The organism is Asanoa sp. NPDC049475 (assembly GCF_040676915.1).
In the GTDB taxonomy this organism is placed as follows: Bacteria; Actinomycetota; Actinomycetes; order Mycobacteriales; family Micromonosporaceae; genus Asanoa.
Genome location: NZ_JBFAPY010000005.1, coordinates 397,892 through 512,761, shown reverse-complemented (window position 1 = coordinate 512,761; position 114,870 = coordinate 397,892). Strand labels below are relative to the sequence as shown.

General features: G+C 71.1%; 98 protein-coding genes (2 of these 98 only partly in view). 62 read left to right on the top strand and 36 right to left on the bottom strand.

Annotated features, from left to right (window positions below; genetic code table 11):
- A protein-coding gene (locus tag AB0J88_RS22310; protein ID WP_364360833.1) for a hypothetical protein crosses the window boundary here: on the top strand, window positions 1-310 show its 3' portion. Its footprint begins 98 nt before the window's first position; 310 of the gene's 408 nt are visible here — the last part of the coding sequence; its start codon lies beyond the left edge, outside the window; the stop codon is at window positions 308-310.
- On the opposite strand, the gene AB0J88_RS22305 is transcribed toward AB0J88_RS22310, so the two are convergent.
- Window positions 307-714: a hypothetical protein gene (locus AB0J88_RS22305; RefSeq protein WP_364360834.1), complete on the bottom strand. Its 408-nt coding sequence runs from the start codon at window positions 712-714 to the stop codon at window positions 307-309. The two genes, AB0J88_RS22310 and AB0J88_RS22305, sit on opposite strands and share 4 nt — an antisense overlap.
- Before the next feature lie 125 nt (window positions 715-839).
- Here AB0J88_RS22305 and AB0J88_RS22300 point away from each other — a divergent pair, with 125 nt between their 5' ends.
- The 6 genes from AB0J88_RS22300 to AB0J88_RS22275 all read left to right on the top strand — a co-directional run bounded on the left by AB0J88_RS22300 (window position 840) and on the right by AB0J88_RS22275 (window position 10,263).
- The gene (locus AB0J88_RS22300; RefSeq protein WP_364360836.1) at window positions 840-1,250 is read left to right on the top strand and encodes a TIGR03618 family F420-dependent PPOX class oxidoreductase; all 411 of its coding nucleotides are present in this window, start codon (window positions 840-842) and stop codon (window positions 1,248-1,250) included.
- Window positions 1,251-1,307: 57 nt separating this feature from the next.
- The gene (locus tag AB0J88_RS22295; RefSeq protein ID WP_364360838.1) at window positions 1,308-2,744 is read left to right on the top strand and encodes a sigma-70 family RNA polymerase sigma factor; all 1,437 of its coding nucleotides are present in this window, start codon (window positions 1,308-1,310) and stop codon (window positions 2,742-2,744) included.
- A 191-nt stretch (window positions 2,745-2,935) separates the two neighbouring features.
- The gene (locus tag AB0J88_RS22290) at window positions 2,936-4,987 is read left to right on the top strand and encodes a family 43 glycosylhydrolase (RefSeq protein ID WP_364360956.1); all 2,052 of its coding nucleotides are present in this window, start codon (window positions 2,936-2,938) and stop codon (window positions 4,985-4,987) included.
- Window positions 4,988-5,040: 53 nt separating this feature from the next.
- Window positions 5,041-6,435, top strand: coding sequence for an endo-1,4-beta-xylanase (locus AB0J88_RS22285; RefSeq protein ID WP_364360958.1), 1,395 nt, complete (start codon window positions 5,041-5,043; stop codon window positions 6,433-6,435).
- A gap of 10 nt (window positions 6,436-6,445) precedes the next feature.
- Window positions 6,446-7,948, top strand: coding sequence for a non-reducing end alpha-L-arabinofuranosidase family hydrolase (locus AB0J88_RS22280; protein ID WP_364360840.1), 1,503 nt, complete (start codon window positions 6,446-6,448; stop codon window positions 7,946-7,948).
- Window positions 7,949-7,959: 11 nt separating this feature from the next.
- Entirely contained in the window at window positions 7,960-10,263 is a 2,304-nt protein-coding gene (locus AB0J88_RS22275) for a beta-L-arabinofuranosidase domain-containing protein (RefSeq protein ID WP_364360842.1), read from the top strand.
- 57 nt (window positions 10,264-10,320) lie between these two features.
- Here AB0J88_RS22275 and AB0J88_RS22270 read toward each other — a convergent pair whose 3' ends face one another.
- Window positions 10,321-10,899: a hypothetical protein gene (locus AB0J88_RS22270; protein ID WP_364360844.1), complete on the bottom strand. Its 579-nt coding sequence runs from the start codon at window positions 10,897-10,899 to the stop codon at window positions 10,321-10,323.
- 137 nt (window positions 10,900-11,036) lie between these two features.
- On the opposite strand from AB0J88_RS22270, the gene AB0J88_RS22265 reads away from it, so the two are divergent.
- The 4 genes from AB0J88_RS22265 to AB0J88_RS22250 are packed head-to-tail and all read left to right on the top strand — an operon-like array spanning window position 11,037 to window position 16,838.
- Complete coding sequence (locus tag AB0J88_RS22265; protein WP_364360846.1) at window positions 11,037-14,336, top strand: AMP-binding protein; 3,300 nt, start codon at window positions 11,037-11,039, stop codon at window positions 14,334-14,336.
- Entirely contained in the window at window positions 14,324-15,460 is a 1,137-nt protein-coding gene (locus AB0J88_RS22260) for a DUF3419 family protein (RefSeq protein WP_364360848.1), read from the top strand. Before AB0J88_RS22265 ends, AB0J88_RS22260 begins: the two co-directional genes overlap by 13 nt.
- The gene (locus tag AB0J88_RS22255) at window positions 15,457-16,047 is read left to right on the top strand and encodes a class I SAM-dependent methyltransferase (protein WP_364360850.1); all 591 of its coding nucleotides are present in this window, start codon (window positions 15,457-15,459) and stop codon (window positions 16,045-16,047) included. Before AB0J88_RS22260 ends, AB0J88_RS22255 begins: the two co-directional genes overlap by 4 nt.
- Window positions 16,047-16,838, top strand: coding sequence for an alpha/beta hydrolase (locus AB0J88_RS22250; protein WP_364360960.1), 792 nt, complete (start codon window positions 16,047-16,049; stop codon window positions 16,836-16,838). The genes AB0J88_RS22255 and AB0J88_RS22250 overlap by 1 nt, the downstream gene beginning before the upstream one ends.
- Here the strand turns inward: AB0J88_RS22250 and AB0J88_RS22245 are convergent.
- From AB0J88_RS22245 to AB0J88_RS22235, 3 genes are read right to left on the bottom strand one after another with little or no spacing between them, the layout of a single operon-like run.
- On the bottom strand, window positions 16,822-18,525 hold the full coding sequence (locus AB0J88_RS22245) for a methyltransferase (RefSeq protein ID WP_364360852.1): 1,704 nt from the start codon (window positions 18,523-18,525) through the stop codon (window positions 16,822-16,824). The genes AB0J88_RS22250 and AB0J88_RS22245 overlap by 17 nt on opposite strands.
- A 49-nt stretch (window positions 18,526-18,574) precedes the next feature.
- Window positions 18,575-19,228 carry a response regulator transcription factor gene (locus AB0J88_RS22240; RefSeq protein WP_364360854.1) on the bottom strand — a complete coding sequence of 218 codons (654 nt, stop codon included), beginning with the start codon at window positions 19,226-19,228 and terminating at the stop codon, window positions 18,575-18,577.
- Complete coding sequence (locus tag AB0J88_RS22235; RefSeq protein ID WP_364360856.1) at window positions 19,225-20,391, bottom strand: histidine kinase; 1,167 nt, start codon at window positions 20,389-20,391, stop codon at window positions 19,225-19,227. Before AB0J88_RS22235 ends, AB0J88_RS22240 begins: the two co-directional genes overlap by 4 nt.
- 129 nt (window positions 20,392-20,520) lie before the next feature.
- Between AB0J88_RS22235 and AB0J88_RS22230 the strand changes: the two genes are divergently transcribed.
- Complete coding sequence (locus tag AB0J88_RS22230) at window positions 20,521-21,162, top strand: methyltransferase domain-containing protein (protein ID WP_364360858.1); 642 nt, start codon at window positions 20,521-20,523, stop codon at window positions 21,160-21,162.
- A gap of 244 nt (window positions 21,163-21,406) precedes the next feature.
- Here the strand turns inward: AB0J88_RS22230 and AB0J88_RS22225 are convergent, their stop codons facing one another.
- Window positions 21,407-21,571: a hypothetical protein gene (locus tag AB0J88_RS22225; protein ID WP_364360860.1), complete on the bottom strand. Its 165-nt coding sequence runs from the start codon at window positions 21,569-21,571 to the stop codon at window positions 21,407-21,409.
- A gap of 216 nt (window positions 21,572-21,787) precedes the next feature.
- Here AB0J88_RS22225 and AB0J88_RS22220 point away from each other — a divergent pair, with 216 nt between their 5' ends.
- From AB0J88_RS22220 to AB0J88_RS22205, 4 genes are all read left to right on the top strand, one after another.
- Window positions 21,788-22,159, top strand: a complete 372-nt coding sequence (locus tag AB0J88_RS22220) for an STAS domain-containing protein (protein ID WP_364360862.1) — start codon at window positions 21,788-21,790, stop codon at window positions 22,157-22,159.
- 61 nt (window positions 22,160-22,220) lie between these two features.
- Window positions 22,221-24,161, top strand: a complete 1,941-nt coding sequence (locus AB0J88_RS22215; protein ID WP_364360864.1) for a SpoIIE family protein phosphatase — start codon at window positions 22,221-22,223, stop codon at window positions 24,159-24,161.
- A 76-nt stretch (window positions 24,162-24,237) separates the two neighbouring features.
- Window positions 24,238-24,690 carry an STAS domain-containing protein gene (locus AB0J88_RS22210; protein WP_364360866.1) on the top strand — a complete coding sequence of 151 codons (453 nt, stop codon included), beginning with the start codon at window positions 24,238-24,240 and terminating at the stop codon, window positions 24,688-24,690.
- Window positions 24,691-24,829: 139 nt separating this feature from the next.
- Complete coding sequence (locus AB0J88_RS22205; RefSeq protein WP_364360868.1) at window positions 24,830-25,903, top strand: glycoside hydrolase family 19 protein; 1,074 nt, start codon at window positions 24,830-24,832, stop codon at window positions 25,901-25,903.
- Between the two features lie 42 nt (window positions 25,904-25,945).
- On the opposite strand, the gene AB0J88_RS22200 is transcribed toward AB0J88_RS22205, so the two are convergent.
- On the bottom strand, window positions 25,946-28,621 hold the full coding sequence (locus tag AB0J88_RS22200; RefSeq protein WP_364360870.1) for a BTAD domain-containing putative transcriptional regulator: 2,676 nt from the start codon (window positions 28,619-28,621) through the stop codon (window positions 25,946-25,948).
- A 137-nt stretch (window positions 28,622-28,758) separates the two neighbouring features.
- Here AB0J88_RS22200 and AB0J88_RS22195 point away from each other — a divergent pair, with 137 nt between their 5' ends.
- From AB0J88_RS22195 to AB0J88_RS22180, 4 genes are all read left to right on the top strand, one after another.
- Window positions 28,759-28,902, top strand: coding sequence for a hypothetical protein (locus AB0J88_RS22195; protein ID WP_364360872.1), 144 nt, complete (start codon window positions 28,759-28,761; stop codon window positions 28,900-28,902).
- 199 nt (window positions 28,903-29,101) lie between these two features.
- A complete protein-coding gene (locus AB0J88_RS22190) occupies window positions 29,102-33,028 on the top strand; it encodes a Pls/PosA family non-ribosomal peptide synthetase (protein WP_364360874.1) in 3,927 nt (1,308 codons plus the stop codon).
- A complete protein-coding gene (locus tag AB0J88_RS22185; protein ID WP_364360876.1) occupies window positions 33,013-34,314 on the top strand; it encodes a M1 family metallopeptidase in 1,302 nt (433 codons plus the stop codon). The genes AB0J88_RS22190 and AB0J88_RS22185 overlap by 16 nt, the downstream gene beginning before the upstream one ends.
- 1 nt (window position 34,315) lies before the next feature.
- Window positions 34,316-35,188, top strand: coding sequence for an ornithine cyclodeaminase family protein (locus tag AB0J88_RS22180; RefSeq protein ID WP_364360878.1), 873 nt, complete (start codon window positions 34,316-34,318; stop codon window positions 35,186-35,188).
- A gap of 3 nt (window positions 35,189-35,191) precedes the next feature.
- On the opposite strand, the gene AB0J88_RS22175 is transcribed toward AB0J88_RS22180, so the two are convergent.
- Both AB0J88_RS22175 and AB0J88_RS22170 read right to left on the bottom strand, forming a co-directional pair.
- Window positions 35,192-35,908 carry an SDR family oxidoreductase gene (locus tag AB0J88_RS22175; protein WP_364360880.1) on the bottom strand — a complete coding sequence of 239 codons (717 nt, stop codon included), beginning with the start codon at window positions 35,906-35,908 and terminating at the stop codon, window positions 35,192-35,194.
- Between the two features lie 75 nt (window positions 35,909-35,983).
- Window positions 35,984-38,053 carry a glycoside hydrolase family 36 protein gene (locus AB0J88_RS22170; RefSeq protein ID WP_364360882.1) on the bottom strand — a complete coding sequence of 690 codons (2,070 nt, stop codon included), beginning with the start codon at window positions 38,051-38,053 and terminating at the stop codon, window positions 35,984-35,986.
- Window positions 38,054-38,166: 113 nt separating this feature from the next.
- On the opposite strand from AB0J88_RS22170, the gene AB0J88_RS22165 reads away from it, so the two are divergent.
- Window positions 38,167-38,961: a GntR family transcriptional regulator gene (locus AB0J88_RS22165; RefSeq protein WP_364360884.1), complete on the top strand. Its 795-nt coding sequence runs from the start codon at window positions 38,167-38,169 to the stop codon at window positions 38,959-38,961.
- A gap of 1 nt (window position 38,962) precedes the next feature.
- On the opposite strand, the gene AB0J88_RS22160 is transcribed toward AB0J88_RS22165, so the two are convergent.
- Complete coding sequence (locus AB0J88_RS22160) at window positions 38,963-39,757, bottom strand: GntR family transcriptional regulator (protein WP_364360886.1); 795 nt, start codon at window positions 39,755-39,757, stop codon at window positions 38,963-38,965.
- Between the two features lie 103 nt (window positions 39,758-39,860).
- On the opposite strand from AB0J88_RS22160, the gene AB0J88_RS22155 reads away from it, so the two are divergent.
- From AB0J88_RS22155 to AB0J88_RS22140, 4 genes are read left to right on the top strand one after another with little or no spacing between them, the layout of a single operon-like run.
- Window positions 39,861-41,159 (top strand): D-tagatose-bisphosphate aldolase, class II, non-catalytic subunit, encoded by a 1,299-nt coding sequence (locus AB0J88_RS22155; protein ID WP_364360888.1) that lies wholly within the window; start codon window positions 39,861-39,863, stop codon window positions 41,157-41,159.
- Complete coding sequence (locus tag AB0J88_RS22150; RefSeq protein ID WP_364360890.1) at window positions 41,156-42,292, top strand: SIS domain-containing protein; 1,137 nt, start codon at window positions 41,156-41,158, stop codon at window positions 42,290-42,292. Before AB0J88_RS22155 ends, AB0J88_RS22150 begins: the two co-directional genes overlap by 4 nt.
- Window positions 42,293-42,297: 5 nt before the next feature.
- Complete coding sequence (locus tag AB0J88_RS22145; RefSeq protein ID WP_364360892.1) at window positions 42,298-43,275, top strand: BadF/BadG/BcrA/BcrD ATPase family protein; 978 nt, start codon at window positions 42,298-42,300, stop codon at window positions 43,273-43,275.
- Window positions 43,276-43,286: 11 nt separating this feature from the next.
- A complete protein-coding gene (locus tag AB0J88_RS22140; RefSeq protein WP_364360894.1) occupies window positions 43,287-44,228 on the top strand; it encodes a DMT family transporter in 942 nt (313 codons plus the stop codon).
- Window positions 44,229-44,262: 34 nt separating this feature from the next.
- On the opposite strand, the gene AB0J88_RS22135 is transcribed toward AB0J88_RS22140, so the two are convergent.
- Window positions 44,263-44,433 carry a hypothetical protein gene (locus tag AB0J88_RS22135; protein ID WP_364360896.1) on the bottom strand — a complete coding sequence of 57 codons (171 nt, stop codon included), beginning with the start codon at window positions 44,431-44,433 and terminating at the stop codon, window positions 44,263-44,265.
- Window positions 44,434-44,696: 263 nt separating this feature from the next.
- Between AB0J88_RS22135 and AB0J88_RS22130 the strand changes: the two genes are divergently transcribed.
- The 4 genes from AB0J88_RS22130 to AB0J88_RS22115 all read left to right on the top strand — a co-directional run bounded on the left by AB0J88_RS22130 (window position 44,697) and on the right by AB0J88_RS22115 (window position 51,901).
- A complete protein-coding gene (locus tag AB0J88_RS22130) occupies window positions 44,697-45,002 on the top strand; it encodes a hypothetical protein (RefSeq protein ID WP_364360898.1) in 306 nt (101 codons plus the stop codon).
- Window positions 45,003-45,050: 48 nt separating this feature from the next.
- A complete protein-coding gene (locus AB0J88_RS22125) occupies window positions 45,051-46,289 on the top strand; it encodes an MFS transporter (RefSeq protein ID WP_364360900.1) in 1,239 nt (412 codons plus the stop codon).
- A gap of 20 nt (window positions 46,290-46,309) precedes the next feature.
- Window positions 46,310-48,970, top strand: a complete 2,661-nt coding sequence (locus AB0J88_RS22120; RefSeq protein WP_364360902.1) for an AAA family ATPase — start codon at window positions 46,310-46,312, stop codon at window positions 48,968-48,970.
- Window positions 48,971-49,066: 96 nt separating this feature from the next.
- Window positions 49,067-51,901 (top strand): AAA family ATPase, encoded by a 2,835-nt coding sequence (locus AB0J88_RS22115; RefSeq protein ID WP_364360904.1) that lies wholly within the window; start codon window positions 49,067-49,069, stop codon window positions 51,899-51,901.
- Window positions 51,902-51,910: 9 nt separating this feature from the next.
- On the opposite strand, the gene AB0J88_RS22110 is transcribed toward AB0J88_RS22115, so the two are convergent.
- Both AB0J88_RS22110 and AB0J88_RS22105 read right to left on the bottom strand, forming a co-directional pair.
- On the bottom strand, window positions 51,911-52,666 hold the full coding sequence (locus tag AB0J88_RS22110; protein ID WP_364360906.1) for a methyltransferase: 756 nt from the start codon (window positions 52,664-52,666) through the stop codon (window positions 51,911-51,913).
- A gap of 44 nt (window positions 52,667-52,710) precedes the next feature.
- Window positions 52,711-53,712: a DUF808 domain-containing protein gene (locus tag AB0J88_RS22105; protein ID WP_364360908.1), complete on the bottom strand. Its 1,002-nt coding sequence runs from the start codon at window positions 53,710-53,712 to the stop codon at window positions 52,711-52,713.
- A gap of 151 nt (window positions 53,713-53,863) precedes the next feature.
- Here AB0J88_RS22105 and AB0J88_RS22100 point away from each other — a divergent pair, with 151 nt between their 5' ends.
- Complete coding sequence (locus AB0J88_RS22100; RefSeq protein WP_364737971.1) at window positions 53,864-55,354, top strand: multicopper oxidase domain-containing protein; 1,491 nt, start codon at window positions 53,864-53,866, stop codon at window positions 55,352-55,354.
- Here AB0J88_RS22100 and AB0J88_RS22095 read toward each other — a convergent pair.
- A complete protein-coding gene (locus AB0J88_RS22095) occupies window positions 55,351-57,399 on the bottom strand; it encodes an NPCBM/NEW2 domain-containing protein (protein WP_364360912.1) in 2,049 nt (682 codons plus the stop codon). The genes AB0J88_RS22100 and AB0J88_RS22095 overlap by 4 nt on opposite strands.
- 285 nt (window positions 57,400-57,684) lie before the next feature.
- On the opposite strand from AB0J88_RS22095, the gene AB0J88_RS22090 reads away from it, so the two are divergent.
- Window positions 57,685-58,653: a hypothetical protein gene (locus AB0J88_RS22090; protein WP_364360914.1), complete on the top strand. Its 969-nt coding sequence runs from the start codon at window positions 57,685-57,687 to the stop codon at window positions 58,651-58,653.
- 236 nt (window positions 58,654-58,889) lie between these two features.
- On the opposite strand, the gene AB0J88_RS22085 is transcribed toward AB0J88_RS22090, so the two are convergent.
- The 7 genes from AB0J88_RS22085 to AB0J88_RS22055 all read right to left on the bottom strand — a co-directional run bounded on the left by AB0J88_RS22085 (window position 58,890) and on the right by AB0J88_RS22055 (window position 65,726).
- Window positions 58,890-59,501 (bottom strand): hypothetical protein, encoded by a 612-nt coding sequence (locus AB0J88_RS22085; RefSeq protein ID WP_364360916.1) that lies wholly within the window; start codon window positions 59,499-59,501, stop codon window positions 58,890-58,892.
- A 74-nt stretch (window positions 59,502-59,575) separates the two neighbouring features.
- Window positions 59,576-60,445, bottom strand: a complete 870-nt coding sequence (locus AB0J88_RS22080; RefSeq protein WP_364360918.1) for a GDSL-type esterase/lipase family protein — start codon at window positions 60,443-60,445, stop codon at window positions 59,576-59,578.
- Window positions 60,446-60,495: 50 nt separating this feature from the next.
- Window positions 60,496-61,320, bottom strand: coding sequence for a carbohydrate ABC transporter permease (locus AB0J88_RS22075; protein ID WP_364360920.1), 825 nt, complete (start codon window positions 61,318-61,320; stop codon window positions 60,496-60,498).
- Window positions 61,317-62,174 (bottom strand): sugar ABC transporter permease, encoded by an 858-nt coding sequence (locus AB0J88_RS22070; RefSeq protein ID WP_364360922.1) that lies wholly within the window; start codon window positions 62,172-62,174, stop codon window positions 61,317-61,319. The genes AB0J88_RS22075 and AB0J88_RS22070 overlap by 4 nt, the downstream gene beginning before the upstream one ends.
- 53 nt (window positions 62,175-62,227) lie before the next feature.
- Window positions 62,228-63,583 carry an ABC transporter substrate-binding protein gene (locus AB0J88_RS22065; RefSeq protein WP_364360924.1) on the bottom strand — a complete coding sequence of 452 codons (1,356 nt, stop codon included), beginning with the start codon at window positions 63,581-63,583 and terminating at the stop codon, window positions 62,228-62,230.
- 75 nt (window positions 63,584-63,658) lie between these two features.
- Window positions 63,659-64,612 carry an alpha/beta hydrolase gene (locus AB0J88_RS22060; RefSeq protein ID WP_364360926.1) on the bottom strand — a complete coding sequence of 318 codons (954 nt, stop codon included), beginning with the start codon at window positions 64,610-64,612 and terminating at the stop codon, window positions 63,659-63,661.
- A gap of 121 nt (window positions 64,613-64,733) precedes the next feature.
- Window positions 64,734-65,726, bottom strand: a complete 993-nt coding sequence (locus AB0J88_RS22055) for a LacI family DNA-binding transcriptional regulator (protein ID WP_364360928.1) — start codon at window positions 65,724-65,726, stop codon at window positions 64,734-64,736.
- A 342-nt stretch (window positions 65,727-66,068) separates the two neighbouring features.
- On the opposite strand from AB0J88_RS22055, the gene AB0J88_RS22050 reads away from it, so the two are divergent.
- Window positions 66,069-66,275: a hypothetical protein gene (locus AB0J88_RS22050; protein WP_364360930.1), complete on the top strand. Its 207-nt coding sequence runs from the start codon at window positions 66,069-66,071 to the stop codon at window positions 66,273-66,275.
- 56 nt (window positions 66,276-66,331) lie between these two features.
- Here the strand turns inward: AB0J88_RS22050 and AB0J88_RS22045 are convergent, their stop codons facing one another.
- Complete coding sequence (locus AB0J88_RS22045) at window positions 66,332-67,063, bottom strand: TetR/AcrR family transcriptional regulator C-terminal domain-containing protein (RefSeq protein ID WP_364360932.1); 732 nt, start codon at window positions 67,061-67,063, stop codon at window positions 66,332-66,334.
- 29 nt (window positions 67,064-67,092) lie between these two features.
- Here AB0J88_RS22045 and AB0J88_RS22040 point away from each other — a divergent pair, with 29 nt between their 5' ends.
- From AB0J88_RS22040 to AB0J88_RS22025, 4 genes are all read left to right on the top strand, one after another.
- Window positions 67,093-68,199, top strand: a complete 1,107-nt coding sequence (locus AB0J88_RS22040; RefSeq protein WP_364360934.1) for an NAD(P)/FAD-dependent oxidoreductase — start codon at window positions 67,093-67,095, stop codon at window positions 68,197-68,199.
- Between the two features lie 88 nt (window positions 68,200-68,287).
- Window positions 68,288-69,844 carry an alpha/beta fold hydrolase gene (locus tag AB0J88_RS22035; RefSeq protein ID WP_364360936.1) on the top strand — a complete coding sequence of 519 codons (1,557 nt, stop codon included), beginning with the start codon at window positions 68,288-68,290 and terminating at the stop codon, window positions 69,842-69,844.
- Window positions 69,845-69,905: 61 nt separating this feature from the next.
- A complete protein-coding gene (locus tag AB0J88_RS22030; protein WP_364360938.1) occupies window positions 69,906-71,141 on the top strand; it encodes a site-2 protease family protein in 1,236 nt (411 codons plus the stop codon).
- A 117-nt stretch (window positions 71,142-71,258) separates the two neighbouring features.
- A complete protein-coding gene (locus tag AB0J88_RS22025; protein ID WP_364360940.1) occupies window positions 71,259-71,960 on the top strand; it encodes a hypothetical protein in 702 nt (233 codons plus the stop codon).
- A 4-nt stretch (window positions 71,961-71,964) separates the two neighbouring features.
- Here AB0J88_RS22025 and AB0J88_RS22020 read toward each other — a convergent pair whose 3' ends face one another.
- Both AB0J88_RS22020 and AB0J88_RS22015 read right to left on the bottom strand, forming a co-directional pair.
- Window positions 71,965-72,546 carry a hypothetical protein gene (locus AB0J88_RS22020; RefSeq protein ID WP_364360942.1) on the bottom strand — a complete coding sequence of 194 codons (582 nt, stop codon included), beginning with the start codon at window positions 72,544-72,546 and terminating at the stop codon, window positions 71,965-71,967.
- A 142-nt stretch (window positions 72,547-72,688) separates the two neighbouring features.
- Window positions 72,689-73,888: an ROK family protein gene (locus AB0J88_RS22015; protein ID WP_364360944.1), complete on the bottom strand. Its 1,200-nt coding sequence runs from the start codon at window positions 73,886-73,888 to the stop codon at window positions 72,689-72,691.
- A gap of 116 nt (window positions 73,889-74,004) precedes the next feature.
- Between AB0J88_RS22015 and AB0J88_RS22010 the strand changes: the two genes are divergently transcribed.
- The 5 genes from AB0J88_RS22010 to AB0J88_RS21990 all read left to right on the top strand — a co-directional run bounded on the left by AB0J88_RS22010 (window position 74,005) and on the right by AB0J88_RS21990 (window position 81,086).
- The gene (locus AB0J88_RS22010; RefSeq protein WP_364360946.1) at window positions 74,005-75,102 is read left to right on the top strand and encodes a sugar ABC transporter substrate-binding protein; all 1,098 of its coding nucleotides are present in this window, start codon (window positions 74,005-74,007) and stop codon (window positions 75,100-75,102) included.
- A complete protein-coding gene (locus tag AB0J88_RS22005; protein WP_364360948.1) occupies window positions 75,103-75,822 on the top strand; it encodes an ATP-binding cassette domain-containing protein in 720 nt (239 codons plus the stop codon). It abuts the gene before it with no gap.
- Window positions 75,819-77,003 (top strand): sugar ABC transporter permease, encoded by a 1,185-nt coding sequence (locus AB0J88_RS22000; RefSeq protein ID WP_364360950.1) that lies wholly within the window; start codon window positions 75,819-75,821, stop codon window positions 77,001-77,003. The genes AB0J88_RS22005 and AB0J88_RS22000 overlap by 4 nt, the downstream gene beginning before the upstream one ends.
- On the top strand, window positions 77,000-77,881 hold the full coding sequence (locus AB0J88_RS21995) for an ROK family protein (RefSeq protein ID WP_364360952.1): 882 nt from the start codon (window positions 77,000-77,002) through the stop codon (window positions 77,879-77,881). The genes AB0J88_RS22000 and AB0J88_RS21995 overlap by 4 nt, the downstream gene beginning before the upstream one ends.
- A gap of 88 nt (window positions 77,882-77,969) precedes the next feature.
- Window positions 77,970-81,086 (top strand): beta-mannosidase, encoded by a 3,117-nt coding sequence (locus AB0J88_RS21990; RefSeq protein WP_364737968.1) that lies wholly within the window; start codon window positions 77,970-77,972, stop codon window positions 81,084-81,086.
- 46 nt (window positions 81,087-81,132) lie between these two features.
- Here the strand turns inward: AB0J88_RS21990 and AB0J88_RS21985 are convergent, their stop codons facing one another.
- Window positions 81,133-81,471 carry a cytoplasmic protein gene (locus AB0J88_RS21985; RefSeq protein WP_364362204.1) on the bottom strand — a complete coding sequence of 113 codons (339 nt, stop codon included), beginning with the start codon at window positions 81,469-81,471 and terminating at the stop codon, window positions 81,133-81,135.
- Window positions 81,472-81,521: 50 nt separating this feature from the next.
- On the opposite strand from AB0J88_RS21985, the gene AB0J88_RS21980 reads away from it, so the two are divergent.
- On the top strand, window positions 81,522-82,121 hold the full coding sequence (locus AB0J88_RS21980) for a TetR/AcrR family transcriptional regulator (RefSeq protein ID WP_364362203.1): 600 nt from the start codon (window positions 81,522-81,524) through the stop codon (window positions 82,119-82,121).
- 139 nt (window positions 82,122-82,260) lie between these two features.
- Here the strand turns inward: AB0J88_RS21980 and AB0J88_RS21975 are convergent, their stop codons facing one another.
- Together AB0J88_RS21975 and AB0J88_RS21970 are read right to left on the bottom strand one after the other, a co-directional pair.
- Complete coding sequence (locus AB0J88_RS21975; RefSeq protein WP_364362202.1) at window positions 82,261-82,866, bottom strand: hypothetical protein; 606 nt, start codon at window positions 82,864-82,866, stop codon at window positions 82,261-82,263.
- A 57-nt stretch (window positions 82,867-82,923) separates the two neighbouring features.
- Window positions 82,924-83,808 (bottom strand): NAD(P)H-binding protein, encoded by an 885-nt coding sequence (locus AB0J88_RS21970; protein ID WP_364362201.1) that lies wholly within the window; start codon window positions 83,806-83,808, stop codon window positions 82,924-82,926.
- 100 nt (window positions 83,809-83,908) lie between these two features.
- Here AB0J88_RS21970 and AB0J88_RS21965 point away from each other — a divergent pair, with 100 nt between their 5' ends.
- Window positions 83,909-84,826, top strand: coding sequence for a LysR family transcriptional regulator (locus AB0J88_RS21965; protein ID WP_364362200.1), 918 nt, complete (start codon window positions 83,909-83,911; stop codon window positions 84,824-84,826).
- Here the strand turns inward: AB0J88_RS21965 and AB0J88_RS21960 are convergent.
- From AB0J88_RS21960 to AB0J88_RS21945, 4 genes are all read right to left on the bottom strand, one after another.
- Window positions 84,769-85,710, bottom strand: coding sequence for a family 43 glycosylhydrolase (locus tag AB0J88_RS21960; protein ID WP_364362199.1), 942 nt, complete (start codon window positions 85,708-85,710; stop codon window positions 84,769-84,771). The genes AB0J88_RS21965 and AB0J88_RS21960 overlap by 58 nt on opposite strands.
- Before the next feature lie 34 nt (window positions 85,711-85,744).
- Window positions 85,745-86,776 carry a LacI family DNA-binding transcriptional regulator gene (locus AB0J88_RS21955; protein ID WP_364362198.1) on the bottom strand — a complete coding sequence of 344 codons (1,032 nt, stop codon included), beginning with the start codon at window positions 86,774-86,776 and terminating at the stop codon, window positions 85,745-85,747.
- A 106-nt stretch (window positions 86,777-86,882) separates the two neighbouring features.
- Window positions 86,883-88,766, bottom strand: coding sequence for an alpha/beta hydrolase-fold protein (locus AB0J88_RS21950; protein ID WP_364362197.1), 1,884 nt, complete (start codon window positions 88,764-88,766; stop codon window positions 86,883-86,885).
- A 32-nt stretch (window positions 88,767-88,798) separates the two neighbouring features.
- The gene (locus AB0J88_RS21945) at window positions 88,799-90,100 is read right to left on the bottom strand and encodes a hypothetical protein (protein ID WP_364362196.1); all 1,302 of its coding nucleotides are present in this window, start codon (window positions 90,098-90,100) and stop codon (window positions 88,799-88,801) included.
- A 211-nt stretch (window positions 90,101-90,311) separates the two neighbouring features.
- Between AB0J88_RS21945 and AB0J88_RS21940 the strand changes: the two genes are divergently transcribed.
- Together AB0J88_RS21940 and AB0J88_RS21935 are read left to right on the top strand one after the other, a co-directional pair.
- Entirely contained in the window at window positions 90,312-91,511 is a 1,200-nt protein-coding gene (locus AB0J88_RS21940; protein WP_364362195.1) for an ROK family protein, read from the top strand.
- 90 nt (window positions 91,512-91,601) lie between these two features.
- Complete coding sequence (locus AB0J88_RS21935; protein WP_364362194.1) at window positions 91,602-91,949, top strand: hypothetical protein; 348 nt, start codon at window positions 91,602-91,604, stop codon at window positions 91,947-91,949.
- 355 nt (window positions 91,950-92,304) lie between these two features.
- On the opposite strand, the gene AB0J88_RS21930 is transcribed toward AB0J88_RS21935, so the two are convergent.
- Window positions 92,305-92,973 carry a class F sortase gene (locus tag AB0J88_RS21930; protein WP_364737965.1) on the bottom strand — a complete coding sequence of 223 codons (669 nt, stop codon included), beginning with the start codon at window positions 92,971-92,973 and terminating at the stop codon, window positions 92,305-92,307.
- Complete coding sequence (locus AB0J88_RS21925; protein WP_364361487.1) at window positions 92,970-93,794, bottom strand: DUF4397 domain-containing protein; 825 nt, start codon at window positions 93,792-93,794, stop codon at window positions 92,970-92,972. The genes AB0J88_RS21930 and AB0J88_RS21925 overlap by 4 nt, the downstream gene beginning before the upstream one ends.
- Before the next feature lie 154 nt (window positions 93,795-93,948).
- Here AB0J88_RS21925 and AB0J88_RS21920 point away from each other — a divergent pair, with 154 nt between their 5' ends.
- Complete coding sequence (locus tag AB0J88_RS21920; RefSeq protein ID WP_364361489.1) at window positions 93,949-94,527, top strand: sigma-70 family RNA polymerase sigma factor; 579 nt, start codon at window positions 93,949-93,951, stop codon at window positions 94,525-94,527.
- Window positions 94,528-94,534: 7 nt separating this feature from the next.
- Window positions 94,535-95,194, top strand: coding sequence for an anti-sigma factor (locus AB0J88_RS21915; RefSeq protein WP_364361491.1), 660 nt, complete (start codon window positions 94,535-94,537; stop codon window positions 95,192-95,194).
- Between the two features lie 52 nt (window positions 95,195-95,246).
- On the opposite strand, the gene AB0J88_RS21910 is transcribed toward AB0J88_RS21915, so the two are convergent.
- Window positions 95,247-96,260 carry a universal stress protein gene (locus AB0J88_RS21910; RefSeq protein WP_364361493.1) on the bottom strand — a complete coding sequence of 338 codons (1,014 nt, stop codon included), beginning with the start codon at window positions 96,258-96,260 and terminating at the stop codon, window positions 95,247-95,249.
- Window positions 96,261-96,522: 262 nt separating this feature from the next.
- On the opposite strand from AB0J88_RS21910, the gene AB0J88_RS21905 reads away from it, so the two are divergent.
- The 5 genes from AB0J88_RS21905 to AB0J88_RS21885 are packed head-to-tail and all read left to right on the top strand — an operon-like array spanning window position 96,523 to window position 101,427.
- Complete coding sequence (locus AB0J88_RS21905; protein WP_364361495.1) at window positions 96,523-97,212, top strand: response regulator transcription factor; 690 nt, start codon at window positions 96,523-96,525, stop codon at window positions 97,210-97,212.
- Complete coding sequence (locus AB0J88_RS21900) at window positions 97,209-98,735, top strand: HAMP domain-containing sensor histidine kinase (RefSeq protein WP_364361497.1); 1,527 nt, start codon at window positions 97,209-97,211, stop codon at window positions 98,733-98,735. Before AB0J88_RS21905 ends, AB0J88_RS21900 begins: the two co-directional genes overlap by 4 nt.
- 22 nt (window positions 98,736-98,757) lie before the next feature.
- Window positions 98,758-100,134 (top strand): ferredoxin reductase family protein, encoded by a 1,377-nt coding sequence (locus AB0J88_RS21895; protein WP_364361499.1) that lies wholly within the window; start codon window positions 98,758-98,760, stop codon window positions 100,132-100,134.
- Between the two features lie 52 nt (window positions 100,135-100,186).
- Window positions 100,187-100,633 carry an FMN-binding protein gene (locus AB0J88_RS21890; protein ID WP_364361501.1) on the top strand — a complete coding sequence of 149 codons (447 nt, stop codon included), beginning with the start codon at window positions 100,187-100,189 and terminating at the stop codon, window positions 100,631-100,633.
- On the top strand, window positions 100,630-101,427 hold the full coding sequence (locus tag AB0J88_RS21885; protein ID WP_364361503.1) for an FAD:protein FMN transferase: 798 nt from the start codon (window positions 100,630-100,632) through the stop codon (window positions 101,425-101,427). The genes AB0J88_RS21890 and AB0J88_RS21885 overlap by 4 nt, the downstream gene beginning before the upstream one ends.
- Window positions 101,428-101,450: 23 nt before the next feature.
- Here AB0J88_RS21885 and AB0J88_RS21880 read toward each other — a convergent pair whose 3' ends face one another.
- Window positions 101,451-103,763, bottom strand: coding sequence for a heavy metal translocating P-type ATPase (locus AB0J88_RS21880; RefSeq protein ID WP_364361505.1), 2,313 nt, complete (start codon window positions 103,761-103,763; stop codon window positions 101,451-101,453).
- Window positions 103,764-104,153: 390 nt separating this feature from the next.
- Here AB0J88_RS21880 and AB0J88_RS21875 point away from each other — a divergent pair, with 390 nt between their 5' ends.
- From AB0J88_RS21875 to AB0J88_RS21840, 8 genes are all read left to right on the top strand, one after another.
- Window positions 104,154-104,888 (top strand): GntR family transcriptional regulator, encoded by a 735-nt coding sequence (locus AB0J88_RS21875; protein WP_364361507.1) that lies wholly within the window; start codon window positions 104,154-104,156, stop codon window positions 104,886-104,888.
- 139 nt (window positions 104,889-105,027) lie between these two features.
- A complete protein-coding gene (locus AB0J88_RS21870; protein WP_364361509.1) occupies window positions 105,028-106,218 on the top strand; it encodes an extracellular solute-binding protein in 1,191 nt (396 codons plus the stop codon).
- A 2-nt stretch (window positions 106,219-106,220) separates the two neighbouring features.
- Window positions 106,221-107,153, top strand: a complete 933-nt coding sequence (locus tag AB0J88_RS21865; RefSeq protein WP_364361511.1) for a sugar ABC transporter permease — start codon at window positions 106,221-106,223, stop codon at window positions 107,151-107,153.
- Window positions 107,150-107,977, top strand: a complete 828-nt coding sequence (locus tag AB0J88_RS21860) for a carbohydrate ABC transporter permease (protein WP_364361513.1) — start codon at window positions 107,150-107,152, stop codon at window positions 107,975-107,977. Before AB0J88_RS21865 ends, AB0J88_RS21860 begins: the two co-directional genes overlap by 4 nt.
- Window positions 107,974-108,909 carry a BadF/BadG/BcrA/BcrD ATPase family protein gene (locus tag AB0J88_RS21855; RefSeq protein ID WP_364361515.1) on the top strand — a complete coding sequence of 312 codons (936 nt, stop codon included), beginning with the start codon at window positions 107,974-107,976 and terminating at the stop codon, window positions 108,907-108,909. Before AB0J88_RS21860 ends, AB0J88_RS21855 begins: the two co-directional genes overlap by 4 nt.
- A complete protein-coding gene (locus AB0J88_RS21850) occupies window positions 108,909-109,574 on the top strand; it encodes a putative N-acetylmannosamine-6-phosphate 2-epimerase (protein ID WP_364361517.1) in 666 nt (221 codons plus the stop codon). The genes AB0J88_RS21855 and AB0J88_RS21850 overlap by 1 nt, the downstream gene beginning before the upstream one ends.
- Window positions 109,571-110,797, top strand: a complete 1,227-nt coding sequence (locus tag AB0J88_RS21845; RefSeq protein ID WP_364361519.1) for a hypothetical protein — start codon at window positions 109,571-109,573, stop codon at window positions 110,795-110,797. The genes AB0J88_RS21850 and AB0J88_RS21845 overlap by 4 nt, the downstream gene beginning before the upstream one ends.
- Window positions 110,794-111,543: an SIS domain-containing protein gene (locus tag AB0J88_RS21840; protein ID WP_364361521.1), complete on the top strand. Its 750-nt coding sequence runs from the start codon at window positions 110,794-110,796 to the stop codon at window positions 111,541-111,543. Before AB0J88_RS21845 ends, AB0J88_RS21840 begins: the two co-directional genes overlap by 4 nt.
- Before the next feature lie 77 nt (window positions 111,544-111,620).
- On the opposite strand, the gene AB0J88_RS21835 is transcribed toward AB0J88_RS21840, so the two are convergent.
- Entirely contained in the window at window positions 111,621-113,333 is a 1,713-nt protein-coding gene (locus AB0J88_RS21835) for a CocE/NonD family hydrolase (RefSeq protein ID WP_364361523.1), read from the bottom strand.
- A gap of 249 nt (window positions 113,334-113,582) precedes the next feature.
- Here AB0J88_RS21835 and AB0J88_RS21830 point away from each other — a divergent pair, with 249 nt between their 5' ends.
- Window positions 113,583-114,632 (top strand): hypothetical protein, encoded by a 1,050-nt coding sequence (locus AB0J88_RS21830; RefSeq protein WP_364361525.1) that lies wholly within the window; start codon window positions 113,583-113,585, stop codon window positions 114,630-114,632.
- Window positions 114,633-114,662: 30 nt separating this feature from the next.
- On the top strand, window positions 114,663-114,870 hold the 5' portion of the coding sequence (locus AB0J88_RS21825) for an arylamine N-acetyltransferase (protein ID WP_364361527.1). 593 nt of this gene lie beyond the right edge of the window; 208 of the gene's 801 nt are visible here — the first part of the coding sequence; its start codon is at window positions 114,663-114,665; its stop codon lies beyond the right edge, outside the window.

Genomic DNA, 114,870 nt, shown 5'->3' with positions numbered 1-114,870 from the left:
CATGGAGACGCACGCCCAGGCGCGGGCGTTCGGCGCGACCACCGACACGGTCCTGGTCACCGCGCTGGTGCTCAACGTGGCCCTCCCCGCGGCAGGGATGCTGCTCGCCGTGCTCCTGCGCGATGCCGCCTGGACGCGCCAGTTCGCATGGGCGCTCGGTGGCATGGCGCTGATCTACCTGGCCGTCTCGCTCGCCGCGGACGCGGCCACCGCGCCGTTGATCGGCTGGACCCCGGCCGACCAGGAGCCCGCGCCCGCCGTCACGCGATGCATCCCGATCAGCGGCGGCCGGGGCTGCCCCGGTGGCTAGAGCAGGCTGGTCAGCGTGCTCTCGTAGGCGGGGCGGTCGCTCTCCGGTGTGCGCGCCGCGGCGTAGCTCAGCACCACGACGCCCGCGCGGTGGGTGTCCGGGCCGGCAAGCCGCTCCGCGCTCTGCTCGTCGGGGAACACGTAGACCGAGATCGCGTCCGTCGTGACGAGCTCGGAGCAGCCAAGCTCGGCGCAATTGCCGGAGTTGTCGCGCGGTGACGGCACCGGCAGGCCGGCGGCGGCGAACGCGTCGACGACGTCCTGGGCACTCGGCGCGCCGTCGGCGCGCGGCAGGATCTGAACCGTGGCGGCCGCCGGCGACGGCCCAGGGGTGTCGGTGTCGCTCGAACACCCGGCCACAGCGAGCACGAGCACGGCCGCGAGGCCGGCAAGACGTCGTTTCACCTGCGCATTCTGCGGCGGGCACCGGGTCTCGGCGGTCATGACGCGCGTGATCCGCCCGACGCTGTCGGGTTGCCGTCAAACGACCACAAAATGCCGTGGCGGATCTTGAGTTCTAGGCTTTGACCATGCCGAACACACCAATGCCGGAGCGGGTCGTCGAGCTTCTGCGTCAGCCCAACCCCGCGGTCATGGCCACGGTCGCCGCGGACGGACGTCCGGTCACCGTTGCCACCTGGTACCTGCTCGAGGACGACGGCCGCGTCCTGCTCGGTCTCGACGCGAAGCGCGCGCGGCTCAAGCACCTGCACGCCGACCCCCGGGTCTCGCTGACCGTCCTGGCCCGCGACGACTGGTACACGCACGTCAGCCTGCAGGGGCGGGTCGTCGACATCTCCGACGACGAGGGACTGCGGGGCATCGACCGCCTGGCCACGCATTACACCGGCCGCCCGTACGCGGACCGGGAGCGTCCGCGCGTGACCGCGCTCGTCGAGATCGACCGCTGGCACGGCTGGGGTGAGCTCCGGGACGCGTAGCCGCAGGCCGCGGGACGATCGACACCTTCGGCGGCGGTGACTGGTCGCGGTGGCCTGTTGACGCATCGACCCGGTTCGTTCACAGTGGCGGACGCCGATCGGGAGGTGCGGATGCCGGTGGTCGACACGGACCTGACCAGTTTGGCCACCGCCGCGCGCGGTGGGGACCGGCACGCACTCGACGAGCTCTCCGCGCGGGTGCTGCCGCTGGTCTACACGGTCGTCGCCCGCGCGTTGCCCGGGGATCCCGATCTTGACGACGTCGTGCAGGACGTGATGCTGCGGGCCGTTCGCGACCTGCCGACGTTGCGCGAGCCGGGCCAGTTCCGGGCCTGGCTCATGGCCATCGCGGTGCGTCAGGTCAGCACCCACCTGCACCGGCGGCAGGTGGCGGGCGCGCGCGTCGCGCCGCTGGACGACGCGGTCGACGTGCCGCTCCAGGACCCGACGATGCTGCACGCGGTGCTGTCCGAGCAGCGCCGCCAGGTGGCCCGGGCCGCGCAGTGGCTCGACCCGGCCGACCGGATGCTGCTCTCGCTGTGGTGGCTCGAGCAGGTCGGCCACCTGACGCGGCAGGAGCTCGCCGAGGCGATCGGTGCGCGCGGCGCGCACGTGCGGGTCCGGCTCCAGCGGATGCGCGACCAACTCGAGCTGAGCCGCTCGGTGGTCGCCGCCCTGGCGGCGGGCTGCCCCAGGCTGGACGCGGCCCGCTCCGGCTGGAACGGCGAGCCGAGCCCGCTGTGGCGCAAGCGGCTGGCCCGGCACATCCGGGACTGCGCCACCTGTCAGCAGGCCGGGGTCGGTCAGGTCCCCATGGAGCGGTTGCTCGACCACGCCCTGCTCCCGGTGCCGGTGGCCGTGGCGGCCGCGGTGATCGGCGAGGGCCGACCCGCCGGCGCCGCCAAGGCATCGCTGTTCGCCAAGGCGGTATCGGCCCTCGGAGCCCACCCCGCCGTCTCCGTGTCGACCGTCGCGGGGTTGCTGGCGGTTGTCGTCGCCCTCGCGGTTCCGTGGTCACCGGAGACGCCGCCGCCCGCGCCGGCGGCGGTGACCGCGCTCCCGCTCGGACCCGCCGCGCTGGAGGCGGTCAACCAGCCCGGGCAGTTCGCGGCGACGAGCCGGACCCTCGGCGTCGTGGAGAAGGTCGACGCGACCAGCGACGAGACCGTGCGGCGGCGGGCGACGTTCGTGGTCACGGCCGGAGTCGCGAACTCCCAGTGCTCGACGCTGCGGACCGCGGACGGCGGCTACCTGCGGCACCAGTCGTGGCGGCTGCGCGCGAGCCTCGACGAGGACACGCCGCTCTTCCGCGGCGATGCCACCTTCTGCGTACGCCCGGGGGCCGCTCCCGACTCGGTGTCGTTGGAGGCGTCGAACTATCCCGGCTGGTACCTGCGGCACCGCGGCGGCCAGCTGTGGGTCGACCGGGACGACGGAAGTGCGGCCTTCTGGGCGGACAGCTCCTTCTTCGTGCGTCCGCCCTGGGCTCCGTAACAGAAAAATCGCGACGACTTTTCGTTACGGCAGCGCTCCCAAAATAGTCCCGACCCAGCCGCCGATACGCCTCTTGAAACTTTCCGAAACCATCTGGCAACATCGGTGCCACTCGATGTGAACGGTCTATCCCCCGAACCAAAACTGGACCTTGACGCTGCCCGACATCGAATGTGAGCGCTAACATGACAATGCCCCGATTGCTTCGTCGTGCCCTCTCGGCGGTCGGCGCCGGCGTGCTGGCAGCCGGCCTCCTGGTCGGGCTGAGCGCCCACAGTGCGGCCGCGGCCACCGTCGACACCACCGCCTGGTACGTCCTCGTCAACCGCACCAGCGGCAAGGCCCTCGACGTCTACAACCTGGCCACCAACGACGGCGCCCGGATCACCCAGTGGACCCGCAACGACGGCAACCAGCAGCAGTGGCAGTTCGTCGACTCCGGCGACGGCTACTACCGGCTCAAGTCGCGGCATTCGGGCAAGGTCCTCGACGTCTCCAACCGGTCGACGGCGGACGGCGCCGCGATCATCCAGTGGACCGACGGCAACGGCACCAACCAGCAGTTCCGCCTCGCCGACTCGGACAGCGGCTACGTGCGCCTGATCGCCCGGCACAGCGGCAAGGCCGTCGAGGTGCAGAACGCCTCGACCGCCGACGGCGCCAACGTCGTGCAGTACACGGACTGGGGTGGCGCCAACCAGCAGTGGCAGCTCGTGCGGATCGGGACGGGCGGCGGTGGCACCGGCACCTACAACAACCCCGTGGTCTGGCAGGACTTCGCCGACGGCGACATCATCCGGGTCGGTGACGCCTACTACTACTCGGCGTCCACCATGCACTACTCCCCCGGCGCACCGATCCTGCGGTCGTACGACCTGGTCAACTGGGAGTACGCCGGCCACTCGGTGCCCAGCCTCGACTTCGGGTCCAACGCCTACAACCTCAGTGGCGGCCGGGCGTACGTGAAGGGCATCTGGGCCTCGACCCTCAACTTCCGGCGCAGCAACTCCACCTACTACTGGCTGGGCTGCGTCGAGTTCAACCGCACGTACGTCTACACGGCCGCGGCGGTCGACGGCACGTGGCAGAAGCGCGCGCAGATCAACAACTGCTACTACGACGCCGGGCTGCTGATCGACGACAACGACACGATGTACGTGGCCTACGGCAACACCACGATCAGCGTGGCCCAGCTCGCCTCCGACGGGCTCAGCCAGGTGCGCAGCCAGCAGGTGTTCCAGACCCCGTCCAGCGTCGGCACGCTCGAGGGTGCGCGCTTCTACAAGCGCAACGGCAGCTACTACATCTGGCTGACCCGACCCGCCAACGGCCAGTACGTGCTCAAGTCGAGCAGCCCGTTCGGCCCGTACGAGATGCGCCAGGTGCTGTTGAACATGCCCGGCCCCATCTCCGGCGGCGGCGTCCCCCACCAGGGCGGGCTCGTGCAGACCCAGAACGGCGACTGGTACTACATGTCCTTCGTCGACGCGTACCCCGGCGGACGGGTTCCCGCCCTCGCGCCGATCTCGTGGAGCTCCGACGGGTGGCCCACCATCCAGACGGTCAACGGCGCCTGGGGCAGCACCTATCCCAAGCCGAACATCCCGGCCTCGGGCCGCACCGTGCAACCGATGATCGGAGCCGACACCTTCGGCAGCGCGACGCTCGGCCACCGGTGGGAGTGGAACCACAACCCCGACAACAGCCGGTGGTCGGCGGGCAGTGGGCTGCGGCTGCAGACCGCGACGGTCACCAACGACCTGTACAACGCCCGCAACACCCTGACACACCGCATCCAGGGACCCTCGTCCACCGCGACGATCGAGCTCGACTACTCGACCATGGCCAACGGCGACCGGGCGGGCCTCGCGATGCTGCGCGACTCGTCGGCCTGGATCGGCGTGCGGCGCGACAACGGCGCCACCCGTGTGGTCATGACGAACAACCTGACGATGAACAGCAGCTGGGCCACCACGAGCACCGGCACCGAACAGGCCGGCGCGGCGGTGTCGGGCGGCCGGATCTGGTTGAGGGTGAACGCCGACATCAGACCCGGGTCCGGCCGGCAGGCACGGTTCTCCTACAGCACCGACGGCAGCACGTACACGAGCCTGGGGCCGGCCTTCACGCTCAACAACGCCTGGCAGTTCTTCATGGGCTACCGGTTCGCGATGTTCAACTACGCGACCCAGGCGCTCGGCGGCGCCGTGACCGTGCGCCGCTTCGACCTCACCACTCCCTGAACCCGGACGGAGGAATCACGATGAGACGGACCTGGTGGTCGGTCGCACTGGCCATGGCGTTGCTGATCATCGGCGTTCCGGGGACCGCCGAGGCCGCGAGCACGCTCGGCGCCTCCGCCGCCGAGAAGGGCCGCTACTTCGGTGCCGCGATCGCGGCCGGCCGCTTGGGCGACAGCACGTACGTGGGGATCCTCAACCGCGAGTTCAACAGCGTCACGCCCGAGAACGAGATGAAGTGGTCCTACACCGAGCCGCAGCAGGGCAGCTTCAGCTACGCCAGTGCCGACCGGATCGTCAACCACGCGCGCTCGCAGGGGATGGCGGTACGCGGCCACACCCTGCTGTGGCACGCCCAGCAACCCGGCTGGGCGCAGAACCTGTCCGGCAGCGCTTTGCGCAACGCGATGAACAACCACGTCACCCAGGTCGCCACGTACTATCGCGGCAAGATCCACTCCTGGGACGTGGTGAACGAGGCGTTCGCCGACGGCAGCGGCGGCGGCCGGCGTGACTCCAACCTCCAGCGCACCGGCAACGACTGGATCGAAGTCGCGTTCCGCCTGGCCCGCGCCGCCGACCCGAACGCCAAGCTCTGCTACAACGACTACAACACCGACGGCATCAACGCGAAGTCGACCGGCATCTACAACATGGTCCGCGACTTCAAGTCCCGCGGCGTGCCCATCGACTGCGTCGGCTTCCAGTCGCACCTGACCAACTCGGCCCCGAGCGACTACCAGGCCAACCTGCAGCGCTTCGCCGACCTCGGCGTCGACGTGCAGATCACCGAGCTCGACATCTCCGGGTCCAACCAGGCCAACGCCTATGCCGCTGTCACCCGCGCCTGTCTGGCCGTGACCCGCTGCAACGGGATCACCGTCTGGGGCATCCGGGACACCGACTCCTGGCGCACCGGCCAGAACCCGCTGCTGTTCGACGGCAACGGCAACAAGAAGGCCGCCTACGACGCGGTGCTCAACGCCCTCAACGCGGGCACCGGCAACCCGTCGGGACCGGTCGACACCTCCGCCTGGTACGTGCTGGTCAACCGCAACAGCGGCAAGGCGCTCGACGTCTACGGCCTGGCGACCAACGACGGCGCCCGGATCACGCAGTGGGCACGCAACAACGGCAACAACCAGCAGTGGCAGTTCGTCGACTCGGGCAGCGGCTACTACCGGGTCCGGTCCCGGCTGTCCGGCAAGGTGCTCGACGTCTACAACTTCTCGACTGCCGACGGGGCCGCGATCGTGCAGTGGGCCGACGGCAACGGCACGAACCAGCAGTTCCGGGTGGCCGACTCCAGCGGCTACGTGCGGCTGGTCAGTCGGCACAGCGGCAAGGCGGTCGAGGTGCAGGGGGCGTCGACGGCCGACGGCGCCAACGTGGTGCAGTACGCCGACTGGGGCGGCGCGAACCAGCAGTGGCAGCTCGTACGAGTCGGATAAGGAGAACGCGATGAGTGTCCAAGATGGAGTGCGACGGCGGTGGTGGCTGCCGCGGGTCCTCGCCGCCGGCGTGACGGCGGTGCTGGTCGGCGCCGTCGCCGCGACCGTGGTGGCGGCGCCCGCCACGGCCGCGACGGTCGACACGAGCGCCTGGTACGTGCTGGTCAACCGCAACAGCGGCAAGGCGCTGGACGTCTACAACCTGGCCACGAACGACGGTGCGCGGATCGTGCAGTGGGCGCGGAACAACGGCAACCAGCAGCAGTGGCAGTTCGTCGACTCCGGCGGCGGCTACTACCGGCTCAGGTCGCGGCTGTCGGGGAAGGTGCTCGACGTCTACAACCGGTCGACCGCGAACGGTGGCGCGATCGTGCAATGGGCCGACAACAACGGCACCAACCAGCAGTTCCGGCTGGCCGACTCCGACAGTGGCTACGTCCGGCTGATCAACCGGAACAGCAACAAGGTCGTGGAGGTGCAGGGCGCCTCGACCGCTGACGGTGGCAGCATCGTCCAGTACGACGACTGGAACGGCGCCAACCAGCAGTGGCAGCTCGTCCGCGTCGACGGCGGCGGCAACCCGACCACCCCGCCACCCGGCGGATCGTGCGGGCTTCCGTCCACGTACCGCTGGTCGTCGACCGGCGCTCTGGCGCAGCCGAAGTCGGGTTGGGTGTCGCTCAAGGACTTCACCTACGCCCCGTACAACGGCCGGCACCTGGTCTACGCGACGACCCACAACACCGGGACCTCGTGGGGCTCGATGAACTTCAGCCTCTTCTCGAACTGGTCCGAGATGGGCTCGGCCACCCAGAACACGATGTCCAACTCGACTGTCGCGCCGTCGCTGTTCTACTTCGCGCCCAGGAACATCTGGGTGCTCGCGTACCAGTGGGGCGGTCCCGCCTTCTCCTACCGGACCTCCAGCGACCCCACCAACCCGAACGGCTGGTCGGCTGCGCAGACGCTCTTCACCGGCAGCATCTCCAACTCGGGCACCGGCCCGATCGACCAGGCGCTCATCGGTGACAGCTCGAACATGTACCTGTTCTTCGCGGGCGACAACGGCCGGATCTACCGCGCCAGCATGCCGATCGGGAACTTCCCGGGCAGCTTCGGGTCGAACTACACGACGATCATGACCGACTCGACGAACAACCTGTTCGAGGCCGTGCAGGTCTACAAGCTCCAGGGCGAGACCCGCTACCTCATGATCGTCGAGGCGATCGGCTCGCAGGGTCGCTACTTCCGCTCCTTCACGGCCACCAGCCTGGGCGGATCGTGGACCCCGCAGGCCACGTCCGAGAGCAACCCGTTCGCCGGCAAGGCCAACAGCGGGGCCACGTGGACCAACGACATCAGCCACGGCGAGCTGATCCGCAGCAACGCCGACCAGACCATGACCATCGACACCTGCAACCTGCAGTTCCTCTACCAGGGCCGCTCCCCCAACTCCGGCGGCGACTACGGCCTGCTCCCCTACCGGCCGGGTCTGCTGACCCTGCAGCGCTGAACGGAGTCTCCATGCCCATCACCCGTCGCGGCCTGCTCCAAGCGACGGTCCTCTCGGCCACCGGCGGCGCGGTCCTCACCGCGCCGCCGGCGGCGGCCGCCGTCGTGGCGCCGGCCCGTGCGGACCTCGGTGTCTCCGCCTACCCCTTCGACCTCGGGCAGGTGCGGCTGACCAGCGGGCGCCTCCTCGACAACCAGAACCGGACGCTGACCTACCTGCGCTTCGTCGACGTCGACCGCCTGCTCTACGTCTTCCGCGCCAACCACCGGCTCTCGACCAACGGGGCGGCGGCCAACGGCGGCTGGGACGCGCCCAGCTTCCCGTTCCGCAGCCACATGCAGGGGCACTTCCTCACGGCCTGGGCGCAGGCGTACGCCGTGCTCGGCGACACCACCTGCCGCGACAAGGCCGCGTACATGGTCGCGGAGCTCGCCAGGTGCCAGGCCAACAACTCCGCGGCCGGGTTCGCCGCCGGATACCTGTCCGGGTTCCCGGAGTCCGACTTCACGGCCTTGGAGGCGCGCACGCTCTCCAACGGGAACGTGCCGTACTACTGCGTCCACAAGACCATGGCCGGCCTGCTCGACGTCTGGCGCTACGCCGGCAACACGCAGGCACGGTCGGTGCTGCTGGCGCTGGCGGCCTGGGTCGACACCCGCACCGCCCGGCTCTCGTCGAGCCAGCTCCAGGCGATGCTCGGCACCGAGTTCGGCGGCATGAACGCGGTGCTGACCGACCTCTACCAGCAGACCGGCGACAGTCGTTGGCTCACCACGGCTCAGCGGTTCGACCACGCCGCCGTGTTCAACCCGCTGGCGTCGGGCCAGGACCAGCTGAACGGGCTGCACGCCAACACCCAGGTGCCCAAGTGGGTCGGCGCGGCGCGCGAGTACAAGGCGACCGGCACCACCCGCTACCGCGACATCGCCACCAACGCCTGGAACATCACGGTCGGAGCGCACACGTACGCGATCGGTGGCAACAGCCAGGCCGAGCATTTCCGCGCGCCGAACGCGATCGCCGGCTATCTCGCCAACGACACCTGCGAGCACTGCAACACGTACAACATGCTGAAGTTGACCCGGGAGCTGTGGCTGCTGGATCCTTCGCGGGCCGCCTACTTCGACTACTACGAGCGCGCCCTGCTCAACCACCTGGTCGGCGCCCAGAACCCCGCCGACAGCCACGGCCACGTCACCTACTTCACCCCGCTGCGGCCGGGTGGGCGCAAGGGGGTCGGGCCGGCCTGGGGTGGCGGCACGTGGAGCACCGACTATTCGTCGTTCTGGTGCTGCCAGGGCTCGGGCATCGAGACGAACACCAAACTGATGGACTCGATCTACTTCTACAACGGGACCACGCTGACCGTGAACCTGTTCGCCCCGTCGGTGCTGACCTGGTCGCAGCGCGGGATCACGGTCACCCAGACCACGAGCTATCCCGCGAGCGACACGACGACGCTCACGCTGGCCGGGTCTATGAGCGGGACCTGGACGATTCGGGTACGCATCCCGGCGTGGACCAGTGGCGCGAGCATCAGTGTCAACGGCGTGGCGCAGAACGTCGCCGTCAGCCCGGGCAGCTATGCGGCGGTCACCCGGGCGTGGGCGTCAGGGGACGTGATGACGGTCCGGCTGCCGATGAGGGTGACGACGGTGCCCGCCAACGACAACGCCGGGCTGGCGGCGGTCACGTACGGGCCGGTCGTGCTGTGCGGCAACTACGGCAACAGCACAGTCAGCGCGGCGCCGTCGTTGACGGTGTCGTCGGTCGCCAGGACGAGCTCGTCCGCGCTCACGTTCACCGCGAGCGCCAACGGCTCGACGGTCAACCTCGGCCCGTTCCACGACGCGTTCGGCTACAACTACGTCGTCTACTGGAACACCGGCGGCGGCGCGGCGAGCCATCGGCTCGTGAACGCCGGCACGGGGCTCGTGTTGGGAATCCAGAACATGTCGACGGCGGACGGGGGGCTCGCTCTGCAGTGGGGCGACACGGGGACGGCGGACCACAACTGGGTCGTCCTCACCGACGGCGACGCGGTCCGGTTCCGCAACGTCAACAGCGGCAAGGTGCTGGGTGTGGAGAACATGTCGACGGCGGACGGCGCCCGCGTCCTGCAATGGGCCGACAACGGCACCGCCGACCACCGCTGGCAACTGCTGAGCAACGGCGACGGCACGTACCGGATCCGAAACGTCAACAGCGGCAAGCTCCTGGGCATCCGAGACGCCTCGACCGCCTGGGGCGCCCAGGCGGTCCAGGACTCCGACAACGGCACACCCGACAACCGCTGGCGCCTGGTGGCCAACTGACCCGTCCACCTGCCCGGGTGGGCCGCACCCCCTCCCACCCGGGTCAGGGCGGGTCGGTCAGGTCCAGGCGATGGAGCTGACCTCGTCGTCGAGCCAGCTCGGGAACGACGTACGCGAGAAGAAGAAGCCGTTGTCGTTGAACGGTCCGGTGGCGCCGACGTGCAGGAAGTGCATCGCGGCGCAGTTGGCGAAGGCGCGGAAGGACTCGATGTCGTCGTTCCAGCCCGACGGCATGCTGGCCATGGTGAACTCGACCGGGCTCAGGGCGTTGTCGCAGGTGTGCGTGCCGGTGATGGTCAGGGAGCTGCCGGCGAAGCCCTCGCCCGTGTACTCGATGCTGATCACGATGTTGCTCGCCGCGGCTGCCATCGGCGCCCTGGCCGGGGCGTCGTCGACCTTCTTCGCGAACTTCTCGTCGTTGAGCGCGGCCTTCGCGTCGAGCGGCGCGTCGGTGACCCGGCCGCCGGTCGCATTGGTGATCGCCGTCCGGAACGACGAGTAGCAGACCATTGCCGCCCCGGTCGAGGCGCTGACGACGCAGTGCCTGCCGGCGGGAGCCGCGTGCGCCGCGGTCGGCGCGAGCAGCAGGGACGCCAGAATCCCGGCGCCGACGGCGAGGTGTCGCTTGATGCCCATCTGACACTCCTCAGTAGTGGGGTTGCTATGAGGAGCGGGGCACGAGTGCGACAAATACCGCAGCGGACGGTGACCACTCGTTCGTGTCATGGTTTGGGTACGCTGCAACGGTCGCCGCCTCTCGCTCGGAGTCACGCATGACCGCGACCCTCCTGCGCACCATGGTCGAGCGCCTCGACGCTGCTCCGCACGCGCCCCTCTACACCTTCCTCGACCGGCACGGGAAAGAGGCGGACGCCGCCGACTACGAGGAGGTCGTGCGGCGGGCAGCCGGGACCGCCGACCTGCTCCAGGCGGCCGGGGTCGGGCGCGGCGATCGCGTCCTGCTGATCTTCCCGCCGGACGACGGGCTCGACTTCGTCGCCGGGTTCTTCGGGTGCGTGCTGCTCGGCGCCGTCGCGGTCCCGGTGGCCAGCCCCGACCCCAGGCATCTCGACCGGGAGCTTCCGAAGCTCCGGCACGTCGCGCAGGACTGCGGCGCCCGGGTCGCGCTCACGCACGCCAGGTACCGGGCACTCACCGCCGTCACGGCCGTGACCAACCGCCTGCGCGGTGGTGAGCGCTGGCCCAAGCTCTCCTGGCTCCTGTCGAGCCGCGTCAAGCCCGCCGACCCCCGGGAAGCCGCGGCGAGGCTCGCCCGGGCGGCGGACGAATTCGGTCCCGACGACATCGTCTACCTCCAGTACACGTCCGGATCCACGTCGGCGCCCAAGGGAGTCGTGCTGCGTCACCGCAACCTCGTGCACAACCTCGAGCTCATCGCCCGCAACACAAAGGTCGACAGCGATTCCGTGCTCGTCGGTTGGGTGCCCTTGTTCCACGACATGGGTCTCGCCGGCGGCATCCTCAACGCCATGTACACCGGCGCGCGCTGCGTCGCCTTCTCCCCCATCACCTTCCTCGCCGCGCCTCGGCTCTGGCTCGAGGCGATCGAGCGTTACCGCGGCACCCACATCGCAGGACCCAACTTCGGTTACGAGTACGTGCTGCGCGGGCTGCGCGACGACGACACCTTCGACCTGTCGTCGTTGCGGGCCACGCTCCAGGGCGGTGAGCCGATGCTCGCGTCCACGATGGACAAGGTGCAGACCGCTCTCCCGAGCCTGGACCCGGCGTCGTTCTGCAACGTGTACGGAATGGCGGAGGCCGTGCTCTTCGTCAGCGGCCAGATCGGCGAGCGGCCGTCCCTGCTCAGCGGCGACCGGGCCGTGCTCGACCGTGACGGCGTCATCGTCCCGCCAACACCCCGCGCCCCCGAGGTGACGCTCGTCGGCAGCGGCGTCCCCGACGCGGAACACGGCGTCTCCGTCATCGCCGTCGACCCGACCACCCGGAAGCAGCAGCCACCCCACGTCGTCGGCGAGCTGTGGGTCGCCAGCGCCAGCGTGTCGACCGGCTACTGGGGACGGACCGACGAGGAGAACGCGGCCGTCTTCGCCGCGACGCTCGCGACCGACGACGACAGGCGATTCCTGCGCACCGGTGACCTCGGTGTCGTCGGCGACGACGGCGAGGTGTTCCTCTGCGGCCGCCTCAAGGACCTCATCATCGTCGGCGGCCGCAACATCCATCCGCAGGACCTCGAAGCGGCCGTGGTGGCGGCCGATCCGATCCTGCGGCCGGGCAACGCCGTCGCGTTCGGCGTGCGGGTCGACGGGGTCGAGCGAGTCGTGGTGGCGGCCGAGATCAGGAAGAAGGCCCTCCAGGGCAAGGAGCCCGTCCCCCTCGACCGGGCCGCGTCCGCGATCCGGGCCGCGGTGGCCGCCCACTGCGGCGTGCAGTGCCACGAGGTGCTGCTCCTGCGGCCCGACACCCTCCCGAAGACGACGAGCGGCAAGCTCCAGCGCGGCGAATGCAAGGACCGCTGGACCAGCGGGTCGCTCCAGCCGCTCACCGGAAAGCGCGAGCCGAGAGAGGCGGTCCACGGCAGCGGCAACGAGTACGTCCTCCGACTGCTCCAGGCGGACATCGCGACGCTGCTGCAGTATCCCGACGACGTACCCGTGGACCTGCCCCTCCGCGATCTCGGCCTGGACTCGCTCGGGATGATGGACCTCGCCGCCCGCGTCGAGGACCGCACCGGGGCGCGCGTACCCCCGGCGGAGGTCCACGACGGCGCGACCCTGCGGGACCTGGCGACCCTCGTCGTGCGGCAGTTCGAGCGGCCGCCCGCCGAACCCGGCGAGCCGACGAGCACGCCGCACACGGGCGAGATCCCCCTCAGCCCCGCCCAGGCCCACGCGCTCCAGCTCGGGCAGTGGGACTGGTGGAACCGGGCGATCATGCTCGACGTGCACCGCCGGCTCACCCCGGAGCGGCTGCACCGCGCCGCCTACGCACTGGTCGCCCGGCACGAGGCGTTGCGGCTGCGGTTCCGCAGGGACGACGGCCGCGTCACCCAGCGTTACGGCGACATCGGGCGCAGCTTCGCCGTCGAGACGACCAGCGACCCCGCGCCCGACCTCGACGAGCAGCACCGCCGCCTCAGCGTCGAGTACGGCCCGGTGATACGGCTGCTGCTGATGGAGACCGGCGCCCGGCAACGCCTGTTCATCACCGTCAACCACCTCGTCATGGACGCCGCCACGCTGGGCATCCTGGTCGACGACCTGGACCGGCTCTGCCAGCTCGACGAGCGCGACGAACGCCTCCACATCGGACGCGGCTCGGCTCCCTTCGAGGCGTTCACCCGCTGGATGAACGACTTCGCGCGCGGGGCCGCCACCGCCGACCTGGACTTCTGGCATCAGCAGCTCGACGCGGCGCCTGGGCATCCGGCCGTCACGATGAAGGACCTCGCGAGCGCCCGCCAGCACCTGCGCCCCGACGAGACGCGCGCGCTCCGCACCATCACCACGGACGGCCGTCGCGCACCGGTCGCCACGACCCTGCTGACCGCTCTGGTGCGGACCGCCCAGCGCCAATGGGACTGCGGCCGGCTCGCCGTCAAGCTCTCCAGCTCGGGCCGGCAGTCCTCGGTGCACGGCCTCGACGTCTCGCGGACGGTCGGCGACCTGCACTGCACCTTCCCGCTCGCGTTCGACGACAGTTCCGCGCAGAGCCCGGCGGAGACGCTGGCCGCCGTCAGCCGACGACTCGCGGAGGTCCCGTCGGCGGGCATGTCGTTCGACGCGCTCACGTACCTGGGGAACGGCACGAACGGCGCACCCTCCCCGATGCTCTGGTTCAACTTCCAGGGCGAGGTGCCGACCCGGAGTCGCAGTGGCCTCTTCTCGCTGCGCGAGGGCGACCTCGGCGAGATGTGGGACCCCGAGTGCCGTGTCAAACAGCCGCCGCTGTACGTCGAATGCTCCGTGATCGAAGGCACGACGCGCATCGACTGGTACTACTCTCCCCGCCATCTGGGGTGGTCCGGCGGGGAGATCGACGAGTGGACGAGCCGGTTCGGCGACGAGCTACGCCGGTGCCTGACCTAGCCGACCGCGCGTTCGGCGCGACCTTCGAACACCTCTTCACCTTCTCCCTGCTGTACGAGGACTCGGAGGTCGACAACCGCGTCCTGGACCTGGACTCCCGTGCGCGCGTGCTGGCGGTCAGCGGGGCCGGCTGCGGCGTGGCGGGTCTGCTGGCCGCGCACCCGGCCCGGATCGACGCCGTCGACACCAACCCGCACCACCTGGCCCTGACCGCCCTCAAGGTCGCCGCGGCCAGGCGGATGACGTCGCACGCCGAGTTCTACGAACTGCTCGGCCGCGGCCGGCACCCCGATCCGGAGCGCGCGCTCCGACCGCTCATGGGCGACCTGCCGGCGTGGGTCGCGCGGTACTGGAGCACGAACCACCACCGCTTCCGGCACAACCTCTACGCGGAGGGCCTCGTCGGGACCTTCCAGCGGTGGCTGCGGCGGAAGGTGGGCGTGGACGCGGAGTTCCTGCGCACCGTCCAAGCACTCCCGCCCACCGAGCGTCTCGCGCGGTTCGCGCCCATCATCGCCGGGCTCCGGCGCTGGTGGCCGATGCGTGGGCTGGTCAACACCCCGCTGTTCCAGCTCGGCGTCGGCGTCAACTTCGAGCAGCGGCGGCGCAACCTGCGCGCGAGCCGGGCGGCGACCATGATGGACGTCGTCACCGCGCATTTCGAACGTCTGACACAGACCGACCTGGAGACGAACTGGTTCGTCTGGGTGTGTCTCACCGGAGAGTTCAACCATGACCACCCCGACGCGATGCCGCCCTATCTGCGGGAGCAGAGCCACAAACACTCGCTGGTGGCGCCGACCCGGGTGGGCTTCCACCGCGAGTCGCTGCAACGACTGCTCGCCGACGGCGCGCCGGGACGGTGGTCCCACTTCTCCCTGTGCGACGTCCTCGACTGGATGCCCGCACCCGCGCAACGCCTGCTCCTCCAGCGGATCGCCCGCGTCGGCGGCGAGGGCGCGGTCGTCCTGACGCGCAGCGTGGAAGACGCGTGCGTCGTCGACCGCGTCGGACTCTCCGACGTGTACGAGCGCGTCGAGCCGACCTCGACCCTGGCCAGCGAGCAGGAGCGGACCCGGCTGTACGGACGCGTCAACGTCTACCGGGTCGTCGAGCGCGCATGACCTCGCACGCTGACCACCGCGCGTTCCTCGACCGGTACTACCGGCTCACCCACCACGTCTACGACGCGTCCCGGAAGTACTACCTGTTCGGCCGCGACGGCGTGCTCGACCGCCTGGTGACCAGCGAATGGTCGACCCTGGTGGAGCTCGGCCCGGGCACGGGCCGCAACCTGGCCCGGCTCCACCGCCGCCGGCCGGACGCGGCACTGGGTGGCCTGGAGGCGAGCGACGTCATGCGCGCGCACGCCCGGCGCCGATGCCCGTGGGCGCGGATCGACCCGGGCTTCGCCGAGGACGGCGACATCAGCGCGGTCCTGGGTGGGCCGCCGCAGCGCATCCTCATGTCGTACTGCCTGTCGATGGTCGTCGACAAGGACCGTGCGATCGACAACGCCCGCCGGCACCTCGCGCCCGGAGGCGAGCTGTGGGTGGTCGACTTCTCGGACCTCGCGGGACGGATGCTGCGCTCGTTCCTCGCCGCGTTCCACGTCCAGGCCGTGCCGGACGACCTGCTGCACCGCCACGGCGCCACCGACCTCGAGCACGGCCCGCTGCGCTACCACGTCGTCGCGCGGTTCAAGGCGTGATGGACCGCCGTTGGATCCACCGCGGGCTGTCATACCAGGTCTGTGGTGATCCAGGCGCTCGGCCGCTGGTGCTGTTGCCCGGCTACGGGCGGTCCGGGAGCAGCTGGATCCCCTGGCTCGAACGGGTGGGACCACTGCCCTTCCGCGTCGTGCTCGTCGACCACCGCGGCACGGGCGGGTCGGCGCGCACGCTGCGGCCGTACACGCTGGCCACCCTGGCCGACGACGCGGCCGCCGTCGTGCGCGACAGCGTCGGGGACGTGCCCGCCATCGTGGTGGGAGAGTCGATGGGCGGGATGGTCGCGCAGCACCTGGCGCTGCGGCATCCCGGACGCGTCGGCGGTCTGGTCCTGTCGGCGAGCTCGGCCCGCGGCGACAGCAGGTCACCGGCGTTCGTGCGCTCGCTGCCCCTGACCGTCGGGGCGGCCCTCTCGAAGAACGTGAGCGTGTGGGCGAGGTGCGACCGCCTCCTCGTCCACGACGGCGAGCACGCACGCGAGCTTCTCGCGCCGCTTCGGCGAATCCAGCGAGCCGAGCCCTACTCGCGCTTCAACTCCGTCCTGCAGGCGGTGGCGATGGCGTTCCATCGAACCGACCGCCGGCTGGGAGCCGTGCGCGTGCCGGTCGAGGTCGTCGTCGGCGCCGACGACCGGGTGCTGGCCCCGCGCCAGTCGACCGTGCTGGCGCGGTGCTTTCCCCACGCACGGCTGACCGTCCTGGCGGACACCGGTCACGCGATCCCGTTCGAGCGACCGATGGAGCTCCGCGCGGCCGTCATGCGGCTCGGGTGACCGCCGTCCGGAAGAACGCCGCCCGGCACAGCAACGGCACGAGCAGCACGCTGTGCAGCACGAACTGCCCCGCGGCTCCACGCCCACGCTGATACGAGCTCAGATAGGTCCGCTCGCGGAACACGATGTGCGACACGTCCTGGGCGACCCATCCGACCACGACCAGCCCCGCGGAGACGAGCCAGCCGAGCGTGGGAACCCCGAGGTAGACGGCGAACACCGCGGCCGTGTACAGAATCGACGCCACCGCCGTCTGGTCGGGCGTCGTGTAGGCACAGAAGAACGCGTAGAGCACCGCGAGGAACGCCACCGCCGCCGCAGGGGTCACGCCGAGGGCGACCGCCGCGGCGCCGACGAGGCCGAAGACGCCGAGCAGGCCGGCGCCCGTGGAGAAGAGGTGCACGACCACGTTGCCCGTGCGCTGGTGGAAGCGCGCGAAATCCCGGTGGGTCTCCTCGAACCGATAGTCCACGTGCCGGTTCACGACCTCCTGGCACAGGACGACGACGTAACATGCCGCGTGCGCGAGCAGCAGGGGCCACCATGCCGCGCGGAACGGAGCGTGCAGCGCGAGCCCCGCGAAGCCGACCAGCTTCCCGACGATCATCGGATGCGGGATGACGCCGTAGGGGAAGCCCGAGACCCTGCCCGGTGGCACGACGCCGAACTCGGCGCCGAAGTATGTGCGGTCGGACCCCAGTCGCAGGAACGCGAGCCCGGACAGCCCGAACCCCACCCCGGCAACGGCCAGCGACGGCACGTCGAGCCCTGCCCGCCCGTATTGGTAGAACAGCGTGCCGAGCGCCACCAGCTGGAACAACGTGGCGTCCCGCGCGAACCTGCCCGGCTCGACCGTCCGGAAGAGGTGCGCGACGACGTACAGGAAGTAGTGCACGAAGCTGAGGAGATAGACCCGCTCGGTCGGATGCCCCGAGGTCACACCCCAGAGCAGCAGCAGGGCGAGCAGGTTCAGCACGCCGACGCACAGGAAGAACAGCGGATAGAGGAACGTGCCGACGTTGACGACGGCGCCGAGGGCCCTGCCGATCGCCGACTGTGGGTTCTTGCTCGCGACGAACAGCTCCCGCGCACGCCGGTTGTAGGTCTCGTTCCACCCCGCGAACAACGAACGAACCGGCCCGAGCCAGCGCGGTACGACAGCGTAGTGCACCTTGAGGCAGATGCGGCTGTCGTCGAGGAGGTCGTCGGGGTCGCCGCTCTTGACGATGTGGTGGATGTCGCGGTTGTAGTCGAGCCAGCAGAACTCGCCCGTACGCAGCGTGTTCCGGACCTTCTGCGCCGCGAAGACCGTCGTGACGCGGTCGTTGCCCCGCACGACGACCAGGCACCGCAGGAGCGTCACGAACGGCAGGAGGCCGAACGGCCCGTCGATGTGCTGCTGGAGAAAGGCCCGGTCGGAGCCCTTCGCGCCCATGTTGGAGACATAGACCTCGTTCATCCCGCTGACATTGTGGACGGTGTTGCCGGGAAACGCCTCGAGGATGCTGGCGCGGATCGCAGCTGAGTCCTTGAGCCCGGCGAATGCCGCTCGCGCGTCGGGCGGGAGCTCCGCCTCCCACGCGTGGAACGTCTCCTGGCGGTTGAGGTCCTGCCCGTCCACGTACGCCAGCATGGTCTCGAGGTGGCCAGCGTGTGACTCCTCGACGGTTCCGACCCCGGGCCTCATGCGACCATCCTCGCGCCGAGCCGGGCGATGCGATAGATCCGACGACCTGTCAACTCTCCTCGATGAGGCCCGCGCGCACGGCGAACACGGCGAGCTGGACCCGGTTGGCGTAGCCCGTCTTGGTCATCAGGTTGCCCACGTGGGTCTTGACCGTGGTGACGCCGAGGTGCAGCCGCTGGCCGATGTCCGCATTGGACATGCCCGCACCGAGCAGGCGCAGCACGTCGCGCTCGCGTGCCGTCAGCGGCGTCGCGGGGGTGGGCGCGGAAGGCTCGGTCCGCTTGGTCATCGCCTGCGTGACCAGGCGCCGCAGCACCGTCGGGCTGAACGCGTTCTCGTCGCGGGCCGTGCGGCGGATGCCGTCGAGCAGTTCCTCAGGTGTCGCGTCCTTGACCAGGAAGCCGCACGCGCCGGCGGCCAGGGCCGGGTAGAGGTGGTCGTCGTCGTCGAACGTCGTCAACACGGTGATCCTCGATTGCGGGCGGCCGCGCAGGATCGCGGTCGTCGCCTCGATCCCGTCCATCCGGGGCATGCGCAGGTCCATCAGGATGACGTCCGGCACGAGCCGCTCGGCCAGGCGCACCGCGTCCAGCCCGTCGACCGCCTCGCCGACGATCTCGATGTCGGGTTCGGCGGCACACAGGGCGCGCAGGCCGGCCCGCACGAGCCGCTGGTCGTCGACGAGCAGGAGCCGGATGCTCACGCCGGGGCCGCCGCCGTGGTCGGGAGGGTCGCCCGGACCCGCCAGCCGGACGGGCCGGGTCCGGCCGCGAAGTCGCCACCGAGCAGGTGGATGCGCTCGCGCATGCCCAGCAGGCCGTGCCCGCCGGTCGAGGGGTGTCGCGGAGGCGGGTCGCCGTCGTCGGCGATGTCGACCCGGACGGCACCGTCCGCCGTCACGGTCACGGCGACCGTCGCGTTCGCGCCGGGGCCGGCGTGCTTGAGCACGTTGGTCAGCCCTTCCTGGACCACCCGCAGCAACGCGAGCCCGCGCACGGCGTCGAGCCCGGCGACGGCCGGGTCGACAGCGGCGTCGAGGGACAGGCCGGCGTTGCGGCTGCGGGCGACGGCCTCGTGCAGCAGGTCGGGCAGGTCGGCCGGGTCGAGCAAGGGAGCGTGGGCGTCGTCGGCGAGGGTCGCCGGGTCACGCAGCACCGCGACCAGGCGGCGCAGGTCGGCCAGCGCGGCGGTGCCGGTGGCGTGCACGTCGTCGAGGGCGGACGCGGTCTCCGGGTCGGCGTGGGGGTCGAGGTGCCGGGCCACGCCGACCCGCAGCACGATCGAGGCGACGTGGTGGACCACGATGTCGTGCAGCTCACGGGCGATGGCGGTGCGCTCGGTGGCTCGTACCATCGCCTTCTCGGACTCTTGTCGTCGCTCGATCTCGAGCGCCCGCTGCTGGGCCTGCACGGTGGCGAGTCGGGCCGCCTTGAGGTGCAGGCCCAGGAGGACCGGTGCGCCGAGCAGGCTGGCGATCACGCCGGTGAGCACGAAGAAGAACGGCGGTTGGAGCGGCGACAGCGGCACGTCGACGAAGTTGACGAACAGTCCGACAGCGGCGGCGAGCGCGCCGACCGCGATCCATCGGCGGTCCCGGTGCATGGCGAGATCGATCAGCGCCGCGAAGGTCGCCAGGATGACCACCACGTCGGCATGCGTGCCGACCCGGTCGCTGACGGCCAGGAGGACGGCCAGGCAGAGCACCATCGTCAACGGAATCCGGCGCCCGAACGCGAACAAGGCGCCGGCACCCAGCCCGATCAGCCACGCCCAGCCGTCGACCGGGTTGCCCGGCTGGTCCGCCAACGGCAGGTAGAACACGGCCAGGGCGATCGGGACCAGGCGCAGCCAGTACGTGGTTGACACCGGTCGACCCTAGATCGCCACCCTGGGTGCCCGGCTCCTCCTTCGGCAGGAGTCCGCTCCTGCTGACGGCCGGCGGGGCGGGCTTCCTGGCCGAGGTCACGACGCCCGGCGCTGCCGAGGCTGGTGGGCGTGAATGACCTGCTGGCCTTCCTCGACGCCGCGAGCCGTAACCCCCGCTCGGTCGGTGCGATCGCCCCGAGCGCCCCGCACCTTTGTCGCCGTCTGGCCGAGATCGTCCCCCGCACGCACGTTTCGACGGTCGTGGAGCTAGGAGCCGGCACCGGGACGGTCAGCGACGCGATCGGCCGGCGGCTGCTGCCTGGCTCCCGTCACCTGGCGATCGAGATCGACCCGGCCCTGGCGGCCCGGCTGCGCGCCCGACGACCGGATCTCGAGGTCGTCGTGGGCGACGCCGCGGACCTGCGGGCCATCCTCCGGCAACGGGGCGTGGACCGGGTCGACGCGGTGGTCAGCGGCCTGCCGTGGTCACTGTTCCCGGCCGCCGCGCAGCAGCGGACCCTGACAGCGGTGGCCCAGGTGCTGGCCCCCGGGGCCGGGTTCGCGACGTTCGCCTACCTGCACGCGCTGCCGCTGGCCGGCGCCCGCGGCCTCCGCCGCCTCCTGCACGGCACGTTCGACGAGGTGATCGCCAGCGCCTCGGTGTGGCGCAACCTCCCGCCGGCACTGACGTACACCTGCCGCCGCCCGACCGTGCCGTCGACGTGGTCCACACCGTGTGTGCCTACCTCGCGCATCCACTGCGACCGATAGGAGTCCAGGCCCAGCGACCACTCGAACAGCTCCGGGACCAGCGCCTCGACGATCTCAGGTCGGGTGCCCCCGTACTGGTGGAGCAACCGCAGTGCCAGGTCGCGGTCGGGTGGGGTCGGAGCGGACATGGTCAGCTTCTGGCGCAGGACCTCGACCGGGTCGTCCGCGAGGAACCTCGCCCGGGCGGAGCGAAGCTCCTGCTCCGCCTGGACGAGGTCAGCCCACAGCTCCTCGCTGGCCATCCTCACGTGCCGCGGCGGATGCGGCGGACCGTCAGCGCGACCGCGACCACCGCCAGCATCGGCACGACGACGAACATCCACGCCCCGTCGCGGCCTACCTTGTCTCCGACGGCCATCGCGAGCAGGACGGCGGTCGCCGCCGCGACGAACGGGTAGAGCTTCCACATCACGGACCACCGCCTTTCCGGCGATGGTGGACATACCCAAACCGCGGAGAGAAATCACCGGCCCCGGGGGCGGCACCGAAGCTAGGACGAGTGGACCCCCACTGATGCCGTACCGGTCGATGGCGGCAGCGGCGTGGTCGGGCCACACTCCATCGCTAGCAATCGGCTCAGCCTCCCATGATCGGCAGTTTCGTCATGACCAGCGGATGGCACGATATGCTCGATCTTTTCGTCGAGCGGTATCTGGACGAGAACGCGCTGACCGTCGCCGTCGCCGGCGAGGTGGACATGGACAACGCCTGCCAGCTGGACGACGCGCTCCAGGACGGGGTCGCGCGGCCCGGGGTGCGCGCGGTGGTCGTCGATCTCGCCGGCGTGCCGTTCCTCGACTCCACCGGCATCCGGGTGCTGCTCTCCGGCCGGCACCGCGCCGACGAACGTGGTGTGTCGTTGGTCGTCACGAACGTCCAGCCGGTCGTGCGCCGGATGCTCGAGGTCATGGGCGTCCTGACCTTGCTCACGACGGAGCCCGACGTTCTCGAGCACGGGAGTGTGGCGCGCGGCAACCCGCAGCGGAAAGCGGGGTAGCCAGCAGCACAATGTGGCTAGGTTCGTCGGGGAGGCTGATGAGATGCCCGATGGTGATCCGATGTCGCGAATGGTCGGCGACGCGGAGGTCGTGCGTAACGTCTTCGACGCCCAGCAGCCGATAGTGGTCGCCCTGGCCGGCCCGGAGCTGACCGTCGTCGCCGCCACGGCCTCCTACCGTGCGTACACCGGCCGCTCCGAACTGATCGGCGTTCCGATCCGTGAGGTTTTTCCCGAAGTCCTCGGGCAGCACGTGTTCGACATTCTCGAACGCGTGCGCGCCACCGGCGAGCCGGCGTTCCTGAAGGACCTGCGGGTGCAGATCGACCGACCCGACCGCGTCGAGATCTTCCTCGACCTGAACGTGCGGCGGCAGCGCTATTTCGGTGGCACGGTGGCCGGTCTGATCGTCGACGTGGTCGATCAGACCGAGCAGGTGCACGCGCGGCGGGCCGCCGCACGACGCGCGGCCGAGGCGGAGCAGCGTTACGCGGAGGCCCGCGACGTCATCCACGCCCTTCAGGTCGCGCTGCTGCCCTCCGGCGTGCCGGTGTTGCCGCGGGTGGAGGTGGCCGCGAGCTACCTGCTCGCCGACGTCCACACCGCCGCCGGTGGGGACTGGTTCGATGCCATGCCGCTGTCCGACGGCCGGCTCGGGCTGGTCGCCGGCGACGTGGTGGGACACGGCGTGACCGCGTCGGCGGTGATGGGGCAGCTGCGCATCCTCATCCAGGAACGCCTCACGGCCACCGGTGACCTCGTCGCCGCCGTGGCGGCCACCGACCGCATGGCGGCCCGCGTGCCCGGCGCGCTCGCCGCGACGGTGTGCGTGGCCGTCCTCGATCCTGCCAGCGGGGAGCTCGCCTACTGCACCGCCGGGCATCCTCCGCCGCTGGTCCTGCCGCGCGGTGGGGACGGCCGATTCCTGCCGTCCTCCGGCGCCAAACCGTTGGGCGTCGTCCCGGACGACACCGTAGCGATCCGCCGCGACCGGCTCGAGCCCGGCGACATGCTCGTGCTCTACACCGACGGCATTCTCGAACGTCCGGGCCGGACGGTGGCACAGGCCACCGTCGAGCTCGCCCAGGTAGCCACCAACGTGGCAGCCGATCGGGCGTTGCGCGGGGATTCCGGAACGGCCGCGGAGCGGGTCTGCACCCAGACGCTGGAGCTGCTCACCCGGACGACCGGGCATGCGGACGACATAACCCTGCTGGCCGCGCGGATGGTCGACCCACAGCCGGACTTCGCGCTGACGATCGGCCGCACACCGAGAGTGCTGTCCTACGTGCGGCGGGAGCTCGCCTCGTGGCTCACCGCCGCAGGGGCGTCCAAGGAGGATGTCCTGGTCCTGCAGCACGCCGTCAACGAGCTGGCCGCGAACGCCCTCGAGCACGCCTACGCCGACACGGCCGACCCGCCGCACGTCGCCATCAGTGCCACGCTGCACGACGACGGACGCGTCACCACCAGGGTGCGCGACCACGGCCGGTGGCGCGACCCCAGGCCCTCGTCGGGGCGCGGCCTCGGTCTGACGCTGGCCGCGAACCTGGCGGACACCGTCGTGATCGACCACGACGAGCACGGAACCCGCGCCACCGTGCGCCATCGGCTCTCCAGGCCCGCGCGGCTGCTGACCGACGACCAACTGATCTCCCGCCCGACGCACCGCCAGAGCGCAGCCGACCCGTTCCTGATGTTCGACCAGCCATGGGCCGGCGAATCGCGCATCCGCGTCGATGGACCCGTCGACCGCGAATCGGCCCCCGCATTCGAGACCCATCTCATCACGGCGACCGCTTCCGGCACCCGGAACCTCACCGTGGACCTCACCGGAGTCACGCTCCTGGCCAGCGTCGGCGTCGCCGCACTACACCGGCTGACCACCATGAGCACCACGAACAGGGCCAGCCTGCGCCTGTACGCCCCGCCCGGCAGCACCGCCCACATGATCATGGACGCCGTGCGGCTTCCCCACCTCACGACCGACCCCGACGAGTGAACGGCTGAGCCGATCGACGGTGGGCTGGTTAGGATGGTCGCGGTCTTGACAGTGGACGTTCCAGCTGGAGTTGACCATGGCTTCGCTGCCCGAGGGGTCATCGCGTCCGCAGGTCTGGCGGACCTCGACCGTCGAGATCGCCTGCACTGACGACGGCGTCGTCACGGTCACCGGCGACGCGGACGTCGAAGCGGAGACCGCTTTGCTGGCGTCCGTCACTGCCGCGCTGGCCACGCCCACATCGACCGTCGTCGTCGACCTGACCGCGGCCACCTTCCTCGACGCCCGCGCCGTCAGCGTGCTGGTCGGCGGGTTCTGGGTCGCGGCCAACGAGGGACGCCGGTTGCTCGTCACCGGCGCGCGCGGCGTCATCCGGCGGGTCCTCCAAGCGACCGGCACGTTCGCACTGCTGACCGGCGACGACGCGGGCGCATCCGTTGTCGCGTTCCCCCGGCCCGAGCCACACCCGCCGACCCTGCGGGTGCCTGCCGGCACCCGGCGCCGGCTCGAACAACCGCCCCCGGTCTGAGCTTCGACCGATCCGGCTTCCGCACCTGCCGCGCACGAACTATTAGTAAAGTTTACGAACAGAAGGTGCTACAGTCACGGGCATCGATCCATGGCCCCTGTCCCGCTCGCAGGGGCATCCTCCAGAAAGGAGTGATCGCATGTCGAGACTGCGTGCCCTTCTCGTCGCTCTGGCCGTGGCCGTCAGCGGCGGAGTGGTCGCGATCATCCCCGCCACCGCGGCGTCGGCCGCCGCCTGTTCGGCGGCCTGGCAGGCGTCGACCGTCTACTGGGGAGGCAACCAGGCCTCCCGCAACGGTCGAAACTACCAGGCGAAGTGGTGGACGCAGGGCGAGGCCCCGCCCGGCACCACCGGCGTCTGGCAGGACCTCGGCCCCTGTGACGGCGGTGGCGGCACCCCCGGTGGCACCTGCAACTACCCGAACTGGGCGGCCGGCACCTTCTACGCGACCGGCGCGATCGTCCGCTACACCAACGGCCTCTACTACATCGCCGAGCACGACAACCCAGGCTACGACCCGATCATCAGCACCTGGTACTGGGATCCCTACACCTGCGGGGGTGGCGGCAACCCGACCGACCCACCACCGACGGGCGGCTTCGTGGTCAGCGAGTCCCAGTTCAACCAGATGTTCCCGGGCCGGAACTCGTTCTACACCTACTCCGGGCTGGTCGCGGCGCTCAGCGCGTACCCCGCGTTCGCCAGGACCGGCAGCACCACCGTCCAGCGCCAGGAGGCCGCGGCCTTCCTCGCCAACGTGCACCACGAGACCGGCGGGCTCGTCTACATCGTCGAGCAGAACACCGCGAACTACCCCCACTACTGCGACCCGAACCAGCCGTACGGGTGCCCCGCCGGCCAGGCCGCCTACTACGGCCGGGGGCCGATCCAGCTCAGCTGGAACTTCAACTACAACGCGGCCGGCAACGCGCTCGGGCTGCCGCTGCTGACCAACCCCTGGCTGGTCCAGACCGACGCGGCGGTCGCCTGGAAGACCGGCATCTGGTACTGGATGACCCAGAACGGCCCCGGCACGATGACCGCGCACAACGCCATGGTCACCGGTGCCGGGTTCGGCCAGACGATCCGCAGCATCAACGGCTCGATCGAGTGCAACGGCGGCAACCCCGCCCAGGTGCAGAGCCGCGTCACCCGCTACCAGCAGTTCGTCGGCATCCTCGGCGTCCCCGCCGGGAACAACCTGTACTGCTGAGCCTTGTCGCCCGGGGGCGTCGCACGGTGACGCTCCCGGGCTTCAGCGCGTGCGACTCAGCCGCTCCCGGATCTCGATCGCCGCGGAGTGACCCAGGATGCCTTGTGCCTCTTCCCAGGCGGCGCGGGCCTCACCGGTCGATCCGCTGGCGTGCAGCGTGTCGCCCAGGTGGGTCAGCGTCTCCGCGACCGGGAAGAGGTCGCCGTCCGCGCGGTGGATCGCCAATGCGCACCGGAGGTTGTCCAGCGCCTCGGAATAGTGGCCGAGGTGGTGGAGCGCGTACCCGATGCTGTCGTAGGCCCGCGCCGCGCCCGACGAGTCGTCGCGCTCCTGGTGCAGCCGCACGGCCCGACGGCAGTGCCGCAGCGCCTCGGCGTGGTTGCCCAACCGTGCGTGGTCCCAGCCGACCGCGTTGAGGGCGCGTGCCTGGCCCGCGACGTCGCCGGCCCGCACGAACAGGGCCAGCGCCTCGCGGTCGTGGTGCAGGCCGTCGCCCAGGCGCGCCTGCTGGTCCGCCAGCCAGCCGAGCGTGAGGTGGGTGTCGGCCATGCCGACGTGGTCGTCGAGGTCGCGAAACCGGCGAAGAGCCGTGTCCAGGGTGTCGGCCGCTTCGGCATGCCGGTCGAGCAGGATCAGCGCGAGGCCGCGCTCGCGCAGGGCGTCCGCCTGTCCCCACCGGTCACCGGCGCGCTCGGTGGCCCGCAACGCCGCCGTGGCCACGGAGAGCACGACGCCCGGTTGCAGCGACCGGTAGAGGAAGGTCGTCATCGCCCGGGCGAGCGCGGCGATCGCGACGTCATCGGTCGTCGGAGCGTCCAGCAGGGCCAGCAGCACGGGCTGCTCGACCGTCAGCCAGGCCGTCGCCTGTTCCTGGTCGTCGAACGCCGCGACCACGGTCGGCGTGCCTCTGCGGTGACGATGCGGCCACAGCAGCCGGTCGGCGGCCTCGGCCAGGTGCAGACAGTGGTCGACGAGCCGGCGGACGGGCGCGTCCCCGTCCCGTGCCGCGAGCTCGAGGGCGTAGGCGCGAAGAAGGTCGTGCGTGGCGAAGCGGCCGCCCGGCAGCTCGGTGACCATGTTGGACTCCGCGAGGGACGCCAGTGCCGCGCCGGCGGACACCTCGGTCGTGCCGGCCAGACTGGCGGCGGCCGGTGTGCCGATCGTCACGCCCGGAAAGAGCCCCAGCACGCGGAACATCTGGCGGTCCCGCTCGGCGAGCGCCAGGTAGGACCACGAGAACACCGCTCGAAGGTCGGCCGCGAGACCATTGTGGACTCCGGCGAGCTGGGCTGCCAGAGCCGACAAGGCGAGGTGCGGTCGGGTGGCGGCGTGGGCGGCGACGATGGCGAGTGCCAACGGCAGGCCCGCACAACGCTCGACGATCCTCGTGAGCGCCGCCTCGTCTCCCGCTTTCGCGGGCCGGCCGGCCCGCGCGGTGAACAGCTCGCGGGCGGACTCCGGTGGCAGCAGCTCCAACGGGAACGGCCGTGCGCCGACGCTCGAGACCAGACCGGGCAGCTTGTTGCGGCTTGTCACCACGACGGCGCAGCCGGCGGATCCCGGGATCAGGTCGTGGACCTGCGCGGCGTCACGGGCGTTGTCGAGCAGGACGAGCATCCGCCGCCGACCGAGCCTGCTGCGGTACTTCGCCGCGCGGGCCGACAGGTCGTCGGGGATCCGGTTCGGTGCGACGCCGAGGGCGTCGAGGAAACCGTGCAACACCGTGGCGGGCGGGGCGGGTGCGCCGGCAGGGCACAGGTCCGCGTAGAGCGCGCCGTCCGGAAAGTCGTCCGCGACCTCGTGGCCCAGGCGCACGGCGACGCTCGTCTTGCCGACTCCGGCGGGGCCGGTCACGAGCAGGACGGTCGGTCCGCGGCGCGGCGTGCGCAGGTGCGCCACCGCCGCGCGGAGGACGTCGTCGCGCCCGACGAGCACCGGCGGATCGGCGGGAAGTTGTCGCGGCGCCTCGGTCTCGGGGTCGCTCGACAGCTCGCGCCGCAGCACCAACCGTTGCAGGTCGTGGAGCTCCGGCGAGTCGATGCCGTGGTGGTGGAGCAGTTCGAGCCCCTCCCGGCAGACCTCGGCGGCTTCGGCGACCTTTCGTCGCGCGTAGAGGGCGACCACCAGGAGGCGGCGCAGGGCCTCGTCGAACGGGTCCTCGCCGAGCAGCGACCGCAGCTCCCGCGCCGCCTCGTCGTGCCGGCCGAGCGCGGACAGCGCCTCGGCACGATCGCGCCGGGCGGCCTGGCGCAGGCCCTGCAACCGGGCGATCTGGGGCAGGGCGAAGGGCTGATGGGCGATGTCGGCGTACGCGGGACCGCGCCAGAGCGCGAGCGCCTCGTCGAGGAGCGCCAGGGAGCGCGCGGCGTCGTCGGCCCGCTGCGCCTGCGCAAAGGCCGACACGAAGCGGTGCGAGTCGACGGCGTCAGGGTCGACGTCGAGGCGGTAGCCGAGGCTCGCGCCGCGACCCACCGTCACGAGCAGGTCGGGCCCGAGTGCCCTGCGCAGATGAGAGACGTGGCTGCGGAGGGTGGCGCCCGCGCCGTCCGGCGGCGCGCCGGTCCACAACAGATCGATCAGGCGCCGAGCCGGGATCGCACCGCCCGGCTCCAGCAGGAGCGTCGAGGTCAGCGCGGTGAGCTGTGGTCCGAGAGGAACGCCGATGTCGTCGCGCTCGATCCGCAACGGTCCGAGCACGGCGATGCGCAGACCGCTCAATCACGGCTCCCCCCACGAGCACTGGACGCTCGATCGTACCGTGTCGATGCGGCTTCCACGGTCCCTCCACGCACGGTTGGCAGGGTGGTCGGCCAACGGGGTCGGCGCGGCTGACCCACGGGGGTGAGGAGATGTCAATGGCACGCTTCCGCACGAACCTGGCTCGGCGAATCGCGATCGTCATCGTGGGCGGCGCCGCGATGATCGCGATAGCGGCCGCACCCGCCGCCGCGAGCACGCTCGGGGGAAGTTCGGGCGGCCACTCGATCGAGTGCTGCTAGTTGACCAGCGTCCCGGGAGGGTCGACGACCGTCCCGGGGACCGGCTGTCCACTGTGGGCGTGGACACCTTCCTTGTGATGCCAGCCACCACGTTGGCCTTTCAGACGCCACTTCGGTTAACACTGGGTTACGCTTTTCGGTCGGTGGTCGCGGTGTGCCGCCGCGATCCGATGCGCCTTGCCCGCCGGCGGTGCAGCTCATGTTCGTCGGAGGGTGGAGCGTGCACGCGTACGTGGCCGAAGTCGATCTGGTTGAGTCCCCCGCCGAGCCGCTGCCCGTCGCGCCCGCCCAGCCGTGGGCTCTCTACTCCGCGGAGAACGCGCCTCCGACGCGCACCCTTCTGGACATCCTCGCCCAAACCACCCAGCTCCACCCGAACGCCTCGGCGATCGACGACGGGACCGTCCAGCTCAGCTACCGGGCGCTCGAAGCCGAGATCGGTGAGCTGCGGCAGCGGCTCGTGGCGACGGGCGTCGGGGTCGGCGACCGGGTCGGGGTCCGCGTGCCGTCCGGCACCGTCGACCTGTACGTCTCGATCCTCGCGGTCCTGGCCGCCGGTGCCGCCTACGTCCCGGTGGACGCCGACGACCCGGACGAGCGCGCCGAGCTCGTGTTCGCCGAGGCCGACGTGTGTGCCGTCCTCGGACCGGAGCGCACGCTGACGCCGCGCCGGGCACCGGGCGGAAAGCCCCGCCGGCCCGGCCCCGACGACGACGCGTGGATCATCTTCACCTCCGGGTCGACCGGCCGGCCGAAGGGCGTCGCGGTGACCCACCGCTCCGCCGCCGCGTTCGTCGACGCCGAGGCCCGCCTCTTCCTGCGCGACGAGCCGCTGGGGCCGGACGACCGGGTGCTCGCCGGGCTGTCGGTCGCGTTCGACGCGTCATGCGAGGAGATGTGGCTCGCGTGGCGGCACGGCGCCTGCCTGGTGCCCGCGCCGCGCGCGCTGGTGCGCACCGGGATGGATCTCGGACCGTGGCTGGTCGAGCAGCGGATCACCGTGGTCTCCACGGTCCCGACGCTCGCCACGCTGTGGCCGGCCGAGGCCCTCGACGACGTGCGGCTGTTGATCTTCGGTGGCGAGGCCTGCCCGCCCGAGCTGGCCGAGCGGCTGGCCGTCGAGGGCCGCGAGGTGTGGAACACGTACGGGCCGACCGAGGCCACCGTCGTCGCCTGCGCCGCGCAGCTGACCGGCGAGGGTCCGGTGCGCATCGGGCTGCCGCTCGACGGCTGGGAGCTCGCGGTCATGGGTCCCTGGGGTCACCCGGCCGCGATCGGCGAGATCGGCGAGCTGGTGATCGGCGGTGTCGGGCTGGCCCGCTACCTGGACGCCGAGAAGGACGCGGAGAAGTTCGCGCCGCTGCCCTCGCTGGGCTGGTCCCGCGCGTACCGCAGCGGTGACCTGGTCCGCGCCGAGCCCGAGGGCCTGGTCTTCCTCGGCCGCGCCGACGAGCAGGTCAAGCTGGGCGGCCGCCGCATCGAGCTCGGCGAGGTGGACGCGGCCCTCCAGGCACTGCCGGACGTGGCCGCGGCCGCCGCCGCGGTGCGCACCACCAAGCACGGCAACCAGCTCCTGGTCGGCTACGTCGTGCCGACGTCGGACGGCGGCTTCGACAAGGCGGCGGCCGTCGAGCGGTTGCGTGCCGCGTTGCCCGCCGCGCTGGTCCCCCTGATCGCCCTGGTCGACGCCCTGCCCACCCGCACGTCGGGCAAGGTCGACCGGGCCGCCCTGCCGTGGCCGCTGCCGGAGCTCGAGGCCGCCGCGACCGTCCATCGCCTCGAGGGCACAGAGGCCTGGCTGGCCGAGTGCTGGAGTGAGATCCTCGGCGTCGCGCCGAACGGCCCGGACGACGACTTCTTCGCCTCCGGCGGCTCCAGCCTCGGCGCGGCACAGCTCGTGACGCTGCTGCGCGCGCACCACCCGGGCGCGTCGGTCAGCGACGTCTACCAGCATCCGACCCTGCGCGCGCTGGCCCGCCGGCTCGACGACTTCACCGCCGCGGAGGCGGCCACCCGCACCGTGCTCCCGACGCCGCGGCGCACCGGCGTCGCCCAGACCGCGCTGATGCTTCCGCTGCTCGGGGTGGTCGGGCTGCGCTGGGTCGTGACCCTGGCCGCGATCGACAACGTGCTCGCGCTGTTCGGCTCGTACCCGTGGGCACCGACCGTGTCCTGGTGGTGGGTTCTGGCCGGCTGGCTGGCGTTCATCAGCCCTCCCGGCCGCATCGCGATCGCGGCCGGCGGCGCCCGCCTGCTGCTGCGGGGTCTGCGCCGCGGCACTTATCCGCGCGGCGGTCGTGTCCACATGCGACTGTGGTTGGCCGAGCAGCTGGCGGCGGCGAGCGGCGCGACCAACCTCACCGGGGTATGGATCACCTACTACGCACGGGCGCTCGGCGCGAAGATCGGAGCCGGGGTCGACCTGCACTCGCTGCCGCCGGTGACGGGCATGCTGCGGATCGGGCAGGGCGCCGCGATCGAGCCGGAGGTCGACCTGTCCGGGCACTGGGTCGACGGTGACCTCGTGCACGTCGGTCGGATCCGGATCGGCGCCGGCGCGACGGTCGGCGCCCGCAGCACGCTGATGCCCGGCGCGCGGGTCGGCAAGCGGGCCGAGGTCGCACCCGGGTCCGGCGTGATCGGCTCGGTGCCCACCGGACAGCGGTGGGCCGGCGTTCCGGCGAGCCGGTCCGGCCGGGCGGCCCGCCGTTGGCCGCAGCGCCGCCCGGACCGCGTGCGGCGCTGGACCGTGGCGTACGGCCTGACCTCGCTCCTGCTCGGCCTGCTCCCCGCGATCGCGGCCGTGCCGGGCCTGCTGGTGCTCGGCCGGTTCGTGCAGGGCACCACGACTCTCCAGGCCGCTCTCGGCCACGCGCTGATCGGCGTGCCGCTGGCGACGGTGGTGGTGATGGCGACGTACGCGCTGCTGATCCTGGCGCTCGTGCGCGCGCTCAGCGTCGGCCTGCGCGCCGGCTACCACCCGGTGCACGGGCGGGTCGCCTGGCAGGCGTGGGCGACCGAGCGGCTCATGAGCGTGGCCCGGGTCGGCTTGTTCCCCCTGTACGCGAGCCTCTTCACGCCGGTCTGGCTGCGCGCGCTCGGCATGCGGGTCGGCCGCCGGGTCGAGGCGTCGACCGTGCTCGCGGTGCCGGCGATGACCACCGTCGGCGACGGGGCGTTCCTGGCCGACGACACCATGGTCGCCTCGTACGAGCTGGGCGGTGGCTGGCTCCGGATCGGCGCCGCCAGCGTCGGCAAGCGCGCGTTCCTCGGCAACTCGGGCATGACCGCGCCCGGCCGGGCCGTGCCCAACCGTGGGCTGGTCGGCGTGCTGTCCGCGACGCCGAAGAAGGCCAAGGCCGGCAGCTCGTACCTCGGCATGCCGCCCATGAAGGTGCCGCGCGCGGTGGCCGACGGCGACCAGAGCCGAACGTTCGACCCGTCGACGCGCCTGATGCTCGCGCGGGCCGCCGTCGAGGTGTGCCGGGTCATTCCGGTCATGTGCACGGTGGCCCTCGCGGTGCTCGCTCTCGCCGGTCTCCAGGCGCTCGCCACCGGCGGCGGCTACCTGGTCGCGCTCGCCGTCGCCGGCCCGCTGCTGTTCGCCGCCGGCCTCGCCGCGTGTGTGGTCACTCTCGCGGCGAAGTGGCTGCTGGTCGGCGCGTTCCGGGTCGGCGAGCGGCCGCTGTGGAGCAGCTTCGTGTGGCGCAACGAGCTCGCCGACACCTTCGTCGAGGTCCTGGCGGTCCCGTGGCTCGCCGGCTCGGTCGGCGGCACCCCGCTGATGAGCCTGTGGCTGCGCGGCCTCGGTGCACGGATCGGGCGGGGCGTGTGGTGCGAGACCTACTGGCTGCCGGAGACCGACCTGATCCGCCTCGGCGACGGAGCCACGGTCAACCGCGGCTGTGTCGTGCAAACCCACCTGTTCCATGATCGGATCATGCGCATGGATCAGGTGACTCTGGAGGAGGGCGCCACCCTCGGCCCGCACGGCATCGTCCTGCCGGGCGCGACGGTCGGCGCGCACGCCACGGTCGGACCGGCGTCGCTGGTCATGCGCGGCGAGACCGTGCCCGGCGGCGGCCGTTGGCTGGGCAACCCGATCGCGGCGTGGCAAGCGGACTGAAGGTGAGCGCCGACCCGTATCTGCCCCGGCACGGCAACGTCGGCTACCGGACGACGCACTACGACCTCGAGCTGGACTACCGGGTCGGCCACGGCCGCCTCGCCGGACGGGCGACGATCTCGGCGACGGCCGACAGCACGCTCACCGAGCTCAGCCTGGACCTCGGCCAGTTCCAGGTCGGCCAGGTCCTGGTCGACGGCGCCCGCGCCCGCTACGGCCATCGCGCGGGCAAGCTGCGGATCCGTCCGGCGTCGCCGCTGCGGGCGGGGCGGCCGTTCACGGTCACGGTGCGCTACGACGGCGCGCCGCAACCGATCTCCAGCCGGTGGGGCGACCTCGGCTGGGAGCTGCTCGACGACGGCGCGCTGGTGGCGAGCCAGCCGACGGGTGCGCCGTCCTGGTTCCCGTGCAACGACCACCCCGCCGACAAGGCCACGTACCGGATCGCGATGACCACCGGGTCGCGCTACACGGTCGTCGCGAACGGCACGCTCGTCTCCCGCACGGCCGGAGCCACGAGAACCACCTGGGTGTACGAGCAGCCGGCGCCGATGTCGACCTACCTCGCGACGGTCCAGATCGGACGGTACGCGCTGGTCGACCTCGCCGCCGGCCCGATTCCCCAGCGCCTGGCCGTGCCGCCGCGGCTGATCACGCCGGTGAGCCACGACTTCGCCCGGCAGCCGGAGATGATGACGACGTTCTCGCGCGTCTTCGGGCCGTACCCGTTCGGCGAGTACGCCGTCGTCGTCGTCGACGAGGAGCTGGAGGTGCCGGTCGAGGCACACGGCCTGTCCATCTTCGGCGCGAACCACGTCGACGGCCGGCGCGGGTCGGAGCGGCTGGTCGCCCACGAGCTCGCGCACCAGTGGTTCGGCAACAGCCTGACGGTGGCGGACTGGCGGCACATCTGGCTGAACGAGGGCTTCGCGAAGTACGCGGAGTGGCTGTGGTCGGAGCTGTCGGGCGGCGAACCGGCGGCGATGCACGCGGCCCGCTCGCGCCGGTTGCTGGCCGGCCTGCCCCAGGACCTGCGGGTGGCGGACCCGGGAGTGCGCCGGATGTTCGACGACCGGGTCTACCAGCGGGGCGCGCTGACCCTGCACGCCCTGCGCACGGTCATGGGCGACGCACCGTTCTTCGCGCTGGTGCGCGACTGGGTGCGGACCTGCCAGCACGGCACGGTGACCACGGAGGACTTCACGACGCTGGCCCAGCACCACACGTCGCGGCCGCTCGGTGAGCTGTTCACCGCGTGGCTGTACGAGCCGGCCCTGCCGCTGTGACATGTTGATTCTCGACGCCGACGCGGTGCGCGCCGCGTGTGCTCCGCTCGCCGCCGTCGAGGCGATCGCCTCCGCCCTCGTCGCCGGGCTGGACCCGTCTGCCGACCTTCCCCGCCAGGCGGTCCCCTTGCACGGTGGCGAGCTCATGCTGATGCCGTCGGAGCTGTCCCAGGCGTACGCGGGGATCAAGGTGCTCACCGTCGCACCGGACAACCCGGCGCGCGGCCTGCCCCGCATCCAGGCGTCGTACCTGGTCTTCGATGCAGACTCCCTCAGCCTGCGGGCTGTCCTCGACGGCACCGCGTTGACCACCCTGCGGACGCCCGCGGTGTCCGTGGCCGCTGTTCGACCGCGGCTGCTGGCCATGCCCGGCCCGCTGCGGCTCGCCGTCTTCGGAGCCGGCCCGCAGGCGCACGCGCACGCCGCGACTCTCGCCGCGGCCGTGCCGCTCGCCTCGACGACGTACCTGGCCAGAAACGACGTGGCGGACGACGTCCTGCGCGCGGCCGACGTCGTCGTCTGCGCCACCTCCGCCCGGACCCCGCTGTTCGACGCCGACCTGATCCAGGACACCGCCGTCGTGATCGCCGTCGGCTCGCACGAGCCGGACGCCCGCGAGGTGCCGGCCGCGCTGTGCGCGCGGGCCACCGTCGTCGTCGAGGACGTCGCGACCGCACTGCGCGAGGCCGGCGACGTCTGCCTGGCCCTGCACGAAGGCGCGATCCGCGAGAGCGATCTGGTGCCGATGCGGGACGTGGTCACCGGACGCACCACTCCCCCGCGGGACCGGCCGTTGCTGTTCAAGAGCGTCGGCATGTCGTGGCAGGACCTCGTCGTCGCCGAGGCCGTCCTGAAGGCTCAGCCGCGCGGATAGGTTCTAGCCGAGGGCGGGCGGGTCGAGGTAGTAGCCGGCGTCGGTCGACAGCGAGCGCTTGACCAGCCTCGACTGCTCGTCGACCAGCACCTCCTGCGCGCCTTGCTCCAGGGCGTCGAGGGTGGCGCCGGCGACCTGGTGCGGGTCGTTCTTCGGCACGTCCAGGCCGCGCACCAGCTCGGTGTCCATGAAGCCGACGTGCAGGCTGAGCACCTCGACGCCCTTGGGGCGCAGGTCCAGCCGCAGCGCGTTGGTGAAGTTCCAGACGGCTGCCTTGCTGACCGCGTACGCGGAGAGGATGGGGCGGGCGTACCACGCCTGGTCGGACACGACGTTGACGATCGCACCGCCCCCGTTGCGCAGGATCACCGGAGCGAACGCCTGTGCCGAGCGGGCCGTCCCGTACACGTTGACGTCGAACACCCGCTCCATGCTCTTCACCAGGTCCGGATCGAGCGTGCCTTCCTCGTGGAGGGCTCCGGTGCCGGCGTTGTTGACCAGCAGCGTCACGTCGTCGCATTCAGCCGCCGCCGCGCTGACCGATGCGGTGTCGGTGACGTCGACCTCGACCGCCTCGACTCCGGCGTGCGAGACGTCGGCCGGGTTCCGCACCCCGACATAGACCTTCTTCGCGCCGCGCGCCTGGAGCTCCTCGGCCATCGCCAAGCCAAACCCACGGCCCCCGCCAGTAACGAGCGCAACTGAACCTGCGATCCGCATGAATCGCCGTCTTCCCCTGGCCACCGGGGCTAAACGGGGTCTCCGGAACCACCGGAGACCCGCGGGAACAGCCGGTCAGTGCGTCGGTTCCGCCACGATCAGCTGGAACTTCTCGAAGGTCACCTTGACGGTGTTGTGCCGGGCGTCGACGGTGCCCAGCGAGACACCGTTGAACGGGTCGGTCAGGCGGTACCGGCCCTTCCCCAACCCGCGCAGCTCCACCGTGCCGTCGAACGAGTCGGCGTAGAACGCGTAGTGCAGCGCTCGATCCTTGCTCACGACATGGGTCTCGGGCTTGTCGAAGCCGATGTCGTAGAGCTCGCCCCGATACTCACCGGTGGGCAGCATGTTCTTGTCGTACAGCTTGACCCACTTGCGCCAGAGGACCTCCTTCTCCGGCGTGAGCAGGGTGTCGTTGTCCGGGCCCTCGGGGTAGGTGAACTTGGTCGACAGCACACCGCCGACGCCGTACGTCGATGCGAAGTCGTCGCCGTTGTCGCTGAGCTCGACGTGGTCGCCGGCGTAGCTCGCGCCGTGGCCCATCAGCGCGTGCATGGTCTTGCCCTTGTGCCGCACCTGGTACGACGACTCGGGGTCCGAACCCGGGTACTGGTCGATGTAGGGCAGGTTGTGGAACGCGAACGCGGTGCCACAGGGGCACAGCTCGACGACCGCGTTGCGGTTGGCCTTGTGCGCGGCCTCGTAGACGGCCTTCCAGAACTGGGCCAGGCCCTCGACCGACTCCTCGGGGCGGGCGTGGTGGTGCGCCGGGTTGTAGCAGGGCGCGACGCCGTTGAGGTGCTGGCCGTCGATCTTGAGACCCTCGTAGCCCCACTCGCCGATGAACTTGGCGGCCTGCGCGGCGAAGTAGCCCACGACCGGCTGATAGGCCGGGCACAGGGTCCAGGCGTTCCACCACGTCACCCGCTGCTTCTGGCCGTTGGCGTCCAGCAGCAGCATGTCGGGGCGGTTCACGAACAGGTTGCTCTCCGGGTCCGCCGCCAGCGGCGCCCACCACAGCCGCGGCCGCAGGCCCTGGTCGCGGATCGCCTTGGTGAAGGCCTTCATGTCGGCCTCGCCGCGCGGGAACTTGGCGAGGTTGATGTCCCAGTCGCCCTCGTTGGTCTGCCAGCCGTCGTCGAGCCCCGCCCACTTCAGGCCGACCTCGCGCACCTTGGGCAGCGTCGCGACGACCTGCTCCGTGGTGAAGTTCCGCTCGTAGCCCCAGGCGCACCAGACCGTCTCGAAGCTGGCCTTCGGGGACTTGGGCGCCCGCTGACCGATGTCGCTCATGTAGTCGCGGTAGCGCTGCACCGGCACGAAGTGGTCGCCCTTGTGGGCGGTCACGAACGTGGTATCGGTGGTCAGGTGCTCGCCGGGCTTGAGGGTGCGCACGACGTCACCCTCGACGGCGATGCTCGCGCCGTTCGCCGACTTGCTGACCGGCAGGCGCAGGATCCGCGCCACGGGCTCGACGTGCCCGACGGAGATGCCGCCGTCCTGCCGCCAGACGGAGGCCACCGGCGTGCCGCCGCCGTAGTCGGAGGAGTCCATGCCCAGCGAGTTCTTCTGGTTGAAGGTCGCCGTCACCTGCCGCACCCAGTCGCGCCGGTTGCGGTAGGTGGTGCCAGAGAAGGTATAGAAGCCGCCGGGCTTCTCCAGCACCTCGTGCGCGCCGCTGCGCCAGCCGGTCACGGCCAGGTCGGCACGGGAGCGGTTGGTGTACGTCACCGACATGACGACCATGCCGGCGAGGCGCTCGAACGAGGTCAGCTCGACGGTCTTGCGTACGCCCTCGGCCGAGTCGCCCCAGACGGTCACCTGGACGCCCGCGCCGTGCCGGGAATGCTTGGTCTTGCGGGTGTCGTGGCCCCGGTAGGCGAAGTCGGCCACGGTTGTGCCGCCCAGCAGCAGCGTCTCGCTGGCGTCGAAACGGGTGACGTCGACGCCCTCGAGGGCCACCCGGGTGTGGAGGTTGTCGTCGAACTCCACGGTGATGGAGTCGTCGCCGACCCCGACGACGTCGTGGTCGTGCCTGGGTTTCGCGGCCGCCGGCGTGGCGCCGACAGCCACGGCGGGGATAGCGGCCAAACCGGCGCCTCCCAATGCCAACTTCAGGACGGTTCGCCGCTTCAGGTCTGTCATGTCGCACTCCCTTTCGGGGTTCAGTTCGACGAACGTAAGTGGCACGGAAATGGCTTGTCAACGGTATGCGAATGGTTGTTTTCTGGTCCGGTCACCGACTGCTATGGTCCGGTATGACCGTCAAGACGACGCCCACGTCGCGTCGCCTGTTCGCCGACGAGGCGCTCCCGCTCTACGAGCGCACCGCGGCCCAACTCCTCCACGACCTGCGCGCCGATGCCGCCCGCTCCGGCGACCGGCTGCCCTCCGAACGGGCCCTGGCCACCCGTTACGCGGTGTCCCGCGTGACCCTGCGCGCCGCCCTCAGCGAGCTCGAGTCGCGGGGCATCGTGCGACCGGCGTCCTCCCGCGGCTGGTTCATCGGCGACCTCGACCCGGCCCCGGCGGCGCCGGCGGCCCCGACCGCCGCCCCGCCCCAGCCGCAGGTGCAGGGCCTGGCCGACTTCGCTCGCGTCAACGGGCTGACGCCGAGCAGCCGCGTGCTCTCCGCCGCGGTCCGTCCGGCGACGGTGTCCGAGGCCGAAGAGCTCCGGATCGCGCCGGGTGCCGACGTCTTCGAGCTGCACCGGCTGCGCTACCTCGACGACCTGCTGGTGGCGTTCGAGCACAACCGGCTGCCGCTGGCGGCCTGCCCGGCGCTGGCCACGACCGACTTCACGACCGCATCGCTGTACGCGACCCTGCGCGCGGCGGATCCGCCACAGCTCCCCCGGGTCGCCGACTACTCGGTCGAGGCCCGGCACCCGACGCCGCGCGAGATCGAGCTTTTCGAGATCGGCGACACGATGCCGATGCTCGTCGCGACCCAGCTCACCTTCAACCAGGCGGGCCGGCCGATCGAGCTGACGGTGCAGGTCTATCGGGGCGACCGCTACCGCTTCCGGGCCTCCATCACCAACCGGGCGTGAGTCAGTCTGTTATCGATCCGCGGAACCGGTACCGGTCACCGCGGTAGACCTGGACGGTCAGCTCGATCGGCTGGCCGTCCTGGTTGAAGCTCAGCTGGGTGGCCACCAGCATGGGCACGGTGTCATCGACCTCCAGCAGGCGACGCTCCTCATCGGACGGCTGGCGTGCCTCCACTGTGTACTGCGCCAGCCGGGGTAGCTGGGGCGGCTTCGCGGCGCGCAGGGTCGCGTACAGCGAGGCGGTGGTGAAGTCGGTGGTGACCAGCGCCGGGCAGATCCCCAGCGGCAGCCGATTGTGCTCCAGCACCACGACGAGGTCGTTGAGGTAGCGCAGCCGGCGCATCTCGAACAGGTCGGCGCCGGGCGCGATGCGCAGCGTCTCGGACTCCGCGACCACGCAGGGCCGCACCCGGGACTCGAGGACCACCGCGTTGGTGGCCAGGCCGTGCTCCGCCGCGTAGTCCGCGAAGCCCTGCACCACGTGCCCGGACGGCCGGCCGTCGCCGGGCTGCTGCGTGCGGCCGTCGCCGGCGGTCAGGTCGGTGAGGAACCAGCCGCGAGCCGGCGAGGGCGTGATGACGCCCTGCTCCGCGAGCTGGGTCAGCGCCGCCCGCAGGGTCGACCGCGAGACGCGGTAGTGCTCCGACAGGACGCGTTCGGACGGCAGCCGGTCGCCCGGGCGGAAACCACCCGCGACCAGGTCGTCGACCAGTCGCGTGGCGGTGCGCCCGTAGAGCAGGGCCGCCGAGCTCGCGGGCAGGGCTTTGGGCAGGGCGGGCTCACGGGGAACGACCATGACGGGCAGCGTACCGGATTACATACCACCCAGACAGTAGACCGGCCAGTTCTAATACCAGTAGGGTCCAACCCACCTTGGTACGGCGAGGAGGAACCACCCCGTGACTAACCCGCTCGACGCCGTGGTCGCCCGGCACAAACAGGGGGAACCGGTCGGCATCACGTCGATCTGCTCCGCCCACCCGTTGGTCCTGACGGCCGCGATGGCGCAGGCCCGCGACGACGGCGACCTCGTGCTGATCGAGGCGACCTCGAACCAGGTCGACCAGACCGGTGGCTATACCGGTATGCGACCGGCCGACTTCCGCGATCTCGTGCACCGGGCCGCCGACGACGCCGGCCTGCCGCGGGACCGGGTCGTGCTCGGCGGCGACCACCTCGGCCCGAACCGCTGGCGCGACCTTCCGGCGGAAGAGGCCATGGCACACGTCGACGTGCTCGTGGCCGCGTACGTCGAGGCCGGCTTCACCAAAATCCACCTGGACTGCAGCTACCCGTGCGCGGACGACCGGACGCCGTTGACCGACGAGGTGATGGCCGCCCGTGCCGCCCGGATGCTCGAGGTCGCCGAGCGCACCGCCGCCGCGACCGGCCGGGCCGGCACACTCCGCTACGTCATCGGCACCGAGGTGCCGGTTCCCGGCGGGGCGCAGGAGTCCATCGAGGACCTGCGGCCCACCACGGCCGACTCGGCCCTGCGCACGCTCGACCAGCACCGCAAGGCGTTCGCCGCCCGGGGCCTCGGGCACGTCTGGCCACAGGTGCTGGCCCTGGTGGTGCAGCCCGGCGTCGAGTTCGACCACCTCCGGGTCGTCGACTACGACCGCGGCCGCACCCAGGACCTGCGGGCCGTGCTGGACGACGAGCCGGCGATGGTCTTCGAGGCCCACTCCACCGACTACCAGACCGTTCCGCGGCTCGCCGCCCTCGTCGAGGACCACTGGGCCGTGCTCAAGGTCGGGCCGGGCCTGACGTTCGCGCTGCGGGAGGCGCTGTTCGCTCTCGCCGCCATCGAGGAGGAGCTCGACGGCGACAGCCGCGAACGGCTGCCCGAGGTGGTCGAACGGCGGATGCGCGCCGAGCCCGCGCAGTGGGCCAGGTACTACACCGGCGACGCCGACGAGCAGCGCCTCGCCCGGCGATTCAGCTATAGCGACCGGATGCGCTACTACTGGCCGGATCCGGAGATCCAGGAGGCGGAGCGGCTACTGCTGGCCAACCTGACCGGCCGGACGATCCCCCTGCCGCTGCTCAGCCAGTACCTGCCCGACCAGTACCAGCGGGTCCGCGCCGGCCTCCTCGCCGCCGACCCCGTCGACCTCGTCCTCGACCGCATCCGGGACGTCCTGCGCGGTTACCGCCGGGCGGTCACCCCTTCGCACCGGCGGGAGGCGGCATGAGCACCCTCCTCGGCCACGACGTCGACGAGCTGCGCCGCCTCGGCGCCCTCCACACCAGCCGCGAGATCGCGCAGCAGCCGGCCGTGTGGCGCGAGATCGGCCAGCTGGAGGGCGCGGACACCGACGCGTTCCTCAAGCCGCTGCTCGAGCGGCCCGACCTGCGCGTCATCCTCACCGGAGCGGGCACGTCGGCGTACGTCGGCGAGGTGTTGGCTCCGTCGTTGCGCCGCCGGCTCGGCCGCCGCGTGGAGGCGATCGCCACCACCGACATCGTCGCCGACCCCCTGGCCTGCTTCGCCGAGGACGTGCCGACGCTGCTCGTCTCGTTCGCGCGCTCCGGCGACAGCCCGGAGAGCCGAACCGCGCCCGAGCTCGCCTCGCAGGTGCTGACCGACTGCGCTCACCTGGTGGTCACCTGCAACGCACAGGGGACGCTCGCGCGGCAGCACGCCGACCGGCCCAACTCGTCGGTGGTGCTGCTGCCGGCGGTGGCCAACGACCGGGGCTTCGCGATGACGTCAAGCTTCACGGGCATGGTGCTGGCGGGTCTGCTGGCCCTCGGTGGCCGCGACGACGAGCTGGTCGAGCGCCTGGCCACCGCGGCCGAGCAGGTCCTGGCGACCCGACCGGCCGCGGCGGCCGACCTCGCCGCCCGGGGCTACGACCGGATCGTCTACCTGGGCAGCGGCACCCTGCACGGACTGGCCCGGGAGTCGGCGCTGAAGGTGCTGGAGTTGACGGCCGGCGGCGCGGTGGCGCTGTCCGAGTCGGCGCTGGCCTTCCGGCACGGGCCGAAGTCCGTGCTCACCGACACGACCCTGGTCGTCAGCTACGAGTCCAACGACCCCTACACCAGCTTGTACGACCGCGACATGGTCGCCGAGCTGCTGCGCGTCATCCCGGCCCGCAACCTGGTCCCGGTGACCGCCCACAGTGGTCGGTCGGACGCCTGGACCCTCGACGGCATCTCCGATGTGGACGACGCCGCCCTGGCGCTGCCGGCCGTCCTCTGCGCCCAGCTGATCGGCCTGCACTTCTCTCTCGCACTCGGGCGCACACCCGACAACCCATTCCCCGGCGGCGAGGTCAACCGCGTCGTCCAGGGCGCGATCATGCACCCCTACCGGAGGTGAGCGACATGTTCCTCGGCGTGGACGGCGGTGGCACCAAGACCGCCTTCTGCCTGCTGCGGCCCGACGGCTCGATCGCGGCGCAGAGCTCGGCACCGAGCACCTACTACTTCAGCGACGGCATCGACCTGGTGCCACGGGTCCTCAAGGAGGGCATCGGCGCCGTCTGTGCCGCGGCCGGCATCACCCCGGACGGCATCGACTTCGCCTTCTTCGGACAGCCGGCGTACGGCGAGGTCAGCGGCGACGTCGCCACCCTCGACGCCGCACCGCGCGACATCCTCGGCCACGACCGCTACCTGGTCGACAACGACATGGTCTGCGGCTGGTCCGGATCGCTGGGCGCCGCCGACGGGATCAACGTCATCAGCGGCACCGGATCCATGACGTACGGCGAGCGGGCCGGGCGCGGCCACCGCGTCGGCGGCTGGAGCGAGCTGTTCGGCGACGAGGGCTCGGCGTACTGGATCGCCGCCCGCGGCCTGCAGGCGTTCTCGCGGATGAGCGACGGGCGCGCCCCGGCCGGCCCGCTCCTCGACGTGCTGCGCGAGCACCTGGACCTGTCGGCCGACCTGGACCTGATCGACGTGGTGCTCAACCGCTGGCAGGGCGACCGCGGCCAGATCGCGAGCCTGTGCCCACAGGTCATCACCGCCGCCGAGCGGGGCGACGAGGCGGCGGGCGCGATCCTGCGCGAGGCCGCCCACGAGCTCGCCCTCCTGGTGGACACGACTCGTAGCCAGCTCGGCTACGGCGCCGACGAGCAGGTGCTGGTCTCCTACTCCGGCGGCACGTTCAACGCGACACAGGTGCGCGAGGAGTTCCAGACGCACCTGCACCAGCTGTACGACCGGTACGACCTCCGTCAACCCCTGTACTCGCCGGTCGTCGGAGCGGCGCTGTATGCCGCGAAACAGGCCGGAAGCCCGCTCGGCGCCGACGCGCTCGAGCGGCTCCGGGACACCCCCACCGCCACCGCCGCCTGAGGAGGCAACACATGCCAACCACCATTTCCCGTGTCGGTCGGAGCTGGATCCCGTACGCGGGACTGCTCGTGCTGTTCTGGGGCGTCTGGGGAGCTTTCTCCGCCGTCCCCACCAGCGACTACGGCTACCCCGACGGCATGGTGTACGTCGTCTGGTCGATCACGATGATCATTCCTGCTGTCGTCGCCCTGCGCGGCGCCCGAGTGGACCGCCGCCCGGTCGCGACCGTCTACGGCCTGCTCGTCGGCCTGACCGGCGCCGGCGGCCAGCTCCTGCTGTTCAAGGCGCTGACCATCGGACCGGCGTACCTCATCTTCCCGTTGATCGCGCTCTCCCCCGCGATCACCGTGCTGATGGCCATGCTGCTGCTGCGCGAGCGCATCCCGAGGCTCGCCCTCATCGGCGCGGTCGCCGCTCTGGTCGCGGTCGTGCTCTTCAGCGTCAGCGACGGTGACGGCTCCGCCACCGGTGGGCTGTGGCTGCTGCTGGCCATCGTGGTCTGCGTCGCCTGGGGCGTGCAGGCGTACTTCATGCGCAAGGCCGCGACCGAAGGCGTCAACGACGCCACCACGTTCCTGTGGATGACGATCAGCGGCCTGCTGCTGGCCCCAGTCGCCATCTGGATGGCCGGCGGCCTCGCCCTGGACGCGCCGTGGCAGGCCCCCACCCTGGCGGCGGTCACCCAGCTGCTCAACGCGGTCGGCGCGCTGTTCCTGGTGATGGCGTTCAGCCGCGGCAAGGCCTCGATCGTGGCACCCACGACCAACGCCCTCGCGCCCGTGCTGACCGTCATCCTCTCGCTGATCGTCTACCAGAAGGTCCCGTCGTTCTACGCCACCATCGGCATCGTCCTGGCCATCGTCGGTTCGACCCTGATGGTGTACGCGGACGAGAAGCGCGGCGAAGCGGCCGCGGTGGTCGGGCCGGCGGAACGCGACGTGGCCGTGCCGTAAGCAGCAGGGCCGCACACCCGGCGGCGACCGTCTGTCAGCCCGCCGCGGCGGCGATGAGACGGTCGCCGTCGGCTGTGCGGTAGTACAGGACCGATCGGCCGGAGCGCCGGCGGCGCACGAGCTGGGCGTCGTGCAGGACCTTGAGGTGATTGCCGACGGCGCCGAGCGCGAACCCGGTGACGGACACCAGCTGCGTGGCGCTCATCGGATGCTCCAGCAGGGTCAGCACCGTCGCCCGCGCCGGACCGATGAGGCGGCGAAGCGCGTCCGGCGCGGTCGGCCCACCGCCGGGCGAGCAGACCGGCACAGGGATAGACCACGGAGTAGAGGTTGGCCGGCGCCAGCCGACCCACCCCCGCGCGCAGGTGCTCGGCACGAAGAGCAGCCGTCCGTCGGCCAGGTCGTGCGGCGGGTGGTCGTACGCGTTGATCCGCAGTTGACCGTCGCCCAGCCACCGCCGCTGAGCCGTTGGGTCCGGGCGATGGCGGTGCGGATGCGCCGCATCTCGTCGTCGAACGTCAGCTCGTCGTCGTGCGGCGGAGGGCACAGGATGTCGGTCAGCCAGCCGGGCCGCATGGCGCCTTTCACGAACGCCCGACCGACCGGGTCCTCGGCCAGGCGAGCCCGGAACGCCGCCCGCTGCTGAGCCGGGTCGGTCAGCTGCCCTGGCCGGTGGGGCCACCGCTCGGTCAGAACACCGAAGGTCGCGTCCGCGGGCCGGCCGGAGTCATCGTCGCACTGGCCGAGAAGCTCATCGCACCTGACGTTCACTGAACGACGCCGTTCAGTGAACGTCAACTGGGGAGCCTTAGCGTGCCGGCAATGCATCGTCATGCTTACGCACCCCAGTGCGCCGCCGAGGAGAGCCGGCCGCGCGGCTCGGCGCGTCTCCGTCGTCCGCGGCTGACGCTGCTCGCCCTCGCGCTCGGCACGTTCGCGATCGGCACCGGCGAGTTCGCGAGCAACGGCATCCTCCAGCTGTTCTCGGCGGACCTCGGTGTGTCGGTCCCGGCGGCCACGCACGCGATCACCGCGTACGCCCTGGGTGTCGTGATCGGATCTCCGGTGATCACGGTCGTCGCGGCCCGGGTCAACCGGCGCAGCCTGCTGCTCGGCCTCGTGCTGCTGTTCCTCGTGGGCAACGGGCTCTCCGCTCTGGCGCCGGACATCGCGTTCCTCGTCGTGTTCCGGTTCGTCGCCGGGACCGTGCAGGGTGCGTTCTTCGGCGCCGGGGCCGTCGTCGCCGCCTACGTGTACGGGCCGGGCCGCGGTGGCAAGGCGTTCGCCACCGTGATGGGCGGCCTGACCGTCGCGACCGTCGTCGGGTCGCCGCTCGGCACCTGGATCGGCCAGAGCAGCGGCTGGCGGGCCATGTACTGGGCGGTGGTCGCTCTCGGTCTGGTCGCCGGCGTCGCCCTGGTGGCGTGGTTGCCCCGCACCGAGGAGCTGCACGGCACGCCGGTCGCCAACGAGCTCGGCGCCCTGCGCCGCGGCAACGTCTGGCTGATGGTCGGCGTCGCGGCGCTCGGCATCTCCAGCATCTTCGCCGTCTACACCTTCATCGGCCCGTTCGTCACCGACGCCGCCCTGCGCGACGCGTCGGTCATCCCGATCGCGCTCGCGGTCTTCGGGCTCGGCATGGCGGTCGGCAACCACTTCGGCGGGCGCGTCGCCGACTCGTCCGCCGACGGCGGTCTGGTCTGGGGTTACGGCGTGACGCTGGTGCTGCTCGTCGTGATCGGCGCGGCCGGCCAGAGCCTGGTCGTCCTGCTGCCCTGCCTGTTCGGCGTCGGCGCCGCCATGATGTTCGCGATCCCGACCATCCAGGTCCGGCTGACCGGGTTCGCACCGGACGCACCGACCTTGATGGGCGCACTCAACCTGGCCGCCCTCAACCTCGCCAACTCGCTCGGCGCGATCGGCGGTGCGGTAACGATCGACGCCGGTTGGGGGCCACTTTCCACCGTGTGGGCCGGCTTCGTCCTGACGTCGGCCGGGTTGCTGCTGTACGTCGCCACCATCGTCCGGATCAGAACGACGCCCGTTCCGGCGCTCCGGTGAGACGGTGCAGTATGTAGCGCATGGTGGTGATCGTCGGGCGGGACGATCAGATTGGCGCGCTCGAGAACCAACTCGACGCGGCGTGCGACGGGCGGGGATCGGCCCTGGTGCTGCGCGGTGAGGCCGGGATCGGCAAGTCGGCGCTGCTGGAGCACGCCGTCACGGCCGGCCGGCAGCGCGGCATGCGGGTGTTGAGCGTGACCGGCGTGCAGGCCGAGCTCGAGATCACGTACGCCGGGCTCGACCACCTGCTCCGCCCCGTGCGGCCCGTCCGGTCCGACACGGAGTCGCCGTACCGGACGGCCCTGGATGTTCTCGACCTGCTCGGTGAGTCCGAAGCGCCGGTTCTCCTCGCGATCGAGGACGCGCACTGGCTGGACGCGGCGACGTGGGAGACGCTGACGTTCCTGTCCCGGCGGGTCGAGGTCGACCGGATCGCGCTGACCATGGCGGTCCGCGACGGCGCGGACGTCGACCGGCGGCTGGCCGCCGCGGGCCTGCCCGAACTGCGCCTGGATCCCCTCGGTGCCACCGATTCCGCGGCCCTGCTGGACCGGACAGCGCCGGAGCTCCCGGCAGCGCTGCGGGCGCGCGTGCTGGACGAAGCGGCCGGCAACCCGCTGGGGATCGTCGAGCTCGGCTCAGCCGCCGCACGCTCCGGTGGTGCCGCGCTGTTGCCGTCGTCGCTGCCGTTGAGCGCGCGGGTCGAGCAGACGTTCGGCGGCCTGGTCGCCGAGCTGCCGCCGCTGACCCAGCACCTGTTGCTGGTCGCGGCCCTGGACGACGGCGGCGACCTGGACGAGATCCTGGCCGCCGCCGCGCTCACCACCGGCGGCGACGTGTCGCCGGACGCGATCCAGCCCGCCGTGACGGCCCGGCTCGTGACCGTCGACGACCGCTACGAGGTGCGCTTCCGGCATCCCCTGCTGCGCTCGGCGCTGCGCCAGCAAGCCCCGGCCGGAGACCGGCGCCGCATCCACGCCGCGCTGGCTGACGTGGTGTCCCATCACGCGGAGCGCCGGCTGTGGCACCGCGCATCCGCCGAGTCCGGCCGGAACGAGGCGCTGGCGCGGGAGCTGACCGACCTGGCGGGCAAGGCCATCGAGCGGCACGCCGTGACGGTCGCGCTGACCGCCATCAGCCGGGCGGTGCAGCTCAGCGAGGACCCGGCCGACCGGGGCCGGCGGCAGATCGCGGCCTGTGACCTGGCTTTCGAGCAGGGCGACGCGGTCACCCTGCGCCGGCTGTTCACCGAGATCGACGAGAGCGTCCTGCGCCCGGCCGACCGCGCCCGGCTGACGTGGATCCGCGATGGGTCGTCGGGCGACGCCCCGTCCGGACCCGAACGACTGCTGGCGTACGCCGACCTCGTCGACACGATGCGCGCCGACGGCGAGCGTGAGCTCGCGGTCAAGGCGATGACCGAGCTCGCCATGGGCGTCTACTATTCCAGCGCCCCCGCCGCAGTCCGCGACCGGTTCGTCGAGGTGCTGCTGGCGTTGGGCCTCGACGACGACGACCCGCGCCTGACGGTGAACCTCTCGCAGATCGCGCCGGTCGAGCACGGTGCGGCCAGCCTGGAGCGGTTGCGGCGGTCCTTGCACCGCATGGACCTGGCCCCCGGCACGCGAATGGACCTGGGTGTCGCGGCATTCGCGATCGGCGCGTTCGACCTCGCTCGGACCTTCGCGCTGTCCGCCGCGGCCGACCTGCGGCGGCAGGGACGGATCGGCTCCCTGACCCAGGTGCTCGGCACCGCCGCCTCGGCCGCGGCGGCGCTGGGTGACACGCGCGGCGCGTTGCCGCTGGCGGCCGAGTGCGTCGCGCTGGCCACGGAGACCAGGCAAGGGATGTGGGTGCTGGGCGGCAGCCTGGTCGCCGCCCTCGCCGAGGCTCGTGGCGGTGACGTCGATGCCGCCCGCCGGCGGGCCGACGAGGCCGAGCGGGTGCTCGTGGCGGCCCGCAGGTTTCCGATGTTGGCCCTGGTGCAGCGAGCGCGGGGCGTCGCCGCGCTCGCCGACGGCCGGGCGGACGACGCGTTCCGCCAGTTGATGCGGGTCTACGACCCGGTGGACAGCGCACACTTCCCGCACTATCAACTGTTCCTGCTCGGCGACCTGGCCGAAGCCGCCGTGCTCGGTGGTCTTCTCGACGGGCTGCGTCCGGTGGTGTCCCGCCTGGAGCCCGTCGCCGCGCAGAGCCGGTCGCCCGCGCTGACCATCGGGCTCGGGTACGCCCGGGCCGTCCTCACCGGCGACTACCGCGCCGCGTTGGCCGAGGACCTGGCCGACTGGCCGTTCGACCGGGCACGACTGCAGCTCACGTACGGCGCCGCTCTGCGGCGCGCGCACCGCGTCACCGAGAGCCGGCCGCCGTTGCGGGCCGCCGCGGCCACCTTCGACTCCCTCGGAGCCACGCCGTGGGCCGACCGGGCGCGCGCCGAGCTGCGGGCGACCGGCGAGACCCGGCGCAAGCCCCTGGACGCCCTGGCCACGCTCACGCCGCAGGAGCAACAGATCGCCAGGCTGGCCTCGGAAGGCCTGAGCAACCGCGAGATCGGCGAGCGGCTGTTCCTCTCGCCACGGACCGTCAGCACCCACCTGTACCGCATCTACCCGAAGGTCCACGTCAGCTCGCGCGCCGAACTGGCCCGGAGGATTACGTCATCCGACGTAGTTTGACGCCGCCGGCCGCTGCCTACCGTCTAGTCCGTCGGCTCGTCACCGGCAGGGAACGCGACCGGCGCCCTGCCGCATCGGGCGGAGGGGGCGATCGGCATGGCTGCTACGACCGGCGAAGACCTGCGCCTGCAGGTGCTCGGGCCGCTGCGGGTCTGGCGCGACGGCGTCGAACTGGACGCCGGTCCCCGGCAGCAGGCCTACGTGCTGGCTGTGCTGCTCGCCAGGGCCGGCAAGCCGACCAGCGTGGCCGAGCTGGTCGACCTGGTCTGGGCCGACGACGTGCCGGCCTCGGCTGCGAACATCCTCCAGAAGTACGTGGGTACGCTGCGCCGGCTGCTCGAGCCCGCGGTGCCGGCGCGGGCGAACGGCTCGTACCTGCGGCGGCACGGCAGCGGTTACCTCTTCGCGGCGGACCCCGACCGCCTGGACCTCGTTCAGTTCCGGGAGCTGCTCGCGGCGGCCCGGTCGGCTGCGCCCGATACGGCGCTCGACTCGTACATCCGGGCGCTCGGGCTCTGGCACGGCTCGGCCGGTCAGGGGCTGGCCCACGGACCGGCCGGGATGTCGATTTTCGCGGCGCTGGACGCGGAGTTCCTCGACGCGTGCGTAGCGGCGGCCGACCTCGCGGTGCTACGCGGGCAGCCCGGGCGGGTGCTGCCACCGCTGCGCCTCGCCGCGCGGATGGCGCCGCTGCACGAGGGGGTGCACGCGAGTCTGGCCAACGCCCTGGCCGGCGCCGGTCAACCTGCGGAGGCGCTGGCGTTGTTGCGGACGGTTCGCGCCCGGCTCGCCGAGGACCTGGGCATCGAGCCCGGGCCGGCGCTCGTGGCCGCGTACCGACGGCTGACGCCGGCCAGGCAACGACCTCGCCCCTCCCCCGCTGAGCCGCCGTCCGACCACCTGATCGGCCGGACCGAGGAGCTCGCGCTGCTGCGGCGGACGGTGGAGGCGGCGCTAGCCGGAGACACGGGGCTCGCACTGGTGCAGGGCGAGCCCGGGGTGGGCAAGACCCGGCTGCTGGAGGAGGTCGCCGCCGAGGCCGAGCGGTCCGGCGCGCTGGTCGCCTGGGGACGCTGTCTCGAAGGGAACGGCGCGCCGTCGATGTGGCCGTGGGTGCAGGCGGTCGGGGCGGTCGTCGACGCCCTCTCGCCGGAGGCGCGGGAACGGTGGCGGGCCACGGAGCTCGGTCCCCTGCTCCAACCAGCCACCGTGCCCGTGTCCGGCCGCTTCCACCTGCTCGAACAGGTCGTCGCGATCGTCGGTGAGGTGTCGCGGCAGCGGCCGGTGGTGCTCCTGGTCGACGATCTCCAGTGGGCCGACGCCGCGTCGTTGGAGCTCTTCAACCACTTGGTCGCGCGGCAGCCGAGCAGAACAGCGGTGCTCGCCGCCTTCCGAAGCTGTGCGCCGGCGCCCGGCCCGGGGCTCGGACAGGTGCTCGCCGCGGCCAGCCGGCTGCCTGGTCACCGCCGGATCCAGCTCGGGCCGCTCGGGCCGTCCGAGGTGGCGGAGCTGGTCCGCGGGGAGACCGGCCAGCACCCGGACTCGCGGATCACGCACGAGGTCCTGGCCCGCACCGGAGGCAACGCGTTCTTCGTCAGGGAGCTGTCCCGGCTGCTCGCCACCGGCGACGGCGGCGCCGGGGTGCCGGCCACCGTCCAGGACGTCGTACGCGGGCGGGTCGCGGTCCTGGCCGACGGGACCCGGAACCTGTTGCGGATCGCCGCGCTGATCGGCCGCGAGTTCGAGATCGCGCTGCTCGCCGGCAGCGCCGGCCTCGACGTGGAGACGTGTCTCGGCCTGCTGGAGTCGTTGGAGGGGCACGGCATCGTCGAGCCGTCGCCCGGGAACCCGTACTCCTACCGCTTCACGCACGATCTGGTGCGCGAGTCGATTGCCGGCGACATATCGCCGCGGCCGGCCGCCCGCCTGCACCTACGGATCGGCGACGCGATCGAGCGCACCGCGGTGCGGGACGAGCGCCTCGCGTACCACCTGTGGTCAGCCGGCCCGATCGCGGAGCCGGCGCGCACCGTGTCGGCGCTGATCCACGCGGCCCGTCGCGCCGCCGCCAAAGCGGCCTGCGACGCCGCGGCGGGGCAGCTGGAGAAGGCCACACGGCTGGCCCGCGCGGCGGGTCTGGCCGACCTCGAACTGTCCGCCCTGTCGCTGCTGACCGCGGTCGACGGGATGCGGGAGGGCTACTACGGTGCGGCCCAGCACAATCTGGAGCGAGCCGAGAAGCTGGCGCGTCAGCTCGGCCGGGAACGGGACGCCGCCGACTTTCTGTTCTCCCGCTGGGTGGCACACGCCCAGGGCATCGAGCTCGGCCGGGCCGGCCGGTTGGCGGCCCGGCTGCTGGAGACGGGCGAGGCGTCCACGGACCCGATCGCCCAGGCGTACGGCCGGTACGCCTGGGGCATTCACCAGTGGCAGATCGGCAACATCGGGGAGGCGCACCGGAACCTGAGCCGCACCGCCTCGATGCTGGAGGCCCATACGGAGGATCAGCTCCGGCGCGACCTGACGATGCTCGGTCCCGTCATGCTCGCGTTGATGACCGCGCTGCACGGCGACGTCCCCGGGGCGCGGGCGCTGCTCGACACCATCGAGGGGGCCGACGGCGACGAGCCGTACGTGGTCACCGTGTGGGCGGCCTTCTCGGTCACGGCCGCGGCACTCGCCGGTGATCCGGAGTGGGCGTTGCGCGTCGCCCGACGCGGCATCGCCGTCGACTCCGACTTCTCCTTCGGCTACTTCGGTGGCTACCAACGGCTGGCCCAGTGCTGGGGACGGGCGGTGACGGGCCAGGACCCGAGCGGTGCGGCGGTGGAAGCGGAACGGATCATCGCGATGGTGCTGGAAGACCCGCCCCGCTCGGGCCTGGCCGCCTGGTGCGCCCTGCTCGGCGAGATGTGGCTGGTGTCCTGTTAGGACCGACCGCTACAGCAGATGGGGTACGAGGGCGCGGCGGTCCGTCGGGTAGTCGGGGAACCGCTCGCGGTACCAGGCGTGGTGGTCGATCGCCCTCGGTGCCAGGTTGGCCGTCGTGTAGACGGCGAACGCCAGCCCCGCCGGTGACCAGGTCGCCAACGCCCAGCCGAACCACTGCACGATCTCGCCGGCGTAGTTCGGGCTGCTGACCCACCGGAACGCGCCTCCGTAGGGGATGCGGTAGCCGGTCTCGCCCGGCGCGCGCAGCCGGCGCAACGTGCGGTCCGAGCGGGCGTGCACGACCAGCCCGGCGAAGAAGAGCACCGCACCGGCGAGGAAGCGCGGATCGGTGAGCCAGCCGTCGGCGTAGTCGCCGAGCTCGGCTATCCACCAGGCGTTGACGGTCGCGTTGAGCAGGTTGAACAGGAACGCGAGTGCGACGATCAGCAACGGCATCCGGGTGCCCGGCCGCATCAACGCCGGGTAGACGAACGCCCGGTAGACGTAGTGGCACAGCCACATGGACAGCAGCACCAGCGCGACCAGGTCGGTCCGGTGCGACCCGAAGGCGAACACGGCCGCGAAAAGGACGACCGAGGGTGACTCCATCACGAGCCACCCGACCCGGGCCGGCACCGTCGGACCCCAACCGCGCCGGTGGTAGCGCCCGTACGGCGCCTTGATCCACACCAGGGCCACCAGGGTCACCGCCGCGAGCGCGAACTCCAGGGTGACCAGTGCGCCGTACCACCCGATGCTGTTCATGACATCGAAGTTTACGAAAGCCACTGGTTCGCTTTTGGGGCCGGCTATTCCTGTGCGTCCGTCCCGGCAGTGGTCCCGGCCGTTTCCGGGGCCTCCGGCTCCTCCGTGTGGGTGTCGGCCTTGGCCGACTTCCGGTGGAGGGTCACGCTCATGATCGCCACGATCACCGCGCCCACGATCAGGCCGAGGATCGCGCTGGCCACCGTGTTGACCAGCCAGCCCACCAGACCGCCGAGGGCGCCCGTGGCGTCGTGGGCCGCTTCCTCCAGGTGGTGCACCGACTCGTACAGGACGTGCAGGCCGAGCTCGTCCGCACCGACGAGCAGGATGTGGCCGCCGACCCACAGCATCGCGGCCGTGCCCACCACCGTCAGCACCGTCAGGACCCGCGGCATCGCCTTCACCAGGCCGCGGCCGAAGCGGGCGACTCCCGGGCCGGGGACCTGGGCCAGACGCAGGCCCACGTCGTCCATCTTCACGATCAGGCCGACCACGCCGTACACCAGGACGGTCATGACGATCGCGACGATCACCAGGATCGTCAGGCGGGACAGGAACGACTCGTCGGCGACCTCGTTCAGTGAGATCACCATGATCTCCGCCGACAGGATGAGGTCGGTGCGGATCGCCCCGGAGACCAGCGTCTTCTCGTCCGGCTGCCGTTCCTCGCCGCCGCCGTGGGTGTCATGGTGCGCGATCTTGGCCCAGACCTTCTCGGCGCCCTCGTAGCAGAGGTAGGCGCCGCCGATCATGAGCAAGGGCGTCAGGAGCCAGGGCAAGAACTGGCTGAGCACGAGGATCACCGGCAGGATGATCAGGAACTTGTTGCGCAGCGAGCCCAGCGCGATGCGCTTGACGATCGGCAGCTCGCGCTCCGCCGCCAGGCCGCGCACGTACTGCGGGGTGACGGCCGCATCGTCGATGACGACCCCGGCGGCCTTCGAACCTGCCTTTGCGGCGGCCAGCCCGACGTCATCGATGGAAGCGGCGGCCGTGCGAGCCAGAACCGCCACATCATCCAGCAGTGCCGCGAGACCACCGCTCACTGAAGCTCCTTCGCGATCGACGAGTACGTGTGAGGGACCATTCTCGTCGGCGCCCGCAATTCGCGCAGGACGGGGCTGGTGCCCCGTACCGACCAGGTGACTGTGTGTGTCGCTACCGACACTTAGCGAGTTGGTCTTGGACACTCAGCGGGTGGACGGGTCGATGGTCAGCAGGCGCAACGTCATCGTCAGTGCGACAGCAGGTGTGGCCGCCCTCGTCACGGCCGGGGCGGCGGGTGCGGCGCGGGGCACCGACGCGGGCGCCGCGCCACCCGAGGCCACTCCCGCCCCGGGCCATCCAGGACACACCGGGCACGTGCATCCGGCGGCGGCGCGGGCCGTCAAGCCGTTCAGCGTCCGCATGCCCGTGCCGAAGGTCCTCCGGCCCGAGTCCACCAAGGGCGACACCGACCTCTACGTCGTGACCGCCAAGAAGGCCAAGGTCGAGATCCTTCCGGGTACGCGCACCGAGGTGCTCACGTACGCGGGGATGTTCCCCGGGCCGACGATCCGGGTGCGCACCGGGCGCACGGCCGTCGTCAAGCACACCAACGGCCTCGACATCGGTACCGTCGCGCACGTGCACGGGGGCTGCACCCCGGCCAGCAGCGACGGGTTCCCGACCGACACGGTCGCGCCGGGCAAGAGCCGCGACTATACCTATCCGAACAAGCAGCGCGCCGCGACGTTGTGGTACCACGACCACGCCCACCACATGGAGGCCGAGCACGTGTTCCGCGGGCTCGCCGGCTTCTATCTGATCGACGATCCGGCGGAGGCCGCGCTGCGCCTGCCGAGCGGCGACTACGACATCCCGATCATGCTCCGGGACGCCCGGTTCGACGACAAGGCCCGGCTGGTCTTCGAGCTCAACGACTTCGAGAAGCGCTCGACGATCCTGGCCAACGGCAAGCCGCAGCCGTACCTTCCGGTCGCCGCGCGGCGCTACCGGCTGCGGTTCGTCAACGCCTCCAACCTGCGGACGTTCACGCTGCGGCTCGGCAAGGACACCCAGGTGGCCCAGATCGCCAGCGACGGCGGACTGCTCGCGGCGCCGGCCGCGATCCGGTCGTGGCGCATGATGCCGGGGGAACGGGTCGAGATCGTCGTCGACTTCAGCCGGTTCAAGGTCGGCAGCCAGGTCGTCCTCAACGACGCCGACGCCGGGCCGGTGATGCGCTTCGACGTCGGCCGCTCGGCCACCGCCGACACCAGCCGCGTGCCGGACCGGCTGAGCACCATCCCGGCGATGCCGGCCGCGACGGGCAGGCGCCGCATCGTCCTGAGCTTCGACCGGAGCACCGGCCGGTTCCTCATCAACGGACGGCAGTTCGACCAGAAGCGCGTCGACGCCGAGATCAAGCGTGGCACCACCGAGATCTGGACGCTGACGAACGACAACTCCGGGTTCGCGGTGCCGCACAACTTCCACCCGCACCTGGTGCAGTTCCGGATCCTCGACCGCGACGGGAAGCCCCCGGCGCCGGGCGAGGCCGGCGTGAAGGACACGGTCGGCGTCGCGCCCGGTGAGACCGTCCGTCTACAAGCGACGTTCGGTCCGTACACCGGGCGCTACGTCTACCACTGCCACATGATCGACCACTCGTCGACCGGCATGATGGCGCAGATGAAGATCGTCTAGGACTGCCCCACTGCGCAGGACGCGGTCAGGCCGGCCCAGTTCGCGCGGTCGTTGTAGCCGCCGTCGCCCGCGTCGCCGACCACGAGGTCGACGACCCGGACGCCGGTCAGGTCGACGTCGACCTGGCGGAGGTCGTCGCGCGTCAGGACGCCGCTGTCGAACAGGACCCGGCCGTCACCGATCACCTGGAAGGTCGAGGTGGCGCCCTCCGGTCCGACGTTGCGGACCGCGTCGTCCAGGCCGACCACTGCCGCCAGCCGGGTGCACGCGCCGCCCAGGTAGTAGCGGACCGTCGACGGCGACGCCACACCGATCCCGGTCGGGTAGACCTGGCCCAGCATGCTGATCGGTGACCAGCCGCCGACGCTGAGGTCGATCGTCGGGCTCATCCAGCCGCTGGTGGCGCTGATCCACGCGTGGTGCGACAGCACGACCTCGCCGTCCGGAGGGGCCGGTGCGACCACCACGCCGGTCGCGGTCGTCTGGCTCACCCGTCCGTGCCCGATCACGTCGTACGCCGTGGTGGCGGTCAGGGCGCTGGTGCCGGGAGCGGCGTCCGCCGCAACGGTCACCGCGAACGCGAACGTGGTGCTGCTCCCCGGGGCCACCAGCGCGGGCGCCCGGCCCTTGGCGTGGACCGTCCAGCCCTCCGGCACAGTGAGCCGCACGGCGGGCGTGAACACCGGCAGCGAGCCGTCGTTGCGCACCGTGACGTCGACCGGCACCTCCTCGCCGCCGGCGACCACGGCCGGCGATGTCGGCAGGCCGGCGGTCACGTGCGGGATGCCCGGCAGGCCGCGGGCCGCGCCGACGCGGAACAGTGCCGCGCCGTGTGCCGCGACGGCCGCGCTGATCGTTCCCGCGCTCTCGGTGACCCGGTCGGTCCAGGCGTTCTCGAGGGTGAACCGACTTCCCGTGAGGCCGACCGACTTCGCGGTGGTGGTCAGGGTCCGCGGGCTGTCGCCCCGGTTGAGCAGCACGACGGCCCGGTCGCCGTTGGCCAGTCGCTTGACCCAGGTCTCGGTCGTGCCGGCGGGGCCGACCCGGACGGCCTGGACGCCGGCCCGGTCCTGGTTGATCGCGATCACGTCTGGGTCGCTGAGCGTGTCCAACGAGGACCTGCTGAGCGTACGCAGGTCGCTGCCGATCATCAGCGGCGCGGCGGCCACCGACCAGAGCGTCAGCTGCGTGCGGAACTCCTCGTCGGTCATCCCGAGCTGCGGCCCGAGGTAGTCCGGGTCGTTGAAGTGGCCAGGCCCGGCCACCTCGGGATGCCGCGCGTTCGCGTCGTAGTTGCGCAACACGTCCTTGAACTTGATGTCACCGAGAAAGCCCACGTCGGTGTACGTCCGCCACGACTGCGCGATGCCCGGCGCGTAGGACCAGGAGAATGTCGACTGCTGCGACTCGGGGTAGTTGCCCCAGTCCGGCGAGGTCACGGGGTTGCAGAGGTTGAAGACCATGGACCGGCCGCTGGCGTTGTTGCGCAACGCGTACGCGAACTCGCTGTAGACGGTCTTCGGGTCGAGGTCCGCGGCGATGCCGCAGAGAAAGTCGACCTTCACGGCGTCGAACGCCCAGGCGGCGAACTGGTCGGCGTCGCGCTGGTAGTAGCCGCCGCCGCTGCCGAGCCCGCACTTCCCCGGGATGTACGGCCCGGCGTCGGTGTAGATGCCGGCCTTGAGGCCCTTGGCGTGGATGTACCGCACCAGCGACGCCAGCCCGTCGGGGAACTGCGCGGGGTTGGCGACGAGGTCGCCGCTCTCGTCGCGCGGCGTGGGCGCGGCCCAGTTGCCGTCGATCCAGACATAGCGGTAGCCGGCGTCCCGCAGTCCGCTGCTCACCAGGAAGTCGGCGTTGGCCTTGATCTCGGCTTCGATGGGGTCGCCGCCGAGGCCGTAGTAGGTGTTCCAGCCCATGTACGGCGTGGGGCTCAGCGTCTGCTGGGGTGCTGCGGTCGCTGGAGGGTCGGCGTGCGCGGCCGCCGGCACGGCCAACTGCCCGGCCATGACGGCGAGCAGGGCGGTGAGCACAAGTCGCTTCACATCAGCTTCCTTCGCTGGCGAACGAGGGACGGTTTCGAAGATCTTCCATCTCCTGCCGGCCGCCCGTCAACATTAATTAGTAATTTATGAGTTCTCCGCGACCGCGGCGAGTTCGTCATCACTCCGGCCGCCGCCAAGCTCGCCGAGCACGCGCCGATGGCGTCCTACCGGGCGGCGGTGAGCGTCGGGAAGTACGTCTGGCCGGCAACTGGACGACCTCTTCGACGCCTGGGTCTTCAACGCGGGCAGGCCGACCGTGGTGCGCCAGCCGGCCTAGTTTGCGGCGTGGCTGAACTGCTCGACGGGGTGTCCGAGATCGATTGGTCGGCGCTCGACCACGCCTACGGGTCGGCGGAGCGGGTGCCGCTGTGGCTCGCCGCCATGACCGATCCCGCGACCAGTGCCGACGCCCTCTCCGACCTGGACGCGGCGGTCTATCACCAGGGCGGGGCGGTCTACTCGGCCGGCGCCGCCGTGGTGCCGTTTCTGATCCGCTTCGCCATGGATACCGCGGTCCCGGAGCGGGTCGACATCCTCGAGCTGTTGACCCGCTTCGCCGCGCTGCACAACCAGATGCGGGAGCCGTGGACGTCGCGGCCTGCTGCTCTGGCCTGCCGGACCGCGCTCCTCGCCGCGTTCGACGGGCTGCGCCGGCTGCTCGACGAACCTGATCCGGCCATCCGGGGCGGCGTCGTCGAGATTCTGGTCGAGCTGGGCGAGCGGGCCGACGACGTCGTCCACGAGCTCATCCGCCGCATTCCGGGTGAGACCGATCCGACCGACTACGTTCTCGCGCTCGGCACCGTCGGCGGGAACGCGGCGGCCGCCTGGCTGGCCCGCAACACCCCTCCCCCCGGTGATCCGCGACGGCTCGCGTTCCTGGTCGCCGCTCGTCGGATCGACCGCGAGGCCGTCCCCGCCGAGGAGATGCTCGCCGCGCGCCGACGCGGAGCCCGAACGAGCCGTCGCCTGGCTGGGCCGCGAGATCGGGTTCGACCGGGCGGCCCGGACAGCACTGGCGCGGGAGGGCACGATGCAGTCGCACCGACCAGGTTTCAGCTCTGCCAGGTGCTCAGCGCGTTCGGGGCGGCGGCGCTGCCGGCACAGCCGGAACTGACAGCCTTGCTGGAGTCCGACCAGCCCCGGCTGGCGTGCACCGTGCTGGGCGGGCTCGGCCCGGCGGCCTCCGACGCGCGCCCCACATTGTCCCTCGTGGCCGGCCGCGACGGGCGCGGTGCTGCCGCGGCCGTCTGAGCGCTGTTCCGCATCACCGGCGACCCGGCGCTGTGCCTCGAGGTTCTCGCAGCGGCTCTCGACCCGCTGCGACACAGTCGCCAACTGCCCGTCACCCGCCAGGCGCTGCGCGACGTCGTCGAGCGGGACGAGCGGCTCATCTACAGTGGACGGTGGCGTGGCATCGCAGAGGACGACGAGGCAAGCGCCCTGGCCGCCGCGGCGCTGGCCGCCGTCGCCCCCTGACGAGGATGCCGTCAGCCGACCCGTTCGATCAGCGCTCGCCGGATCAGGTTCTTGCCGGGCTCGCGGACGGTCTCGTAGGCGGCGTTGTTCAGCAGCACGCAGCTACCCGACGGGCTGGTCACCTGGACGGTGATGCTGCGGTTGTTGTCCAGGTTGGTGAGCCGCAGCCGGGTACCGATCGGAAACGTCCCGCTGGACGCGGCCGGCCCGGCGTTCTCGTTGAAGAACGTCACGGTCGACCCCTTGCAGACGACCTGGCCCGCCGCGCCACCGGACGGCGCCTTGGTGGTGGGAGCGGTAGCGGGCTTGGCGGGCTTGGTCGGCACGCCGGCGATCGGGTCGGCGACGACGTTCGCGGTGCATCCGGCGGTGACGCGACGCTGCTGGATCAGGTCGACGACGGCCTGCCGGTTCTCGATCCGCGCCGCCGACTGGGAGTCCGGGTTGCCCCGCTGCCCCGCGATGAAGGTCAGGTTGTTGCGCAGCGCGGTATCCAGGCCGGCGCAGCTCTCACCGGCGTTGCTCAACCCGGTGACCGCCAGCCCGCCCGCTAGCAGAGCCACCGCCGCGCCCCCGAGGATCAGCTTCCGCGCCCGGCCGGTCGTCCTGCTTGTCCTGTGCATGCACCGCTCCTCGAACCTCGGCTGCCCTGTTGCAGCACCAGGAGGTACGTCCCGAGCGGGCCACACGGATTTGTTTATATTCCTAAATGTTCCTTAACTCCACCCGCGCGAAGGTGATCGACGATGTGGGTCAGGATGATCCGCTGTCCGGCCAGGGTGGGATGCACGCCGTCGGGTTCCAGGAGGTCGTCCGTGCCGCGGCCCCCGATGGCGTTGTGCAGGTCCAGGGCGCCGGGCGCGCTCCGGTGCACGACGCCGGCCACCTCGGCCACCTCCGCGGCCTGCCAGTGCAGCGGCGCGTCGGTGAAGAACGTGTCGATGCGTTGCTGGTTCACGGCCGGCGGCGTGACGATCGTGACGACCGCGTTCAGGTCGCGGGTCATGAGGTCGACCAGCGCCCGCAGGTTGCGTCCGGTCTCCTCCGTCGTGGCCATCCGGTAGCGGCCGGTGCGGCCGTGCGCGCGGGCGTCGTTGGTGCCGAGCATCAGCAGCACCCGGGTCGGCCGCGCCGCTTCGACCAGGTCGAAGCGCTCCAGCACGTCGGCCGTCGTGTTGCCGCTGATGCCAAGGTTGATCAAGGTGGGCTTCGGCCCGCCGGTCAGGTCGATCGAGGCCGAGAGGAGCTCGAACCAGCCGAGCCGGTCGGCGGTGATCGAGTCGCCGACGGCCGCGATCCGGTCTTGCGGGCGGAACGGCAGCGCCGTGAGGGCCTCGCGAAAGTGCTCGTCGGCCAGCATCCGCGCGGCCGCGGCCCGCACCTCGTCGCGCAGCGAGCCGAGCAGGGCGCGGATGGTCTCCGGCGTGCTGGCCAGCATCTGGGCCAGCAGTTCGGCGTGGAGGCCGTCGTCGACCGGGAAGCGCTGCAGCATCGGCCACGACTCGGTGCGGGTGTACCGCAGGAAGTGCCGGCGTTCGTCGTCCGTGTAGCTGCGCGCGGTGATCACGCGGCCCACCGTTCGAGCTCGCCGGTGGACCGGTTCGGTGCGTACATGCATCAGCCCTTGATCGAACCCTGCAGCAGCGCGGCGACGAAGCGGCGCTGGAAGACGAGGAAGACGGTCAGCGTCGGCACCAGGATCAGGAGCGCGCCGGCGCACAGCAGCGGGATGTCCGTGCCCCACTGGCCCTGGAACGCGCCGAGCGCACCGGCCATGGTCCGCTTGGCGGGATCGTCGACCAGGACGATGGCCAGCAGGAACTGGTTCCACGTCCAGAGGAACAACAGGATGGCCAGGGACGACAGAGCGGGCATGGCCAGGGGTACGTGCACCCGCCAGAACAGCTGCCACGTGCCGGCGCCGTCGATGCGCGCGGCCTCGGAGAGGTCCTCGGGCATGGTGACGAAGTGGGCGCGCATCCAGATCACCGCGAACGGCATGAACAGCCCGACGAGCGGCAGGATGATCGCCCACCGGGTGTTGAGCAGCCCCATGTCGCGGACCTGGTAGTAGAGCGGCGTGATGATCCCCTCGAAGGGCAGGGTGAGGCCCAGCACGAAGACCAGGAAGCCGATCCGGTGGCCGGGCATCCGCAGGTGCCCGAAGGCGAAGCCGGCCAGGGTGCCGAACAGCAGCGACGCCGGGACGACCCCGAGCACGATGAGGCTGCTGGACAGCAGGAGCTTGCCCATGCTGGCGGCCTGGAACGCGTCGACGAAGTTGCCCCACTGCGGGTCGTCGGGCCAGGAGAGTCCTGACGGGTACGTGCCGGAGGGGTGCAGCGCCGTGACGAAGAGGCTGACGAACGGCACGATCGTGATCGCCATCAGCAGGACGAGCAGGACCCGCCCGGTCAGGGTCTCGCGACGGGTGGCGATCATCGGTTTCCGTCCTTGGTGAGGCGCTGAATCGGAAGGACGACGGCGAGCACGAGCACGACCAGGGCGACCGCGAGGGCCGATGCCATGCCGACTTCGCGCTCGGAGAAGGCCAGGTAGTAGATCTCCAGGCCGGGGACCATGGTGGAGTTGCCCGGCCCGCCCTGCGTCGCGATGTAGACGATGTCGAAGCTGGCCAGGGCCGCGATCACGGTCACCGTGACGCACACGCCGATCTCCTGGCGCAGGCTGGGCACGGTGATCGAGAAGAACTCGCGGACCGGCCCGGCGCCGTCCAGGCGGGCGGCCTCGTACAGCGACGGGTCGATCTTGCTCATCCCGGCCAGCAGCAGCAGAGTGCACAAGCCGACGAGGACCCAGGCGCCGATCACCCCGACCGCCGGCAGCGCGGTGCCGAAGTCGCCGAGCCACGCGCGGGTCAGGTTGTCGAGCCCGACGGCGGAGAGCAGCTCGTTGGCCAGACCGGTCGAGGAGAGCAGCCAGCTCCACATGATGCCGGCCGCGACCAGCGGGATGACCTGGGGCAGGAACAGCACCGTGCGGGCCACGGTCGCGAGCCGGCTCGCCGCGATGTTCCGGATCGTCGCCGCTACGAACAGACCCAGCAGCACGGGGATTCCGCTGAAGAACACGATGAGCTCGAAGGCGTGCAGGATCGTGGCGAACAGCTCGGAGTCGGTCAGCAGCCGACGGTAGTTGTCCAGACCGACCCAGGTGGACGCTCCGATGCCGTTCCAGTCGTACAGCGAGTACTGCACGGTCAGCAGGAGCGGGCGAAGCACGAACGTCCCGTACATGACGATGGCCGGCGCCGCGAAGAGCCAGCCCAGCCACACCGCCCGAGGGCGGCGCGCGCGTCGCGCGCGCCGCCCTGTGATCGGTGCCGACATTAGTTCTTGACCTGGGTCTCGTAGTCCTTCTGGACCGACTTGAGCAAGCCGTCCGGTGTCTGCTGGCCGGCGGCCAGCTTCTGCAGCTGCGGCGTCCAGCCCTTGGCGTAGATGGCACCGGTCGCGTTGGCGATGAAGTCCATGGCGCCGTTGTCCTTGCCGATGGTCGCGCCGGCCGCGAGCGTGCTGGCGGTGACGGTGCCCTCCTGGACGGGCGGCATGTAGGCGTCCGCCGGCCCCATCGGGTGCGATCCGCCGACCTTCACCGCGATGTCGCGAGCCTGCTGGTTGGTGGCCACCCAGTTCAGGAAGAACGCGGCGCAGTCGGCGTTCTTGGCCTTGCTGCTGATGCCGTAGGTCAGCGGCGCTGACATCGCGGCCTGCTTGCCACCGGCCTGCGCGGGCGGCATGAGCAGGAAGCCGGCCTTCCCGGCCATCTGCTTGTCGAGGTTGCCCGACTCCCAGTCGCCGTTGAACATGAACAGCGCCTTGCCGCCGATGAAGCGGCTCATCATCGTCGCGTAGTCCTGCGAGTTGATGTCACTGGCGAAGTAGCCCGCCTTGATCCACTTCTCCAGGTGCTGCACGGCCTGCAGGTTGCTCGGCGTGTCGATGGTGGCGCCGGGCTTCTGGAAGATCCAGTCGTTGATCGGCCCGGGCTCGCCGTACGCCGTCATCAGGTTCTGCAGCGGGAACGCCAGGCCGCCGGTGGCGCCACCGTTGAACTGGTCGATCGGCGTGATGCCGGCGTCCTTCGCCTTCTGCAGCACGGCGTCGAGGTCGGCGAGCGTGGCCGGCGGCTGGGTCATGCCGATCCGCGCCGCCAGGTCCTTGTTGTAGAACAGGCCGGTCATGCTGAAGTTCAGGCCCATGGCGTAGAGCGGGCCGTCGCCGCGCTGCCCGCTCTCGCCGACCCGCATCTGCTCGAGCTGCGAGGCCGGCCATTTGTCCCAGCCGGTCGCCTGCGCGTACCCGTCGAGGTTCTTGAGCAGGCCGTCCTTGACCAGCTCGGAGACCTGCGGGAGCCGCATGAGGTCCGGCGGGTCGTCGGCCAGCACCCGCGGAGCGTTCTGGGTGATCACCGCGAACTGGTCCTCGCGGATGTCCCACTTGACGTTCGGGAACTGCTTGGTGAACTCGTCGGCGAGGTCCTTGGGCAGGGGAAAGCCGGTCTCGAAGTAGCCCTTCAGGGTGACCGGCTCGGTGCCGCAGGTCGCGGTGGCGGCGGGGGCCGCGCTGGCGGTCGCGCCGGTCGTGTCGGAGTCGCCGCCGGGTGCGCTGCACGCGGCGGTGGCCACCAGTGCGGCCAGGGTGAGCGCGGCCAGTAGCGGTCGGCCGGTGGGTCCGTGAGCCATCTCAGGCCTCCAGGATCGCGGAACGTCCGGCGGCGAGGATCGCCACCGGTTGAGGGGTTGTCGGGTTTGAGGTGTTCAGTCGTGCGATGGGAAATGCGCGTCCCGCAAGCACGTCAGAAGGTCTTCCTGCCATGTGCGTGCGGCGGGCCAGGTGCCGGTCAGAGCGAGCGAGCCGTGTACGGCGCCGAGGTAGCAGCTGTACGAGACCGGCACGCCGGCCGCCCGTAGCCGATCCGCGTAGCGTTCGCCGTCATGGCGCAGCGGGTCGAACTGCGCCGTCATGATCCTGGTGGGCGGCAGCCCCGCCAGGTCCCGCGCGCGCAGTGGTGACGCGAGCGGGTTTCGGGCGTCGTCGGGGGACGACAGGTAGAGGTCCCGGCACAGCCTCATCTCGTCGACGGTGATGCCGAACTCGTCACCGACGCCGGACGCGCGCATGCTTTCGAGGGTCAGGTCCAGCGCCGGGACCTCGAGCAGTTGCAGGCGCAGGCGCGCCAGGCCGCGCTCGCGGACCAGCAGGGCGACCGCCGCGGCCAGGGTCGCGCCCGCGGACACCCCGCCGACGGACACGTTCGCCGGGTCACCGCCGATCTCGGCCGCGTGCTCGACGGCCCAGCGCAGACCGGCGTAGCAGTCCTCGACCGGGACCGGAAAGCGGTGCTCGGGTGCCAGCCGGTAGTCCACCGCGACCACGACACAGCCGACGCCGGTGCACCGGTCCCGGCACATCGCCTGGTTGACGTCCTCGTCGATGGAGCCCAGCCAGAAGCCGCCACCGTGCAGGAACACGTGGATCGGCAGGCCGGCCTCGGCGCTCGGGCGATAGACCCGCAGGCGGATGCTGCCACCGGGCACGGCGAGGTCGACGTCCTGCTCGTCGGGAGCCGCCGCGGCGGGTCGGCCGAACATCGCGAACAGGCTGTCGGTCCCGGCGTGGATGGTCGCCCGCCGCTGGACGATCGGCGCGTCCGGATTGCCGGAGTCCGGCTTGGTGGACAGGAACGTCCGCACCGCCTGATCCAGCCCCATCGACGCCTCCCGCGCTCGTGTTACAAGCACGAAACCTCATCACGTCAGGCGTGTCAAGTGTTTCCATTAAAGCACTTTTATTGATGCAGTCGCAGCTCACGGGCAACGTACCCGATCAGCCTCAGGTGGTGGAGCGCTCGACCAGGCGAACGTCGAGCACCGTCGTCGACCGCAGATCGGATCCGTCGATGTGGCCGAGCAGCACCCCGAGCGCGGTGCTGCCGGATTCCTCGAACGGCTGCCGCACGGTCGTCAGGTCGGCCGCCGTCGCCGCCTCGCCGTCGTCGAAGCCCATCACCGCGACATCGCCGGGCACCCGCAGCCCCCGGTCGCGGGCGGCCAGGAGAACACCGACGGCGAGCGCGTCGTGGTGGGCCATGACGGCACTCGGGCGATCACCGAGGTCGAGCAGCTGGGCGGCCGCCCGCCGGGCGTCGTCGACGGAGTTGTCGCTCGTCGCCACCGTCACCTCTCCCCCGGCCGCCTCGATCACCTGTGTGAATCCGGACAGGCGCCGGATCGCCTGCGACTCGTAGTCGGAGACCTGCCGCTCGACGAGATAGCCGACGCGGCGGTGCCCACGACCCAGCAGATGCCTGGCCGCCAGCCCGCCGCCCTCGCTGTCGTCGATCACCACGCGGCTGAACAGCGCGCTGTCGGCGTCGACCGCGACCGTCGGCAGGTTTCGCTCCCGGAGGCGGGCCGCGATGGCGTCCTCGATCCGCAGGCCCATCACGATCAGGCCGTCGAGTCGTCCGTGGATGGGCATGCTGGCCAGGACCGGTGACGAGGCCAGGGCAGCCGACTCGTGATCGAAGACCACGACGTCGATCTCCAGCTCGACCGCCGCCGTCAGCACTCCGGACAGCCGTCGCAGGTAGGACCCGTAGGAGGTGAACGGGGCCATGACGCCGATCCGCCCCGTGCCGCGCCGCGCCAGGGTGACCGCCTGGACCTTCGGCACGAACCCGAGCTCGTCGGCCGCGGCCAGCACCCGTTGGCGGGTGGCCTGGCTGACCCGCTCGGGCTTGTTCATGACGTTGGATACGGTCGCGATGCTCACTTTGGCGCGTTCGGCGACCTCGTAGATGGTGACTCGATGATCCGCCGCCACGTCCCGCCCTCGCTCCAGCGTCCCCGCTCCGCCGCTCTTCGAGACCCTCGAAAGCGCTTTACGAGAAGCACTCTATCCAGGTTCTCCTAGCAACCCAATAGGGGCGAGAACCGCATACCGCCTGCCCCGGCGGCGATGACATCGACGGTACGCACTCGAAGGTGGTCACGCGTGCGGAGGTGGTCCAAAGCGGACCTCTCTCGGCCGTGCGGCCCGCCGCCGAAGGGCCTTCGGCGGCGCCCGTCGGATGTTCGGCTGACGGTCAGGGCGTCAGCCGCCACGGCAACCGGACGATCTCGCCGGACGATCCCGCCCACGGGACCCGCTGGGCATGATCGGTCCATGCTGACGTGGACGCCCGACCTCGGGTTGCTGAAGGCACTGATCGCGATGAACGACGGCAAGACCGACATCGTCCTGACCCCGCCCGACCAGCGGGTGCTGGAGTGGGTGCGGGTGCAGGGCTACCGGGTGACGGTCGCGGCCGGGACCGCGCAGATCCGGCCGGGCGAAGACCTGGATGCCCCCGCGGCGCCGCTGACCTTCTGAGCGTCAGTCCTGGCGCGCGGGCGTGAGCCTCAGTCCTGGCCGCGCGGGCGTGAGCCTCAGTCCTGGCCGCGCGGGCCGGCGGTGATGCCGTCGAGAACGGTGGCCAGGCCGCGGTCGAACGTCTCCCCCGCCTCGAGGTGGGCGCCGTCGACGACGAGGCGGGCGACGGTCGGGTACCGGCCGGTGTCGAGCATCCGGGTGACGTAGGGGCCGAGGCTGGCCTGCCAGGCGGCCTGGTCGGTGCCGGTCGACCGGGCCGTGCGTCGCTCGGTGACCTCGCGGCGCAGCGCTCCGACGATGAACGCGTTGACCGTGCCCACGGCCCGCTGGAGATCCTCGATGCCGCGCACGCCGGGGGCTCGGCTGAGGGCGGCCGCGGTGGCTTCACCGACGGCCATCGCGTGCGGACTCAGGTGCGGCCGTCCACCGATCACGTCGGAGAACCACTCGTGCTCGAGGGCCGCGTCCCGGGTCGCGTGGGCGATGGCCAGCACCGTGGCACGCCACCCCGGATGCGGCTCGACGGCGGCGATCTGAGCGTAGACCCCGTCGACCATCAGGTCGAGCAACTCGGACCGGTTGAGCACGTAGTCGTAGAGCCGCATCGGACCGACCTCGAGCTCTTTGGCGATCTTGCGCAGGGACAGACCTTCGAGGCCGTGCTCGTCGGCCAGCCGCAGCGCCGTCGCGGCGATCTTCGCGCGGCTCAACGGCACCGGCGCCGCCCGCGGCAGTGGCTCGGGCCGTTCCCAGACGGGCAGCGGTGCGCTACCGTACGGTGTATCCATGCGATACAGCGTACGCTAAGGGGACTGGGATGCGCATCGCGATCGCCGGCGGCGGCCTCGGCGGGCTGACGCTGGCCCGGGTCCTGCACCGACAGGGCATCGAAGCGATCGTCTACGAACGCGAGGCGCACCGATCCGCGCGCTCGCAGGGCGGGATGCTCGACCTGCACCCGGAGTCCGGCCAGCGGGCGTTGGCCGAGGCGGGCCTGACCGGCCGGTTCCGCTCGCAGGCGCGGCCCGAGGGCGAGGAGCATCGCATCCTCGACCCGGCCGGCCGGACCCTGGTGCACCACACACCGCCACCCGGCTCGTTCGACGGACGCCCCGAGATCGACCGCAGAGCACTGCGCGACCTCCTGCTGGACTCACTCCCCCACGACACGGTCGCGTGGCAGCACCGGCTCACCGCAGCGACACCGCGACCCGGCGGTGGCTGGACGCTGATCTTCGACAGTGGACAGACCGCCGACTGCGACGTCCTCGTCGGTGCGGACGGCGCCCGCTCGGTGGTCCGGCCGCTGCTGACCGATGTTCCGCTGTCCTATGTGGCCACGCATGTCCAGCTCGACATCGGCGACGTCGACCGGCGCCACCCGGACCTGGCCGACCTGGTCGGCCCCGGAAACCTGTGGTGCGTCGGCGTGAACCAGATCCTGGCGGCCCAACGCCTCGGCGACGGCAGCATTCGCGTCGGGGTGTCGATCCGGGCCGAAGATCGCAAGATCCGCGACAAGCGCGCCCTGCTGGACCTGTTCCGCGGCTGGAGCCCCCGCGTCACCGCACTGATCGACGCCGGCGACGGCGCGGTGACGGCGCGCCGGGTCGAGGCGATGCCCGCCGGCGCCCGCTGGTCCGGCCGGCGCGGCGTCACCCTGATCGGCGACGCCGCGCACCTGATGCCGCCGGTCGGCGAGGGCGCCAACCAGGCCATGCTCGACGCGGCCGAGCTCGCCGGCCACCTCGCCGCCCGCACCGGCGACCCGGACGCGGCGATCCGGGCGTACGAAGAGGCGATGTTCGGCCGGATCCTGCCGATCGCCGAGATGTCGGCGCGCGTCCAGGCGATGATGCTCTCCCCCACCGCGGCCGAGGACCTCGTCCGCTTCTTCTCGCGCCGGCCCGCACTCACCGACTGAGGCCTCCGGATGCCTCAAAGGCCGATCGTGAGGAAGTTTCGCTAGTTAGCCTGAGTGGAGTTTGGTCATCGGGGGGACGGGGTGGGTCATGGCCATAGCTCTGCTCAAGCGCGCGCGTTTTCGGCTCCGCGCGGCCTCCGCGTTCGCGGTCGCGGGAGTCCTGGCGGCGGGCACGCACTACGTGTCGCGCTCGGACGGACCACCCCTGCTGCCGACCGTTCCCGCGGTGGCCTGGACGAGCTGCGAGGGTCTCGGTCCGGAGTTCCAGTGCGCCATGGTCCCCGTGCCCCTGGACTGGGACGAGCCGAGCGGTGAGCAGATCGAGCTGTCCGTGATGCGCCACCTCGCCAGCAACCCCGAGCAGCGGATCGGATCGATGTTCACCGACCCCGGCGGCCCGGGCCAGAGCGGTGTCGACCTGATCCGCAACAGCGGCCCGGACCTCGACGCCTGGGGCGACGGCCGGTTCGACGTCGTGGGCTGGGATCCGCGCGGGGTCGGCGGGAGCGCACCGGTGCGCTGCTTCACCAGCGACGCCGAGCAGGACGAGTTCTGGGCCGGCGTGACGATCCCGACCACTGCGGAGGAGTCCGAGGCGTACGCGCGGAAGGCCGCCGAGCTGGCGCAGCGGTGCGGTGCGGTCAGCGGCAACCTGCTGAGCCACATCTCCACCGCCGACACCGCCCGCGACCTCGATCGGCTGCGGGAGGTCGTCGGCGACGAGAAGCTGACGTACGCCGGTCTCTCCTACGGAACGATGATCGGCGAGACCTACGCGAACCTGTTCCCGGGCAACATCCGGGGCATGATGCTCGACGGGATCGTCAACCCGGTCGACTACACCGCCAGCGCCGAGGTGCGCACCGACAACAACGTCTCCTCGGCGGACCAGGTCTTCGAACAGTTCGTCCAGCAGTGCCAGAGCGCCCCCGAGGGCACGTGTGCACTCGCCGGCCACGGCGAGACGGTCGCCCAACGCGTCGAGGGACTCTTCGAGCAGGCGCGGCAGGCTCCGATCCCGGCGCCGAACGCCACCCCGCCCGGCGAGCTCAGCTACGGCGACCTGCTCGTCTCCACCTTCACCCCACTGCGGCTGCCGCTGACCTGGCCGCAGTTCGCGGCTGACCTCGAGGCCGCCGTCAACGGTGACGCGTCGGCCCTGGAGACCGCGGCGGCCGCCATGCAGAGCCCGGAGGGGATGACGGCCTCGACCACCTCCGCCGCCATCTCGTGCGTCGACGGCCCCGCCGAACTGTCGCTGTCGGACTGGCCGCAGGCGATCGCCCGCTTCACCGAGTCGGGCAGGCTGTGGGGACCGGTGCTCGGTTGGTGGCTGTGGGCGCCGTGCGCGGCCGACTGGCCGGCGACCATCGAGGACCGTTACGCCGGACCGTGGAACGCGCGGACCGAGACGCCGATCCTGTTGCTCAGCGCCAAATACGACGCGGGCAGCCCGTACAAGAACGCGCAGTTCACCGAGCAGGCGCTGGGAAACGCGGTGCTGCTCACCCTCGACGGCTTCGGTCACCCGAGCTACCAGGTGCCGAGCGCCTGCATGGACGCCGCGCGGGTGGACTTCCTCGTCAACCTGGTGACCCCGCCGCCCGGGACGGTGTGCCAGCCGGACGAGACACCGTTCCCCTAGAGCTCTTTCGAGCGCCCGTCTCCTCGGGAGACGGGCGCTCACCGTGCGGTAGGTTCTGGCGATGTCGCAGGTGCTGTTCACCATCGCGTTCGCCGTGGCCATCCTCGTCTCGGTGTCGCTGCACGAGGTCGGCCACATGGTGTCGGCGAAGCGGTTCGGGATGCGCGTCACCCGCTTCTTCGTCGGCTACGGACCCACGGTGTTCTCCTGGCGGCACGGCGAGACCGAGTACGGGCTGAAGGCGATCCCGCTCGGCGGCTTCTGCACGATCTCGGGGATGACACCGGACGACGAGCTCGACCCACGCGACGAGCACCGGGCGATGTGGCGGTTCCCGGTGTGGAAGCGGACCGTCGTGATGGTCTCCGGCGTGACCGTCCAGTTCGTACTGGCCGTGACCGGGCTCTGGTTCGCGGCCGCCTTCGTGGGTGTGCCGAACCTGGCCTACCCGCAGACGTCCGAGCAGTTCGGCGCGCAGCCGGCCGCGATCGTGCTCGCGGAGTGCGTCACCCCGGACACCGCGCGGGCCTGCGCGGCGGGCGATCCGGCATCACCGGCCCGCGCGGCGGGCCTCCGTGACGGTGACGTGCTGACCGCGGTCAACGGGGTGGCCATCGGGAACTACGCGGACATGCTCCGCGTGGTCCGGGAGACCCCGCCGGGTCCAGCGGACGTGGCGTACCTCCGCGACGGCGCACCCGGCACGGTGCGGGCGGACCTGAGCGCGGTGACGCGGCCGCCGCTGAGCGACCCGACCGCGGCACCGACCACGGTGGCGGCACTCGGCGTGGGCCTGCACGTCACGGCGCCCCGCGAGGTGACCTTCGGGCCGGCGGGCGCGTTCGGCGCGACGGCCACGTACACCGGCTGGATGGCCGGCCAGACCTGGGAGACGGCCAAGCGGATACCGGAGAAGGTGCCGGCCCTGTGGCGGTCGATCACCGGCTCGGAACGCGACCCGGCCACCCCGATCAGCGTGGTTGGGGTCAGCCTCCTGGGCGGCGAGGCCGCGTCACTCGGCATGTGGTCGACCGTACTGATGATCTTCATCGGCCTGAACGTCTTCATGGTCTTCTTCAACCTGCTGCCGCTGCTCCCCCTCGACGGCGGCCACATCGCGATCGCCTGGTTCGAGCGCGCCCGCACCTGGATCGCCGGCCGACTCGGCCGCCCGGACCCAGGCGCGGTGGACTATTTCAAGCTGATGCCCCTGACGTACGCCGTCGTCCTGATCGGCGGAGCCTTCACCCTCCTGACGGTGGCCGCGGACGTCATCAACCCGATCACGATCCGATGACCCGGGTCACACACTGAGTTCTCAGGCGGCTTGCCGGGTTTTCTCAGGTGGGCGACGCACCTTTGAGCGTCGCGCTGGACTGTCCGGCGCGCGACGCAGCGAGGGGAACGTCCGCGCATGTCCAGTGGAAGCGCGAAGAAACGCGCTACGGCGGCTCGCAAGGCACTAGAGGCGGCCAACAAGCGGGACCGGCGGCGTCGGCACCTGTTCACGTACAGCATGGTGGGTCTGGTCGCTCTGATCGTCGCTGGAGTGGTGCTCGCGCTCACGCTCACCCGCGGCTCCAGCGCCGCCGCGTCCGGGATCCCGACCACGCCCGCCGCCACCGCCACGGGCCGCACGGACCAGCCGCCGTGGCCCGCGCCCACCGATGCCACGGCGCAGGTGAAGGAGGCCGGCCTGCCGATGCTGGGCACCGAGGGTGAGGTCGTGCACATCCACGCGCACCTGGACGTCATCGCCAACGGCCAGAAGGTCGACGTCCCGGCCGGCGTCGGGATCGACGAGGCCACCGGCCAGCTGAGCCCGCTGCACACCCACGACACCACCGGCGTGATCCACGTCGAGTCGCCGGTGAAGGCCGAGTTCAGCCTCGGGCAGTTCTTCACGGAGTGGGACGTGTCGCTCGCGGCCGACCACATCGGGAGCCTGCACACCGGTGACGGCAAGACCGTTGCGGCGTACGTGAACGGCAAGCCCGTCACCGGCGACCCGGCGGCGATCGTGCTGCACGCGCACGACGAGATCGCGCTCGTCTACGGGACCGCCGCCCAGCAGGCCAACCCGCCGGCGAGCTTCGAGTTCCCCGCCGGCCTGTAGGCGGTTACCGGGTCAGCGGCCAGTCCGACGGCGGCGTGCTGCCGCTGTGCCGGTTGGCCCAGGCGAGCTCGGACTCGTCCTTCCGCAGCGGCGTGAGGTCGAAGTCGGCCGGCGGCAACGGGATGCTGTCGTCGACCGGTTCCGAGGCAACGGGCTCGGGCTTGGGCCACCGGCGCCACCGGTCGCGGCTGACCACGGCGACGAGCAGCAGAGCGCCGAGCAACAGGGTCGCCCCGGTGCGCACGGGGGTGGTGAGGTCGGCGTGGTGGCTGGCGATCGTGGCGCTCTTCGGCAGCAGGTCCCACACCCGGTCGGGGTCGAAGAGCAGGGCCACATAGCTTCCCGCGTACGCGAGACCCGCCAGCACCGCGCCGAGCGGCGAGAACCGCAGCGTGGCGATGAGCCCGAAGAGCAGTCCGGCCGCGGCGAGACACAGGGTGGGCCGAACGAAGTCACCCGCGCTGAGTCCGCCAGCAGCGCCCTGGTCGGCGAACGCCTGCAGCGACCTGTCCTGCCCGAAGGCGAGCAGCAGCCAGGCGAGCGGCGCGATGAACACGGCAACGATCAAGGTCCAGACGTGACGCATGCAGGGCAACGTAACGGCGGAGACGCTTGGCGACGGAAGCTCGGACGGGCGGTTGGCGCCGGTTTCGGCGAGTGACGCGAAACGCGCGACTTGGGCGTGACGCCAGCCTTGCCGGGAGCGCTTTCAGTGTCGAGGGACGGGACTAGGACGCGACCACGGTCCGGTCGAGGACGAGGTCGCGGGCAGCGGTGAGGCCGACGGAGACCGCACCCATGAGCACCGCGTCGGCGCCGAGCGTGGAGACCTCGATCCGCGGCGGTTGCAGCGCCACCAGGTGGGGCAGGCGGTCCTGGACCGGGCCGAGCAGCAGGTCGCCACCCTGCACCCCGACCCCGCCGCCGAGGACGATGAGCTCCAGGTCGAGGACCGCGGTCACCGCGGCCAAGGCGTGCGCGACGTGGTTGACCTCGACCTCCACCGCGCGCCGGGCGAGCGGTTCGCCGGCCCGGGCCGCGTCGAAGACCTGCTTTGCGCTGGTCGCCTCGGTCCAGCCCAGTCGCCGCGCCGCCGCGACGATGCCGTCGGCCGAGGCTACCGTCTCGAACATGCCCCGGCGGGCGGCGGCCGGGTCCTCCTGCAACGGGTCGCCCTCGCCGATCGGGAGGTAGGAGATCTCGCCGGCGCAGCCCCGCGCACCGCGGTAGAGCTTGCCGTCTATCACGATGCCCATGCCGGTGCCGGTGCCGATCGACACGTACGCGAAGTGCGCCACCCCCAACCCCAGGCCGTAGGTCGCTTCGCCGACGGCGGCCAGATCGGTGTCGTTCTCCACGAGGTACGGCGACGGGGACACCATCGAGAGCCGGTCGACCGCGCCGGGCAGGTCCCAGCCCGGGAGGTTCGGCGCGAGGTGCAGCGCGCCCGTCTCCTTGTCGTGGATGCCCGGCGTGCCGAAGACGGTCAGCGTGACGTCCGCCCGGGCGATGCCGGCCTCGGCGGTCAGGCGGTCGGCCAGGTCGGTCAGCTGCGCGAGCAGGTCCGTCGGGCTCCGGCTGCCGGACGGGTCGTCGATGCGGGCGACGATCTCCCCCGCCAGGTTGGCCAGGACGAGCCGGACGAACGACCGTCCGATGTCGACGGCGAGCACCCAGCCCGCCTCGGGGCGTGCCTCGTAGAGCAGCGCCGACCGGCCCGCGGGTCCGGCGCGCAGGCCGACCTCGCGCACCAGCCCGGCCCGACCGAGGTTGGCGAGGGCTCCCCCGACCGTCGGCTTCGACAGGCCGGTGGCCTGGGCCAGCTCGGGTCGCGACACCGGGCCGAGGCGGAAGAGCTCGCCGAAGACCGCCCGCTCGTTCATGACCCGCAACATGCTGGTCGTGCTCGCGGTCTGTTGCGTCGTCATGGCTCAGCGTCTCACAGGCGTTCGTAAAGGTCCAATACAAATTTCGTAAGAGACCTTGCCAAATGCCGGCGGTGGGGAGCATCCTGCTGGCCTGAACCTCCGACGAGGGGTACGCCATGAGACCTACCGTGTTCCGTGTCCTATTGACGACCGTGCTGGCGACCGCCCTGACGACCGCGGGCTGCGGCAGCGGGTCGGACTCCGGCTCCGACTCCGGCACGAAGGCGGGGGACGCGCCGACGATCGCGCTGTTCCTGCCCGAGTCCAAGACCACCCGCTACGAGGCGTTCGACCGGCCGCTGTTCGAGGCCAAGGTCAAGGCCCTGTGCGCGGACTGCAAGCTGCTCTACAACAACGCCGACCAGGACGCCGGCAAACAGCAGCAGCAGGTCGAGGCCGCCCTCGCGCAGGGCGCCGACGTGCTGGTGCTCGACGCCGTCGACGCCGCCGCTGCCGCTTCGCTGGTCAACCAGGCCAAGGCCAAGAAGGTGCCGGTCATCGCGTACGACCGGCTGATCTCCGGCATCGCCTACGACTACTACGTGTCCTTCAACAACGTCCGCGTCGGCGAGGCGCAGGGCCAGGCGCTGCTGGACGCCCTCAACGCCAAGGGCACCGCCGACAAGGGCAAGATCGTGATGATCAACGGTGCGCCCACGGACCCGAGCTCCGCGGACTACAAGACCGGCGCGCACAACATCCTCGACGGCAAGGTCCAGATCGGACGCGAGTTCGACACCCCGGACTGGAGCCCGGACAAGGCCCAGCAGCAGATGGAACAGGCCATCACCGCGCTCGGCCGCGACAACATCGTCGGCGTGCTCTCCGCCAACGACGGCATGGCCGGCGGCGCGATCGCGGCGATGAAGCGGGCCGGCTACACCACCCTGCCGCCGATCACCGGACAGGACGCCGAACTGGCCGCCGTGCAGCGGATCCTGACCGGCGAGCAGTACATGACCATCTACCTGGACATCCGCAGCGAGGCCGAGAAGTCCGCCGAGCTCGCGGTCGGGCTGGCCAAGGGCGAGCAGGCCTCGGCGTCAACCAAGGTCAACAACGGGTCGGCCGACATCCCGGCGTTCCTGCTGGACCCGATCGCGGTGACCGCCGACAAGATCAAGGACACGATCGTGAAGGACGGCTTCTACCAGGCCAGCGAGATCTGTACGGGCGCCGTCGCCGCCGCCTGTGCCAAGGCGGGAATCCAGTAGATGTTCGCGGTGCGAGGCGTTTCCAAACGGTACGGTGCGGTGCGGGCGCTCGACGCGGTCGACCTGGACCTGAGCGCGGGCGAGGTCGTCGCGCTCGTCGGTGACAACGGCGCCGGCAAGTCCACCCTGATCAAGGTGATCTCCGGCGCGGTCACCGCGGACGAGGGGCAGCTCGAGCGCGACGGAGTGCCCGTCCAGATCAGCAACCCGCATCAGGCCAGAAGCCTCGGCATCTCGACGGTCTACCAGGACCTCTCGCTGTGCGAGAACCTCAACGTCATCGGGAACCTGTTCCTCGGCTCGGAACGGCGCCGCTGGTCGCTGCTGCGCAAGATCGAGATGGAACGGTCCGCGCGGGCGTTGCTGTCCTCACTGGACGTGCGCATCCAGGACATCGCCGTGCCGGTGGCGATGCTCTCCGGTGGCCAGCGCCAGTCCGTCGCGATCGCCCGGGCGCTGGTGGGCGACCCGTGGCTGGTCATCCTCGACGAGCCCACCGCCGCGCTCGGGGTCGAACAGACCGCGCAGGTGCTGGACCTGATCCGGCGCCTGCGCGACCGCGGCCTAGCCGTGCTCCTGATTTCACACAATCTCGCCGACGTCCGCGCCGTGAGCGACCGCACGGTCGTGCTGCGGCTCGGGCGCAACGCCGGCGAGTTCCGCACCGCCGACACCAGCCCGGAGGCCATCGTGGCAGCGATCACCGGAGCCGCCGCATGACCACCATCACCAAGTCGATCCGCTGGCCGGGCCGTTCGACCGAACGCGCGGTCAGACCCGGCGGCGTCGGCAGCTGGCCGGTCGTCGGCGGACTGGTCGCCATCGCGATCGTGTTCGGCTCGCTCAACGAGCAGTTCCTGTCCGCGGAGAACCTGACCAACCTCGCCCTGCAACTCGCCGCCACCGGGACGATCTCGCTGGGCATCATCATGGTGCTCCTGCTCGGCGAGATCGACCTGTCCGCCGGGTCGGTCAGCGGCCTGTGCGCGGCGGTCCTCGCGATCGTGCACGTCCGACATGGACAGTCGGCGTTGCTCGCGGTCGTCATCGCGCTCGCCCTGGCGGCGGCCATCGGCCTCGTGCACGGGCTCATGTTCACGAAGCTGCGCATGCCGTCCTTCGTGGTCACGCTCGCCGGCCTGATCGGCTGGCAGGGCCTGCTGCTGTACGTGCTGGGCCGCGGCGGCACCATCAACCTTCCGTTCGACGGCGTGATCGCCCGCCTCAGCGACACCTGGCTGCCGCCGTGGGCGAGCTGGCTCATCGTCGTGCTCGTCGTCGGCGTCGTGACCGGCAATGCCGTGCTCAACCGTCGGCTGCGCCGGCGCGCCGAACTGCCGCTGCAACCCCTGCTCGGCTCGGTCCTGCGCATCACCGGCCTCGCGGTGCTGCTCGGCGCCGCCGTGCTGGTGCTCAGCGCGGACCGCGGCGTACCCCTGCTGCTCGTCATCTTCGGCGCCCTGGTCGTGGCCCTCGACCTGGTGCTGCGCAACACCGTGTTCGGGCAGTGGATCTATGCCATCGGCGGCAACGCGGAGGCGGCACGACGGGCCGGCATCCCGGTCACCCGGCTGCGGGTCGTCGCGTTCGTCCTCGCGTCGACGCTGGCGGCGTTCGGTGGCCTGCTGGCGGCCAGCCGGCTCGCCGCGGTCAACCAGAGCTCGGGGGGCAGCGACACCCTGCTGATGGCCATCGCCGCCGCGGTCATCGGCGGCGTGTCGCTGTTCGGTGGCCGTGGCCGTCCGTACGCGGCCCTGCTCGGCATTCTCGTGATCCAGTCGATCACGAACGGGATGCTGCTGCTCAACGTGGACTCGTCGATCCGCTTCATGGTCACCGCCGTCGTGCTCGCGGCAGCCGTGGCCATCGACTCGCTGTCCCGTCGAGGCAGCGAGCAGTGACGGCGGCTCACGTGCTCGGCATCGACTTCGGGGGAACGAAGGTCGCGCTGGCCACGGCGGATCCAGGATGGTCGCCCGTGGTCTCCTCGGCCCGGCTGAGGATCCCGACGACCGGGAGCGCGAAAGAGGTGGTGCGGCGGTCATTGGAGGCCGCTCGCGACATGGTCGCCGCACCCCTCGCCGTCGGAGTGTCCACCTTCGGCGTCGTCCGCGACGAGCGGATCCGCCTCGCCCCGAACGTGCCGGGCTGGGAGGGCATGGAGCTGCCCCGGCTGCTGCGCGACGAGTACGGCGACACGCCGGTCGTCATCGACAACGACGTCAACGCCGCCGCCGCGGCCGAGCTGCGGTGGGGTGCGCTGCGCGGGGTCGACGTCGGCGTCTACCTCAACCTGGGCACAGGCCTCGCGGCGGCGCTCGTGGTCGACGGTCGGGTCGTGCGGGGTGCGCACGGCGCCGCCGGCGAGATCGGCTACCTGCTCGACCCCGCCCGCGACGACTGCTACGCCGACGGTGCCGCGCCGCTGGAGGAGCTCGTCTCCGGCAGCGCGCTGGCCAGCCAGGGGTCGGCCCTGGTGGGTCGCCCGGTCGCCGCCGCGGAGCTGTTCACCATGGCCGGCGACCCGCGGGTGGACGGGCTCATCGACGAGGCCCTGCGGAGGCTGGCGCAGGCCGTGGCCAACCTGTGCATCACGCTCGACCCGTCCCGGGTGGTCATCGGCGGCGGGATGATGGGCGCCGCCGAGCGCATCCTGCCCGCCGTCGCCGCGCTGCTGCCCCGGGCGGTCCCGTTCCCGCCCGAGCTGGTGCCGGCGACCTTCATCGACGACGCGCCACTTTTGGGCGCACTCGCGCTGGCCGTCGAGGCGGTCGTCTAGTCCACACCCTGGGCGCAGACCCGGAAAGGAGGAAGCACGGTCCGTCGGTATCGGAAAGCGTTCATCATGCCGAGGAGGCAACCCCCCAATGAACCGCAGACTCACCGTCGCAGCGGCCCTACCCGTACTCCTTGTCAGCTCGCTTCTCGCCCCTGTCCCCGCGACCCCCAGCAGTGCGGCCTCCGCCGGCGCCCCGTCGACCGTCGACCTCGCCGGCCAGTGGCAGGTGCAGAGCAGCACCGCCACCCCTGACACCGGCGACCTCATCTCCCGGCGCGCCTACTCGCCACACGGCTGGCTGCCGGTGCGCACCAACGACGCGCACGCGGTGGGCAGCGTCGTGGCGGCGCAGCTCCAGAACATCCCGCCGGACGACCAGTGCGGCGCGAACAACATCTTCTACTCGCAGAACCTCACCGCGTGCCAGGGACCACAGCCCGACGCGCACGGTGCTCCGAACGACCGGTACAACCACCCCTGGTGGTTCCGCACGGAGTTCAGCGCGCACCCGCAGCCCGGCCCGGACCGCAACGTGATGCTCGAGGTCCGCGGGATCATGGGCCAGGCCGACCTGTGGGTCAACGGCGTCCAGCTGGCCACCAAGGACGTCATCCAGGGCTCCGAGCCGGAGTACACATTCGACATCACCGACCTGGTCAAGGGCAACAGCCCGAACGCGCTGGCGTTCCAGATCTACCCGAACGTACCCGGGGAGATGTTGACCCAGGACTTCAACGACTGGACGCAGGCCGCCCGCGACCAGAACACGGGCATCAAGTACCCGGTCCGGCTGCACACGTCGGGCACGTTCCGGCTCGACGACGCGCACGTCGTGCAGGCCAACGCCGCCGACCTGAGCAGCTCCGACCTGACGGTCAAGGGCACGGTGACGAACACGTCCCGCTCGTCGCGGACCGCGACCGTCAACGCGACCATCACCGACCCGCAGGGCAAGCACCCGATCAACGTGCGCAGGACGATCACCCTGGGCGCCGGTGAGTCGAAGGACGTCGCCTTCGATCCGACCACCGACTCGGCGCTGCACGTGCGGCATCCGCAACTGTGGTGGCCGTACCAGATGGGTGACCAACCGCTCTACAAGCTGGCCATGAGCGTCTCGCGGGACCGGCTCGTATCGGACTTCGACTCGACGACGTTCGGGATCCGGACCATCTCCTCGTGGCTTTCGGCGCCGGGCACGAAGGCGTACGACGGGTCGCGGTGGTTCGCCGTCAACGGCAAGCCGTTCGTCTTCCGCGGCGGCGGGATGATGGACCAGGACATGTTCCTGCGCTACTCGAGCGAGAACATCGCCGACCAGATCCAGCTCATCAAGTCGATGGGGCTCAACGGGTTGCGGCTCGAGGGAGACGACCAGCCGGACGACTTCTACGAGCAGATGGACCGCGCCGGCCTGCTCATCTACGGCGGCTTCCTGTGCTGCAACTACTGGGAGGAAGGGTCGCGGTGGACCGCGAAGGACGAGGAGACGAACTACCGCACCGCGGTGGCCCTCGGCCGTCAACAGCGCAGCCACCCGAGCGTCGTGTTCTACAGCTGGAGCGACAACGTTCCCTCCGCGAGCCAGGAGGCGGGCGTCCTGCGCGGGTTCGCGGAGACCGACTTCGACGTGCCGGTGATGGCTTCGGCGGAGTACAAGTCCACGCCGACCCTCGGGCCGTCGGGGATGAAGGAGGGGCCGTACAACTGGTTCCCGCCGAGCTACGCGTACAGCTCGAACTGCCGCGGGCGCACCGGGAACGATCCCTGCACCAGTGGTGAGTTCGTCAACCGCGGTAGTGCGTGGGCGTTCCAGACCGAGTCCAGCCCCGGGTCGACGATTCCGACGCAGGACTCGCTCGACCGGTTCATGACGCCAGCCGACCAGAAGGCTCTGGTCACCTCGCCGAACCTGGCGCAGTTCAACTCGGGGCGGGGTGAGGAGTCCAGCGGGACGAGCTACTCGAGCTTCCAGCACGTCGGGGTGCTCGCGACCGCCATCTGTCACCGCTACGGGTCGTGGACGGCCAACCCGGTCACCTGCCCGACGAACCCGCCCGGCGCCACGGGCCTCTACAGCGACAACCCGAGCGTCGACGACTTCGTACGCAAGGCGCAGGCCACGAACTACGAGACGGTGCGGGCGCAGTTCGAGGCGTATCTCGACCACTCGACGAGGGCCGACTCACCGTCGACGGGGTTGGTCTACTGGATGATGAACAAGCCGATGCCGAGTCTGTTGTGGAACCTCTACGGGTACGACTTCGACCAGGCTGGCACGTACTTCGGGGCCAAGAAGGCGAACGAGTCGCTGCACGTGTACTACGCGTACGCGGCTCCGGAGGCCGATCCTGGCAACCGGACCGTCGGTGTGTCCAACTTGACCGGTCAGACGCAGGACGGGCTGTCGGTGACGGCGCGGACGTACGACATGAGCGGCAAGGTCCTGACGACACAGAACGCGTCCGGCATCAGCATGCCCAGCCAGGGCGTGATGAACCAGCTCCTGACGGTGCCGAACCCGACGCTCCCGGACGTCAACGGCACGCCGCAACGGACGTACTTCCTGGAGTTGCTCCTGAAGCGGGACGGGAAGGTCGTGGACCGCAACGTGTACTGGCTGTCGACGGTCAACGACGTTCCCACCTACACGGGAAGCGCGTACCCGAACCTGTCCACCTACGGGGACCTTCGTAACCTGCAGAGCCCGGCCGCGGATCCGGCCAACGGGCTGCTGCCGACGACGAAGATCCGCGCGACGGCGGTGACGCACCGGCAGTCGGGTCTGCCGAACGGGCAGGACACGGCCACGGACGTCACGCTGACGAACACCTCGAACACGGTGGCGTTCATGGTGCGGGTGGACGTGCATCGGGGCCATGGGTCCAGCCCTGGGTCGGGTGACAGCCAGGTCAGGCCGGCGTCGTACAGCGACAACTATGTGACGTTGTGGCCGGGCCAATCACAGACGATCACCCAGACGTACGCGGCGTCGGAGCTGAACCGGCAGGACCCGGTCGTGACCGTCAGCGGCTTCAACGTCGCGACCACGTCCATCAGCGGCGACTGCCACTGCGTCGCACAGGTCGGAGCCGAGCACTTCGGCAACGCCAACGGGTGGGCGGACGCGGGGTCCGCAACCCCTGGCGTGGCCAACACCCCGGAGAAGATGGCCGAGCTCAAGGAGCGCGTGACGGTCCAGTAAGTCGCTCGAAGGTGGCGGCCGCTCAACGCGGCCGCCACCTTCTTGCTTACCGGGCGCTGGGGCCGAGGTGTCCGGCTGATCCGCCGGCGGGTGCGGGTTCCTTCAGCTCGATGAAGAGCGTGTGTGTCGCGGTGTCGCCGATGTTCTCGCCGGCGTGTTCCTGGGCGCCGACCCAGCGGACCTCGCCGGCGGGCAGGTCGACGTCGACCCTGCGGCCGCCGGAGGCGACCTGGCGGCGGAAGGCGCTCAGCGTGACCATCACGCTGTCGGGGTGGCGGTGCACGTGCGTGCGGTCGCCGGGCTCGTCGCGGTATTCCAGGACCCGTACGCGCTCGTTCTCGAAGATGACCTTGTAGAGGGCGGGGTCGGTGACGGTCGGATCCATGGCGGGACTCCTCCCCGGCGGCTTATATGGGACTACGGTACCATGATGGTATGGCGATGCCATATGAGGCGAGTGGGCGAACAGCGCAGAAGTCACGCACCCGACTCGCACTGGTCACCGCCGCCCGCGACCTGCTCGCGGCCGGCCTGACTCCGCAGGTCGAGGACGCCGCCGCCCGGGCCGGCATCTCCCGCACGACCGCCTACCGCTACTTCGCCAACCAGCGCAGCCTGTTGCTGGCGGCCCAGCCCACGATCTCGCCGGACAGCCTGCTGCCGTCCGACGCGCCCACGGACCCGATCGCCCGCCTCGACCTGCTGATGACGGCGTTCGCCGACTACAACTTCACGTGGGAACCTCAACTGCGCGCCGCGCTGCGGTTGTCGTTGGAGCCGGCCGGCGACCGACCGGTGCTGCGTCGAGGACGCGCCATCGGCTGGATCGCCGAGGCCCTGGCGCCCTTGCGCGACAGCCACCCGCACGTCGACGTCGACCGGCTCGCGGTCGCGATCCGCTCGGCGACGGGCATCGAGACCCTGATCTGGCTCGTCGACATCGCCGGCTACTCCCCCGAGCAGGCCACCGACACGGTCAGGAACACCGCTCGCGCACTCCTCGAGGCCGCCACGATCACCGGCGATGCCGGCTGATCCGCGCACGTGTGGGTGCCGGCTCTTACGTGCGCTGGCACAAGGAGTCGAACACCATTCTGGCGAACTCGCCTAATGGTGAATCCCGGGACGCCGATCCAGTGACCGGATGAAGGCCTCCAGCGAGGGCTGGAGGCCTTCATGTCCCGCGCTGACCGCGTGCGGACCCGACCGGCGCGATCGCGGCGGACCGCCCGGTGCGCCGGCGGTAGTAGGCCCACGTGATCGCCAGCAGCAGCGGTCCCCACAGCAACAGCGGGACGTAGCAGGCGATCACCAACGCCTCCCACCACGCGTTGGTGAACTCCAGGCCCTGGCCCGGCGTGCCGGCGAGGGTGAGCCGGAAGAAGTTCACGGTGGCGAAAGTCCAGATGGCCGTCAAGGCGAGCGCTCCGGTCGCGGCCACGAGTGTGGTGGACCGTGGCGGCACGCGTCGGCCCCCGAGGACGGGTATCCGGCGCGGGAAGACCTCGCCCCAGGGTCGGACGAGACCGAGCGAGAGCAGGCTGACGCCCTCGGACAGTGCGGTCAGAGCGAGGACGTAGAAGACGCCCCAGCCCCGCACGAGCCCGGACGACGCGTCGACCCCGGCGGCCGAGCTGATGCCCATCGAGAAACCCAACGCCACGAAGACCCGCCACAGGCCAGAGGGCAGCACCAGCAAGGTGATCAGGTGCGCCGACCGCACCGCCCACCGACTCGGCGCGCGTCCCTCCGGAAAGCCCGTTCCCATGCGTTTGCTCACCCACTGGAGACGATATGCCCGCCGCTCCTATGAACGACGGTCATCCACGTCACATCGTCAGGCCTGGACGGCTGGCCGCAGGACCTCGACGCACCACTGGCGGAACGTCGTCGGCGTGCTGAGCTCCGGCGTACGCGTGACGCCTTTGTCCAGCCCGTTGTCCTTGGCGAGCGCCATGTCGAGCAGACCCTGAGCCATCGGCTCGGAGGTTCCGGCCTTCATAGCGCTCTCCTTGTACGCCTCGCCTGGAATCTGCTCGTAGCGCACCGGACGGCCCAGCACCTCGGAGATGATCACCGCCATCTCGTCGTAGGTCAGGTCGGCCGGGCCGAGCACCGGCACCTCCTCGAACCCCGTCCAGGTGTCGTCCCGCAGCAGCCGGGCGGCAACGGCGGCGATGTCCCGGGTGGCGACTGCCGGCGCCGGCAGGTCAGGCCGCGAAGGGCCGTAGAACACGCCCTGCGCGACGATCGAGGCGGCCTGCCACAGCGTGTTGTCCATGAAGGACGGCATCGTCAAAGCCCGGTACGGCACGCCCGTGGCGGCGATCAGGTCGTCCATGGCCAGCGTCGCGGTGACGTGGCCCGCCCGCCCGGCTACCGGCGTGCCCCGACCCAGCGCCGAAACGCCGACCACACGACCGACGCCCGACGACGTGAACGCCTCGACCGCCGGGCGTGCGAATCCCGAGTACGCCGCGTCGACGCTCTCGGCACGCGGGTTCGCCTGCACGAGCCAGAAGACGGCGCCGGCGCCGGCGAACGCGTCGGCCACGACCGCCGGGTCGGCGTGGGAGCCGCGTACGATCTCGACCCGCTCGGCCACGCCCGGCGCGAGCCGCGCCGGATCCCTGACCACGACGCGCACCGCCGCCCCGGCGGCGAGCAGGTCCTGCACCAGCCGGCTTCCGATCTTGCCGGTCGCTCCGGTAACCACAATCATCGTTCTGCCCTCGTTCGGTTCTGGAATGACGCAGTCCAGTACATGCGGGCACGGCTCTCGACGGAAAGATCGTTTCCGTCTGGATTGATACTCTGGCGGTATGAGTGACCTGGAGACCCGGCAACTGCGCTACTTCGTGGCGGTGGCGCAGGAGCGGCACTTCGGGCGCGCCGCCGAGCGGCTCGGCATGGCACAGCCGCCGCTGTCGCGCGCTGTCCGCGACCTGGAACGGCAGCTCGGCGTGCAACTGCTGATCCGCACCACGCGTCAGGTCACGCTCACGCCAGCCGGGGAGACACTGCTCGCCGACGCCCAGGTGGCGCTGGACGCCGTCGCGGCGGCCGAGCACCGGGCCCGCCACGCCGGACAGCCGGCACCGACACTGCGGCTGGCGCTCAAAGCCGACTACGACGCCGGACTGCTGCCGAAGATCCTGGACGCGTACGAGACCCTGCCCGTCGAGCTGCTCCTGGGTGGTCCCGGCGACCAGGTACGCGCGCTGCACCGCGGACGCGCCGACGTGGCACTGGTGCCGACGCCGTTCGACGACGGTGGGCTGGACACGGAGCCGCTGCTGGCCGGGCCGACCGTCGTGGCGCTGGCGGCCGCCGATCCGCTCGCCGCGCGAACGGCCGTGCGGCTGTCCGACCTGGCCGGGCGCCGGCTTCCGGACGGAACGGCGGCCGAGAACGGTCACCCACCGATGCCGCTGAACGGCCCCCGAAGAGACCTCTCACAGATCTTCAACCTGGTCGAGGTCGGCACCATCGTCTGGTTCCTGCCGGAGTGGGTGGCCCGACGCTTTCCTCGGCCGAACATCGCCTTTCGGCCCGTGGAAGAGCTGAAGCCGGTGACGCTGATGGTGGCGTGGCCGGCCGCTTCGCGGTCACCCGCGGTGGCTGCCTTCGTCCGCACCGCCACGCGGATCGCACAGGTGACCGTCGGCGACCAATGGCCCGCTCAGGCCGACGCAGCCTTGACAGCGGCTCCGGTGCGCAACCCGGCTCCTGGCTCGTAGCAGACGGGGATCGGACCCGTCAGCTCACCGACGAAAGCGCCGTCCACCTCGTCGAGGAATCCCATGAGCTGACTGTGCCCGTGGTCGTCGACGAGCAGCCGGGGTGCATAGAGGCCCGGGTGGTCGACGGGCTGCGCGGCGGCGATGTCCCAGGGTCCGAGCACACCCGGTGCGGGCACGACGAAGACGCGGTGCCGTGTCGGCGCCTGGTTGCTGCAGAACAGCAGCAGTGGCTGGCCATCGACGACCACGGCCTGTGGCACCTCGAGGTGTCCGAAGCCGGCGGGTGTGGTCAGCGGCGGCTGGACGGTCCAGGTGACGAGATCCGGCGAGGTGGCGTGACCGATGACCCCACGGCCCGCCGCGGGTCCAGCGTTGGCCCGGGCTGTAACCAACATGTGCCAGCCGTTGCCGGCGGGGTCCGGGTAGACCCACGGGTCGCGCCAGGCCTGCTCGTACCAGGCGTCCCGGTCGAGGACCTCGTACCAGGTGGGGTCCGCCTCGACCAGTGCCTGGGCGCCGTGCCGGTGCCAGGTCGTCAGGTCGTCGGAGGTCGCCAGTCCGATCCGTTGGACGAGGCCGTCGTCCCCACGGCCGACGCCGGTGTAGAAGAGATACCACCGACCGTCCGGGCCGCGGACGGTGCTGCCCGTCCAGGTCGCCAGGTCGTCCCAGCTCGGCGTGTCGGCCGGCACGAGCGCGTCGGCCACCAGCCGCCAGGAGCGCAGGTCGTCGGAGACGGCGTGGCCGATGGTGGCGCGGCGGTGGCGTCGGTCCGGGTCGAGCAGGGCCCGCGACGCGCGGAGGAAGAACACGTGCCAGCGCCCGTCGTCGTCGCGCGTGTACCAGCTGTCCCACACCCAATGGTCCGGCAGTCGTAGCATGGCGCGCAACGTACCAGGTGAATCGGTTTAGCAGTTAGCCGGCCGCAGCCGGGCCGATCGAGCGGCGACGGCGCAGCGGCATCGGGACCATGGCGCGCCCGGTCGGCTCGCGGTCGAGGAGCAGTTGGACGGCGCGGCGGCCCATCTGCTCGTGCGGAAGGGCGGCGGTGGTCAGCCCGGGCCGCAACCACGCGGCGATCGGGTCGTCGTCGAAGGACACCACCGAGACGTCCGCGGGCACGGACAACCCCGCCTCCTCGAGCGCCTGGTAGGCGCCGAACGCGAGCCGGTCGTTCATGCAGATGACCGCCGTGGGCCGGGTCGGCTTGCCTAGCAGCGAGCGCGTCGCGCGGTACCCGTGTTCGGGAAGCCATTCGCTGCAGTACGCCTCCGCGAGCACCGTCGCGCCGGCGACGGACAAGGCGTGCTCGATGCCGTCCATCCGCGCGCGGGCGGCGAGCGAGACCTCCGGCTCGTCCTCCTTGAGCCGGTTGCGGCCGATCACCGCGATCCGGTCGCGATGCCCCTTCTCGATCAGGGCGGTGGTCACCGTGCGGCCGGCCCGCTCGTCGTCGGGCAGCACACACGGCATCGGCTCGTCGAGGCTGGTCGCGTTGAGCAGGACGACCGGCCCGGCCCGGAGGGCCGACGGAACGTGCAGCCCCCGAGTGGCCATGGCGGCGTAGATCACCCCGTCGATCCCCCGGTCGAGCATCGCGTCGATCGCCTGTCTCTCGAAGCCCGCGTCGCCCTGCGTCTCGGTGATGAGCAGGACGTGGTCGCGCTCGCGGGCCGCGTCGATGGCGCCTCGGATCAGCCCGCCGGCGAAGCGGGTGCTCGCGACGATGTCGGAGACGAACGCGATGGTGGACGTCTTCCGCGTGCGCAGACTGCGCGCGGCGACGTTGGGCCGGTAGCCGAGCTCCTCCGCGGCGGCGAAGACCCGCTGGTGCGCCTCGGGGGAAAGCCGCGTCCCCTCCCGCCCGTTGAGCACCATCGACGCCGCCGCCTTCGACAGCCCTGCCAGGCGCGCGACGTCGGCCAGAGTCGCCCTGTTGCTGCCCATCGATCCTCCGAATCCCGCGGCACGTCTCCACACCATGGTCCCGCATCGGAGGATGACGGGCTGGTGGGCCGGCGACGCGGAGTCACCGGCCCACCAGGCCTGTCGGCTAGCGAACCCGCAGCCGCTGTTCCACCGCTGTGGCGGGACCGTATGTCGGGTCCCCGGAGTAGGCGAGGTGGACGAGGTGCGTCCCCGCCTCCATTCCGGTGGTCGGCAGGTGGACGACCGCGGAGCCGTGGGCCAGCGGAACGACCCGCGTGGTGCCGCCGAAGGTGACGGCGATCTCCCCGGTCGGCTTCGGATCCTTCTTGTGCCGGTGCTGGGCCCGCACCTCGACACTCAGCTCGAAGGTGCCGCCGGCGACGACCGATCCGGGCGCGGCCTTGGCCTTGACGACCACCCCCGCCGTGCCCGGGCGAATCAGCGTGACTCGCGCCGAGCCTGACTTGGTCCGGTCCACCACTGACGTCGCCACGACGGCGAGCGTCGCCGCGGTCTCGGCAGCGGCCACGGAGAGGACGCCGTCCGCGGAGATGGTCGTGCCGGCCGAGGCCGCTCCCTCGACGGACCAGGTCACGGCCGGGCTCACACCCGGATTTGTCGTCACCCGGGCGCTGAACCGCCGCTGCCAGTTCCAGCCGGTCGTCAGCGTCGTGGTCGCGGGCGTCACCGACACGGAGTCGACCCCCGACCACAGGTGGTCCCGGGCGAAGATGGTGAAGAGCTGACCCGCGGTCATGCCATCGTGCGCGCCGCGGACCTGGGTCGTGGCAGCGCCGAAACCGCGGGCCCGGAAGTTGTCGGCGATGGCGTTCTGCGCGTTGAGGTTGCCCTCGAAGACACCGTTGCCCAGGAACACGAAGAGGTCGTCGTCGCCGACCGCGGCGGCGATGGTGTCGTAGTCCTGCGCCGTGAGCGAGGGGTTGCCGGAGAAGTGTCCGTAGAACCCGAACGTCGTCGGATAGTTCCTGATGACGACGCCGCCCGTCATCCCGCCGTACGAGAACCCGGCGTAGGCCCGCCCGGTGCGCTCGGTCGAGACGTTGTAGTTCGCTTCGACCAGGGGCAGGATCGTCTGGACGAGGTTGTTGGCGGCGTTGGTCTGGTTGTAGGAGGCGAAGCCGAGGCTGGTGCCCGTGAAATGGTTGCCCATGGTGACGACCACCGTGGGTTCGATCTCGCCCTTGGCCGTCAGGTTGTCCAGGATGTTCGGCACGTTCGCCGGCACCATGAAGTCCGTCTCGTCGCCGAAGATGCCGTGGGCGAGATACGCGACCTTGTACGGCTCCGCGCGGTCGGCATCGTAGTCGGCCGGCAGGTAGATGCCGAGATAGTGGCCGCCGTCGCCGAGGATCGTGGTGTAGGGCACGTACTGGACGGTGCCCCGCTTCGCGCGGTCCGCGATCGGAAGCTCGTACTCCGCACGTTCCTTCAACACCGGGTCGTTCTGCTTCTCGGCGTAAGGAACGTAGACGGCGTCGAGAACGTCGTTGTTCCTGACGCGGAACGACGACTCGCCGGGGGGACGTGGTTTCGTCGAGGCCGGGTCCCAGATGCGTTTGTTCACCCAGCCCGCAGTCGGGTCCCAGACGCGAAGCCAGTAGCTGAGGCCGCCGGCGTGCAGCGGGACGGAGACCGACCAATAGCCCTGCGCGTCCTTGGTCATGTCCCGGAGGAACTCGGTGCCTCCGCAGTGGTACCGCCCCGGCTGCCAGTCTTCCGGCTGATACCGGGTGTTGCCGGTGCTGACATCCAGCAGCGTGAGGTCTCCGGCGAGGCGGACCTGCGTGGCGTTGGGATTGCGATAGACGAACGTGACGGTGTACCCCGTCGGTGAATGCGGATCCGCCTTGACGGTCGCACCCTCCACCACAGTGGACCGGCCTGCCGCGGAAGCGGGGGCGGAGCCGATGAGGCCCGCACCGATCGATCCGAGCGCGAGCAACGAGATCCCGCGCCCGAAGTCGCGCCTGGTGATCGCCTTCGTCATACGAACATGCTCCTTCGCTGTCCTGTGACTCGTCATCGCGCGAGGAGCCATCGCAGGATGGTCTTGTCCTCGTACGTGGGGGCGGCGGCGAGGTGCCGGTCCGGCTCGTAGAACGCCGAGTCGGCGTACTCCGTGTACTTGACCATCGCGTTCGCCTGGGCAGGGGTGTTCCCGAGTGCGATGTACGCGTTCCAGATGCGGTTGTACGACGCTTGACCCGTCGTGACCACGTTGAGGAGATGGTCATGGGTGCCGTGGGTGATCCAGACAGGGGTACCGGACGCCGCGATGGCGGTTGCCTGGGCCGCGCTCGCGGCGAAGCCTCCGGTGATCAGGGCGCCGTCGAAGAGACCTGGATAGGTGGCCAACGCTGACCACGCGAGCGTGGAACCGTACGAGACCGTGGACGCGTAGATCCGGTCCTGGTCGACCGAGAACTCGCCCGCGAAGGCGTTCAGCAACTCGACCATGACGTCGGCCTGAGCCGCGGCGGTCCCGACCCGTTGGTTCTGCGGCGCGAGCACGATGACGTCCTCGTCGGTGCCGGTCCACTTCTCCTGCTGCCACGCGGTCGCGGGGATGTCCGCCGCTATCTGCACCCCTTCGTTGGATCCGTTGAATCCCATGCCCTGCCCGGGCAGGATCACGACGACCGGGTACTTTCTGGCGGCGTCGTAGTCGTCGGGCAGGTGGTACGCGTACGGAATCATCGTGCCGGTGCTCGTGGTGAATCTTTTGTAGACAAAGTCGTCGGCCAGCAGGTTGATCGCGGGCTGGGTGGGTTTGTGTGCCTCGTCGGACGCCGGGGCGAGCACGGGACCGCGACCCTTTCCTTTGCCCGGCTGAGCGTAGACGTCGTGGTTCTGCACGACCTGCGTCTGCGGATCGGAATTGACCTTGACGTAGTTGCCCGTCGCCATCACGGTGTTGCCGCCAGGATCCGCGGTGGCGAGCTCGACGATGACGAAGTTGCCCGGATCGGACTGCTTGTCCACGTTCAGGTCCGGCGCTTCGTTCGTGTAGACCGCGACGATCGTGCGATCGGCTCGCTTCGTCGGGTCGGTGAGGTCGCCGACGGGGTTGAAGCGGAAGTTGTAGAGGCTGTCCGAGACCGTGTACGTATCGAGGTCAAGGGTCCGCGCGTTCACCGCCGACGAGTACTCGACCGCGACGGCCGTGACCTTCTGACCGAAGGCCAGGACCTGCGTGATCGGGACGACGTTCCGGATTCCTTCGCCGCCATGGCCGGGCGGCTTGGCGCCGGCCGTGCCAGGGGCGAGCAGGACCGCGCCGAACAGGACTGTGACCGCGGCCAAGGACGTTCGCTTCGACACTGGTTCGTCCCTTCGATCGATGCGCGACGCGCTCTCAGGAGGCGCCGTGGCAGGGACGCTACGCAACGCCCTCGAAACAATCAATAGACGAAAATATTCCAGTGCTGCAATGTCTTTACGACCAAACCGCCGTATATATCTGTCCACTTAGGGCATTCACGGGAGCCTTACCGCTGGCGCCGTTATGACGAAACAGCTATAAAGTACGGCTATGCCCACGACCTCCCGCGCTGCCCTCGACAGCGGCCTGTCCGGCACCGAGCGAGCCGTCCTCCGGGCCTTGTCGGACGGCCGGCAACGCACGATCGCCGAGCTCTGCGCCGAGCTTGCCGCCGCGCGCAGCAGTGTCGTGCACGCGCTGAATCGCCTTCGAACGGCGGGCACCGTGGTGGAGCATCCCTCCAGCCGCTCGGCGAGGGGCCGCCCGGCCCGCGGTTGGTCCGTCGCGGCCTCCCCCGGACTCCTCGCCGTGGTCCTCGCGGCAGCACACGGGTTCCTCGCCGGCGTGGTGCGACCTGACGGCGAGGTCCTCTCCGCGGTGCACGGCCCGGCGGACTTCACCCCGCCCGCGCGGGCTCTGGAGTTGCTCGATCGTGCCCTCGCCGACGCCGGTGTCACAAAGCGGCAGGTCGAGCTCGCCGTCCTCGGGCTGCCCGGCCCGTCGATGTTCGCTCGGACGCCCGGGCCGGACTCGCCCGCAGGCTCACACCTGCGCCGCTTCCGGGACTGGGACGGACGACCCGCCGCAGTTGTCGTGAGCGAGTTCCTCGGCCGTCCCGTCGTGTGCGAGAACGATGCCAACCTGGCAGCGCTCGGTGAGGCCGTCTACGGTGACGTGGCGGGTCTCGACACCGTGCTGCATGTCTCGCTCACACACGGGACGGGGGCCGGTCTGGTCATCGGGGGCAAGCTGCACCGTGGCGGATCGCGGCTGGCGGGTGAGGTCGGACATCTCCACGTCGACGACAGCGGGCAGCTGTGCGAGTGCGGTGCGCGCGGCTGCTTCTGGCAGACCACCAGCATCCCGGCGTTGCTCAGCGAGCTGGCCGTGGCTCATGGGAAGACGTTCACCGTGAGCGACCTCGACGCGGCGGCCGCGTTGGGAGAGCTCGAGATCATGCGCGCGCTCCGCGGGTTCGGCCGCTCCCTCGGCCGCCGCGTCGCCGACTTCGTCGTATTCCTGGACCCGCAAGCCATCGTCGTGGACGCCACCCTGGGAGCGGCCGCCGACGTCATCGCAGGCGGCATTCGCGAGGCGGTGGACCACTACACCCCGCCGATGATGGCGGCGTCGGTCAAGATCTCGTCCGGGTCGCTCGGCGCATCGGCACATCTGAAGGGGGCAGCGGCTCTCGTCCGCACGGAGCATCTCCTGGACGCCTCCCGCCACGCCTCGCGGGCTTCCGTCTAAAGTCTTGGTCGCGGTCCGGCTCGTGCCCGCCTGGCAAGACGAATCCCCGGGGGAAAAGTGCGGAAACTCGCCACTGTCACAGTGCTCTCCGTGCTCCTGTCCACCTCCGCCGCAGGATGTTTCCGCGGCTTCGGGTGCGTGCCCGGCGCGCCCGACGACATCACCGTGTCGGACCTGGCGGGCGTGTACACCGGCGATCACGGCGCGAGGATCGAGCTGGCGAAGGACGGCCGCTACAGCGCGAGCGATCTTCCGGAGCGCTCCGGCTACGCCGGCGAGGGAACCTGGACCCTCGACGTCGATTCGGAGACCACCGAGGACATGCGCCTCGGAGACCTTCAGTTGTGGATCTCAGGCGATCGAGACGCGCCGTGGCTCTACACGTTCGACGGTGACCCCGACAACTGCGACCTGGTCGAGTTCCGCAGGGCTGGCTGAGGTAGCGGCTCGTCGGCCGGCGCGCGCTCGGCCGCGTCCACGAGATAGCTCTGAATGCGGGTCAGCAGGCGATCGGCCTCGGCTGTGTGTGCGCTCGCGCCGTCGCGTTGGATGAGGTCGGCCAACGCCAGGGCTTCCCGTCGCAGCCTCGCGGGCGCCGAATGTTCTGCGTCGGCGGGTAGCTGGCGGACGGCGTCGGTGAGGTCGCTGAGCGTCTGGGCGAGCGGGCCGCTCGGCGGCGGAACGTTGGGTCGCATCCCGGGGCCAACCTTCTGGTGTGGGTATCGCTCAGGTTCCAAGGCTAATTATGCCGGATATCGAACCAGATAGGGTCAAAGTCCAGGTTTAGCCATGCTCAGGTACGCGGCACCGCGGTGACGACCACGTTGTCGCGGTAGTGGCGGGTGCGGGAGTCGAACGGGCCACCGCAGGTGATGAGCGTCAGCCGCACCGGGCCTTCCCGCGCGAAGTACTTCTGCAGCGGGATCGCCGTCTTGCGGTAGTGCTCGCGGGCCGTCACGCGGAACGTCCGGCTCTGCCCGTCCGGGCCGGTGAGCGCGACCTCGTCGCCCGCCTCGAGGGAGCCCAGGCCGAAGAACGCGCCCCGCCCCTCCGCGGCGCTGTCGACGTGCCCCGCGACGACGATCGAGCCGGCCGTCGCCGAGAAGCCCGGCCCGAACCGGTACCAGCCGACCTGGTCGACGCTCGGCGGCACCGCGAAGTCGCCGGTGTCCGGGTCGACACCGACGGCGTTGACCGTCGCCTTCAGCCCCAACGCCGGGATCGTCAGCCGAGTCGGTCCGTCCTCAGCCGCGGCCGTGGGTGCCGTGCCGTCCACGACGGGCAGCGGCGATGCGGTGGTGGTGGCGGCGGTCGGCGCGGCCACGGTAGGGCGACCGAAGTCGCCGGGTGGTGACGCCTGGCAGGCCGCCACGCCGGCACTTCCCGTCAGGACGAGGCCGACCGCCAGCAGGAGCAGGGCGCGCCCCGGCACAGGCCGGGGCGCGCCGACGGGTCCACTCACCAGCGGCCGGTCGCGAGCCGGGCGAGGCCGAGCAGGGCCAGCAGGATGCCGGCACCGCCGACGGCGTACCAGGGCAGCGGCAACCCCCGGTCGGCGCCGCCGCCGTCGCCGCTGGGCACGCCGCCCGGCGCCGAGTGCAGGCCGGTGATGCTCTGCGAGACCAGGCCGAGCGTCTTGTCCTCGGCCGAGCCCACCGCGTACACGATGGTGGCCGTGCCTTCCCGGAGGTCGAGGTCCGCCGGGCCGAGCACCCGGGTCGACGTGCCCGCGAGCACGGCGTCCGCGGACACCGTGCCCGCGTCGACGTCTGCCTTGGCCTCGTTCTGGTTCGTCAGGTCCTCGAAGACGGGCTCGCCGCCGGCGCGCACGTCGACCGCCGGTGCGGCGGCGGTGTGCCGCACGATGAGCCGGGCCTTGCCCGCGGCCAGCCTGGCCGTGTCGTTGACGAACGGCGTCAACGCGGGCTCGCCGTCCGCGCTGAGGTGGGCGACCAGGCTGATGCTCCCGTCGCCGGGAACGTCCGCGTCGTCGACGGTCAGCAGCGCGTCGGCGATCGCCTCACCGGGTTTGGTGAGCGCGATGTCGTACTGCCCGGCCGGCAGGCTCAGCGGACCCGCGACCTTGCCCGGCTGGAAGTCCGGGATGGCCTTGTCGCCGTTGACGTAGACGTCGACCGGCTGCCCCGGGATGCCGTGCACCACGAAGACTCGCGAGTTCGCCTTGGCGACGGCCGGGCCGGACAGGAACGCGCCGGTGGCGCCGAACGCGATCAGGGCTACCGCGCCGACCGTGGCCGCGCGGCGAAGGTGCAGGATACGCATGGAGACACCTCGAACAGATCGTCGTGAATTCCGTACGCCCTGGTCTTCGTCGCGGCAGCCGCCGCTGGATGCGCCCGCACGGTAGAAAAATCGGTGCATCCATTTCAGGCCCGCGGAGCGAATGAGAAAGAGAGCGCTGCCCGGGAGGAGGTCGATGGTTTCCGACGACGAGCTCGCCGAGCGCTTGCGCGCCGGTGACGAGAAGGCGCTGCGCACGGCGTACGAACGGCACGGCGCCGCGGTGCTCTACCTGGCCCAACGCCTGTTGAGCAGCCGCGCCGACGCCGAGGACGTCACGCAGCTGACGTTCGTGGCGGCGTGGGCCGGGCGGGACACGTTCGACGCGCGACGTGGCACGCTGCTGGGTTGGCTGCTCGGGATCGCACGACGCAAAGCCATCGACCGGATCCGGTCGACCGCCCGCGACGACCGGATCACGCAGACCGTCGGCGCCCAGCTCGTCACGCCCGACCAGGCCGAGCTTCCGGAGCGGATCGTCGACCGGCTGGTGGTGGCCGACGAGCTCGGCCGGCTGCCGGCCGAGCAGCGGCGCACGCTGGAGTTGGCCTTCTTCGACGACCTGACCCATCCACAGATCGCGGCCGTCACCGGGCTCCCGCTCGGTACGGTCAAGAGCCATATTCGCCGTGGACTGGCGAACCTGCGACGTCGTTGGGAGGTGGACGGTGCAACATCTGGATCCCGATCGGCTGGTCCTTCTCGCGCTCTCTGAGGAGACCGTGGGCACTGCGGATTTCGACCACCTGGCTCAGTGCGCGGTCTGCCGCCACGAGCTCGACACGTTGCGTACCGTCGCCGACCTGGGCACCGAAAGCCAGGACGTGTGTGACCTGCCCGCGCCGCCCGAGCGGATCTGGCAGTCCATCGAGGCCGGCATCGCCGGGCAGCCCCACGCACCCGGGCCGGACCTCGCCGACCGCGGGCGGCGGCCGACCCGGCCCAGGCCGCGCTGGCTGATGCCGGTGCTCGCCGCCGCGGCGGCAGCGGTGCTCGCGGTCGCCGGAACGGTGGCGGTGGACCGGCTGTCGCACCGGGCACCGGCGGAGACGGTGACGGCCCGGGCCACCCTCTCGCCGCTTCCGACCGTGCCCTCGGCCGCGGGCGGGACCGTGCAGGTGCTGGCCGCCGGCGAGATGCGCGTCGACGTGCGGAACCTGCCGCTGACGACCGGCTTCCACGAGGTGTGGCTGATCGACCCGGACGACCCCACGAGGATGGTCGCGATCGGCAACCTCACCGACCGGCCGGACGTGGTGCTCCCGGTGCCACCGGGCATCGACATGAACCGCTACCGGCTGGTCGACATCAGCGACGAGCCACACGACGGCGACGCCGCACACTCGGGCCGCAGCCTGCTGCGCGGAACGCTCACGTACTAGGTGCATCCCGGGCGGGTCGGCGTGGGCCTGTTCAGCTGGCGACGCGACGCGATCAGGACGGTGGTCCGGAGCGGTGGGGACGCACCACCGCCACCGGGCAGTGGGCGTGGTGCACGAGCGCCTGGCTCACCGAGCCCAGCAGCAGCCCTGTGAAGCCGCCTCGTCCCCGCGCCCCGACGACGACCAGCGCACTCTGCCGGGTGGCTTCGACGAAGACCGCCTCCGCGCTGGCTGTCGGCCCGGTGTGCCCTGGCCATGCCGGCTCGTCCAGCTTCACGCACCGCGCGCGTCTGCGGACGCTGACGTCGGGATACCGGGCCACCCATGGAGAGACCGCGGCGTTCAGCAGCCCCTCGGCCCGCGCCGCGGAGCCGTCGTCGGTCGGCAGGTAGACGTGGACCGCTTCCAGCGGCAAGCCGCGTCCGGCCGCCTCCTCGAACGCGAAACCGACGACGGCGTGGCTGCCCGCCGCACCGTCGACACCGACGACCACTGGCGCGCTGCGTGCCCGTTCCTCCGCCGGTCCATGCACGACGACCGGACTGTCGGCGTACGCGGCGACCTGCGAGCCGACCGACCCGAGCAGCAGTTCCGGGAATCCGCCCAGCCCTCGGTGGCCCACCACGACCGCGGCGGCCGTCCTCGATGCCTCGATCAGCACGTTCGCACCGCTGCCGGGCATCAGCACTGTGCGCACCGGCAGCCGCGGGAACTCGGCGCCGAGAAGCTCCAGCGCCTTCCGCATCACCGACCCGCCCTCGTCGCGCGGGTCCGGCAATGCGACGGGCAGCGCCATCGGGCCGAGGACGCCGTAGCCGAGCGGGTCGATGAACCCGTGCATCAGGGTCAGCGGCAGCCCTCGCCGGCTGGCCAGACCCCCGGCGAAGGCGGCAGCGGCCACACTGGCCGCCGAGCCGTCGACACCCGCGACCACGGTCCTGTTCGCAGGCGCCCGCGCTGCGGCGTCGTCCGCCTCGGCGACGTGCTCCACGTCCCCCTGGGAGGTCTGTCCTGGGCTGATCGGCGCAGGCGAGCCGTCGTACCCCCCGAGCACCTGGATTCGCATGGCCCCCCTCGACGTCAGGCGGTGGTTCCCACCGGCTAGACCTTGCCCTGTAGGCCAGCATGGCCCGCTCCGCTCGCGCTGAACCGGGGCATTTGACCATCCTCGGCCTGCCATTGGTCCTGGACCGCCCGATAACGCCGACAGGATGGGTCGAAGCCGCGGTCCCAGGGCCTCCGAAGACTCTCATTCAATTCTCATCCAGGCGCGCTATCACGGCATCGGGCGGCATATCGGCTGCTAGATCAGGACGGCAGGGGTTCAAGTGCGCATTTTGGTCGTCGACGACGAGGCAGCGGTAAGAGACGCTCTGTCCCGTTTGCTGCGTTTCGAGGGCTACGACGTCTGTCTGGCCGATGACGGCGACTCCGGCCTGCGTCAGGTCCGCAGCCAAGGGCCGGATGCGGCGGTCATCGACGTGATGATGCCGCGACGCGACGGACTGTCGATGTGCCGTGCGCTGCGGGCGGACGGCAATCCGGTGCCCGTGCTGCTGCTGACCGCACGCGAGAGCGTCTCCGACCGGGTCGCCGGCCTCGACGCCGGTGCCGACGACTACCTAGTGAAACCATTCGCCTCGCCGGAGCTGCTGGCCCGCCTGCGCGCCCTGCTGCGCCGCTCCGGCCCCGCGGAGGGCAGCGCCGCCGGCCCGCCGTTGCGACACGGGGACCTGTCGCTGCATCCCCTCACCCGGGAGGCTCGCCGAGGTGACCGGCCGATGCAGTTGACCCGCACCGAGTTCACCATCCTGGAGACCTTCCTGCGCCACCCGCGGCAGGTCCTCACCCGACCGGTGCTCTTCCACCATGTCTGGGGGTACGACCTGGACATCGCCTCGAACACCCTGGACGTCTACATCGGCTACCTGCGTCGCAAGCTGGAGGCCGGAGGCGAGCCTCGACTCCTGCACACGGTCCGCGGCGTGGGCTACGTCCTCCGCGGCGGTGCGCCATGACCGGCGGGCGCGCACCGCGCGCGTTCGCGCTTGCGGGCCGGCTGCGCTGGCATGCGCTGACGCTGCGGTCCCGGATCGCGTTGATCTCGGCCACCGCGGTGGCGATCTCGGTCGTCGCGGTCTCCGGGGTCGTCTTCCTCGTGTTGTCCAGCCAGCTCCATAGTCAGCTGGACAACCAGCTCGTGGCCGACTCCCACACCGTGGCGGATGCTCACCAGGCCGAGCTCGGTGTCCCGAACAGCGGTAGCGTCGTGGACCCGGACGGCGACCACGACCATGACATCGGTCCGCGTGTACAACTGCTCGACGCGACGGGCCGGCCGAGGCCGTCGGGCGATGGCAGCCGATCGTTGCCGGTGACGGCCGCGGCGCTCACGGTCGTGCACGGCGAACGGGTGCGGGCCTTCGAGGACGTCCACGTCGACGGCCAGGAGTACCGGATGCTCACCGCGGCGAGCGAGCACGGCACGACGGTGCAGGTCGCGGCCGATACCGGAGCCGTCGAACACCCGCTGGCGCGGATCGGCGTGATCCTCGTTCTGGTCAGCACCGCAGGAGTGGGGGTCGCCACGGCGCTCGGGTTCCTTGTCGCCCGCACCGCCCTGACCCCCGTGCACCGGCTCACCCACGCGGTCGAACACGTCGCCGTCACCAACGACCTGACCGGAACGATCAGCGTCGAGGGACGTGACGAGATCGCCAGGCTCGCCGCGGCGTTCAACGCGATGCTCGGCGCGCTGGGCGCCTCCCGTGCCGCCCAGCGGCTGCTGGTGGAGGATGCCGGCCATGAGCTGAGAACGCCACTGACCAGCCTGCGCGCCAACATCGAGCTGCTCGACCGGGCTGACAGGTCGGCCGGAACCGGACGCGTCATGTCGGCGCAGGACCGTTCCGCCCTGCTGCGGGACCTGGACGTCCAGGTGACGGAGTTGACCGAGCTGGTCGGCGAGCTCGTGGACCTCGCACGCGAGGACAGCGGCGAGGTGATCGAGCGGGTCGATCTGGCCGACCTAGTCGGTGTGGCGGCGCAGCGGGTCCGGCAGCGTTGGCCGGAAGTGCCCTTCGTCGTCGACCTCGCCCCGGTGACCGTGCCAGGACGACCGGCATCGCTGGAGAGGATGGTCGCCAACCTGCTCGACAACGCCGCCAAGTGGGGCGGCGCCAGTGGCCCGGTCCGGGTGGTCCTGCGCCTCGTCGACCCGGCTGGCGGAGGCGGTGGCCCCGGCATCCGGCCGGGCGGACCAGGCGCGGAGTTGACGGTGGCCGACTCCGGCCCCGGCATCGACCCCGACGACCTGCCACACGTCTTCGAACGGTTCTACCGGGCCACGGCGGCGAGGGCCATGCCCGGGTCAGGACTGGGATTGGCGATCGTGGCCCAAGCGGTGAAGTTGCACGACGGAACGGTCAAGGCTGGCCGCTCGGCCACCGGCGGCGCGCTGTTCACCGTCCACCTGCCGGCCCTGTCCACCTGGCCCCCGGATGCCGACCCGAAGCGCGGCGGATCCTCATCGAGGTCTTAGACTTCCGCGTCACGCTGCTGCCATGGCGGTTCGAAGGCAAGCCCTGCGGCGGGCCAGGTCCTGGTCAACGGATCTGATGGGCACAGCGGGGATCGCGACTGTCGTCGCGGTGGTCGCTCTGTGGCTGCACGGCTCGGGGCTGCAGGCGCTCACTGTCGGTGGCGCGGCGGCCGCCACCTCGGCGGGGCGGCTGACCGGCCTGGTCGCCAGCGATCTCCTGCTGCTGCAGGTGTTCCTGATGGCGCGCGTACCGTGGCTGGAACGTGCCTTCGGCCAGGACCGGCTCACCCGCTGGCATCGGTACACCGGCTTCGCTTCGTTCTGGTTGATGAGCGCGCACGTGCTGTTGATCGTCATCGGCGAGGCCGGCACCGCCCAAACGAACCTGCTCTCCGAGGCCTGGAACATCACCGTGGACGAGCCGGGCATGCTCCTGGCCGTAGCCGGCACGGCCGCGCTGGTCGCGGTCACCGGACTCGCGATCCGCGCAGCACGACGCCGGCTGCGCTACGAGTCCTGGCATCTGCTGCACCTGTACGCCTACATCGGCGTCGGGCTCGCGCTGCCACACCAACTCTGGGCCGGTAGCGACTTCGTCAGCTCGCCGGGCGCCCGCGCGTACTGGTGGAGCGCCTATCTCTGCTGCGCCGGCAGCGTCCTGGTGTTCCGGCTGGCGCTGCCGCTGTGGCGCAGCCACCGGTACGGGCTGCGCGTCGAACGCGTCGTGCGCGAGACCGCGGACGTCTTCTCTATCCATCTCACCGGTCGCGGACTGCGGCGCATGCCGGTAAGAGCGGGTCAGTTCTTCACCTTCCGGTTTCTCACCGGCACCGGCTGGACCCGCGCACACCCGTTCTCGCTGTCCGCCGCACCGCGCGACGACCTCCTGCGCATCACGATACGGTCCGGCGGCGACGACTCGGCCCGCATCGCGTCCGCCCGTCCCGGCACCCGCGTGCTGATCGAAGGTCCGCACGGCCGGCTCACCGCCACGACCCGCACGCGACGACAGATCCTGCTGTTCGGCGCCGGGATCGGGATCACACCTCTACGGGCGTTGCTGGAGGAACTGTCGTTCCGGCCGGGAGAAGCAGTGCTGGTCTACCGGGCCAGCACCGCCGACAACCTCCCGCTACGGACGGAGTTGGACACGATCGCCCGCCGCCGTGGCGCGGCCGTGCACTACCTGACCGGTCCCGCGGCGGCGCACGGCTCGTGGTTGCCCGCGTGGCTCGGTCACCTCAGCGACCAGGAGGCACTTCTGCGCATGGTACCCGGCATACGGGACCACGACGTCTACCTGTGTGGCCCCGAGCCGTGGATGGCGGCCGTGCGCCAGACGCTGCGGCGCGCCCAGGTGCCGCGCGGGCAGATCCACTACGAGTCCTTCGCGTGGTGACGGGCAAGCCCCGGGACGGCCGGGCGGGAAACGAACTCCGGAGGGTGGAGCCATGAGGCGGATAACGCTGGCTGTGGTCGGAACTGTCGCCGTGCTCGTGCTTTTGTTCAGCTATCGCGCCAGCACCGCGGGTGTTACCGGCACGGCTCCACCGGGCATCGTCGAACCGAGCGGTTCGGCTGCGGATCCGGCGCCGCGAACGTCCTCCGCCCAGACGGTGACGGTGAACGGCAGCATCGAGGACAACGGGTACGGGCCCGTCCAGGCGCGGATTGTGGTGTCGGGCAGGCGAATCGTGGACGTGAGCGCACTCTCGCTGCCCGAGGACGGGCATTCACGACGGATCAACTCCTATGCGGTGCCGCGATTGCGGCAGGAGGTCCTGGACGCGCAGAGCCCGCGCGTCGACACCGTCACCGGGGCGACCGCCACCAGCGACGCCTACCGCCGATCTGTGCAGGCCGCGCTGGACACCGCGCATCTGGGCGGCGGGTCGTGACCGGTACGGCCGGCCGACCGCCGGGACGGCGCACCTGGGTCGAACAGGTCATGGGCATGCCGATCTCCGTGCACGTCCGCAGCGGTGCGGACGCACTGTTCGTGGCAGATGCGGTGGCGGAGGCGTACGGCTCCCTGCGCCAGGTTGACCGGATCTTCAGCCTGTACCGGGTCGACAGCCAGCTCAGCGAACTGAACCAGGGCGTCCGCGCGCTCACCGACTGCGACCCCCTGGTACGCGAGGTCCTCGACCTGTGCGAGCAGGCTCGGGAACTCACCGACGGCTGGTTCGACGCGTTGTTGCCTGGCCGGGACGGACGGGCCGCCTTCGACCCGTCGGGACTGGTGAAGGGCTGGGCAGCCGAGCGGGCCGCCGCCCTGCTCGCCGACCGCGGCGTCGCCGACTTCAGCCTCAACGCCGGTGGCGACATCGTGCTGTGCGGTGGCAACGGTCTTCCCCCATGGCGGGTCGGCGTGGAGGATCCGGCCGAGCCGGATCGGCTGTGGGCAGTGCTCGAGGTCGGCGAGGCGGCGGTCGCCACGTCCGGGACCGCTCGCCGGGGTGCGCACATCGTCAACCCACGCAGCGGCCGCGCCGTCGCCGGGTTGGTATCCGTGACCGTGCTCGGCCCGTCGCTGACCTGGGCTGACGTCTATGCCACGGCGGCGGTCGCGCGCGGCCCGGACAACCTCGCCTGGCTGGGCGGGCATCCCGGCTACCACGCGCTGGTCGTGGACGGGAACGGTCTTGTCGCCGCGACGCCAGGAATCCCCACCGCGCTGAGCGCCTCGTGAGGTCGTCGGTCCCGGACCGTCGCTCACCTCGCGGCCGCGCGTGCCTGGTCGGGCATGAGGCTGAAGGCGTTCTCCTCCTCCTGCGCGTTGTGCAGGCGGAGGATCGCGTACAGGCCGTAGAGCGCGGCGCGCAGATCGGTGATCTCGACCGCCTCAGGTTGTTCGCCGATCTCGTCGCAAGCGCGTCGTAGGCGGCGCACCTGGTGCTCGATCTCCGCGTGGGTGCGGCTCAGGGACGCGGTGGGGTCCGGTCCCAGTGCGCGGTCCAGGATCGGCAGGAGTCGTTGTTCCTCGGCCTGCTCGTGGGTCAGCAACTCGGACTCGAGCCGGGTGACCAGGCTTCGCACCGACGCGATGTCTGGCTCAGGTCCGTCCAGCGCGTCCGCGTGAGCGCGGACCTGCTCGACCAGTGGCCGGATCGCGACATGCTGCGCGTACAACCGCAGAGTTTCGTCCAGGTCACTGTCCGCCAGTCGCACGGTGTGCGTGCGGCCGGGCAGCAGTGCGGTCAGCGCGATCGCGATCGCCACGACGTCGATGCCCTCCTGGAGAACGGCACCGGCAGTGGGCGAGAGCAGACCGAGCGCGGCCAGGACCATGGCCGCCACGGACATCAGCATGCCGACGGCCACGGACCGGCGAGCGATGCGCCGGCTGCGGCGGGCGATGAGAATCGCGTCGGCGAGGCCGTCGACCCGGTCCGCGGTGAGCACCACGTCAGCCGCCTCGGCCGACGCGGTCGAGCCGCGGGCCGCCAGTGCCACTCCCACGCCGGCGGCGGCGAGCGCCGGCGCGTCGTTGACACCGTCGCCGACCATGATCGTCTGGGCGGTCCCTTGTTCAGCGCGCACGATCGCCAGCTTCTCGGCCGGGTCGCGCTCCGCGTACACGGCATCGACGCCCACGATCCGACCGATGGTCTCCGCGATGTCTCCGCGGTCGCCGGTGACCAACGCCGCCCGGCGAATGCCCGCGTGGCGCAACGTCCGCAGCATGCGGGGCGCGTCCGGTCTCAGCGGATCGGTCAGCAGGAGCACTCCCGCGGGGTGCCCGTCGACGGCGACGAACACGGTCAATGACCCGTCGAGGGCCGCTCGACGACGGGCTCGCCGGACCCAGGCGGGTGTGGGGCCGTCGACGATCCAGGCGGCCTTGCCCAGCCGCACGCGGTGACCGTCGGCGACGCCCTCGATGCCGTAGCCGTGCTGCTCGCGCACGAGCGTCGCCGTTCCGAGGCGCAGGCCCCGGTCGCGGGCCGCGGTGACGATGGTGGCGGCGAGGACGTGTGCGGACGCCTGGTCGACACACGCGGCCAGCCGCAGGACGTCGTCCGCGCCAAGCCCGCCCGCCGTCATGATGCCGCTGAGGGCGGGACGGCCACGGGTCAGCGTGCCGGTCTTGTCGAACAGCAGGACACGTCCGGCCGCAAGGCGTTCCAGCGCCGAGCCGCCCTTGATGATCACGCCGTGCCGCGCCGCACGTGACAGACCGGACATGATCGCGATTGGAGCGGCCAGCAACAGCGGGCAGGGGGTCGCGACCACGAGGACCGCGACCGCGCGGACCGGGTCGCCGGTGAGCGCCCACGCCAGTCCGGCCACCGCCAGGGTCACCGGTACGAACGCGAGGGCGAACCGGTCGGCCAGTCGCACGAACGGAGCGCTCTCGGCCTGCGCCTGCTCGACGAGCCGCACCACGCCGGCATATGTCGACTGGGCCGCGCTCTGGGTCGCGACCAGGGTGACGGCGGAGCCCGCATTGACGACGCCGCTGCGGACGTCCTCACCTGCCTGCCGGTCGACGGGGTTGGCCTCGCCGGACAACGCCGACTCGTCGAACACCCCGGCATCGGCCAGGCGCCCGTCGACCGGCACGATCTCCCCGGCGCCGACCATCAGCCGGTCGCCGACGGTCACCTGGTCGACCGGTACTTCGCGGAACCCGTCCGGTCCTTCGCGCCGCGCGGTCCGTGGCGCCCGGGCGGCCAGCAGCCGCAACTCGCGGCGGGCCCGGACCGACGCGCGTGCCTCCAACACGCCGCCGGTGAACAGCATGACCGCGATGACCGCACCGGCCACCGGCTCCCCGACGAGCAACGCGCCCACCAACGCCAACCAGGCGATCACATCCACGGACGGCTTTCGGCGGCCCAGCGACGCCCCGATCGTGACGGTCGAGTACACCAGTCCGACCGCGGTCGCCGTGATCCACAGACCGTTGGCAAGATCACGACCGTCGAGGAGGCGCGCCGCCACGCCGGCTAGCAGAAGCAGCACCGACAGCCCGAACAGAAGGGTGGCACGGGCCGCCCAGAGCCACGGTAGCCACTTTCGCACCGGACCTGGCGTCACTCCGATCGCGTCAGGCAATTCTGGTCACCCCCGCCATGACGGCTCCGAGACCAACCCTCTCCCCCGGAGCGGTCAGCACCCAGTGCCAAAGGTCCTTCGCCGCCGGGGTATCGCGGACACCAGCCGACCCCATGCACCCCGGTCTGCTCGGGTCGGCGATCGCTTCCGCGCGCTGCCGGTAGACCACGAAGCCAGCACCGAGCCGAGCGAAAGGCGGTTCACCTGTGATTTTATCCGGCTAGATCATCGCCTGGTCTATTCGAATTCGGCTCATGGTCTAGCCCAGCGGCGCCCGGCCGCACTAGCGTGCCACCAACGCGAACAAAGATCGGCATTCGGATCGATGCCGGCGTCGGGTGCGAGGAGGTGGGCGCGATGTTGCTGGACGGCTCCGACCGTGCGGCCGAGGCGCGCGCCCGCCTGCTGCATCTGATCGACGAGCTTCCGGTCGGCGAGCGGATCCCCGCCGAGCGTGAACTGGCCCAACGCTGGTCGGTGGCGCGGATGACGCTCCGCAAGGCGATCGACGGGCTGGTGCTCGACGGTCTGCTGGAGCGTCGGGAACGCCAGGGCACCTACACGAGCAAGCCGCGGGTGCCGCGGCATCTGACGATCGCCTCGTTCACCGAGGAGATGACGCGCCGCGGCGTCAAGGCCAGCAGCCGGACCCTGGACATGCGCCGGATGCGGGCGACGACGCAGGTCGCCCGCCAGTTGCGGGTGCCCGAGGGCGACCCGGTGATCCGGTTCATCCGGCTGCGGTCCGGCGACGACGAGCCGCTCGCCGTCGAGACCAACATCGTCCCGGCCCGGCTGTTTCCGGACCTGGGCGCCGAGGACCTCGACGGCTCCTGGTACGCGCTGATGGAAGACCGCTACGGCATCGACATCATCTCGGGCACCGCCCAGGTCGAGCCGGCGCTGCCCGACGCCCGTACCGCCGAACTGCTCTGCATCTCCGTCACACAGCCGTGCTTCCGCATCCGGACGCTGGTCCGGGACCGGCATGGCCGCGTCGTCGAGTACGGCGAGTCCGTCTACCGCGGCGACTACTACACGATCACCGTCGAGCTCAAGCCGACGAAGAGAAGACCCGAACCCCAGAGGTAGCGCACCGCTTCATGGAGGTACCACGGTGAGAACGCGTATACATCGAAGGCGTTTTATGGCTATTGCGGCGACATTGGCGGTCGTTGCGGCCGGCTCGGCCGCATGCGGCGGGGGCGATGACGACGCCGGCGGCGGGAACGTGACGCTCACGTTCTGGACCCACACGCACCCGCCGATGATCGACCTGAACAAGAAGCTGATCGCCGAGTACGAGAGCAAGAACCCGAACGTCAAGATCGAGTACCAGACGATCCCGAACACCGAGTTCAACACCAAGATGCTGACCTCGCTGTCGACGGGTTCCGGGCCGGACATCATCAACATGGACGACAACGCCCTGCGGGGCGAGTACCTGCCCAAGCGGCTGCTCGCCGAGCTCGACCCGAAGGCGTTCGGCAAGTCGTCGGTCGCCGAGGTCGAGGCCGACTACGTGCCCGGCACGCTCGACGGCGCCAAGGACGCCGAGGGCAAGCTGTTCGGCGTGCCGAGCGAGTTCAACGGCACCGCGTTCGCCATCAACACCGCCCACTTCAAGGACGCCGGCCTGGATCCGGCGCAGCCGCCGAAGACCTGGCAGGAGGTCGTCGACTACGGCAAGAAGCTCAACGCGGCCGGTCACAAGCAGGCGTTCAACTTCCTCTACCTGCACTCCGGCTGGTACAGCCAGAACTTCCAGACGCTGGCGAACCAGACCGGCGGATCGATCGTCTCCGCCGACGGCAAGACCGCGAACCTGGAGTCCGAGGGCACCAAGGAGGCGCTGCGCCTGTGGGTCGAGCTGGCCCGCACCTCCGGGATCTCCGACCCGAAGTCCTCCTCGCGTGACGCGACCGCCCCGTTCCAGGACCTGGCCAGCGGCACCCAGTCCATGGCGATCGTCTACCCGTGGTCGATGGACCAGATCAAGGAGTCGAACCCCGACACCTACAAGAACCTGGCCGTCGTGCCGCTCCCCCAGCCCACCGCGACCTCGACCCCGGTCAACCGGGTGTACGGGTACTTCTGGGCCGTCAACAACGCCAGCAAGCAGAAGGCCGAGGCGTGGAAGTTCATCTCCTACCTCGCCAGCCAGAAGGAACGGTGGCTGACCGACGTCAGCTTCGTCCAGCCGGTCAAGGGCTGGGAGACCAGCGCACCGGCGAAGGCCATGCCGTTCATCGACGTGATCGCACAGTCCTACGGCACCGGCAAGTACGACCAGGTCGGGCCGCACTGGGCCGAGGTGCAGGACACCATCCGCGACGCGGTCGACGCGGCGGTCTTCGACGGCAAGCCGGTCGACGAGGCGCTGCGCGAGGCGAACGAGGCCGTACAGCGGAGCATCGGCTAGCCGTGACCGCCCTCTCCCGGCCGGACCAGGCCTCCCCACCCGCGGTGAACCCCCGTCACCGCCCCTCCGGCGCCGGCACCAGCCGGCGCCGGAGGGTCCACGGCCGCGACCTGCTCGGTGCCCTGCTCTCGGTGCCCGCCCTGGCGCTGTTCGCGGTGTTCGCCATCTATCCGGGGCTGCGGGTGTTCTACCTGAGCCTGTTCGACTACAGCCTCACCGCTCCGCCGGAGTTCGTCGGCCTGGACAACTTCCGGTTCCTGGCCACCGACCCCCGCTTCCGCGAGACGATCCTTAACTCGATCTTCTACACGGTCGGCACGTACCTGCCGGCGCTCGTGCTCGCGCTGCTGCTCGCGCTCGTGCTGCGCCGCATGACCAGAGGCCTCGGTTGGATCCGCCTGCTCTACTTCCTGCCGGTCGCGACCAGCTGGGTGGCGATCGCCGTGGTCTGGCGGCTCGTCCTGCACCCCGACGGCCTGCTCAACCAGACGCTCGGGCTCGACGTGACGTGGCTGACCAGCTCGACGAGCGCCCGCTGGGCACTGGTCATCATGGGCGTCTGGAAGGAGACCGGGTTCTTCCTGATCCTCTTCCTGGCGGGCCTGGCCCGGTTGCCGGCCGAGGTCCACGAGGCCGCCATGGTCGACGGCGCCAACGCCTGGCAACGCTTCTGGCGGGTCACGTTCCCGCTCCTCAAGCCCATCACCGCGATCTGCACGATCATCGCCGTCATCCGTGGCTTCCAGTCGTTCAGTCCGCAGGTCGTGCTCACCGACGGCGCGTTCGGCACCGAGGTCGTCAACCAGTTCGTCTACAAGACCGCGTTCGAGAGCGCCCGGATGGGCCGGGCCAGCGCGGTCGCGGTCCTCATGTTCGCGCTGCTGATCGCCGTCACCATGGTGCAGCTGCGGGTGTTCCGCCGGGAGGACTCATGAAGACCAGAGTCGCGCGCTTCGGCCTCCAGCTGGTCGTCGCGGCCGGCGGCGTCGCCTTCGCCGCTGTCCTCGCGTACGCCGTCCTCTCGGCGCTCAAGCCCGGCGGCGAGGTCCTCGCGGTGCCGCTGCGCTGGTGGCCGAGCAGCTTCGAGTGGCACAACTTCGCCCGGCCGTTCACCGAGACCGCGTTCAGCCGCTACTACCTCAACAGTGTGGTCGTCGGTGTCGCGGTCACGCTGCTCAACATCGTCACGTGCACCCTGGCCGGCTACAGCTTCTCGAAGTTCTCGTACCCGGGGCGCAACGCCGCGTTCGTGGTCGTGCTCGCGACGCTGATGGTGCCGCTGGAGGTCATCTACGTCCCGCTGTACGCGCTCGTGTTCGACCTCGGCTGGGTCAACAGCTTCGCCGGCCTGATCATCCCGGCCGGTACGAGCGCGTTCGGCATCTTCCTGATGCGGCAGAGCATCGACTCGGTGCCCGACGAGCTGCTCGAGGCCGCCCGGCTGGACGGCGCGGGCGTCGTGCGTACCCTCCTGACCATCATCGGTCCGCTGGTCCGCGGCCCGATCGCCGCGCTGGCGCTGTTCATCTTCCTGATGAACTGGGACAGCCACCTGTGGCCACTGCTGGTCGCCTCCGACGACGAGCACCGCACCCTGCCGGTCGGGCTCGCCGCGATGCAGGCCAACAACCTCGGCGCGAGCAGCGTGCCGATGATGATGGCGGCGGCGGTGCTCGCCCTGCTGCCGACGGTCGCGTTGTTCCTGAGCCTGCAGAAGCGCTTCGTCGAGGGCGTGGCGATGAGCGCGGGTCTGCGATGAGCGGGCTCCGGGTCGGTGTCGACGGCGGACAGTCGCGGCTGCGGCTCGCGGTCGTCGGCGACGACCGGGTGCACGAGGCGCCCGGGTTCAGCTACCACGCCGGCGACACGATCGCGGCCACCATCGACGCGGTCGAGCAGGCGTGGGCATCGGCCGGCGCGACCGGCCCCGTCGCACGGGTCGTGCTGGGGCTGACGGGACTGCCCTCGAGCACGAACCGGCGCGACGCCCTCTCGGCCGGCATCGCCCGCGTGCTGCGCGCCCGGGAGGTCGTGCTCGGCGCCGACAACGTGACCGCGCACGCGGGCGCGCTGCCCTCCTCGCACGGTGTCGCGCTCACGGTCGGCACCGGGGTCGGCTGCCTGGTCGTCGACCCGGCCACCGCGACGATCCGGCGGCTCGACGGCTGGGGCCATCTGCTCGGCGACGACGGCAGTGCGTTCGCGATCGGCCGCGGCGGCGTCGCGGCCGTGCTGCGCGCGGTCGACGGTCGCGGACCGGCGACCGCGCTCACCGCGGCCGCAGAGGAGCGTTTCGGACCCGTGCCGCAGCTGACCGAACGCATCTACACGTCGCCGCGGATGGTCGACGACATCGCCCGGTTCGCGCCGGACGTGGTCGCGGCCGCGGCTTGCGGCGACCCGGCGTCCGTCCACATCATCCGGTCGGCGGCGGGCGAGCTCGCGCACACCGCGGCGAGCGCGGTCGCCGTCGTCGCCGGAACCGGTGCGGTGCCGGTGGCGCTCGTCGGCCGGCTGGTCGCGGCCGGCGGCCCGCTCGTCGACGCGTTCCACGAGGCGCTGGCCGCCGCGTGCCCGCGCGCGTCGCCCGTGCCGCCGGCCGGCGGCTCCCTCGACGGCGCCTGCCGCCTCGCCCAGCTCGACCACTGTGGCCCGTACGCCGGCCACCTTCACGCCTACCGAGGACTCTGATGCAGGTTCCGTTTCCGCCCCAGTCACTGATCGTGTCGTGCCAGGCGCAGCCCGACAGCGCGCTGCACGGCCCGGACTCCATGGCCCGGATGGCCCGGGAGGCGCTGCGCGGCGGCGCGCAGGGCATCCGCGCCAACGGCGTCGCCGATGTCGCCGCGATCCGCGCCGTCGTCGACGTGCCCATCATCGGCATCAACAAGCTCGGTGACCGCGACGGCGTGTTCATCACCCCCTCGGCAGCGGCCGCCGGTGCGGTGATCGAGGCCGGCGCCGACCTCGTCGCCGTCGACGGCACGCGCCGGGCACGGCCCGACGGCACTTCGCTGTCCGCGCAGATCGAGGCCATCCACCGGGAGTACGGCGTGCCGGTGATGGCGGACGTGGACGACTACGAGGCCGGGCTGGCCGCGGCGGACGCGGGTGCCGACCTGGTCGCGACGACGCTGTCCGGCTACACGGGCGGGACGGTGCCGGTCGGTCCCGACCTCGACCTGGTCGCCCGGTTGGCGGCCGCGATCGCGGTGCCGGTGGTCGCCGAGGGCCGGATCTGGACGCCGCAGGAGGCCCGGGCGGCACTCGACGCCGGCGCGCACGCGGTGGTGGTCGGCACCGCGATCACCAACCCCGCCGCGATCACCGGGCTGTTCCGGCGGGCCGCGGCATGAGGGTCGGCCACGCCGCCGTGCCGCTGGAGGTCCCGGTCGGCACACCGCTGGGCGGGTACGCCGGACGCGCCGGCCCGTCGACCGGCACGCTCGACGCGCTGTCGGTCGCCGCGGTCTCCATCGAGAGCGGCGGCACCCGGTTCGTCTGGGTCGTCGCGGACCTGCCGTACGTCCACGAGGACCTCGCGGCCTCCGTCGCGGCGACCATGCCGGACGCCGCGGTCTGGCTGTCGGCGTCGCACACCCACGCCGGCCCGGAGACCAGCTGCCTGCCGTCCGCGCAGGCCACGCCGGCACCGTGGCTGGAGGCGGTCACCGAGGCCGCCGCGCAAGCGATGACGGAGGCCGTCGCGGCCGAGCGCGAGGCCCTGCTGGAGCTGCGGCGCACGCGGCTGACCGGCGTCGGCGGGCAACGGTCGGGAGCACGGCCGCGGCGCACCGTGCCGATCGACACGCTCAGCTTCAGCGATCCGTCCGGCGCGGTGCTCGGGGTCGTCGTCGTGTTGCCCATCCACCCGACCGTGCTCAGCGCCGACAACCTGTGCGTGAGCGCCGACCTCACCGGCGCCACCCGTCGCGCGCTGGCCGACGTGGGTCCGTGGGCGGTGGTCGCCACCGGCGCGGCCGGCGACGTCAGCACGCGGACCCACCGGCTGGCGCAGACGCCCGATGAGTGTGCGCGGCTGGGCGGGATCGTGGCCGAGACCGTCGCACGCGGCCTGCGGCGATCGGCCCGGGCCGTCGTGCCCGCGCACGCCGCCATCGCCTCCCGGCAGGTGCGGGTGCCGCTGGAGGCCAAGCCCCCGCCCGGGTCGCCGGCGCTGATCGCCTCGCTGTCAGCACGGTTGGAGCGGGCACAGGGCGAGGTCGCCCGGCGCACCGCGTGGACGGCGTTGCAGGCGGCCCGGCTGGCGGCGGAGTCACCGGCCCCCGCCGTCGATCCGTCCTGCGTCGCGTCGGCGGTCCGGATCGGCCCCGTCTCGCTGGTAGCGGTCGGCGCGGAGCCCTACCTGGCGCTCGGTGAACGGCTCGATCGGACGCTCGACCACCCGACCGTGCTCGTCGGATACACCAACGGCTACCTCGGCTACCTGCCCGTCCGGGCCGCCTACCGGCGCGCGGACTACGAGGTGCTGCGCTCCCCGGTCGTCGCCGGGAGCGCCGAAATCGTGCTCGACCAGGCGGCCGCGCTCGCCCTGGCTAACCGGAAGGATCGCCCGTGACCAACCCAACCGCCCTCGGTGCCATCCAGGAGGCGATTGACAGCGTCGTCGCCACCCAGGGGCCGGCGATCAGCAAAGCCGCGCTGCTGTGCACCGACGCGCTGGCCGGAGACGGCATCGTCCAGGTCTTCGGCACCGGCCACTCCCGCTCGTTCGCGATGGAGATCGCCGGTCGGGCCGGCGGTCTGGTGCCCGCGAACGCACTGTCCATCAAGGACCTGGTGATGTACGGCGGTGTGGACCCGGACGAGATCCTGGACCCGCACTGCGAACGGGACCCCGCGCTCGCGCACCGGGTCTGGGCGCTGCACGACGTGCGCCCGGAGGACGTGCTGCTGATCGCGTCGAACTCGGGGATCAACGGCGCGGTCGTCGAGATGGCCACGATCGCCCGCGACAACGGCAACCCGGTGGTAGCGGTCACGTCGGTCGCGCACAGCTCCTCGATGGCGTCGCGGCACCCGTCGGGCGCGCGGCTGTTCGAGGTCGCCGACGTCGTGATCGACAACCGGGGCGTTCCCGGTGACGCCGCCCTCGAACTGCCCGGCGGCGCGCGGATCGTGCCGACGTCGACGATGACCAGCGTGCTGGTCGCGCAGTTGCTGACCGCGCAGGTCTGCGAGGCACTGATCGCCCGCGGCATCGACCCGCCGGTCTACCTGTCCGCGAACGTGGAGGGCGGCGACGCGCACAACGACGCCCTGCTCGCCCGCTACGCCGGCCGTCTCAAGGTGCACGAGCCCTAGACCGCGCCGGTCCCGTCAGGTAAGCCGCACGCCGAGGCCGCACCGGCAACAGTGCCCGGTGCGGCCTTGGCGCCGCGTCAGTGCTTCTTCGACACGCGCAGCGGGAAGGTCCCCGCACCCACGGTGTCGAGCGTGACGGTGTTCGCCGTCACGTAGCGGTCCAGGTACGGCGACCGGTCACCCTGGGTGGGCGCGTCGAACCGCGGGTCCTGCACCTCCAACGCGAGCCGCGCGTCGGTCACGGCGATCGTCTGACCCGAGGCGACCGGGCGCCATCCCCGCGAGGTGATGGTGCCGAGCTGGACACCGAGCCGGTGGCCCTGCTCGAACGTCCAGTCGTTCGCCTTCAGCGGGAACGAGGTCGAGCGGTCCTTCAGCGCCGCGACCATCTCGTTGAACATCGTCGCCCTGCCGTCCGCCGCGACGTCCCACAGCCGTACCCACACATTGCCCTGGCCCTGCGTCTTCAGCGAGATCTCGGGCGTACCGGTGATCCGCACCTGCTTCTCCGCGGGCGTGGAGAAGGACCAGTAGCTGTTGCCAGGTTCGTCGGCGGCGAGGGCGTTCGGCTGTGACGATTCGTTCTCGATGTCCCAACCGGCTGGCCGCTCCGGCTCCGCCGCCCGCTGCACCGCCACCTGGCCGCCGTCGTCGACATACCGCCCGGGCGCGAGCCGCGCCGTGTACGAGTCGTTGACCACCGGCCAGGTCGGCTGGGCGCGCCAGTCGCCGAGACTGTCCTCAATGGAGAACGCCGGGTCCTGCACCGACGGCTTGATGCCGCGCAGGTGCTGGTCGTAGAACCGCATCACCTCGTCGAACCAACCGGCCCGGCCCATCTTGAGCCGGCCGCTGCTGTCGGTCTCGTTGCCGCGGACGTGCTCCCACTGGCCGAGCCAGCCGCGTTCCGGGCCGTGGTGGTTGGCCAGGTACTTCTGCATGTCCTCGGGCTTGGTGTTGTCCTCGATGAAGCCCGACGTGACGAACAACGGTGTACGCGAGCCCGCGGCGCGGGAGGCGAAGTCACGGGCGCGCCAGAACGCCGACTTCGGGTCGGGATCCTGGGTGTCGGTGCTGTTGTTGACCTGGCACTCGGGGTGGGTCTTCTCGTAGTCCGCGTTCGCCTTGTAGCGTTCGCTGTCGCCGGACAGCTGCGGCATCGTCGCGATGGAGTAGTAGCTGCGCGGGCTGCTGGTCGCGTTCGAGCGCGGGACGCCGTTGCTGAACAGGTAGTTGTAGCGGTTCCACGTCGGTTCCTGCGCGATGATCGCCTTCAAGGGCTTGAGCTTGAGGACGTTGGCCGCGAGCCCGGTGTTGGCGTCGTACGACTTGCCGTACATGCCCACCTTGCCGGTCGACCACGGCTGGCGCGCGGCCCACTCGACGGCCGCCTTGATGTCGGCCTGCTCGCCGGGGCCGAGGAAGTCCAGGCAGCCCGTGCTGCCGCCGAAGCCGCGCAGGTCGACCATCACGAAGGTGTAGCCACGTTCCATGAGCTGGGCGCCGTCGATCAGGTCCTGGAAGCGGCCCGACGGCCCGACCTGTTCGAAGCCGCCGGGAGAGGTCTCGCCGGCGTGCGAGAAGTAGGGTCCGACCGACAGGATCACCGGGGTCCTGGTCCGCGCCGGCAGGTGCGCCGGGCGCAGGACGTCGGCGTGGAGCTCGACTCCGCTGCCGTCCGAGGACGGGAAGTACGCCTCCGTCCACGCTGCCCCTTCGGGAACCCGAGGGTTCTCCTCGTGGGTGACCGGGGCTCCGCCCGCACCTGACACCGGAGCGGCCTGTGCCACTGAGGGTCCTGTGGTGAGGCTCGTGAAAATGGCCAACGCACCCGCCGTGACGGGCAGGGCCACTCTCCTCCGAAGGTTCATCCAACCTCCACCTAACTCCAGACGATCTCGTCCGGTTGGCCATTGATGCTAATGATCATTGGCGAAGATGTATCCCACAGTTATCTCGCCGTGACCTTCCGCTGCGTCGGCCGACGCGGCGCGGTACTGTCCGCCCAGCGCCAAGTGATCAACCACACTGGAGGCTTCATGCGTCGATTCCTGCGGGCCGCTCTCACCATGGCCCTCGCGACCGCCCTGCTGTCCCTGTCCCCCGCGATCGCCCAGGCCGACCAGGGGACGGTGACCCGGACGACGCTGACCAGCGCGCGCACCGTCAACCCCGGTGTGGGGCCGGTGCTGCTGGCCAGCCGCACCGTCACGCTGGCGGAGGGCGAGTTCCGGCACGTCAAAGGCCGGTTCGAGGCGACCAGCAGCACGACCGCGATCGTCGCGATGAACGTCCACGTGCAGTGTCGTGATGCGGGCGGTGCGATGGTCGGCGTGCAGGGCGTCACGTCGCGCAACCACGAGGGATCCGACACGGCGTACGCGATCCAGGGGCACCTCCCCATCTACGCGGACCTGCTGTTCACCGCACCGGTCGCGGGCACCTACACCTGCGGCGTGTACGGCCTGACGGCGACCAGCGGCAGCACGTCGTATCACCTGACGGCCGTGGCCGGCAGCACCTGGGTGGAGGTGAGCGACACCGACCAGGTCGGTGCGCGCTGGTGGCAGAATCCGGCCTGCGACAGTGCCGGCACCCTGTCGACGTGCAGCTACATCGGTGCCGGGACCTCGACGGTGCACGTGTTCTACAACGACGGCACGCCGGTCTACAAGTGGACGCCCGCACCTACGGCGACCGCGGTGCAGGCGCTGGCCAACATGACGGTCACGACCTGCTACCAGAACACGGCCTCGTGCAAGCGGCCCAGCGTCGCGTCGTACCAGAAGCCTCGCGGCACCAACGCCGTCATCGACACGCGGCTGGAGCTGATCCAGCTCGACGCGACGCAGCACACCTGCCGCACCGCGGCGACCACGACGACCCGCAGCACGATCCGCGACGACGCGCACCACTACGTCATCTACTACAGCCTGCCCCGGGTGACGATCGACCCGACGTGCGGCACGCGCACGTTCATCCTGCGCGTGGTCGCCACCCACGTCTCCGGACAGCCGGTGAAGATCGACGGCGTGCAGAACACGACGACGGTCCTCACCCACGGGATCGCGATGAACCTGTTCAGCTGAGTGGCCCGCGGGGCCGATATCATCCGGCCGATGGATCTCGAGGCATATCTCAAACGAGTCGGCCTGCCGAGGTCGGCGCCGACGCTGCCGTTCCTTGCGGCGTTGCACGAGGCACATGTACGCACGTTCACGTTCGACAACATCGACGTGCTGCTGGACCAGCATCCAGGCGTCGACCTGGCGGCGATCGAGGCCAAGTTCGTGACGCGGGGCCGGGGCGGGTACTGCTTCGAGCACG

What these genes read in the sequence shown, in the direction of transcription:
- AB0J88_RS22300 (WP_364360836.1), top strand. Translation starts at nt 840, where the DNA reads ATGCCGAACACACCAATGCCGGAGCGGGTCGTCGAGCTTCTGCGTCAG.
- AB0J88_RS22290 (WP_364360956.1), top strand. Translation starts at nt 2,936, where the DNA reads ATGCCCCGATTGCTTCGTCGTGCCCTCTCGGCGGTCGGCGCCGGCGTG.
- AB0J88_RS22285 (WP_364360958.1), top strand. Translation starts at nt 5,041, where the DNA reads ATGGCGTTGCTGATCATCGGCGTTCCGGGGACCGCCGAGGCCGCGAGC.
- AB0J88_RS22280 (WP_364360840.1), top strand. Translation starts at nt 6,446, where the DNA reads ATGAGTGTCCAAGATGGAGTGCGACGGCGGTGGTGGCTGCCGCGGGTC.
- AB0J88_RS22275 (WP_364360842.1), top strand. Translation starts at nt 7,960, where the DNA reads ATGCCCATCACCCGTCGCGGCCTGCTCCAAGCGACGGTCCTCTCGGCC.
- AB0J88_RS22270 (WP_364360844.1), bottom strand. Translation starts at nt 10,899, where the DNA reads ATGGGCATCAAGCGACACCTCGCCGTCGGCGCCGGGATTCTGGCGTCC.
- AB0J88_RS22265 (WP_364360846.1), top strand. Translation starts at nt 11,037, where the DNA reads ATGACCGCGACCCTCCTGCGCACCATGGTCGAGCGCCTCGACGCTGCT.
- AB0J88_RS22255 (WP_364360850.1), top strand. Translation starts at nt 15,457, where the DNA reads ATGACCTCGCACGCTGACCACCGCGCGTTCCTCGACCGGTACTACCGG.
- AB0J88_RS22250 (WP_364360960.1), top strand. Translation starts at nt 16,047, where the DNA reads ATGGACCGCCGTTGGATCCACCGCGGGCTGTCATACCAGGTCTGTGGT.
- AB0J88_RS22245 (WP_364360852.1), bottom strand. Translation starts at nt 18,525, where the DNA reads ATGAGGCCCGGGGTCGGAACCGTCGAGGAGTCACACGCTGGCCACCTC.
- AB0J88_RS22225 (WP_364360860.1), bottom strand. Translation starts at nt 21,571, where the DNA reads ATGTGGAAGCTCTACCCGTTCGTCGCGGCGGCGACCGCCGTCCTGCTC.
- AB0J88_RS22220 (WP_364360862.1), top strand. Translation starts at nt 21,788, where the DNA reads ATGCTCGATCTTTTCGTCGAGCGGTATCTGGACGAGAACGCGCTGACC.
- AB0J88_RS22215 (WP_364360864.1), top strand. Translation starts at nt 22,221, where the DNA reads ATGTCGCGAATGGTCGGCGACGCGGAGGTCGTGCGTAACGTCTTCGAC.
- AB0J88_RS22210 (WP_364360866.1), top strand. Translation starts at nt 24,238, where the DNA reads ATGGCTTCGCTGCCCGAGGGGTCATCGCGTCCGCAGGTCTGGCGGACC.
- AB0J88_RS22205 (WP_364360868.1), top strand. Translation starts at nt 24,830, where the DNA reads ATGTCGAGACTGCGTGCCCTTCTCGTCGCTCTGGCCGTGGCCGTCAGC.
- AB0J88_RS22195 (WP_364360872.1), top strand. Translation starts at nt 28,759, where the DNA reads ATGGCACGCTTCCGCACGAACCTGGCTCGGCGAATCGCGATCGTCATC.
- AB0J88_RS22190 (WP_364360874.1), top strand. Translation starts at nt 29,102, where the DNA reads ATGTTCGTCGGAGGGTGGAGCGTGCACGCGTACGTGGCCGAAGTCGAT.
- AB0J88_RS22180 (WP_364360878.1), top strand. Translation starts at nt 34,316, where the DNA reads ATGTTGATTCTCGACGCCGACGCGGTGCGCGCCGCGTGTGCTCCGCTC.
- AB0J88_RS22175 (WP_364360880.1), bottom strand. Translation starts at nt 35,908, where the DNA reads ATGCGGATCGCAGGTTCAGTTGCGCTCGTTACTGGCGGGGGCCGTGGG.
- AB0J88_RS22170 (WP_364360882.1), bottom strand. Translation starts at nt 38,053, where the DNA reads ATGACAGACCTGAAGCGGCGAACCGTCCTGAAGTTGGCATTGGGAGGC.
- AB0J88_RS22165 (WP_364360884.1), top strand. Translation starts at nt 38,167, where the DNA reads ATGACCGTCAAGACGACGCCCACGTCGCGTCGCCTGTTCGCCGACGAG.
- AB0J88_RS22160 (WP_364360886.1), bottom strand. Translation starts at nt 39,757, where the DNA reads ATGGTCGTTCCCCGTGAGCCCGCCCTGCCCAAAGCCCTGCCCGCGAGC.
- AB0J88_RS22150 (WP_364360890.1), top strand. Translation starts at nt 41,156, where the DNA reads ATGAGCACCCTCCTCGGCCACGACGTCGACGAGCTGCGCCGCCTCGGC.
- AB0J88_RS22145 (WP_364360892.1), top strand. Translation starts at nt 42,298, where the DNA reads ATGTTCCTCGGCGTGGACGGCGGTGGCACCAAGACCGCCTTCTGCCTG.
- AB0J88_RS22140 (WP_364360894.1), top strand. Translation starts at nt 43,287, where the DNA reads ATGCCAACCACCATTTCCCGTGTCGGTCGGAGCTGGATCCCGTACGCG.
- AB0J88_RS22135 (WP_364360896.1), bottom strand. Translation starts at nt 44,433, where the DNA reads ATGAGCGCCACGCAGCTGGTGTCCGTCACCGGGTTCGCGCTCGGCGCC.
- AB0J88_RS22125 (WP_364360900.1), top strand. Translation starts at nt 45,051, where the DNA reads ATGCATCGTCATGCTTACGCACCCCAGTGCGCCGCCGAGGAGAGCCGG.
- AB0J88_RS22120 (WP_364360902.1), top strand. Translation starts at nt 46,310, where the DNA reads ATGGTGGTGATCGTCGGGCGGGACGATCAGATTGGCGCGCTCGAGAAC.
- AB0J88_RS22115 (WP_364360904.1), top strand. Translation starts at nt 49,067, where the DNA reads ATGGCTGCTACGACCGGCGAAGACCTGCGCCTGCAGGTGCTCGGGCCG.
- AB0J88_RS22110 (WP_364360906.1), bottom strand. Translation starts at nt 52,666, where the DNA reads ATGAACAGCATCGGGTGGTACGGCGCACTGGTCACCCTGGAGTTCGCG.
- AB0J88_RS22085 (WP_364360916.1), bottom strand. Translation starts at nt 59,501, where the DNA reads ATGCACAGGACAAGCAGGACGACCGGCCGGGCGCGGAAGCTGATCCTC.
- AB0J88_RS22075 (WP_364360920.1), bottom strand. Translation starts at nt 61,320, where the DNA reads ATGATCGCCACCCGTCGCGAGACCCTGACCGGGCGGGTCCTGCTCGTC.
- AB0J88_RS22065 (WP_364360924.1), bottom strand. Translation starts at nt 63,583, where the DNA reads ATGGCTCACGGACCCACCGGCCGACCGCTACTGGCCGCGCTCACCCTG.
- AB0J88_RS22060 (WP_364360926.1), bottom strand. Translation starts at nt 64,612, where the DNA reads ATGGGGCTGGATCAGGCGGTGCGGACGTTCCTGTCCACCAAGCCGGAC.
- AB0J88_RS22050 (WP_364360930.1), top strand. Translation starts at nt 66,069, where the DNA reads ATGCTGACGTGGACGCCCGACCTCGGGTTGCTGAAGGCACTGATCGCG.
- AB0J88_RS22045 (WP_364360932.1), bottom strand. Translation starts at nt 67,063, where the DNA reads ATGGATACACCGTACGGTAGCGCACCGCTGCCCGTCTGGGAACGGCCC.
- AB0J88_RS22040 (WP_364360934.1), top strand. Translation starts at nt 67,093, where the DNA reads ATGCGCATCGCGATCGCCGGCGGCGGCCTCGGCGGGCTGACGCTGGCC.
- AB0J88_RS22035 (WP_364360936.1), top strand. Translation starts at nt 68,288, where the DNA reads ATGGCCATAGCTCTGCTCAAGCGCGCGCGTTTTCGGCTCCGCGCGGCC.
- AB0J88_RS22030 (WP_364360938.1), top strand. Translation starts at nt 69,906, where the DNA reads ATGTCGCAGGTGCTGTTCACCATCGCGTTCGCCGTGGCCATCCTCGTC.
- AB0J88_RS22025 (WP_364360940.1), top strand. Translation starts at nt 71,259, where the DNA reads ATGTCCAGTGGAAGCGCGAAGAAACGCGCTACGGCGGCTCGCAAGGCA.
- AB0J88_RS22020 (WP_364360942.1), bottom strand. Translation starts at nt 72,546, where the DNA reads ATGCGTCACGTCTGGACCTTGATCGTTGCCGTGTTCATCGCGCCGCTC.
- AB0J88_RS22015 (WP_364360944.1), bottom strand. Translation starts at nt 73,888, where the DNA reads ATGACGACGCAACAGACCGCGAGCACGACCAGCATGTTGCGGGTCATG.
- AB0J88_RS22010 (WP_364360946.1), top strand. Translation starts at nt 74,005, where the DNA reads ATGAGACCTACCGTGTTCCGTGTCCTATTGACGACCGTGCTGGCGACC.
- AB0J88_RS22005 (WP_364360948.1), top strand. Translation starts at nt 75,103, where the DNA reads ATGTTCGCGGTGCGAGGCGTTTCCAAACGGTACGGTGCGGTGCGGGCG.
- AB0J88_RS22000 (WP_364360950.1), top strand. Translation starts at nt 75,819, where the DNA reads ATGACCACCATCACCAAGTCGATCCGCTGGCCGGGCCGTTCGACCGAA.
- AB0J88_RS21990 (WP_364737968.1), top strand. Translation starts at nt 77,970, where the DNA reads ATGAACCGCAGACTCACCGTCGCAGCGGCCCTACCCGTACTCCTTGTC.
- AB0J88_RS21985 (WP_364362204.1), bottom strand. Translation starts at nt 81,471, where the DNA reads ATGGATCCGACCGTCACCGACCCCGCCCTCTACAAGGTCATCTTCGAG.
- AB0J88_RS21980 (WP_364362203.1), top strand. Translation starts at nt 81,522, where the DNA reads ATGGCGATGCCATATGAGGCGAGTGGGCGAACAGCGCAGAAGTCACGC.
- AB0J88_RS21970 (WP_364362201.1), bottom strand. Translation starts at nt 83,808, where the DNA reads ATGATTGTGGTTACCGGAGCGACCGGCAAGATCGGAAGCCGGCTGGTG.
- AB0J88_RS21965 (WP_364362200.1), top strand. Translation starts at nt 83,909, where the DNA reads ATGAGTGACCTGGAGACCCGGCAACTGCGCTACTTCGTGGCGGTGGCG.
- AB0J88_RS21960 (WP_364362199.1), bottom strand. Translation starts at nt 85,710, where the DNA reads ATGCTACGACTGCCGGACCATTGGGTGTGGGACAGCTGGTACACGCGC.
- AB0J88_RS21955 (WP_364362198.1), bottom strand. Translation starts at nt 86,776, where the DNA reads ATGGGCAGCAACAGGGCGACTCTGGCCGACGTCGCGCGCCTGGCAGGG.
- AB0J88_RS21950 (WP_364362197.1), bottom strand. Translation starts at nt 88,766, where the DNA reads ATGACGAAGGCGATCACCAGGCGCGACTTCGGGCGCGGGATCTCGTTG.
- AB0J88_RS21940 (WP_364362195.1), top strand. Translation starts at nt 90,312, where the DNA reads ATGCCCACGACCTCCCGCGCTGCCCTCGACAGCGGCCTGTCCGGCACC.
- AB0J88_RS21925 (WP_364361487.1), bottom strand. Translation starts at nt 93,794, where the DNA reads ATGCGTATCCTGCACCTTCGCCGCGCGGCCACGGTCGGCGCGGTAGCC.
- AB0J88_RS21920 (WP_364361489.1), top strand. Translation starts at nt 93,949, where the DNA reads ATGGTTTCCGACGACGAGCTCGCCGAGCGCTTGCGCGCCGGTGACGAG.
- AB0J88_RS21910 (WP_364361493.1), bottom strand. Translation starts at nt 96,260, where the DNA reads ATGCGAATCCAGGTGCTCGGGGGGTACGACGGCTCGCCTGCGCCGATC.
- AB0J88_RS21900 (WP_364361497.1), top strand. Translation starts at nt 97,209, where the DNA reads ATGACCGGCGGGCGCGCACCGCGCGCGTTCGCGCTTGCGGGCCGGCTG.
- AB0J88_RS21895 (WP_364361499.1), top strand. Translation starts at nt 98,758, where the DNA reads ATGGCGGTTCGAAGGCAAGCCCTGCGGCGGGCCAGGTCCTGGTCAACG.
- AB0J88_RS21890 (WP_364361501.1), top strand. Translation starts at nt 100,187, where the DNA reads ATGAGGCGGATAACGCTGGCTGTGGTCGGAACTGTCGCCGTGCTCGTG.
- AB0J88_RS21875 (WP_364361507.1), top strand. Translation starts at nt 104,154, where the DNA reads ATGTTGCTGGACGGCTCCGACCGTGCGGCCGAGGCGCGCGCCCGCCTG.
- AB0J88_RS21860 (WP_364361513.1), top strand. Translation starts at nt 107,150, where the DNA reads ATGAAGACCAGAGTCGCGCGCTTCGGCCTCCAGCTGGTCGTCGCGGCC.
- AB0J88_RS21855 (WP_364361515.1), top strand. Translation starts at nt 107,974, where the DNA reads ATGAGCGGGCTCCGGGTCGGTGTCGACGGCGGACAGTCGCGGCTGCGG.
- AB0J88_RS21850 (WP_364361517.1), top strand. Translation starts at nt 108,909, where the DNA reads ATGCAGGTTCCGTTTCCGCCCCAGTCACTGATCGTGTCGTGCCAGGCG.
- AB0J88_RS21845 (WP_364361519.1), top strand. Translation starts at nt 109,571, where the DNA reads ATGAGGGTCGGCCACGCCGCCGTGCCGCTGGAGGTCCCGGTCGGCACA.
- AB0J88_RS21830 (WP_364361525.1), top strand. Translation starts at nt 113,583, where the DNA reads ATGCGTCGATTCCTGCGGGCCGCTCTCACCATGGCCCTCGCGACCGCC.